General features: G+C 63.2%; 97 protein-coding genes and 4 pseudogenes (1 of these 101 running past the window's edge). 45 read left to right on the forward strand and 56 right to left on the reverse strand.

The features are described from left to right. Nucleotides 1-54: 54 nt before the first annotated feature. The 6 genes from katG to DOM57_RS14500 form a co-directional block, all read right to left on the reverse strand. On the reverse strand, nucleotides 55-2214 hold the full coding sequence (gene katG, locus DOM57_RS14475; protein WP_110649910.1) for a catalase/peroxidase HPI: 2160 nt from the start codon (nucleotides 2212-2214) through the stop codon (nucleotides 55-57). Nucleotides 2215-2397: 183 nt separating this feature from the next. Beyond that, on the reverse strand, nucleotides 2398-3927 hold the full coding sequence (locus DOM57_RS14480) for a tripartite tricarboxylate transporter permease (RefSeq protein WP_110649911.1): 1530 nt from the start codon (nucleotides 3925-3927) through the stop codon (nucleotides 2398-2400). A 3-nt stretch (nucleotides 3928-3930) separates the two neighbouring features. Further along, nucleotides 3931-4410, reverse strand: a complete 480-nt coding sequence (locus DOM57_RS14485; RefSeq protein WP_110649912.1) for a tripartite tricarboxylate transporter TctB family protein — start codon at nucleotides 4408-4410, stop codon at nucleotides 3931-3933. Nucleotides 4411-4475: 65 nt separating this feature from the next. After that, nucleotides 4476-5459 (reverse strand): Bug family tripartite tricarboxylate transporter substrate binding protein, encoded by a 984-nt coding sequence (locus DOM57_RS14490; protein WP_110649913.1) that lies wholly within the window; start codon nucleotides 5457-5459, stop codon nucleotides 4476-4478. 81 nt (nucleotides 5460-5540) lie between these two features. Then, the gene (locus DOM57_RS14495; protein ID WP_110649914.1) at nucleotides 5541-5858 is read right to left on the reverse strand and encodes an NIPSNAP family protein; all 318 of its coding nucleotides are present in this window, start codon (nucleotides 5856-5858) and stop codon (nucleotides 5541-5543) included. A 97-nt stretch (nucleotides 5859-5955) separates the two neighbouring features. Beyond that, complete coding sequence (locus DOM57_RS14500; protein WP_110649915.1) at nucleotides 5956-7644, reverse strand: thiamine pyrophosphate-binding protein; 1689 nt, start codon at nucleotides 7642-7644, stop codon at nucleotides 5956-5958. A 197-nt stretch (nucleotides 7645-7841) separates the two neighbouring features. On the opposite strand from DOM57_RS14500, the gene glnE reads away from it, so the two are divergent. After that, nucleotides 7842-10817, forward strand: a complete 2976-nt coding sequence (glnE, locus tag DOM57_RS14505; RefSeq protein WP_110649916.1) for a bifunctional [glutamate--ammonia ligase]-adenylyl-L-tyrosine phosphorylase/[glutamate--ammonia-ligase] adenylyltransferase — start codon at nucleotides 7842-7844, stop codon at nucleotides 10815-10817. Between the two features lie 68 nt (nucleotides 10818-10885). Beyond that, nucleotides 10886-11533, forward strand: coding sequence for a YrbL family protein (locus tag DOM57_RS14510; protein WP_110649917.1), 648 nt, complete (start codon nucleotides 10886-10888; stop codon nucleotides 11531-11533). Between the two features lie 222 nt (nucleotides 11534-11755). Here DOM57_RS14510 and trhO read toward each other — a convergent pair whose 3' ends face one another. From trhO to DOM57_RS14535, 5 genes are all read right to left on the reverse strand, one after another. Beyond that, the gene (trhO, locus tag DOM57_RS14515; RefSeq protein WP_110649918.1) at nucleotides 11756-12697 is read right to left on the reverse strand and encodes an oxygen-dependent tRNA uridine(34) hydroxylase TrhO; all 942 of its coding nucleotides are present in this window, start codon (nucleotides 12695-12697) and stop codon (nucleotides 11756-11758) included. 126 nt (nucleotides 12698-12823) lie between these two features. Next, a complete protein-coding gene (locus DOM57_RS14520) occupies nucleotides 12824-13465 on the reverse strand; it encodes an FMN-binding negative transcriptional regulator (protein WP_110649919.1) in 642 nt (213 codons plus the stop codon). Nucleotides 13466-13468: 3 nt separating this feature from the next. After that, on the reverse strand, nucleotides 13469-14221 hold the full coding sequence (locus DOM57_RS14525) for a GNAT family N-acetyltransferase (protein WP_110649920.1): 753 nt from the start codon (nucleotides 14219-14221) through the stop codon (nucleotides 13469-13471). An 8-nt stretch (nucleotides 14222-14229) separates the two neighbouring features. Continuing rightward, nucleotides 14230-14616, reverse strand: a complete 387-nt coding sequence (locus DOM57_RS14530; protein ID WP_239496245.1) for a rhodanese-like domain-containing protein — start codon at nucleotides 14614-14616, stop codon at nucleotides 14230-14232. A gap of 81 nt (nucleotides 14617-14697) precedes the next feature. After that, on the reverse strand, nucleotides 14698-15144 hold the full coding sequence (locus DOM57_RS14535; RefSeq protein WP_110649922.1) for a GNAT family N-acetyltransferase: 447 nt from the start codon (nucleotides 15142-15144) through the stop codon (nucleotides 14698-14700). A 190-nt stretch (nucleotides 15145-15334) separates the two neighbouring features. Between DOM57_RS14535 and pdxR the strand changes: the two genes are divergently transcribed. Then, nucleotides 15335-16795 (forward strand): MocR-like pyridoxine biosynthesis transcription factor PdxR, encoded by a 1461-nt coding sequence (gene pdxR / locus DOM57_RS14540; RefSeq protein ID WP_110649923.1) that lies wholly within the window; start codon nucleotides 15335-15337, stop codon nucleotides 16793-16795. A 43-nt stretch (nucleotides 16796-16838) separates the two neighbouring features. Here pdxR and DOM57_RS14545 read toward each other — a convergent pair whose 3' ends face one another. From DOM57_RS14545 to DOM57_RS14560, 4 genes are all read right to left on the reverse strand, one after another. Then, nucleotides 16839-18074 carry a cytochrome c gene (locus tag DOM57_RS14545; protein ID WP_110649924.1) on the reverse strand — a complete coding sequence of 412 codons (1236 nt, stop codon included), beginning with the start codon at nucleotides 18072-18074 and terminating at the stop codon, nucleotides 16839-16841. Beyond that, on the reverse strand, nucleotides 18071-19804 hold the full coding sequence (locus DOM57_RS14550; protein WP_239496246.1) for a GMC family oxidoreductase: 1734 nt from the start codon (nucleotides 19802-19804) through the stop codon (nucleotides 18071-18073). The genes DOM57_RS14545 and DOM57_RS14550 overlap by 4 nt, the downstream gene beginning before the upstream one ends. 41 nt (nucleotides 19805-19845) lie before the next feature. Continuing rightward, nucleotides 19846-20355: a gluconate 2-dehydrogenase subunit 3 family protein gene (locus DOM57_RS14555; RefSeq protein WP_338056483.1), complete on the reverse strand. Its 510-nt coding sequence runs from the start codon at nucleotides 20353-20355 to the stop codon at nucleotides 19846-19848. Nucleotides 20356-20873: 518 nt separating this feature from the next. Next, nucleotides 20874-21386: a YchJ family protein gene (locus DOM57_RS14560; protein WP_110649925.1), complete on the reverse strand. Its 513-nt coding sequence runs from the start codon at nucleotides 21384-21386 to the stop codon at nucleotides 20874-20876. 127 nt (nucleotides 21387-21513) lie between these two features. Between DOM57_RS14560 and DOM57_RS14565 the strand changes: the two genes are divergently transcribed. From DOM57_RS14565 to DOM57_RS14575, 3 genes are all read left to right on the forward strand, one after another. Continuing rightward, on the forward strand, nucleotides 21514-22230 hold the full coding sequence (locus DOM57_RS14565) for a DUF3581 family protein (RefSeq protein WP_110649926.1): 717 nt from the start codon (nucleotides 21514-21516) through the stop codon (nucleotides 22228-22230). Between the two features lie 151 nt (nucleotides 22231-22381). Further along, nucleotides 22382-23188 (forward strand): ion transporter, encoded by an 807-nt coding sequence (locus DOM57_RS14570; RefSeq protein ID WP_110649927.1) that lies wholly within the window; start codon nucleotides 22382-22384, stop codon nucleotides 23186-23188. Between the two features lie 281 nt (nucleotides 23189-23469). Then, nucleotides 23470-23961, forward strand: a complete 492-nt coding sequence (locus DOM57_RS14575) for a GNAT family N-acetyltransferase (protein ID WP_110649928.1) — start codon at nucleotides 23470-23472, stop codon at nucleotides 23959-23961. Between the two features lie 19 nt (nucleotides 23962-23980). Here the strand turns inward: DOM57_RS14575 and DOM57_RS14580 are convergent, their stop codons facing one another. From DOM57_RS14580 to DOM57_RS14600, 5 genes and pseudogenes are all read right to left on the reverse strand, one after another. Beyond that, entirely contained in the window at nucleotides 23981-24091 is a 111-nt protein-coding gene (locus tag DOM57_RS14580) for a cyanase (protein ID WP_110649929.1), read from the reverse strand. Between the two features lie 145 nt (nucleotides 24092-24236). Continuing rightward, nucleotides 24237-24329, reverse strand: a pseudogene (locus DOM57_RS14585) (formate/nitrite transporter family protein); the annotation flags it as partial. 77 nt (nucleotides 24330-24406) lie between these two features. Next, on the reverse strand, nucleotides 24407-24952 hold the full coding sequence (locus DOM57_RS22745) for a nitrite reductase (NAD(P)H) small subunit (RefSeq protein ID WP_420820233.1): 546 nt from the start codon (nucleotides 24950-24952) through the stop codon (nucleotides 24407-24409). Next, nucleotides 24949-27507, reverse strand: coding sequence for a nitrite reductase large subunit NirB (gene nirB / locus DOM57_RS14595; protein ID WP_110649930.1), 2559 nt, complete (start codon nucleotides 27505-27507; stop codon nucleotides 24949-24951). The genes DOM57_RS22745 and nirB overlap by 4 nt, the downstream gene beginning before the upstream one ends. Continuing rightward, nucleotides 27507-28775: an NAD(P)/FAD-dependent oxidoreductase gene (locus DOM57_RS14600; protein ID WP_110649931.1), complete on the reverse strand. Its 1269-nt coding sequence runs from the start codon at nucleotides 28773-28775 to the stop codon at nucleotides 27507-27509. The genes nirB and DOM57_RS14600 overlap by 1 nt, the downstream gene beginning before the upstream one ends. A 794-nt stretch (nucleotides 28776-29569) precedes the next feature. On the opposite strand from DOM57_RS14600, the gene DOM57_RS14605 reads away from it, so the two are divergent. The 3 genes from DOM57_RS14605 to DOM57_RS14615 all read left to right on the forward strand — a co-directional run bounded on the left by DOM57_RS14605 (nucleotide 29570) and on the right by DOM57_RS14615 (nucleotide 33660). Then, on the forward strand, nucleotides 29570-32353 hold the full coding sequence (locus DOM57_RS14605) for a nitrate reductase (RefSeq protein WP_110649932.1): 2784 nt from the start codon (nucleotides 29570-29572) through the stop codon (nucleotides 32351-32353). A gap of 112 nt (nucleotides 32354-32465) precedes the next feature. Further along, nucleotides 32466-33257, forward strand: a complete 792-nt coding sequence (gene cobA / locus DOM57_RS14610; protein WP_239496248.1) for a uroporphyrinogen-III C-methyltransferase — start codon at nucleotides 32466-32468, stop codon at nucleotides 33255-33257. Between the two features lie 64 nt (nucleotides 33258-33321). After that, nucleotides 33322-33660: a zinc ribbon domain-containing protein YjdM gene (locus DOM57_RS14615; RefSeq protein ID WP_110649934.1), complete on the forward strand. Its 339-nt coding sequence runs from the start codon at nucleotides 33322-33324 to the stop codon at nucleotides 33658-33660. Between the two features lie 130 nt (nucleotides 33661-33790). Here the strand turns inward: DOM57_RS14615 and DOM57_RS14620 are convergent, their stop codons facing one another. The 4 genes from DOM57_RS14620 to DOM57_RS14635 form a co-directional block, all read right to left on the reverse strand. Next, nucleotides 33791-35143 carry an MFS transporter gene (locus tag DOM57_RS14620; RefSeq protein ID WP_110649935.1) on the reverse strand — a complete coding sequence of 451 codons (1353 nt, stop codon included), beginning with the start codon at nucleotides 35141-35143 and terminating at the stop codon, nucleotides 33791-33793. Between the two features lie 453 nt (nucleotides 35144-35596). Further along, complete coding sequence (locus DOM57_RS14625) at nucleotides 35597-36889, reverse strand: nitrate regulatory protein (protein WP_110649936.1); 1293 nt, start codon at nucleotides 36887-36889, stop codon at nucleotides 35597-35599. Nucleotides 36890-37248: 359 nt separating this feature from the next. Next, nucleotides 37249-37605 (reverse strand): hypothetical protein, encoded by a 357-nt coding sequence (locus tag DOM57_RS14630; protein ID WP_110649937.1) that lies wholly within the window; start codon nucleotides 37603-37605, stop codon nucleotides 37249-37251. Further along, nucleotides 37602-38087 carry a hypothetical protein gene (locus tag DOM57_RS14635; protein WP_110649938.1) on the reverse strand — a complete coding sequence of 162 codons (486 nt, stop codon included), beginning with the start codon at nucleotides 38085-38087 and terminating at the stop codon, nucleotides 37602-37604. The genes DOM57_RS14630 and DOM57_RS14635 overlap by 4 nt, the downstream gene beginning before the upstream one ends. A gap of 153 nt (nucleotides 38088-38240) precedes the next feature. Between DOM57_RS14635 and DOM57_RS14640 the strand changes: the two genes are divergently transcribed. The 3 genes from DOM57_RS14640 to DOM57_RS14650 all read left to right on the forward strand — a co-directional run bounded on the left by DOM57_RS14640 (nucleotide 38241) and on the right by DOM57_RS14650 (nucleotide 40883). Further along, entirely contained in the window at nucleotides 38241-38582 is a 342-nt protein-coding gene (locus tag DOM57_RS14640; protein WP_239496249.1) for a PepSY domain-containing protein, read from the forward strand. 205 nt (nucleotides 38583-38787) lie between these two features. Then, nucleotides 38788-39459: a response regulator gene (locus DOM57_RS14645; RefSeq protein ID WP_110649939.1), complete on the forward strand. Its 672-nt coding sequence runs from the start codon at nucleotides 38788-38790 to the stop codon at nucleotides 39457-39459. 41 nt (nucleotides 39460-39500) lie between these two features. Further along, nucleotides 39501-40883: a sensor histidine kinase gene (locus DOM57_RS14650; RefSeq protein WP_338056484.1), complete on the forward strand. Its 1383-nt coding sequence runs from the start codon at nucleotides 39501-39503 to the stop codon at nucleotides 40881-40883. A 12-nt stretch (nucleotides 40884-40895) separates the two neighbouring features. Here DOM57_RS14650 and DOM57_RS14655 read toward each other — a convergent pair whose 3' ends face one another. Further along, on the reverse strand, nucleotides 40896-41885 hold the full coding sequence (locus DOM57_RS14655; protein WP_162619555.1) for a LacI family DNA-binding transcriptional regulator: 990 nt from the start codon (nucleotides 41883-41885) through the stop codon (nucleotides 40896-40898). 465 nt (nucleotides 41886-42350) lie between these two features. Here DOM57_RS14655 and DOM57_RS14660 point away from each other — a divergent pair, with 465 nt between their 5' ends. The 7 genes from DOM57_RS14660 (at nucleotide 42351) to tal (ending at nucleotide 50926) form a co-directional block, all read left to right on the forward strand. Then, on the forward strand, nucleotides 42351-43670 hold the full coding sequence (locus tag DOM57_RS14660; RefSeq protein WP_110649942.1) for an ABC transporter substrate-binding protein: 1320 nt from the start codon (nucleotides 42351-42353) through the stop codon (nucleotides 43668-43670). Nucleotides 43671-43789: 119 nt separating this feature from the next. Next, on the forward strand, nucleotides 43790-44725 hold the full coding sequence (locus DOM57_RS14665; RefSeq protein ID WP_420820234.1) for a carbohydrate ABC transporter permease: 936 nt from the start codon (nucleotides 43790-43792) through the stop codon (nucleotides 44723-44725). Next, nucleotides 44722-45546 carry a carbohydrate ABC transporter permease gene (locus tag DOM57_RS14670; RefSeq protein WP_110649943.1) on the forward strand — a complete coding sequence of 275 codons (825 nt, stop codon included), beginning with the start codon at nucleotides 44722-44724 and terminating at the stop codon, nucleotides 45544-45546. Before DOM57_RS14665 ends, DOM57_RS14670 begins: the two co-directional genes overlap by 4 nt. Nucleotides 45547-45591: 45 nt before the next feature. Further along, nucleotides 45592-46713 carry an ABC transporter ATP-binding protein gene (locus tag DOM57_RS14675; RefSeq protein ID WP_110649944.1) on the forward strand — a complete coding sequence of 374 codons (1122 nt, stop codon included), beginning with the start codon at nucleotides 45592-45594 and terminating at the stop codon, nucleotides 46711-46713. A 61-nt stretch (nucleotides 46714-46774) separates the two neighbouring features. Then, nucleotides 46775-48250 carry a mannitol dehydrogenase family protein gene (locus DOM57_RS14680; protein WP_110649945.1) on the forward strand — a complete coding sequence of 492 codons (1476 nt, stop codon included), beginning with the start codon at nucleotides 46775-46777 and terminating at the stop codon, nucleotides 48248-48250. Nucleotides 48251-48348: 98 nt separating this feature from the next. Then, on the forward strand, nucleotides 48349-49836 hold the full coding sequence (xylB, locus tag DOM57_RS14685) for a xylulokinase (protein ID WP_110649946.1): 1488 nt from the start codon (nucleotides 48349-48351) through the stop codon (nucleotides 49834-49836). Nucleotides 49837-49969: 133 nt separating this feature from the next. Beyond that, nucleotides 49970-50926, forward strand: a complete 957-nt coding sequence (gene tal / locus DOM57_RS14690; protein ID WP_110649947.1) for a transaldolase — start codon at nucleotides 49970-49972, stop codon at nucleotides 50924-50926. Nucleotides 50927-51285: 359 nt separating this feature from the next. Here tal and DOM57_RS14695 read toward each other — a convergent pair whose 3' ends face one another. Further along, entirely contained in the window at nucleotides 51286-52290 is a 1005-nt protein-coding gene (locus DOM57_RS14695) for an LLM class flavin-dependent oxidoreductase (RefSeq protein ID WP_110649948.1), read from the reverse strand. 258 nt (nucleotides 52291-52548) lie between these two features. Between DOM57_RS14695 and DOM57_RS14700 the strand changes: the two genes are divergently transcribed. Beyond that, complete coding sequence (locus tag DOM57_RS14700; protein ID WP_110649949.1) at nucleotides 52549-54183, forward strand: BCCT family transporter; 1635 nt, start codon at nucleotides 52549-52551, stop codon at nucleotides 54181-54183. Between the two features lie 171 nt (nucleotides 54184-54354). Further along, the gene (locus tag DOM57_RS22065; protein ID WP_204352981.1) at nucleotides 54355-54528 is read left to right on the forward strand and encodes a hypothetical protein; all 174 of its coding nucleotides are present in this window, start codon (nucleotides 54355-54357) and stop codon (nucleotides 54526-54528) included. Nucleotides 54529-54534: 6 nt separating this feature from the next. Here the strand turns inward: DOM57_RS22065 and DOM57_RS14705 are convergent, their stop codons facing one another. Further along, complete coding sequence (locus DOM57_RS14705) at nucleotides 54535-55209, reverse strand: GntR family transcriptional regulator (protein WP_110649950.1); 675 nt, start codon at nucleotides 55207-55209, stop codon at nucleotides 54535-54537. A gap of 162 nt (nucleotides 55210-55371) precedes the next feature. Here DOM57_RS14705 and DOM57_RS14710 point away from each other — a divergent pair, with 162 nt between their 5' ends. The 4 genes from DOM57_RS14710 to madM all read left to right on the forward strand — a co-directional run bounded on the left by DOM57_RS14710 (nucleotide 55372) and on the right by madM (nucleotide 59626). Continuing rightward, the gene (locus DOM57_RS14710) at nucleotides 55372-56733 is read left to right on the forward strand and encodes a malonyl-CoA decarboxylase (protein ID WP_239496250.1); all 1362 of its coding nucleotides are present in this window, start codon (nucleotides 55372-55374) and stop codon (nucleotides 56731-56733) included. Between the two features lie 46 nt (nucleotides 56734-56779). Further along, nucleotides 56780-58321: a malonate--CoA ligase gene (locus DOM57_RS14715; protein WP_110649951.1), complete on the forward strand. Its 1542-nt coding sequence runs from the start codon at nucleotides 56780-56782 to the stop codon at nucleotides 58319-58321. A gap of 120 nt (nucleotides 58322-58441) precedes the next feature. Continuing rightward, the gene (madL, locus tag DOM57_RS14720; protein ID WP_110649952.1) at nucleotides 58442-58852 is read left to right on the forward strand and encodes a malonate transporter subunit MadL; all 411 of its coding nucleotides are present in this window, start codon (nucleotides 58442-58444) and stop codon (nucleotides 58850-58852) included. 12 nt (nucleotides 58853-58864) lie between these two features. Beyond that, nucleotides 58865-59626, forward strand: a complete 762-nt coding sequence (gene madM, locus DOM57_RS14725) for a malonate transporter subunit MadM (RefSeq protein ID WP_110649953.1) — start codon at nucleotides 58865-58867, stop codon at nucleotides 59624-59626. Here madM and DOM57_RS14730 read toward each other — a convergent pair. Next, nucleotides 59623-61005, reverse strand: coding sequence for a GGDEF domain-containing protein (locus DOM57_RS14730; RefSeq protein WP_162619556.1), 1383 nt, complete (start codon nucleotides 61003-61005; stop codon nucleotides 59623-59625). The two genes, madM and DOM57_RS14730, sit on opposite strands and share 4 nt — an antisense overlap. A 207-nt stretch (nucleotides 61006-61212) precedes the next feature. Continuing rightward, complete coding sequence (locus DOM57_RS14735; protein WP_110649955.1) at nucleotides 61213-62715, reverse strand: CoA-acylating methylmalonate-semialdehyde dehydrogenase; 1503 nt, start codon at nucleotides 62713-62715, stop codon at nucleotides 61213-61215. 174 nt (nucleotides 62716-62889) lie between these two features. Between DOM57_RS14735 and DOM57_RS14740 the strand changes: the two genes are divergently transcribed. Beyond that, entirely contained in the window at nucleotides 62890-63591 is a 702-nt protein-coding gene (locus tag DOM57_RS14740; RefSeq protein WP_110649956.1) for an extensin-like domain-containing protein, read from the forward strand. Nucleotides 63592-63621: 30 nt separating this feature from the next. Here DOM57_RS14740 and DOM57_RS22750 read toward each other — a convergent pair. Next, nucleotides 63622-63714: pseudogene (locus tag DOM57_RS22750) on the reverse strand (hypothetical protein); the annotation flags it as partial. Between the two features lie 209 nt (nucleotides 63715-63923). Here DOM57_RS22750 and DOM57_RS14750 point away from each other — a divergent pair. The 3 genes from DOM57_RS14750 (at nucleotide 63924) to DOM57_RS14760 (ending at nucleotide 67887) form a co-directional block, all read left to right on the forward strand. After that, on the forward strand, nucleotides 63924-64547 hold the full coding sequence (locus DOM57_RS14750) for a YbhB/YbcL family Raf kinase inhibitor-like protein (protein ID WP_110649957.1): 624 nt from the start codon (nucleotides 63924-63926) through the stop codon (nucleotides 64545-64547). 158 nt (nucleotides 64548-64705) lie between these two features. Then, complete coding sequence (locus tag DOM57_RS14755) at nucleotides 64706-67183, forward strand: glucose/quinate/shikimate family membrane-bound PQQ-dependent dehydrogenase (protein ID WP_110649958.1); 2478 nt, start codon at nucleotides 64706-64708, stop codon at nucleotides 67181-67183. Between the two features lie 167 nt (nucleotides 67184-67350). Further along, nucleotides 67351-67887 carry a carboxypeptidase-like regulatory domain-containing protein gene (locus tag DOM57_RS14760; RefSeq protein ID WP_110649959.1) on the forward strand — a complete coding sequence of 179 codons (537 nt, stop codon included), beginning with the start codon at nucleotides 67351-67353 and terminating at the stop codon, nucleotides 67885-67887. Between the two features lie 4 nt (nucleotides 67888-67891). Here DOM57_RS14760 and DOM57_RS14765 read toward each other — a convergent pair whose 3' ends face one another. Further along, nucleotides 67892-68326, reverse strand: a complete 435-nt coding sequence (locus tag DOM57_RS14765; protein ID WP_239496251.1) for an NUDIX hydrolase — start codon at nucleotides 68324-68326, stop codon at nucleotides 67892-67894. Between the two features lie 265 nt (nucleotides 68327-68591). Between DOM57_RS14765 and DOM57_RS14770 the strand changes: the two genes are divergently transcribed. Together DOM57_RS14770 and DOM57_RS14775 are read left to right on the forward strand one after the other, a co-directional pair. Beyond that, entirely contained in the window at nucleotides 68592-69311 is a 720-nt protein-coding gene (locus tag DOM57_RS14770; protein ID WP_110649960.1) for a winged helix-turn-helix domain-containing protein, read from the forward strand. A 67-nt stretch (nucleotides 69312-69378) separates the two neighbouring features. Continuing rightward, entirely contained in the window at nucleotides 69379-71013 is a 1635-nt protein-coding gene (locus DOM57_RS14775) for an ATP-binding protein (RefSeq protein WP_110649961.1), read from the forward strand. Nucleotides 71014-71085: 72 nt separating this feature from the next. Here DOM57_RS14775 and DOM57_RS14780 read toward each other — a convergent pair whose 3' ends face one another. Then, nucleotides 71086-72012 carry a LysR family transcriptional regulator gene (locus tag DOM57_RS14780; RefSeq protein ID WP_110649962.1) on the reverse strand — a complete coding sequence of 309 codons (927 nt, stop codon included), beginning with the start codon at nucleotides 72010-72012 and terminating at the stop codon, nucleotides 71086-71088. A 126-nt stretch (nucleotides 72013-72138) separates the two neighbouring features. On the opposite strand from DOM57_RS14780, the gene metE reads away from it, so the two are divergent. From metE to DOM57_RS14795, 3 genes are all read left to right on the forward strand, one after another. After that, nucleotides 72139-74487 carry a 5-methyltetrahydropteroyltriglutamate--homocysteine S-methyltransferase gene (gene metE / locus DOM57_RS14785; RefSeq protein ID WP_110649963.1) on the forward strand — a complete coding sequence of 783 codons (2349 nt, stop codon included), beginning with the start codon at nucleotides 72139-72141 and terminating at the stop codon, nucleotides 74485-74487. A gap of 338 nt (nucleotides 74488-74825) precedes the next feature. Beyond that, complete coding sequence (locus DOM57_RS14790; protein ID WP_239496252.1) at nucleotides 74826-75617, forward strand: MliC family protein; 792 nt, start codon at nucleotides 74826-74828, stop codon at nucleotides 75615-75617. A 130-nt stretch (nucleotides 75618-75747) separates the two neighbouring features. Further along, nucleotides 75748-76356, forward strand: a complete 609-nt coding sequence (locus DOM57_RS14795) for an FMN-dependent NADH-azoreductase (protein ID WP_110649964.1) — start codon at nucleotides 75748-75750, stop codon at nucleotides 76354-76356. On the opposite strand, the gene DOM57_RS22360 is transcribed toward DOM57_RS14795, so the two are convergent. Continuing rightward, nucleotides 76357-76515, reverse strand: a complete 159-nt coding sequence (locus DOM57_RS22360; RefSeq protein WP_239496253.1) for a hypothetical protein — start codon at nucleotides 76513-76515, stop codon at nucleotides 76357-76359. Here DOM57_RS22360 and DOM57_RS22755 point away from each other — a divergent pair. The 4 genes and pseudogenes from DOM57_RS22755 to DOM57_RS14810 form a co-directional block, all read left to right on the forward strand. Next, nucleotides 76507-76557: pseudogene (locus DOM57_RS22755) on the forward strand (hypothetical protein); the annotation flags it as partial. The gene DOM57_RS22360 and the pseudogene DOM57_RS22755 overlap by 9 nt on opposite strands. A 57-nt stretch (nucleotides 76558-76614) precedes the next feature. Beyond that, nucleotides 76615-76779, forward strand: a complete 165-nt coding sequence (locus DOM57_RS22760) for a hypothetical protein (protein ID WP_420820235.1) — start codon at nucleotides 76615-76617, stop codon at nucleotides 76777-76779. A gap of 149 nt (nucleotides 76780-76928) precedes the next feature. Beyond that, nucleotides 76929-77369 carry a lactoylglutathione lyase gene (gene gloA / locus DOM57_RS14805; RefSeq protein WP_110649966.1) on the forward strand — a complete coding sequence of 147 codons (441 nt, stop codon included), beginning with the start codon at nucleotides 76929-76931 and terminating at the stop codon, nucleotides 77367-77369. A gap of 278 nt (nucleotides 77370-77647) precedes the next feature. Next, nucleotides 77648-78352 carry a uracil-DNA glycosylase family protein gene (locus tag DOM57_RS14810; protein WP_239496254.1) on the forward strand — a complete coding sequence of 235 codons (705 nt, stop codon included), beginning with the start codon at nucleotides 77648-77650 and terminating at the stop codon, nucleotides 78350-78352. 29 nt (nucleotides 78353-78381) lie between these two features. Here the strand turns inward: DOM57_RS14810 and DOM57_RS14815 are convergent, their stop codons facing one another. Continuing rightward, nucleotides 78382-78783: a DoxX family protein gene (locus DOM57_RS14815; protein ID WP_110649967.1), complete on the reverse strand. Its 402-nt coding sequence runs from the start codon at nucleotides 78781-78783 to the stop codon at nucleotides 78382-78384. Between the two features lie 357 nt (nucleotides 78784-79140). Between DOM57_RS14815 and DOM57_RS14820 the strand changes: the two genes are divergently transcribed. Continuing rightward, a complete protein-coding gene (locus DOM57_RS14820; protein ID WP_162619557.1) occupies nucleotides 79141-80241 on the forward strand; it encodes a GGDEF domain-containing protein in 1101 nt (366 codons plus the stop codon). Here DOM57_RS14820 and DOM57_RS14825 read toward each other — a convergent pair. The 7 genes from DOM57_RS14825 to DOM57_RS14855 all read right to left on the reverse strand — a co-directional run bounded on the left by DOM57_RS14825 (nucleotide 80201) and on the right by DOM57_RS14855 (nucleotide 89153). Continuing rightward, a complete protein-coding gene (locus DOM57_RS14825; RefSeq protein WP_110649969.1) occupies nucleotides 80201-80902 on the reverse strand; it encodes a phosphatase PAP2 family protein in 702 nt (233 codons plus the stop codon). The genes DOM57_RS14820 and DOM57_RS14825 overlap by 41 nt on opposite strands. A gap of 246 nt (nucleotides 80903-81148) precedes the next feature. Continuing rightward, nucleotides 81149-84076, reverse strand: a complete 2928-nt coding sequence (locus DOM57_RS14830; RefSeq protein WP_110649970.1) for a valine--tRNA ligase — start codon at nucleotides 84074-84076, stop codon at nucleotides 81149-81151. Nucleotides 84077-84219: 143 nt separating this feature from the next. Next, nucleotides 84220-84645, reverse strand: coding sequence for a DNA polymerase III subunit chi (locus DOM57_RS14835; RefSeq protein WP_110649971.1), 426 nt, complete (start codon nucleotides 84643-84645; stop codon nucleotides 84220-84222). Nucleotides 84646-84654: 9 nt separating this feature from the next. Then, nucleotides 84655-85290 carry a LysE family translocator gene (locus DOM57_RS14840; RefSeq protein WP_110649972.1) on the reverse strand — a complete coding sequence of 212 codons (636 nt, stop codon included), beginning with the start codon at nucleotides 85288-85290 and terminating at the stop codon, nucleotides 84655-84657. An 85-nt stretch (nucleotides 85291-85375) separates the two neighbouring features. Then, complete coding sequence (locus tag DOM57_RS14845; protein ID WP_110649973.1) at nucleotides 85376-86116, reverse strand: SDR family oxidoreductase; 741 nt, start codon at nucleotides 86114-86116, stop codon at nucleotides 85376-85378. Nucleotides 86117-86266: 150 nt separating this feature from the next. Beyond that, a complete protein-coding gene (locus DOM57_RS14850) occupies nucleotides 86267-87367 on the reverse strand; it encodes a branched-chain amino acid aminotransferase (RefSeq protein WP_110649974.1) in 1101 nt (366 codons plus the stop codon). Between the two features lie 268 nt (nucleotides 87368-87635). Next, nucleotides 87636-89153 (reverse strand): leucyl aminopeptidase, encoded by a 1518-nt coding sequence (locus DOM57_RS14855; protein ID WP_071229975.1) that lies wholly within the window; start codon nucleotides 89151-89153, stop codon nucleotides 87636-87638. A 201-nt stretch (nucleotides 89154-89354) separates the two neighbouring features. On the opposite strand from DOM57_RS14855, the gene lptF reads away from it, so the two are divergent. From lptF to DOM57_RS14870, 3 genes are all read left to right on the forward strand, one after another. Further along, nucleotides 89355-90437: an LPS export ABC transporter permease LptF gene (gene lptF, locus DOM57_RS14860; RefSeq protein ID WP_110649975.1), complete on the forward strand. Its 1083-nt coding sequence runs from the start codon at nucleotides 89355-89357 to the stop codon at nucleotides 90435-90437. Continuing rightward, entirely contained in the window at nucleotides 90434-91492 is a 1059-nt protein-coding gene (gene lptG / locus DOM57_RS14865) for an LPS export ABC transporter permease LptG (RefSeq protein ID WP_110649976.1), read from the forward strand. The genes lptF and lptG overlap by 4 nt, the downstream gene beginning before the upstream one ends. A 478-nt stretch (nucleotides 91493-91970) precedes the next feature. Beyond that, nucleotides 91971-92759 (forward strand): protein kinase family protein, encoded by a 789-nt coding sequence (locus DOM57_RS14870; RefSeq protein WP_204352982.1) that lies wholly within the window; start codon nucleotides 91971-91973, stop codon nucleotides 92757-92759. A gap of 10 nt (nucleotides 92760-92769) precedes the next feature. Here DOM57_RS14870 and DOM57_RS14875 read toward each other — a convergent pair whose 3' ends face one another. Continuing rightward, complete coding sequence (locus DOM57_RS14875; RefSeq protein ID WP_110649978.1) at nucleotides 92770-93486, reverse strand: 2OG-Fe(II) oxygenase; 717 nt, start codon at nucleotides 93484-93486, stop codon at nucleotides 92770-92772. A gap of 98 nt (nucleotides 93487-93584) precedes the next feature. Next, nucleotides 93585-94001 carry an IS200/IS605 family transposase gene (gene tnpA / locus DOM57_RS14880; RefSeq protein WP_110649979.1) on the reverse strand — a complete coding sequence of 139 codons (417 nt, stop codon included), beginning with the start codon at nucleotides 93999-94001 and terminating at the stop codon, nucleotides 93585-93587. A 21-nt stretch (nucleotides 94002-94022) separates the two neighbouring features. On the opposite strand from tnpA, the gene DOM57_RS22365 reads away from it, so the two are divergent. Then, nucleotides 94023-95114 (forward strand): RNA-guided endonuclease InsQ/TnpB family protein, encoded by a 1092-nt coding sequence (locus DOM57_RS22365; RefSeq protein WP_110649980.1) that lies wholly within the window; start codon nucleotides 94023-94025, stop codon nucleotides 95112-95114. A 54-nt stretch (nucleotides 95115-95168) separates the two neighbouring features. Here the strand turns inward: DOM57_RS22365 and DOM57_RS14890 are convergent, their stop codons facing one another. Both DOM57_RS14890 and DOM57_RS14895 read right to left on the reverse strand, forming a co-directional pair. Next, nucleotides 95169-96191, reverse strand: coding sequence for a glycosyltransferase family 2 protein (locus tag DOM57_RS14890; protein ID WP_110649981.1), 1023 nt, complete (start codon nucleotides 96189-96191; stop codon nucleotides 95169-95171). Nucleotides 96192-96270: 79 nt separating this feature from the next. Then, nucleotides 96271-98751, reverse strand: coding sequence for an ELM1/GtrOC1 family putative glycosyltransferase (locus DOM57_RS14895; RefSeq protein WP_110649982.1), 2481 nt, complete (start codon nucleotides 98749-98751; stop codon nucleotides 96271-96273). A gap of 109 nt (nucleotides 98752-98860) precedes the next feature. Here DOM57_RS14895 and DOM57_RS14900 point away from each other — a divergent pair, with 109 nt between their 5' ends. Together DOM57_RS14900 and DOM57_RS21845 are read left to right on the forward strand one after the other, a co-directional pair. Beyond that, nucleotides 98861-100165 (forward strand): glycosyltransferase, encoded by a 1305-nt coding sequence (locus DOM57_RS14900; protein WP_110649983.1) that lies wholly within the window; start codon nucleotides 98861-98863, stop codon nucleotides 100163-100165. Beyond that, complete coding sequence (locus DOM57_RS21845) at nucleotides 100162-100542, forward strand: hypothetical protein (RefSeq protein ID WP_162619558.1); 381 nt, start codon at nucleotides 100162-100164, stop codon at nucleotides 100540-100542. Before DOM57_RS14900 ends, DOM57_RS21845 begins: the two co-directional genes overlap by 4 nt. Here DOM57_RS21845 and DOM57_RS14905 read toward each other — a convergent pair. The 11 genes and pseudogenes from DOM57_RS14905 to DOM57_RS14950 all read right to left on the reverse strand — a co-directional run. After that, entirely contained in the window at nucleotides 100464-101771 is a 1308-nt protein-coding gene (locus DOM57_RS14905; RefSeq protein WP_110649984.1) for a glycosyltransferase, read from the reverse strand. The two genes, DOM57_RS21845 and DOM57_RS14905, sit on opposite strands and share 79 nt — an antisense overlap. Before the next feature lie 144 nt (nucleotides 101772-101915). After that, nucleotides 101916-102563 (reverse strand): annotated as a pseudogene (locus DOM57_RS14910) (transposase); the annotation flags it as partial. 30 nt (nucleotides 102564-102593) lie between these two features. Beyond that, nucleotides 102594-103079, reverse strand: a complete 486-nt coding sequence (locus DOM57_RS14915; protein ID WP_204352983.1) for a lipid A-modifier LpxR family protein — start codon at nucleotides 103077-103079, stop codon at nucleotides 102594-102596. Next, nucleotides 103012-103170, reverse strand: coding sequence for a lipid A-modifier LpxR family protein (locus DOM57_RS22765; RefSeq protein ID WP_373419400.1), 159 nt, complete (start codon nucleotides 103168-103170; stop codon nucleotides 103012-103014). The genes DOM57_RS14915 and DOM57_RS22765 overlap by 68 nt, the downstream gene beginning before the upstream one ends. A gap of 455 nt (nucleotides 103171-103625) precedes the next feature. Beyond that, complete coding sequence (locus DOM57_RS14920; RefSeq protein WP_087718483.1) at nucleotides 103626-104450, reverse strand: SDR family NAD(P)-dependent oxidoreductase; 825 nt, start codon at nucleotides 104448-104450, stop codon at nucleotides 103626-103628. Next, on the reverse strand, nucleotides 104447-105433 hold the full coding sequence (locus tag DOM57_RS14925; RefSeq protein WP_087718484.1) for an aldo/keto reductase: 987 nt from the start codon (nucleotides 105431-105433) through the stop codon (nucleotides 104447-104449). The genes DOM57_RS14920 and DOM57_RS14925 overlap by 4 nt, the downstream gene beginning before the upstream one ends. Nucleotides 105434-105628: 195 nt before the next feature. Then, nucleotides 105629-109174, reverse strand: coding sequence for an SNF2-related protein (locus tag DOM57_RS14930; RefSeq protein ID WP_110649985.1), 3546 nt, complete (start codon nucleotides 109172-109174; stop codon nucleotides 105629-105631). A 10-nt stretch (nucleotides 109175-109184) separates the two neighbouring features. Further along, entirely contained in the window at nucleotides 109185-112049 is a 2865-nt protein-coding gene (locus DOM57_RS14935) for an ankyrin repeat domain-containing protein (RefSeq protein WP_110649986.1), read from the reverse strand. Between the two features lie 27 nt (nucleotides 112050-112076). Beyond that, entirely contained in the window at nucleotides 112077-113789 is a 1713-nt protein-coding gene (locus DOM57_RS14940) for an ABC transporter ATP-binding protein (RefSeq protein ID WP_110649987.1), read from the reverse strand. Between the two features lie 37 nt (nucleotides 113790-113826). After that, nucleotides 113827-115026: a serine palmitoyltransferase gene (gene spt / locus DOM57_RS14945; RefSeq protein ID WP_204352984.1), complete on the reverse strand. Its 1200-nt coding sequence runs from the start codon at nucleotides 115024-115026 to the stop codon at nucleotides 113827-113829. Next, a protein-coding gene (locus DOM57_RS14950; protein WP_110649988.1) for an acyl carrier protein crosses the window boundary here: on the reverse strand, nucleotides 115026-115049 show its 3' end. The gene runs 225 nt beyond the window's last position; 24 of the gene's 249 nt are visible here — the last part of the coding sequence; the start codon falls outside the window, past its right edge; its stop codon occupies nucleotides 115026-115028. Before DOM57_RS14950 ends, spt begins: the two co-directional genes overlap by 1 nt.

A 115049-nucleotide genomic window follows, 5' to 3' on the forward strand; every position in this document is an offset into this window, starting at 1 on the left:
TGGGGCGGAGGCGTTCTCGGTAGTGGATTGGGAGACAGTCAGGCGGTGGCTGGCTCAGGCAAGGTCGAAGCGGTCCAGGTTCATTACCTTGGTCCAGGCGGCGACGAAATCCTCGACGAACTTCTCCTTGGCATCGCTGCTGGCGTAGACCTCAGCCAGCGCGCGCAGCACCGAGTGGGAACCGAACACCAGGTCGTTGCGGGTGGCGGTATATTTCAGTTCGCCGCTCTTGCGATCCTTGCCCTCGAACAACTCGGCTTCTTCGTTTACCGGTGTCCACACGGTACCCATATCCAGCAGGTTGACGAAGAAGTCGTTGCTGAGCACGCCGGCTTTATCGGTGAACACGCCGTGGCTGGAACCGTCATGGTTGGCGCCCAATACGCGCAGACCGCCAATCAGCACGGTAAGCTCCGGCGCTGTCAGGGTGAGCTGCTGCGCCTTGTCGACCAGCAGCGTCTCGGTGGGCACGCCGGGCCTGCCGCTCCGGTAATTGCGGAAACCATCGGCGACCGGTTCCATCACCGCGAAGGAATCGACTTCGGTCTGTTCCTGGGCGGCATCGACGCGGCCCGGTGCGAACGGGACTTCGATATCCACGCCCCCCGCCTTGGCGGCCTGCTCGACGCCAACGTTACCGGCCAGCACGATCACGTCGGCTAGCGAAGCCTTGCCGGACGTCATCTGGATTTCCCGAAGCTTGGGCAGGACCGAAACCGCGATTCGGTTGACTTCCCAATCCTTCTGCGGTGCCAGGGCCAGACGCGCACCATTGGCGCCACCGCGCTTGTCACCACCACGGAAGGTGGAGGCCGAGGCCCATGCGGTGGAGACGAGTTCGGAGACCGACAGGCCGGAATCGGCGATCTGCGCTTTCAACTCGGCGACGTCCGCCGCGCTTGGCGCATGGACCGGGGCCGGCAGCGGGTCTTGCCAGATCAGGTCTTCCTGCGGCACTTCCGGGCCGAAGTAGCGAGCCTTCGGACCCATGTCGCGGTGAGTCAGCTTGAACCAGGCGCGGGCGAAAGCGTCGGCGAAGGCCTGCGGATCGTTGAGGAAGCGACGCGAGATCTTCTCGAACTCGGGATCGAAGCGCAGCGTGAGGTCGGTGACCAGCATGGTCGGCTTGCGCTTCTTCGACGGATCGAACGGGTCGGGTATGATCTCCGGTGCGTCCTTGGCCTCGTACTGGATGGCGCCGGCCGGGCTGCGGGTCTGCACCCATTCGTACTTGAACAGGTTCTCGAAGAAGTAGTTGCTCCATTGGGTCGGCGTCTGACTCCACACCACTTCCAGGCCGGAGGTGGTGGCATCGGCGCCCGAGCCGGTGCCATGACTGTTGGCCCAGCCCAGACCTTGCGATTCCAGCGTGGAGGCTTCAGGGTCCGGACCGATCGCTTCGGCGGGTCCGGCGCCATGGGTCTTACCGAGCGTGTGTCCGCCGGCGATCAAGGCGACGATCTCTTCGTCGTCCATCGCCATGTTGCCGAAGGTGGCGCGGATGGCCGGCGCCGCCGACAGTGGATCGCCGCTGGCGTTGGGACCTTCCGGATTGACGTAGATCAACCCCATTTCGGTGGCGGCCAGCGGATTGTTGGCCAGGGTTTCCGGATCACGGTGCGCCAGCCAGGTCTTCTCGGCGCCCCAGTTGACGTCCATGTCCGGTTCCCACACGTCCTCGCGGCCGGCGGCGAAGCCGAAGGTGCGGAAGCCGGAGGATTCCAGCGCCACGTTGCCGGCCAGGACGATGAGGTCGGCCCAGGAGATCTGCTGGCCATACTTCTGCTTGATCGGCCACAACAGGCGCCGGGCCTTGTCCAGGCTGACGTTGTCCGGCCACGAGTTGAGCGGCGCGAAGCGCTGCTGGCCACGGCCGGCGCCGCCGCGGCCATCGACGAGACGATAGGTGCCGGCGCTGTGCCAGGCCATGCGGATGAACAGACCGATATAGGAACCCCAGTCGGCCGGCCACCACTCCTGCGAGTTGGTCAGCACCGCCTTGAGGTCGGCCTTCAGTGCGGAGTAGTCGAGCTTCTGGAATTCTTCGCGATAGTTGAACTGCTCACCCAGCGGGTTGGAGCGCTCGGAATGCTGGTTCAGCAGGTCCACGCGCAACTGGTTCGGCCACCAGTCCTGATTGGTGGTGCCGCTGCCGGCGACGGTCGTGCTGGCTTTGCCGGAGAACGGACACTTCGCTTCGGTTTCGTTTGACATCTCTATCCTCACCCTCTTGTGAATCCAGTGGCCGAGCCGGCACGGCCGAGTGCCACCGGAGGCTGGAAGGGCAGGCTACGGAGAGATTTACGATTTGTTAAATTGAATGAAGATAGGATTCTGATAATTTTTTACTATTTAATGCCAGGCCCGCCGGCTGTCGGTGGGCCTGGCGGCCGTGGCTCAACTTGCGGGAGGCGTACCCAGGCTGTTGTCCTTGGGTTTGCGAATGACCATGAAGTAGAAGAACACCACGGTCAGGGCGAGGAAGAACAGACTGTCGGGGCTGGTGAAGAAGATCGACGGATTACCGTCATTGATGGAGAGCGCGCGACGGCAATACTCCTCCAGGCTCGGGCCGAGCACGAAACCCAGCAGCAGACAGACGGTGGGATACTTCTGCTTGCGCAGGAAGTAGGCCAGCACGCCGAATACCAGCGCCAGCGCCATCTGGAAGACCGAGTAGGTGGCGACATAACTGCCGACCAGGGCGATGACCGCGATGCTGGAATAGAGCACGTCACGGCGGATCGAGACGATCTTGAGGAAATAAGGGCCCAACAGATAGAGCGTCAGCGGGATCAGGATCAGGGCGCTGACGAACAGCGAGGCGAACATCGGCGCGACCAGTTCGAGCTGGGTATTCATGAACTGCGGTCCCGGTTGCAGGCCGTTGATGATCATCACACCGAGGACGATGGCGGTGGTCGGATCGCCGGGAATGCCGAAGGTGAGCATGGGCACGAAGGCGCCACCGCACATCGAGTTGTTGGCGCACTCCGCCGCCGCGATGCCTTCCGGGTTGCCCTTGCCGAAGCGCTCCGGATGTTTCGAGGAACGCATCGCCTCGGCATAGGAGACGAAAGCCGCCATCGAGCCGCCGGCGCCGGGCAGTATGCCGACCGCGTAACCGATCACGGCGCTCTTGAGGTAGCGGTAGAGACCGATTTCGCGAACCTCGGAGAGCGGGGGGATGAAATCGCGCCGGCGAACCTTGGCTGCTTTCATCTGGCTGGGATCGACGGTGCGTCGATCGCGGGAGTCGGCCTGGACCAGCAACTCGCTGATGGCGAAGGTACCGATGATCAGCGGCATCATGTCGATGCCTTGTACCAGCGCGCTGGTGCCGAAGGTGAAACGTGCCAGTGGCTGCATCACATCGATGCCGATGGTGGCGATCATCACTCCGAATAGCGTGGCGATCGTGCCTTTGGTGACCGAACCGCGCTGGGAGATGATGATGACGATCAGCGCAAAGGCGATCAGCGCGAATTTACCCGGCGTGCGGATCAGCAAGGCGGCATCGGCGGCGAGTGGCGCCACCACCATCAGCAGCAGTGCACCGATCGAACCGCCGATCATCGACCCCAGGGCGGCATGCCCCAGCGCCTTGGCACCCTCGCCGCGCTGTTGCATCGGGTAGCCTTCTATCGCTGTCATCATCGAGGCTGGTGCACCCGGAATGTTGATGGTGGTGGCGGTGATGCTGCCGCTGCACATCCCGGCCATGAAAATGCTGGCACAGGCAACCAGGGCGGAACTGACGTCGAGACTGTAGGTGAGCGGCAGCAGCAGGGCGATCGCCAGCACCGAGGTCAGGCCCGGCACCGCGCCGAAGAAGGTGCCGATCAGAAAGCCGCCGACCATGTAGAGCAGGGTCTCGGGCTGGGCCAGAACGGCGAATCCATGCAGCATGGCATGCAAGATGTCCATGGATCATTGGCTCCACAAGGTAGGTAGGCGAACCTGGAAGACCAGTTCGAACAGGCCGAAACCGAGCGCGGTGATGACCACCGCCGCGAGCAGCTTGAACGGCCAGCCGCGACGCCCGCCGAAGATCACGCTCAGCAGCAGCACGTAGAAGAACGTGGCGACGAAATAGCCGGCGACATCGAAGGCCGCCAGATAGGCGGCCGTGATCAAGGTCACCGCCAGCGCCTTGGCCGAGATGCCGCCGCGTGGCCGGTCTTCCGACTCGGCCTGCGTCGCCATGCCACGAATGGCCTGAACCATGGCGCAGGCCAGCGCGATCAGGGTGACGATGGCGATGGCGATGGGAAAGAAGGCGGGCGTCATGTTGCCCCCTTTCATTGGCGGGCCGATGCGTATGGCCTCGATCAGGTAGACGACGGTGACGATCGTCAGCACGGCGGGTACGACGAAGCGCCCGTCGGCAATGAGACGTTTGGGAGACATGCAAGACACCTGGTTGATGGTGCATCGCGGGGCAGCGAAAGATGCATTTCCCCGCGATGAAGACGTTATTTTTCCAGCACGCCCTGCTCGGCGAGCTGATCCATCGTGCTGAACAGCGACTCCTGGGTCTGTTCGACCCAGTCGGTGACATCATCGCTTCCCAGCCAACTGGGCGTGACGCCGATCTTGGGCAACCACTGCTGGAACTCGTCGCTTTCGAAAGCCTCGTGATAGGCGTTTTCCAAGGTGTCGACGGCAACATCCGGGGTGCGCGCCGGTGCCGCCAGGATGATGAAGCTGCCCATCTGCAGATCGATGCCGGCATCGGTCTGGCTGATCGGCGGCACGTCCGGAAAGCCTTGGTTCTGCTTGTCCGAGAACTCCACCAGTCCGCGTGCCTGCCCTGACTCGATCAGTGGCGCGAAGTCGCCGAGGCTGGTGATGACGAAGTCGACCTCGCCATTGAGCAGAGCCTCCTTCTGCGGCGCGGCGCCGCCGGGGTAGGACACGATCTTGAACTCGACACCGGCCTTGTCCTGCAGCTGCAGCAGGGTCAAATGGGTCCGCGATCCCATGTTCTGGATGCCGACACGTATGCTGCCCGGCTTTTCCTTGGCGGCGGCGACCAATTCGTCGAAGGAGTGATAAGGCGCATCGGCGGTGGTGATGATGGCATCCGGTTCGCTGGTGATACGGGCGATCAACTTCATCTGATCGACCCCGAAACCGGGAATGGTGCCCTGCCAGGGGACGGTGATCACGCTGTCGTAGGTCAGCGCGGCAATGGTCTGACCATCCGGGCGAGCCTTGGTCAGCTGCAGCAGTCCAGTGGCGCTCATGCCGCCCTCGACGTTCTCGACATACATCGAAACCGGCAGTGACTGCTCGGCAATGTTGGAGATCTTGCGCACGATGGCATCGGTGCCGCCCCCCGCGGCCCAAGGCACGATGACGCGAATGTCGCGGTTGGGGAAATCTGCCTGGGCGCCGGTTGCGGCGATCATCAGGGCCGTGCAGCTGATCCCCAGGGTGAGCTTGCGGATGAACATTGGCGTGTTCCTTTCGGTCGTGTTGTCGTCGTTGGATGTTGCCGTCTCGAGTCGAATATCCCGCTTGGTGGCGGGAAGGCCTCAAAGCGGGGAGAAGGGCACCGAACGCAGCAGTTTGTTCTCCTGGTACTGCACATTGCCCGCCTCGGCGCTCTTGCGGCGGTACGCGATCCAGTCCGGATCGCTCTCCATCGCCGTGCGTCGGCGTTCGCGGTCGGCGGCGCTCTCGTAACCCCATAGATGCACGACCTGATTCTGCGGTCCGGTCTCGACGGTGAAATAGCCGATCGGTTCACCGAGATGTTTGCGCTGGACGGGCAGCCCCTCCCGTTCGTAGAGTTCGAGAAAGGCTTTGAGCCTGCCCGGTACCATGGTGTAAGTGCGGTGGTCGATGATCATTGGCGTGTTCCTGATTTTTCGGACAAACGTTGCGATGCGATAGGTGTAGCGGGTTTATTCGTACGATGTAATACAACCTTGGTGGCAGCGACTCGATTCACCTGCTTCCCGCTCGACCATCGGCGCCCCGCAACCTTGTCAGGGTGGTTCGCGAGGTGATCCGTTCGACGTCGGTCCGCAATTCGATCAGCGAGGGGCCGTCATGGTCCAATGCCCGCTGCAAAGCCGGGATGAACTCCGCGGTGCGGGTGACGACTTCGGCCCGTGCCCCCATCGCCGTGGCCATCTGCGTGAAGTTCGGATTGCACAGGTCGGTGCCGATGACACGCTCGGGATAGTCACGTTCCTGATGCATGCGAATGGTGCCGTAGCTGGCGTTGTTGAACAGCAGTACGATCAGCTTGCCGCCGTGTTGAACCGCCGTGGCGATCTCCTGACCGCTCATCATGAAACCGCCGTCGCCGACGCAGGCCAGCACCTGATGGTCGCGGCGGGTCAGCGATGCGGCCACGGCAGCGGGAACGGCATAGCCCATCGCGCCACAGGTGGAGCCGATCTGGCGTCCGGGGCGGGCATACTGGAGAAAGCGCTGCGCCCAGCCGGTATGGTTGCCGGCGTCCAGGGTGACAGTGGTTTCGTCGGGCAGCAGCGTATTGGCTTCGACGAGCGCGCGGGAGACATCCAGGTCGCCGTCATAGGCGGGCGGTTGCCGATCGGCGAGATGCTCGTCGCGCAGCCTGCGCTGCCAGTCGGCCCAGCGTTCCCGCGCTGACAGACGTCGCTCGGCGACGGCATGGGCAAAGGCGCCTGGAGTGACCGTCAGGCCGATTTCGGGAGCGTATACGCGACCGATCTCGTCGGGGTCGAGGTGAAGATGCAACAACCGCTGGCGTGGCGTGGGCGCCTCCAGCGTGGTGTAGCCACGGGTCGTCATCTCGCCCAGGCGGGCGTTGACCACCAGCAGCAGGTCGGCTTCGCGGATACCCGCGAGCAGCGTCGGCGAGACCGTGGTGCCGAAGTCGCCGACATAGGCCGGGGAGCGATTGTCGATCAGATCCTGGCGACGAAACGCGCAGGCGACCGGCAGATGGTTGGCCTCGGCGAAGCGTGTGAGGGCGGCGCAATCGGCGTCGCGCCATCCGCCTCCGCCGACCAGCACCAGCGGTCGCCGGGCGCTCTCCAGGGCGGCGACGAGCGTCTCGAGATCGGCGGGGGAGAGCCCCGGGGTGGTCGCCGTATAGGCGGGTGCATCGGCAACCTCGACCGTGTCGGTGAGCATGTCCTCCGGCAGCGCCAGGACCACTGGGCCGGGGCGGCCGCTGGTTGCGGTGCGGAAGGCACGGGAGAGATATTCGGGGATCCGCCGGGCATCATCGATCTGGGCGACCCATTTGGCCATGCCGCCGAACATGGCACGGTAGTCGATCTCCTGGAACGCCTCGCGATCCAGGGCGGGGCGATCCACCTGACCGATGAACAGGATCATCGGCGTCGAATCCTGCATTGCGATATGCACGCCGATGGCGGCATGACAGGCACCGGGGCCGCGGGTCACGAAAGCGATTCCGGGTTTGCCGCTGAGTTTGCCGTAGGCCTCGGCCATGTTGGCGGCGCCGGCCTCGTGGCGGGCGTTGTAGAGCCGGAACCGGTCGCGCACCGCATACAGGGCATCGAGCACGGCGAGATAGCTTTCGCCCGGCACGCAGTAAGCGTGATCGGCGCCGTGGACGAGCAATTGATCCACCAGCACCTCGCCGCCGGTGCGTGGCATTGTGGTCCTTTCCATGCAGCCTCCCGAGAATGATTGACCTGGCGGACGCCAGGCCTCCTACTCCATAACCCCTTTTCCGGCCGCTGATAAGTGCGCTTAGACCAATGTTGTATGACAAAGTGGCGTGCCGCAGCAGCGACCTTGGTCGCTTGGGTGCCGGGCGAGGCACCCGCTATGCTGGGCGGGCTTTGAAAATCCCCGGAGTCGTTGTCATGCCCTTGTCCGATGATTGGTTTCCCGAACTCGATGTGCCGCCGGAGTTGGCCACCGCCTGGGTGGACTTGCGCGAGGCGCTGACGAGCGCCGGCGATGCCTCTCGGTTCGAAGCGACGTGGGACGCGCTGGATACGGCGCGACGGCGTCAGCTGGCCAGGACCTGCCTGCTCTCCGATTTCGCCTGCGAGACGCTGGCGCGGCGCCCAGCGCTGCTGGAAGAACTGATGGACAGCGGCGAACTCGAGACGCCTCCCGCCCGCGAATGGCTGAATGCTCGACTGAGCCGGTCGCTGGCCGCGGCGGAGCGCGAGGAGGCGATGCAGGCGGCACTGCGCCGATTCCGCCAGGCACGTATGCTGGGCATCGTCTGGCGCGACCTCAACGGCGCCGAGATGTGGCGGACGGCCGGCGCTGTCTCCACCCTGGCCGAGGTTTGCCTCGAGCAGGCACTGGACTGGCTGGAGCATCATCTGGCGCCGCGCTGGGGCACGCCGCAGGCGCGCGGCGACGGCTCGCCGCAGCGCTTGGTCGTGCTGGGGATGGGCAAGCTGGGGGCCGGCGAGCTCAATCTCTCTTCCGATATCGATCTGATCTTCGCCTTTCCGGAGAAGGGCACGACCCGGGGCGGGGAGCGCGAATACGACCACCAGCAGTATTTCACCAAACTGGGCCAGAAGCTGATCGCGGCGCTGGATGCGATCACCGCCGACGGTTTCGTGTTTCGGGTCGACATGCGGTTGCGGCCGCTGGGCGACGGCGGGCCGCTGGTCGGCAGCTTCAACATGTTGACCGGTTACTACCAGGACCAGGGGCGTGAGTGGGAGCGTTATGCCATGCTCAAGGCGCGTCCGGTGGCGGGCGACCTGGCCGCCGGACAGGAATTGCTGGCTTCGCTCAAGCCTTTCATCTACCGCAAGTATCTCGACTTCGGGGCGATCGCGTCGCTGCGCGAGATGAAGGCGATGATTCACCGCGAGGTCAAGCGCCTGGGACGCGAAGACAACATCAAGCTCGGGCGTGGCGGCATCCGCGAGGTGGAGTTCGTGGTCCAGGCGTTTCAGTTGATTCGCGGCGGTCGCGATACCGAACTGCAGGTCACCTCGCTGCGCCAGGCGATGGCGCGGCTGGCGGAGCTTGGACTGCTGCCGCAAACGGTGGTCGACGAGTTGCGTGAGGATTACGTCTTTCTGCGCAATCTGGAGCATGCGTTGCAGGCACAGCAGGATCGTCAGACGCAGCAGTTGCCCGATGACGCCGAGAACCGAGCGAGGTTGGCGATGGCGATGCAGATGCCGGACTGGGCTGCCTTGAAAGAAGCGCTCCTGGCCTGCCGCGAGCGGGTGCGGCGCCACTTCGACGCCGTGATCGCCGACTCGCGGGACGAAGCCTCCGACAGCGATGACGAGCCGCCGGCGGATAGCCTGGAATCCTGGCGCCAGCTGTGGCGGGGCGAGTGGGATGACGAGCGCGCGCAGCAGGCGATGGCGCGTGCCGGTTTCGAAACGGGTGCCTGGCGTCGGCTCAAGGCGTTTCGCGATTCCCGAGGCGTGCAATCGATGCAGCGCATCGGCTACGAGCGCCTCGAGGCCGTCATGCCGATGCTGCTGGAAGCTGCCGCCGCAAGCGAGTCGCCGGGCGTGGCGCTGGAACGCGTGCTGCCGTTGATCGAGGCGGTGCTGCGGCGCACCGCCTACCTGGCGTTGCTGCGCGAGAATCCGGGCGTGCTGCCTTCGCTCGTCCGACTCTGCGCCGCCAGCCCCTGGATCGCCGAACAGCTGGCGCGCCACCCGATTCTGCTCGACGAACTGCTGACCCCGGCCACGCTCTATTCCCCGGCCGACAAGCAGCGCCTGAGCGATGAGTTGCGCCAGACCCTGGCGCGCATTCCCGAGGATGACGAGGAGGGGCTGCTCGAAGCGCTACGGATATTCAAGCAGAGCCAGGTTCTGCGCGTGGCGGCTTCCGATATCGCCGGTGCGCGCGTGCTGATGAAGGTCAGCGACTATCTTACCGCCATCGCCGAGGTGGTGCTCGAGGCCGTGCTGCAGATGTCCTGGCGATCGCTGGCGGCGCGCTATGGCCAGCCGAAACCCCGCGAGGGCGCGGCGCAGGCGGCCTTCTTGATCGTCGGCTACGGCAAGCTGGGCGGCATCGAGCTTGGTTATGGCTCCGACCTCGACCTGGTGTTCCTCTACGATGCCGCGCCCCAGGGGGTGACCGACGGGGCGAAATCGATCGACAACGTGGTGTTCTTCACCCGGCTCGGACAGCGCATCATCCACCTGCTGACCGCCACCACACCCAGCGGCACGCTGTATGAGGTCGACATGCGCCTGCGTCCCTCGGGCAATGCCGGCTTGCTGGTCTCTTCGCTCGATGCCTTCGCCGAGTACCAGCGCCGCGAGGCCTGGACCTGGGAGCATCAGGCGCTGGTGCGGGCCCGGCCGGTGGCGGGGAGCTCCGCGCTGGCGGAGCGTTTCGAAGGCGTGCGCCGGGAGGTGCTGAGCCGTCAGCGTGAGTGCGCTGGCCTGCGTGACGAGGTGGTCAAGATGCGCGCGAAAATGCGCGAGCACCTCGGCAGCGGCGGGGAAGCCAGAGAGGCGGGGCAGTTTCACCTGAAGCAGGACGCCGGCGGGCTGGTCGATATCGAGTTCATGAACCAGTTCGCCGTGCTGGCGCTATCGCATCGGACTCCGGCGCTGCTCGAGGTGACCGACAATATGCGCCTGCTGGACGCCTTGGCCGAGAGCGGTGGCTTGCCGGAACAGGAGGCGCGGGATCTGCAGGCGGCCTATCTCGCGTATCGCAATGCCAGCCACCGGGCTTCACTGGCAAAAGGGGGAAGCTTGGTCAGCACCGCCGATTTCGCCGAGCACCGGGACCGGGTGCGGGAACTCTGGCAGCAGTGGATGGGGACAGAAATGGATGGGGAAGACGTCGACACCAGGATCGGACATCGAAACGAGAAATGAAAACATCGTTTGATTAAGCTAATATTAACGGGTCATGACAACCGCGTTGCGGTTTGGAGCGGCCCGCCATGTTTTCACGATCGACGTCTTTGCCATCGACGTTTTCATTATCAACCGCCAGCGAAATTGCCCATGGCAATGACCGCGCCGTCTATCGCCATCCCGAGCATGCCGGGCGCTGCATCAAGGTGCCCCGCTTTCCCGAGAAGGGTAGTCATCAGAACGAGCGCGAGAAGGCCTACTTCGAGGTGCTCAGACGCCGTGGCCTCTCGGATTGGCGCTACGTGCCGGAATATTTCGGTACCTTGGCGACGGATCATGGCGAAGGCCTGGTCTTCGCGCTGATCACCGATGCTGATGGTTGCGTCTCGCCTACCATGCGTGACTATCGCCAGAGCGGCGACAGCGCTTGGTTCGAAACGCCGGCATTTCGCGCCGAGCTGCAGCGGCTCTATCGCTACCTGCATGACAACTGGATCGTACCTTCCGATATCAACGACCGTAACGTCGTCTGCCAGCGCCGTGCCGATGGCAGCGTGCGACTGTGGTTGATCGATGGTATCTCCAACCCCGACTTCATGCCCCTGGCCAATGTCTGGCCCTGGTTCGCGCGTCAGAAGATCGAACGGCGCATGAAGCGTTTCTTCGCCAAGTTGACGCGCCACGGTCTGTTGCCCGAGTTCCAGCGGGATGGGCTGCTGCGCAGCGTGCATTGAGAAGGTGTCTACAAAAAAAGGCTGCACTCGGCAATACGGCGTTGAAACCGCCCTCACAATGCTCATTTACCACTTGTAAACTGCGCTTGTTCGATCGATTTCGCCTTGTCTTGCCTTCATTCGCCTGTTTTGTAGACACCCTCTGAGACCGAAGGTAAAAACGACGATACCCTTTCGGTTGGACCGAAAGGGTATCGCTGCGATCGAGAAGAGCGTTCTTTCTTAAGCCGTTTCGCGGGGATTGCGTCCGATCGGATGCGGCTCGTTACGGACACGGGCCAGCTCGATCTGCTTCTGCCGCTCGCGGGCGCTGGCGCGGGTCTTTTCCGGCAGGGAGTCCCAGCAGTGCGGGCAGCTCACCCCCGGCGAATACTTGTCCGAAGTCTGGTCCTCGGCCGAGATCGGCATGCGACAGGCATGGCACTGCTCGTACTCGCCCTCGCTCAGGTCGTGGCGCACCGTGACCCGGTTGTCGAAGACGAAGCAGTCGCCGCGCCAGCGGGTCTCGGATTCCGGCACCTTCTCCAGATAGTTGAGAATGCCGCCCTTGAGATGAAAGACCTCCTCGAAGCCTTCGTTCAGCATGAAGCTCGAGGCCTTTTCGCAACGAATACCGCCGGTGCAGAACATCGCCACTTTCTTGTGGCGGCTCGGGTCGTAATGGCGTTTGACGTACTCGGGAAATTCACGGAACGACTTGGTCTTGGGATCGACCGCGCCCTCGAAACTGCCGATCGCCACTTCGTAGTCGTTGCGGGTGTCGATGACCAGCACCTCGGGGTCGTCGATCAACTCGTTCCACTGCTCCGGCTCGACGTAGGTACCCACGCGCCGGTTGGGGTCGACGCCTTCCACGCCCAGCGTGACGATCTCGCGCTTGAGCTTGACCTTGGTGCGGTAGAACGGATGCTCGTCGCAGTAGGATTCCTTATGATCCAGGGCGGCGAAACGGGCGTCGCGCTTGAGCCAGGCGAGCAGCGCGCCGATGCTTTCGCGCGTGCCGGAAATGGTGCCGTTGATGCCCTCGTTGGCCAGCAGCAGAGTGCCCTTGACGTCGAGCCGCTTCATTTCGTCGAGCAGCGGCTCGCGCAGTGATTCGTGATCGTCGAGCGTGACGAATTGATACAACGCCGCAACGACGATCGGATGATCGGGTGATGACATGCTATGACTCCTGGTAGTTGCCCGCGTAAAGGGCAGACCTGGGTGTATGACGACGCGCATTCTACCCGGCCACGCCGCGACGTCCAGTGGCGCGGCGTCGCAGGGACGAGCGATACGGCAAACCTTTCAGTTCACGTCGGTGCCACTCAGGCAGACGGCATCCTGCGCAGTGTAACCGTACTCTTCCTGCAATCCCCGCAAGATCGCTGCGCGTTCCCCGAGCGGCTTGTGCTGGCTGGCCTTGCGCTTGCCTTCCAGACGCTCGATGGTCAGTTCGATCCCGACGATGGCTCGACACATGGTTTCGATGTAGGCGGGCGGAGCGTCGTCGATCGACCAGGGATCGTCGCGATCGCCTTCGAAGCGCTCGGTCAGTGCGCCCACCACCGCCCTGAGCCAGTCGGCGTCGTCGATCAGGCGTAGCCGGCCGTGGGTATGCACCACCTGATAGTTCCAGGTCGGCACGACCTTGCCGTGTTCGCGCTTGGCCGGGTACCAGCTCGGCGTGACGTAGGCCTGCGGCCCGTGGAAGATCGCCAGGGCGTCGATGGTTGCCGGTCCTCCGGTGAGCGGGTTGGCCCGTGCGATATGCCCGCGCAACGTGCCCAGCGTACGCTCGCTCGTATCTGGCTCGAACAATAGCGGCAGATGATCGGCGCTGAGGGCACCGTCAGGGGAATGGGTAATCAGCGTCGCAAAGGGAAAGCCGTCGATGATTTCCTGCAACACGGCACGCTCTTCGATGCGGAACTGGCACGGTTGGTACATGGCTCAAGGTTCCCGGATGGTGCTGAGAGACGCTGTCATGCTTGACAGGGATTGCCGCTGCCGACCCTCGGCATCGAAGTTCCGCGGCGACAACCAGCGGCGATGGCACTCATGGATCGCCGGCCATTCGCCATCGATGATCGAATACCAGGCGCTATCGCGGTTGCGCCCGTCGACCACGCGATGTTGACGAAAGATGCCTTCGAAGCGAAAGCCCAGGCGTTCGGCGGCGCGTCGGGATGGCGCGTTCAGTGCATCGCATTTCCATTCGAGGCGCCGATAACCCAGGGCGAAGGCGTGCTCCATCATCAGCATCAGCGCCTCGCTGGAGACCGGTGTGCGCGCCATTCGCGGCGAGAAGCTCAGATGACCGATCTCGATGCGTCCGTCCGCCGGTACGATATTGAGGTAGCTGGCGAATCCGACAGCCTCGTGGTCTCGCCGATCGACGATAGCGAAACTCAAGCGCGAACGATCTTCCTCGCATTTCTCCAGCCAACGCCGGCAACCGGCATCGTCGTCGAATTGACGGCCGCCGAGATAGGTCCAGCGCGCCTTGGCTTCGTGATCGTTGGCGATAGCGGGATCCGGCAACTGCCAGGCCCGCCACAGAGCCGGCCCATGCAGGGCGGCGTCCAGCGGTTCCAGGCGGCAGCAGTGGCCTTTCAGGGTTGCGGCCCGAAGTGCCGGCGGCGGCTGCCAGCCGTCGATATCCGGGCCGACGGGCTGGCCGTATTCGTTTCGTGTCTGACTCATGATGCTTCTCAACAGCCGCAGGATTCGAGTTCATGGCCGTGCAAACTTCCGGCATCGGAACCGATGGCGATTGGATGACCATCACGGCGCCAGAAATCGAGCCCGCCGAGCAGTTCCTTGACGCGGAGTCCTGCGCTGGCGAGCTTGAATGCGCCCCAGGTCGAACCGTTACAGCCGATTCCATCGCAGTAACTGATGTAGAGACGGGAGCGATCCAGCGAAGCGAGTCGATCCACCGTCATTTCGACGTGGGGAAGATTGATCGCACCTGGAATATGTCCGGCCAGGTAGTGCGCTTGGCTTCGCGTGTCGACTACCACGATTTCGGTGACGCCATTGGCAAGATCCACCGCTAGATCCCAGGCATCGGTATGTAGACGTAGTTTTTCGAGCATGGCAGCAGCGCTCTCTTCAGGGGACGCTGGCGGAACTGCAAGAACGAGTGATTCAGTGGGCATTTTGATCCTCCGGATAGCTTAAATGGTCAATAAATAAGTATGAAAAGCCTCGTCGCGCTGCCAGCCGAGGGCTTCGTAGCGGGACTGGGCGGTGCGGTTCTCGACCTGGGTGCGCAGCAGCAGCTTAGGAACGCCATGGGAGCGGGCCAGTTCATGGGCGGCACGCAGCAGGGCGCTGCCGGTACCGTGGCGGCGTGCTTCAGGCGTCACGAACAGGTCGTTGAGAATCCAGCGCGGAGCCAGATCCGTTGTTGCCGGCACGGGAAATATCTGCACGAAACCGATGGCCTGGTCGTCAGCGTCATGTGCCAGCAGGACATGGGCATCGCCTTTCTCGAAGCGCTCGCGCATGAAGCGCCGCACCCCTTCGGGATGACTGACCTGGGCATAGAACTGGCGATAGCCATCGACCAGCGGCACCAGGGCTTCGAGATCATGGATATTGGCTTGGCGAATCGTGGTCATGGCGGCTCCTTTACCGATGGGTGACTAAGAAGAGGCGAAAAGTGAAGAGACGAAAGGTGGCCAAGAAAAGGTGACTGGGCGAGAGTTTGACGCCATAGTGGTTCCTTCATAAGAGCCAGTCTCGGCAATAGTGAGGGAACCAGTGCCGTCATCTCATGACCACCGACTGTGGGTCATCGAAGCGTTGACCATGCAACTCGCTTTGCCTTCGGCGTTGACCTTGACCCAGCGACTCTATCGATCGCTGCGAGACTGGATTCAGGAAGGCAGGCTCGGTGCCGGTATGGCGCTACCTTCCTCTCGCCGGTTGGCACGCGAGCTCGGGCTGGGCCGCAATACCGTGCTGGGCGCCATCGACCGACTCATCGCCGAAGGATTTCTGGTGTCGCGGCCCGGTGCCGGCGTATTCGTTGCCGAGTGGCGACCGGAAGCCCTGGCGAGGGCGACATCGGCATCCGGCGCCGCGACACCATCGCTCTCCGCTCGGGGCCTGCGCATTCTCGATTTCAGCGCTACGTTGAGCGCGCGCCACATGGCCTTCGCGCCGGGCGTGCCGGCACTGGATCGGTTACCTCGCGAGCGCTGGCAACGCCTGTTACGCCGCCACCAACAACGTGCGCCCACTGAGTGGTTCGACTACCCAAAGCAAGGTGGTGTACCGGCCTTGCGCGAGGCGCTGTGCGACTATCTGCGTCTGTCCCGTTCCGTGCGTTGCCGGCCGGAGCAGATCCTGATCACCCAGGGGGCGCAGCAGGGGTTCGAGCTGATCGCGCGGCTACTCGCCGATGCGGGCGACTGCGTATGGCTGGAGGAGCCGGGCTATGGCGGGGCGCAATCCTGCTTCGCTTCGGCGGGGCTGACGCTGCAGCCGGTGGCGGTGGACGAAGAGGGCATGGACATCGATACGCTGCCGGCGTCGACTCCGGCGCCCCGGCTGATCTACGTGACGCCGTCGCACCAATATCCCCGTGGCGTGACGATGACCTTGCCACGGCGCATGGCGCTGCTGGAACGTGCCCGGCGCGAGGGCGCCTGGATCGTCGAGGACGACTACGATAGCGAGTTCCGTTATGCCAGCGCGCCGATCGCCTCGCTGCAGGGGCTCATTCCGAGCGCACCGGTGATCTACGTCGGCACCTTCAGCAAGGTGCTCTATCCCGGGCTGCGCCTGGGCTATCTGGTGCTGCCGGAAGCGCTGGTCGAGCCGTTCCGGCGGGCCAATGCGCGGCTACATCGCGAGGGCCAGTACGCGGTTCAGGCCGCGTTGGCGGATTTCATCGGCGAAGGTCACTTCGTGCGCCACGTCGCCCGCATGCGCGAGTGCTACCGGGAGCGCCAGGCCAGGCTGCGCCAGGCGCTGGCACCGGCAATTGCCGCAGGGCTTGTGCTGTCTTCCGGCCATGCCGGCATGCACCTGGTCGCCCATCTCGAGAGTCATGCGCTCGAAAGCGAACTGGTCGCACACGCCCGCGCGACGAGCATCCTGCTGTCTCCGCTGTCGCGCTACTATCTCGAGGGCCCCGGCGAACCGGGGCTGGTGCTTGGCTATGCCTGCGCCACGGAAGCGGAAATCGATTTGGCGGGGCGGTGGCTGGGCGAGAACTGGCTGGCACGGGAGCGGCCATCCCGGACACGAAAAGGCCGCGCCTGATCGGCGCGGCCAAGTCGAGCGGTTCAAGATTACGCTATCGGCGTCATTCGCCCTGTAGGGCTTTCCTCATCTCGGCGACGTCTCCGGCGGAGACGGTGGGCGCGGCATTGCCCCAGCTGTTACGCACAAAGGTGACCACGTTGGCGATCTGGTCATCGCTCAGGTCCCAGCCGAAGGCGGGCATCGCTGGCGCGGTCGGTTTGGCATCGGTGTCCACCGCCCGGCTGCCGGCTAGCACCACGCGGATCAGCGACGAGGCGTTGTCGTTGTTGATCAGCGGATTCTCCGCGAGTTGCGGGAACATGCCGTTTTCGCCGCTGCCATCGGTCTTGTGGCAACCGGCGCAGCGATCGAAGTAGATCTTGCTGCCGGCCTGGACCTGGGCGTTGGATTGCGCCAAGGGCTCGGGTGCATCTGCGCTGGACGCAGTCTCGTCGATACCCGCGCCGGTCAAGAGATAACGCGCCACGGCGTGGAGATCGTCGTCAGTCCAGTATTGCGATGAGTGACGAACTTCGTCCGCCATCGGGCCAGAGGCAAAGTCGAAGCGGTTGCCACCGGTCTTCAGATATTCGACCAGTTCGTCCTCGCTCCAGCCGCCGATCCCTTTGTGTGGATCCGGCGTGATGTTCGGCGCGAGCCAGTCGTCGACGATGGCGCCGGTGAATTTGCCGTCGCCATCGCCGCCCATGAAGTTGCGCGGCGTGTGGCAGGTGCCGCAGTGGTCGAGGCCTTCGACCAGATAGGCGCCACGATTGATATCGTCGGGCCGGTCCGGGTCGGGCTGGAAGTCGCGATCATCGAAGTTGAGCCAGTTCCAACCCATCATTGCCAGGCGGATATTGAACGGGAACGGTAGCTGGTTGGCTTCGACGTCGTGGTTGACCGGCGAGACGGTCCGCAGGTAGGCCCAGAGGTCGCGGAGGTCTTCGTCGCGCATCAGCGTATAGGCGGGATAGGGCATGGCGGGGTAGAGATGGTAGCCGCCCTTGCCGATACCTTCGGTCATCGTGCCCTTGAAATCCTCGAACGTCCAATTGCCGAGGCCGGTTTCGGCATCCGGCGTGATGTTGGGGGCCACCAGCGTGCCGAAAGGGGTTTCCAGCGAGACGCCACCGGCGAGAGGCTGTTCTTCATTGGCCGTATGGCAGGCGGCACAGTCGCCGAGCACGCTCAGGTAGCGGCCGTGTTCGATGTCCTGATATTCGGTGCTGGCGGCCTGCGCCGTCAGGGCGGTACCGGCCAGGCTCAGGAGAGTGAATCCGATGAGCGTTTTCATGTGCTGATCATCTCCCCCGGATTGCGAAGGTAGTGTTTAGTGATCGCATCGGCAGCCTTGAAAGCCAGGGCGCCGACGGTGCCGGTGGGGTTGTAACCGGGGTTTTGCGGGAAGGCGGAAGCACCGACCACGAACAGGTTGGGGACGTCCCACACCTGCAAATACTTGTTGACCGAGCTGGTGCTGGGGTCGACGCCCATGATGAAACCGCCGACGACGTGCGACGACTGGTAGGGGCGACCATCCCAGGGGCCGGTACGCGGGCTGGGGATCATCTGGCGCGGGTTCATCCGCTTGGCGATCTCCACGACCTTGCCGGTCACGTACTGGGCCATCTTGAGATCGTTGTCGGTGAAGTCGAACGTAATCCGCAATAGTGGGCGACCCAGCCGATCGCGATAAGTCGGATCCAGCGACAGATAGTTGTTGGGCGAGGAGTAATTGCTCGCCTCGCAGCCGATCGACATGGTGCTGGCATAGTTGTCGACGGTGGCGCGTTTCCACTGCGATCCCCAGCGCGGAGTGCCGGGCGGTGTCGGACGCGCCTGGATCGGCGCAGCGCCGATCGGAGTGACGCGAGTACTGCCGCCGCCGAAGAAGCCCAGCCCCGAGTGATCGAAGTTGTCGTTATTGAATTCGTCGATGCCCATGCCGACAGCACCGGCGCCGATGAAGGGATTGAAGTTCTTGTCGTCGAAGAACAGTTGCACGCTGTTGGCGGTCTGATAGGCGTAGTTGCGCCCGGTGGTGCCGCGACGCGTGGCGGGGTCGTAGGCTTCGCCGATCCCCGACATCAGCATCAGACGTACATTCTCGAAGGTGAACGCCGCGACCACGACGATCTCCGCGGGCTGTTCCCACTGACGACCGGCGGAATCGACATACACGATGCCGGTGGCCCGGCGGCCATCGGAGTCGGTGGTGACCCGCAGGACTTCGCAATGGGTGCGAGCTTCGAAGTTGTCCTTGCGAATCAGCGCCGGCAGCACGGTGGTGATCGCGCTGGCCTTGGAGTAGTTGGCGCAGCCGTAGTTGGTACAGAAGCCGCAGAAGGTACAGGGCCCCATGGTGACGCCGAGCGGGTTGGTATAGGTCTGGGACACCAGGGACGATGGCACCGGAAATGGCTTGTAACCCATCTCGCGGGCGGTATCGGCGAAGAGCGTCGGCGAGTAGGGCTGTTTCAGCGGTGGGGTGGGGTAGTCGTTGGCACGCACGCCCTCGAATGGATTACCGCCTGCTTGCCGCCCGCTGATCAGGTTGGCGGCGCGGCCGGAGGTGCCGGCGATCTTTTCGAAGGCGTCGTAGTGGGGCTCCATTTCATTCCAGTCGGTGCCCCAGTCCTGCAGCGACAGTTCGTCGGGAATCGAGTCGGCGCCATAGCGTTCCTCGAGATGGCTGCGCAGGTGGAACTCCTCGGGCTGAAAGCGGAAGGTGATCCCGGCCCAGTGATTGCCCGCACCGCCGGTACCATTGCCCGGATGAAAGGAGCCCCATTTACGCATCGGCAGCGCGGTCTGCGACGGGTTGTTGCGCATGGTGATGGTGTTCTGTGCGGTGCGCAGCATCAGTTCCTGGCGCTGCGAGTAGCGCAGTTCATCGGTCACCGAGGCGATGTTGAAGTCTTTCGCGGTATCACGCCAGGGGCCGCGCTCGACGCCGACGACGCTCAGGCCGGCATCGACGAGTCCATTGGCGATGATCGCACCGGCCCAGCCGAGCCCGACCACCACCGCATCGGTGGGGGGGGAGTTTGGTTGCCATGTCTTGATTATCCCTGCGTATTCCAGTCGGAGCGGCCGGCAATGCTTACCGGTTCCAGGCCTAGATCTTCGTTGTGACGCTCGATGTAATCGCGATAGTCGTAGCGGGCACCGGGGAAGCCGAGCATCCTCCATGATGCCATGTCGCGATTGCCGCCATAGATCGGGTCGGCGAAGAAGCCTTCCATGGTGTTCTGCAAAATGGCCTCGAAGAACAGCGGCGTATCGATGTCGTCGAGTTTGATTTCGTCGGCTTCAAGCTGGCTCAGGACCCGATCCCGTTGCTCCTCGCTCAAATCGGCGAAAGGGGCGCCGAGTTCGTTGCGGCAATGGTCGTTGAGTGCCGCAAGCCCAATGCGGTAGCGCTGTCGCGGTGTCAGCGGTGATTGGTCGCCTTGCTGCGGGATGCCGTCCTGAAACGGGCCATGCATATAGAGGCGTTCGAAATCCCCATAGGGGCCGGCCAGTTGGCGGTCGATGAAGACCGCGCAACCCGCCTCTTTCCCGCTCACACTCAAGTCATCGGCAGGAATCAGGCGCTCGACGATCGCCTCGACGGTGGCGGCTTCGTCATCGGTGAAGAATTGCCAACCGGCATCGGGATCGACCGGTTCTTCAGCGATGTTGGCAAAGGGTTGCCATTTGGGGGGTGCTGGTATGGGTCAGGGCTTGGGCGGTGCCGGAAGCGCCAATCAGCAGAGCGGCCGACGAGCCCAGTAACTCGCGTCGGGTCAGGCCGCCAGCCGCGGCAGTTTTAGGTTTTTTGCTCATCACGGTTTCCCTTGCGGTAAGACCGGCCATGGTCTCTTCTCTCGGAGAAGAAACGGGGCCCGAATTCATGATTAGAATAAGTTCGCATGAGATTAAATGGCGTGCTAACTATTATGTTTAACATATGCCATGCGACAATTAACCGCAAGACGAAAGTCGAATTCACATTTGCTTGGAAGGCTAAGCAAAGGCAGGTGCCAGTTTCTAACTCGGAAATCCTGGCGGCGGGATCAAGGGAAGGTTAAGCCTTTGAATTCGAGGGAATTCAGGCGTGACAGCACCGCTTGGCCTTCTTGCCGCTGCCGCAAGGGCAGGGCGCATTGCGCGATGCCGGCCGGGGTGGCGGGTCGATGACACCGTCGACATAGCGCCAGGCACCCTTATGGCGCCGAAAGCGGGAGCGTTCGTGGAGCAGCTGAGATGGCGCACCGGAGGCGGTGGTCAGCGGGCGGTAAGTGGCCTTGAATTCGACCGTGCCTCGCGTGCCGTCGTCGCTGGCATCGAGGATTTCGAGCCCGAGCCAGTCGCTATCACGCTGGTCCAGCATCTGCGCGGTCAATGCCGGGTCTCGATACTTGGGGTCCCAGGTCGTGAGCAGGTACGCGCCCAGGCCACCGAGTGCAAAGGCGCTGTAGCGCGATCGCATCAGCGCCGCGGGTGTCGGCGCCAGCGCCTGGCCTCGGTGATAAGGGCCGCAGCAGCTGCCATAGTCTGCTCCGCTGTCGCAGGGACAAGGGGCGAGAGCGTCGCGGGCGGGAACTGTGGTCTGAGCGTACATTTGGTAAACTGCGCTATCATTTGTCTCTAAATGTTAATGCTACGCTGACCTTACCGTTGGCTTATGGTAAAACAGCGACGCTGCCAGGCAACGGTGCCAAGTCATTCGACATGTAGGTCGATCATCCATGTTTCTCGACGAGTTTCATTCTACCGACGCAGATCGTTTCTGCATCACCGCAGAGCAGGCCAGTCGGTTCGCCCGTGAGGTCGCTGGCGATTACAATCCGATCCACGACCCTTGCGCGCGGCGTTTCTGCGTGCCGGGGGATCTGTTGTTTGCCTTGGTCCTGTCGCGCTACGGCTTGTCCCAGCACATGTCGTTTCATTTCTGTGGCATGGTGGGGGATTGCGTGCCGCTGCGGTTCGTGGAGGGCGACGCGGGCTCGGTCAGTGTGGTCGACGATGCCAACAAGCAGTACCTCGAGGTCAGGCGCGAAGGGTGGACCATCCGCGATCCGGCCACCATCGAGACCTTTACCCGCCGTTACGTTGCCTTTTCCGGGCGCAACTTTCCGCATTACCTGAAGCCGCTGCTGGAAGACAAGGGCGTGATGTTCAATCCGCAGCGCCCACTGGTCATCTACGACAGCATGGGATTCAATCTCGAGGATCATGACCCGTGCGATCTCGATCTGGACTTCGCCGGGGCCAAGCTGGACGTGAAGGGCAAGCGGGGCGAGGCACACCTGGAATTTCGCATGAGCTGTAACGGCCGACCAGTGGGAACCGGCTCCAAGAAACTGGTGATCAGTGGTCTCCAGGCCTACGACGCGGAGCAGATGGAGACCTTCGTGACCAACTTCGTGCAGCTCAAGGCGGCCAATCCCTGCTCGGCTTGTTAGTGCTTCCATCAAGGGGCGTTTCGCTGCCGGCGATCGGTACGAACTCTCCTGTGTCGAGAGATTCGTGCTTGGTGCCGTAACCTAACGATAATACGCAGGGTCCGTCTCGAAACGGCGGGTCGTTCGTGTCACCAGCGTCAGCGGACCGGTCATGAAGGAACACGTCTCGCCATTTCAATTCTTCGTTTTGGCCCTCTCGTTCTATGTCCTCGGAGCGATGGTCGCCGATACCTTTTTCACGCTTCCGCCCGAAATCAGTCAACTGCTCGGCTACATGGACTATGTGGTCTGCTCGGTCTTCTTCATCGACTTCTGTCTGCGTTTCTATCGTGCGCCGAACAGATGGCGCTATATGCTGCGTTGGGGATGGCTGGATCTGCTGGCATGCATTCCCGCCGGTTGGTTCCAGGCGGCGCGTCTCGCCCGCGTCGTGCAGGTTATCCGCGTGTTGCGTGCGTTGCGCTCGATGGAATTGATCTGGCAGTTGCTGTTTCGCAACCGCGCCGAAGGCGTACTCGCCTCGGCTGCCACGGCGACCATGCTGTTAGTGGTCTTCGGCGCCTTGACGGTATTGCTGGTGGAGACGCCGAACCCCGAAAGCCCGATCAATACCGCGGAGGAGGCGCTATGGTGGGCGATCGTGACAGTCACCACGGTGGGTTACGGAGATTACTACCCGGTCACGACCCTGGGGCGGGTCGTCGCTGTGTTGCTGATGGTCTGCGGGGTGGGCTTGTTCGGTAGTTTCGCGGCTTACGTCAGCTCACTGTTCGTCGAGGATCAAGGCGAATCGGAGGCGCGCCAGCACAAGGCCAACCGGCGCATGATGCGACATATGATCGAACAGGTCAGCGAATTGCAGATCGAAATCGAGTCGCTCAGGCGGGAACTCCAGGAGCATCGCCAGGAACTGGCGGAGCATCACGCGAGCGAGGCGGGCGATGAGCGAGAGCGATGACGACGATTGGAATATTGCATTGCCCGAAAAACATAAGGGTGCTAATATAATTTCTGTCGAATGAAGATTCTTCGGTAGCAGTCGTTCGAGTCGCGTCTCAGACGCATCTCCTAGGTAACACCCCGCCTCGCCCGCGCATCCCCCCCTCTTGCGCGGGCTTTTTTTGTGTCCGCTCAGCAGTCGGGCTAGTGCGGTGCGCAGCGCAAGCGTGGCCGTCAAATGCGATCGCGCGTGCTATCGTGACCGGATCGACCGATTTTCGCCGAAGGGGCGTAACGCCTATGTCCAACGTTTCTCTGCAAAGCCTCTCGCCTCAATCCACTCATGTCGAGACTGTAGCCCGCTGGACCTACGACGCCTGGGGTGCGCTCTATCCCGAGGAGAGTTGGGCGCAGTGGCGTGAGAACGTGCGTCTCCAGTGTCGCGACAGCGGTGTACCTTCGGTGTTCGTTGCGGTTGTCGTGGGAGCGGGAGGAAAAGATGTCTTGGTGGGTACAGCGAGTCTGACGGCGCAGGATATGAGCGTGCGACCCGAATTGACGCCGTGGCTGGCTTCCGTCTTCGTGCCGCTGGCGTGGCGGGGGCTGGGGATTGCCTCAGCGCTGATCGCGCGGGGGGAAGCAGAGGCGCGCAACGCGGGCTTCAATCACTGCTATCTCTACACTCCGGATCAACAGAGGCTCTATGCGCGGCTGGGCTGGTGCGAACAGGAGCGCCTTGAATATCGTGGCGAGTGGGTCACACTGATGCGGCTCGATCTGATGAACAGATGACCTCGCCGACTGGGCCGAATTACCAGCTTTCATAGGGCAGAAACTTGCCGCTCATGGTGACCACGACGCGGTCACCCTTGGGATCCCCCTTGCGCGCGACGTCCATCTCGAAGTCGATGGCGCTATTCATGCCGTATCAGACTGAGACGATCCACACAGCGCCCGATCGCGTTGTCCAGCGCATTTCAGCTAAGGTCTTTGCGTGCCTGCGTGCCTGCGTGCCTGCGTGCCTTGGCGGCTATCAAGGCATGGTACATTTCCAGCTTGTCCACCGTGCGAATCAGCGTGTCGCGGGTCGACATGAAAATCTTGGACTCGCCGGCATCCACCATCTTGGCGGCGAATTCCGCAGGGACGAGATAGGACATGACGCTTTCCTCATTGTGATTATGATCGAGACGATTGAGAGGTCTTGCCGTGTTGCCGTGTCGACACGCTGGCCCGGTTAGTCCGGGTGCGACTTCTCCTCATCGGGCAACAGCACGACGTCGTTCCCGTCCAGCGCGACGGACCAATGTCGCAGCCGCCGTTCCGGATCCTCGAGACATTGCCCGTCGCGTAGCCGGAAGTGCTGCTTGTAGATCGGCGAGGCGACCACCAGCTCGCCGCCCAGATCGCCGACGATGCCGCGGCCGATCACGTTAGCCCCGGAGAACGGGTCCCGGTTGTCCAGGGCGTAAAGCTCGGCAACGGCTTCGGGTTGCCTAGAAGGCTCATCGGCCCCGTCGGTCCTGTCGGCGGTTTCGGGCCGACAAGATAGCGGTCGGCGAGGTAGCCCGTCGGCGTCTTCGGCGTCTTCGGGCCGACAAGATAGCGGCCGACAAGGTAGATAGAAAAGCGCGATCTGATGGCCTGCATGCCAGGCAACGACGCCGGAGCCGGCGACCAGATCCGCTCGGCCGCACAGGCGAACGGGGAGCGCAGGCGCGATGGCCTGCTCCGCCGGGGTTTTCTGGGTGGCCGGATTTTGTTGTGTAATCAGTTCGCTCACGAGGTCACCTCCACCGCCAGCGCGGCGATCTCTTCGGGACGTGCCGGGCGCGGCTGATCGCGTTCGGACACGGCGATGATGTCGGGGTCGCTGCGCTTGTCGTTGACGAAAGTGCGGAAGCGCTTGAGCTTTTCCGGGTCCTTGAGCGCCCCGGCCCACTCGCACTCGTACTGATCGACCACGTGCTGCATCTGCGCTTCCAGTTCGGCGCCCAGACCCAGGCTGTCCTCGAGAATCACCTGCTTGAGGTAATCGAGGCCGCCTTCCAGGCTCTCGCGCCACACCGAGGTGCGCTGGAGCTTGTCGGCGGTACGGATGTAGAACATCAAAAAGCGGTCGATGGTCTTGAGCAGCGTGTCGTCATCGAGATCGGTGGCGAACAGTTCGGCATGGCGCGGGCGCATGCCGCCGTTGCCGCAGACGTAGAGATTCCAGCCGTGCTCGGTGGCGATCACGCCGACATCCTTGCTCTGCGCCTCGGCGCACTCGCGGGTGCAGCCGGAGACGGCGAACTTGAGCTTGTGCGGCGAACGCAGCCCCTTGTAGCGATTCTCGATGATCAGTGCCATGGCGACGCTGTCCTGCACGCCGTAGCGGCACCAGGTGCTGCCGACGCAGGATTTCACCGTGCGCGTCGACTTGCCGTAGGCGTGGCCGGTCTCGAAGCCGGCAGCGATCAGTTCGCTCCAGATATCCGGCAACTCGTGCAGCTGGGCGCCGAACAGGTCGATGCGCTGGCCGCCGGTGATCTTGGTATAGAGGTTGTATTTCTTGGCTACTGCGCCGATGGCGATCAGCTTGTCGGGGGTGATCTCGCCGCCCGGGATACGCGGTACCACCGAGTAGGTGCCGTTCTTCTGCATGTTGGCCATGAAGGTGTCGTTGGTGTCCTGCAGCGGCACCAGCGACGGATTCATGATCGGCTCGTTCCAGCACGAGGCGAGGATCGAAGCGACCGCCGGCTTGCAGATATCGCAACCCAGCCGGCCCTTGCCGTGACGGGCGTGCAACTCATCGAAGCTCTTGATGCCTTCGACCCGGATCAGGCCGTAGAGCTCCTGGCGGGTATAGGCGAAGTGCTCGCACAGGCTGCGATCGACTTCGACGCCGCGGCTTTCCAGCTCGTGTTCGAAGACCTGCTTGAGCAGTGCCGTGCAGCCGCCACAGCCGGTGCTCGCCTTGGTCTCGGCCTTGAGCGCGCCGAGATCGGTGCAGCCGGCATCGACCGCCTGGCAGATCGCGCCCTTGGTGACGTTGTGGCACGAGCAGATCATCGCCGTCTCGGGCAGGGCGTCGGCGCCCAGCGTCGGCGCGCCTTCGCTGCTGGGGAGAATCAGCGAGGCCGGGTCCCTGGGCAGTTCCAGGCCGTTGCTGTAGTACTGCAAAAGAGTGTCGTAGTAGCTGTTGTCGCCGACCAGCATGGCGCCGACCAGCTTCTTGCCGTCGCTGGAGACCACCAGCTTGCGGTACTCCTGCTTGATCTGGTCCAGATAGCGGTACATGCGCGCCCCGGGAGTGCGGTCGCCATGCGCATCGCCGATCGAGCCGACATCGACGCCGAGCAGCTTCAGCTTGGTGCTCATGTCGGCACCCTGAAAGGTGAGTTCGCCCTCGACCAGGGTATCGACGGCGGCCTTGGCCATCTGGTAGCCGGGGCCCACCAGGCCGAAGATGCTGCCCTGCCATAGCGCCACTTCGCCGATGGCCAGAATGTTCGGATCGCTGGTCCGGCAGTTGTCGTCCACCACGACGCCGCCGCGTTCGCCGATCTCCAGCCCACAACCCCGGGCCAGTCGATCCTGGGGACGGATGCCGGCGGAGAACACGATCAAGTCGGTTTCCAGCACTTTTTCATCCTGGAAGACCATGCGGTGCTGGTGGTCCTGACCGTCCTCGATGCGCTGGGTGGCCCGCCCCGTCAGTACCTGGACGCCCAGTTGCTCGATCTTTTCGCGCAGCAGATCGCCGCCTTCGGTGTCGACCTGCATCGGCATCAGGCGCGGCGCGAACTCCACCACGGCGGTGTCGAGATTCAGGCCGCGCAGGGCGTTGGCGGCCTCCAGCCCCAGCAGGCCGCCACCGACCACCACGCCGCTGGAGGCCGTTTCGGCCGCGGCGCGGATCGCATCGAGATCGTCCAGGGTGCGGTAAACGAAGCAGTTGGGGCGGTCGTTACCCGGAATCGGCGGCACGAAGGGATAGGAGCCGGTGGCCAGTACCAGTTGGTCGTAGGCGTATTCTCCACGGCCGGTGGAGACGGTACGCGCAGCGCGGTCGATGGCCGTCACTTCTTCGCGCAGGTGCAGATCGATGCCGTGGCGGTCACAGAAATCCGCTTCGTTCAGCGACAGCGACTCGGCATCGCGACCGCTGAAGTATTCGGACAGGTGGACGCGGTCGTAGGCGCGACGGCGTTCTTCCCCGAAGATCGTGACGGCATAGCTTTGGTGAGCGCCGCTCTCGACCAACTGCTCGAGAAAGTGGTGCCCGACCATGCCGTTGCCGATGACGATCAGGCGCGGCGTGTTGGGATTCGAGATGCTTGACGAGGACATCAGGCTGCCTCCTCCAGATGTTGTGTGGCTTCCGACGCGCCGAACAGCAGCGTGTCGCGGCAGTCGCCGAGCGGGACGCCCGCCTGGGCGAGCTGATAAAGACGCGGGCCGTCGGCGGTGTCGCCGTAGAGCACCGCACCGTTCAGGCGGTCGTCGCGCAGCAGCAAGCGGCGGTAATCGCCGGCATCGCGGTCGGCATAAGTCAGGGTTTCGAAGTCGGGAGCGTCGACCGGGCCGAAGGCGTAGAGCGAAATGCCCGCCACCTTGAGCCGGGTTGCGCAGTCGCTGTTGACGTAGGGCCGGGGAGCGTCACCGCAGATCACCTCGGCGAGGGTCTCGACCTGCCGCCAGATCGGCTCGACCAGACCCACAGTGCAACCGTCGAATTCGCAGCATTCGCCCAGCGCATGGATCGATGGCTCGGTGGTGGTCAGGCACGCATCGACGTGAATGCCGGCGCCGACATCGAGCCCCGCCATTCGGCCCAGTTCGGCATTGGGGGTGATGCCCGCCGCGACGACCACGCAGTCGGCCGGCAGGCGGCGACCATCGGCGAGCGTCACCGCGCGCACCTTGCCGTTTTCGTCTCCCTGGCAGTCGACCAGGCTGGCGCCGGTCTCGATGGTCAGGCCGCGTCCTTCCAGGCTTTCACGCAGCCAGGCCGCTGCGGTGGCATCCAACTGGCGGTTCATCAACCGCTCGCTGCGTTGCACAACGGTGACCTGCAAACCCCGCTTGCGCAGTCCCTCCGCCGCCTCCAGACCCAGCAGGCCGCCACCGACGACGATGGCACGGCTACCCGGGGGTTGCGCGCTCAGCCAGTCGGCGTCTTCCAGATTGCGGAAGCCGCCGACGTTGCCCAGCCGAATGCCCGGAATGTCGGGCAGTGTCGGGCGCGAGCCGGTGGCGATGACCAGCCGGTCGTAATCCACGCGGCTGCCCTTGCCGGTGCGCTGACACTCGGTGCGCAGCCAGCGGGCGTGGCGGTCGATGTCGACCACGCGCTCGCCCAGGCGCCACTCGATACCCGAAGCCTGCGTGTCGCTCAGCTTGAGATCGAGCGCATCGCGGGTGATCTCGCCGGCCAGCCAGGGGGAGAGCAGGATGCGGTTGTAGGCCGCTGCGGTTTCCTCGCCGATCACCGTGATGCGATCCGGCCGGTCAGGACGGCCATGCAACGCCTGCAGCAGTCGGTGGCCGGCCATGCCGTTACCGATAATGACCAGATGCTCCCCCGCGAGAGGCGGGGATTGGGTGGTCTTTGCCATGGTTATCTCCCGTCGTGTGCGGCGATGACTCGACTGATAAGCCGAGCACACCGACGCAACGAAAAAAGGCGCCTGATGACACGAAGGCCGGCTTCCGAGAGCTTGGGCTTCGTGGCATCAGGCGCCTTTGCCTGAAGGAAACACTGCATAAATGTCTGCGCAGGCGAACCGCTGCGTTGCGCGGTGCTAGCAATCCTCACCTATACCCCATAGGCTCCGGTTGCTGCGCTCCGTGCGCCTTGCGCTTCATCCTGCTCGCCGTTTTATTCAGCGGTTCCTGAATTCCGCTATGACGTTTCGGTCCGTCTGGCACGGTGCTGCGACATTGCGGCGACCGGCCGACGCTAGCGACCGTCATTGATCGCTGGCATGCGTGCCAAGCGAAAGGTGTGCCAGATCGACGATCTGGCAGACGATTCAGTCGCTTGGTAGCGATCGCGAAGGCGAAAAAGCGGCCTGCAACGGTCTGGCTTGCTCAAGCCCGGTGCAGATCGATGCGTTTTCGCACCAAAGAAAAGCAATACGCTTCGCGGACGCCGCCGTCGATGACGGGAGCGTTTCTCGAGAATCGGTCAGGTCGCTGTCCCGCAAGTAAAAAATGATCGTCGGTCCGGTAATTGCATCGGTACACGCATCAGAAGGGCCTTTCGCTTGCCAATGCCGGCAGCGGGCCCGAGCGAATCGACGAGTTACAACACGGCACCGCAGTTGCCCTGTACGGCTGCGGTAGCAGGCAAAGAGGCCTGACGTCACGTTAGTGATGTCGGGCCTCTTTGCGTTTCAGGGAGGCTTCCATGTCCGAACCGCGCACCACCACCTGCCCGCCTTTTCAGGGCACCACCGCCTGCCCGCCTTCCAAGGGCACCACCACCTGCCCGCCTTCCAAGGGCACCACTACCTGCCCGTATTGCGGCGTCGGTTGCGGTGTCGTCGCCACTATCGAGGATGGCGCGTTGACCGGCGTCGCCGGTGATGCCGAGCATCCCGCGAACCAGGGCAGGCTCTGCGTGAAGGGGAGTGCGTTGCATGAAACCCTTGGCGCCGAGGGGCGACTGTTGCAACCCCATGTGGACGGCCAGGCGGTGACCTGGGAATACGCGCTGGAGTGCGTTGCCGAGCGCCTGGCTGCCACCCGGCGCGAGCATGGCCGCGAGTCGGTGGCCGCGTATCTTTCCGGGCAGTTGCTGACCGAGGACTATTACGTCGCCAACAAGCTGTTCAAGGGGTTCCTCGGCACGCCCCACGTCGACACCAATTCGCGCCTGTGCATGGCCTCGGCGGTGGCTGCCTACAAGCGATCCTTCGGCGCCGATGCGGTGCCGTGCTGCTACGAGGATCTGGAGTGCGCGGAACTGGTGGTGCTGGTGGGGTCCAATCTGGCCTGGAATCATCCGGTGCTCTACCAGCGTTTGAAAGCAGCCAAGAGCCGCAATCCGCTGATGCGCGTGGTGGTGATCGATCCGCGCGTGACCGACAGCTGCGAGATCGCCGATCTCTATCTCGGCATTGCCCCCGGCAGCGATGCGCGGCTGTTCAATGGCCTGCTGGCCTGGATGCATGCCACTGGCCGGATCGACCGGCTCTACCTCGAGCGCCATACCCAGGGTTTCGAGGAAGCCTTGCAGGCGGCCCGGGAGGACGATGTCGGCATCGAGGCGGTCGCCCGTGACTGCGATGTCGACGCCGAGCGGCTCGAAACCTTCTACTACTGGTTCGCGACGCAACTGCACGTGGTGACGCTCTACTCCCAGGGGATCAATCAGTCGAGCAGTGGCACCGACAAGTGCCAGGCGATCATCAACTGTCATCTGGCGGGTGGCAAGCTGGGCATGCCGGGGGCGGGGCCGTTCTCGATCACCGGCCAGCCCAACGCCATGGGCGGGCGCGAAGTCGGCGGCCTCGCCAACCAGCTCGCCGCCCACATGGACTACCACACGCCCGGCGCCATCGACCGGGTCACCCGCTTCTGGACGACGCTGAGCCTGACGCCGGCGCTGCCGACGGGGCCGGGTTTGAAAGCGGTGGAGCTGTTCGATGCCATCGAGCGCGGCGAGATTCGCGCCGTCTGGATCATGGCGACCAATCCGGTGGTCAGCCTGCCCGAGGCCAATCGGATCAAGCGCATTCTAGCCCAGTGCCCGCTGGTGATCGTCTCCGACTGCATGGCCAACGCCGACATTCTGGCGGTGGCGGATATCGTGCTGCCGGCGACCAGCTGGTCGGAGAAGGATGGCACCGTGACCAATTCTGAGCGCTGCATTTCGCGCCAGCGCGGGCTGCTGCCGCCGCCCTTTGATGCGCGCCACGACTGGTGGATCATGAGCCAGGTCGCCGCTCGTCTGGGCTACGCCGAAGCCTTCGATTATCGCCACCCGGCGGAGATATTCGATGAGCACGCACGCCTGTCTGGCTTCGAAAACCGTGGCGAGAGCCGGCGTCCCTTCGATATCTCGGCGCTGGCGGGGCTCGGTCGCGCGGGATACGACGCCCTCGCGCCGATCCAGTGGCCGGTCACTGCCGAGGCGCCTAAAGGCACGGCACGGCTGTTCGAGTCGGGTCGCTTCGCCACGCCGGATGGCCTGGCGCGGCTGCTGCCGGTGCGGCCGCGCCAGCCGGAGCAGGCGGTGTCGCCGGCGCGGCCACTGCGTCTCAATACCGGCCGCGTGCGCGATCAATGGCACACCATGACTCGCACCGGGCGCGCCGCGCGACTGATGAACCATCGCAGCGAGCCGTTCGTCGATATTCACCCGCTGGACGCCGAGACTTTCAGCGTGGCCGACCAGCAACTGGTGGAACTGAGCGGTATCGATGGCTGCTATCGGGGGCGCGCGCGTCTGGCCAAGGGTCAGCGACGGGGCGAACTGTTCGTGCCGATGCACTGGAACGAGGCGTTCAGTGGCCAGGCCAAGGCCAACGGCCTGATCGCGCCGGTGACCGATCCCATCTCGGGCCAGCCGGAATCGAAGCAGGGCGCGGTCGGCCTGCGTCCGCTGCCGCTGGCGTGGGAGGCGACCTTGATCGTCGCGGCCGATCTCGCCGCCGAGATCGATCCGACCCTTGATTGCGAATACTGGGCGCGTATTCCGCTCGATCACGCGCTGCGCTGGCAATTGGGCGGTAGTCCGCAAGCCGGCGATCGCGACTGGCTGGCGTGGGCCGCCACTTACCTGCCGGTGCCGGCATCGCAATGGAGCCGTGACGATGCTCGCGGGCGGCTGCGTGTCAGCGGGATCGAACAGGGCCGGTTGCGCTGGTGGCTGATGGTCGGGCCGCCGCAGTCGCTGCCGGCGCTGCATTGGCTGGATGCCTGTTTTGCGCGTGCTCCCGATGCAGTGCTCGACCCGGAAACGCGGCGCCGTATTCTGGCCGGCTGCGGCAGCGGCGCGCGCAACGATGGCCCGATCGTCTGCAGTTGCCATCAGGTCGGGCAGAACTCGATCATTGCCGCCATCCGCGCCGGCGATACCAGTGTCGAGGCGCTGGGGGCCCGCCTGGCCTGCGGCACGCAGTGCGGTTCCTGCCAACCCGAATTGAAAGCCCTGCTGGAAGAGGAGAACGCCCATGCCAGCCTGTAATCCTTCGCGTGACCCCACGCTCAAGACCGCTGGTTGGGTAGCGCGGTTCTGTTCAACGTTCAGGCAGGCCGCTCAAGGCCGACTGACGCCTGGCTCTCATTCGGGGGGTGTGGTGGCAAACAATGGCGCGGGTCGTGGCCGGGTGGCGCTGGTCGGCGCGGGTCCGGGAGCCGCGGATCTGCTGACCATGCGAGCGCTGAGACGGCTCGAAGCGGCCGATGCCGTGGTCTACGACCGGCTCGTCGGCCCGGATATCCTGGCGCTGCTGCCTCGAGGCTGCGAACGTTACTACGTCGGCAAGGCAAGAGGGAATCACAGCGTGTCCCAGGCGGAGATCGGTGGCCTGCTGGTGCGTCTCGCTGGCGAGGACAAGCGGGTGGTGCGCTTGAAGGGCGGCGACCCCGGTATCTTCGGGCGCATGGGCGAGGAGTTGGCGGCGCTCCATGATGCCGGCGTGGAGACGGAAATCATCCCCGGCATTACCGCGGCATCCGGCGCCGTGGCGGCGATGGGGATGCCGTTGACCGATCGCGCCCATGCCCAGCAGGTACGTTTCATCACCGCCCAGCGATGTTGCAAAAGTACGGGCCGCGCCGATGGCGAGCCGGAGTGGGCGGCGCTGGCACGGCGTGACGAAACGCTGGTCTTCTACATGGGGCTCAATCGCGTCGGCGATATCTGCTCGGGCCTGCGCCGGGGCGGACTGCCCGACGACTGGCCGATCATGCTGATCGCCAATGCCTCGCTGCCGCAGCAGCAAACGCTGGCCGGCACACTGGCGGAGATGCCGGCAAAACTCGCCGCGCATCCGTTGCCTTCCCCGTGCCTGATCGTGGTGGGGAGTGTGGTGGAGATGGCCCGTTCCACTGCTGGCTCGTGCTCCAGTCTCGAACGTCCCGTTTAACCGAGCGGGACGGATCCAATCAGGATAGAATGCGCCGCTTCTTTCTTCCCCACCGGAGCGACTCATGAACCAATTGCCCCCTTGTCCGCAGTGCGGATCGGAGTACACCTACGAGGATATGGGCCTCTACGTCTGCCCCGAGTGCGCCCACGAATGGTCGGATAGCGAGCGCGCAGCCGACGAAGCCGCGAAGGTGGTGACCGATGCCCACGGCACGCCGCTGGCCGATGGCGATAGCGTCACCGTGATCAAGGACCTCAAGGTCAAGGGCTCCTCCCAGGTGGTCAAGGTCGGCGCCAAGGTCAAGAGCATCCGTCTGGTGGACGGCGATCACGATATCGACTGCAAGATCGACGGTATCGGGGCGATGAAGTTGAAGTCGGAGTTCGTCCGGAAGGCCTGAGAGCTTGTTCACAATCCGCTGTGCGTCGGCCCGAAAGGTGCCTGCCAGGGATGGCGGGCACAAAAAACCGCTGCCCGGGAAGGCAAACCGGGACAGCGGCAAAGATCGCATGGACGCGATGAAACGGAACTCAGTTCTGGGCTAGTGCGCCGCCGCCATTGCGCTCGTTGTCGGCTCGCTGATAGGCCTCGTTCTCTTCGGCCTCGGTCTCCGGCGTGAATCTGACCGCGAGTGCGAACAGGGATGCGGCGATGACCGCCATGCCGAGGTAGAACAGCCCCTGCTGATAGCTGAGCGACTCGGCGCGGAACAAAAAGCCCGCCGCTACCGCGCCGGCATTGCCCCCGGCGCCGACGATCCCCGCGACGGCCCCCAGGGCCTTCTTGTTGATGAACGGCACCACGCCGAAAGTGGCGCCTTCGGCCATCTGCACGAACAGGCTGAACACCAGCATGATCCCGATGGCGATCGCCAGCGTCTGCATCTGGGCGAAGCCCATCAGTGCGATCCCCTCGCAGAACAGCGCGATGAACAGCCAGCGTACCCGTCCCTTGAGCCCGCCGTTACGGGCGAACAGATCGGAGAAGATACCGCCGAGCGTGCGCGCGAACAGATTCATCAGGCCGAACAGACCGGCAATCAGGCCGGCGGTGGCGAGATCCAGCGAGAAGGTATCGAAGAAGTAGATCGCGGCGATGTTGTTGATCGTCAGTTCGACGCCAAAGCAGGCGGCATAGACCACGAACAGCGCCCATACGCGAATGTCCTTGGCGGCTGCCGTGAAGCTCTGCATGGCGCCGTGTTCGCGCGTTGCCGGCGGCAGCTCGCCGCGGGCCCGCAGATCGCTGAAATTGCCATCGGGGGCGTCCTGGGTGAAGCGGTAGTAGGCCAGGCCGGTCAGGAACAGCACGATACCGGGAACCACCATGGCCAGGCGCCAGCCCAACGTTTCGCTGACGCCGAGCATCAGCATGCCGGAGAACACCAGCGGCATCAGGATCTGCGTGGTGCCGCCGCCGAGGTTGCCCCAGCCGGCGGTGGTGGCGTTCGCGGTGCCGACCACGTTGGGCGCGAACATGACGGTGGAGTGGTACTGGGTGATGACGAAGGACGCTCCGATGGCGCCGATCGCCAGACGCGCCAGCAGGAAGGTCTCGAAACTGTCGGCCAGGCCGATCGCCATGACCGGCAGCGAGCCGAGACAGAGCAGCCAGGTGTAAGCCTTGCGCGGGCCGATGCGGTCGCACAGCAGACCGATCACCAGACGCACCAGGATGGTGATCGCCACCGAGGCGATAATGGTGTTGCCGATCTGGGTCTTGGTCAGGCCAAGATCGTCGCGGACGACGGCCATCAGCGGGGCGATGCCGAACCAGCCGAAGAAACAGACGTGGAAGGCGAACCAGGATAGATGGAAGGCTCGCATCTGCGGCGTCGATAGAGTGAACAGACGTATCTTGTTGGCCTTGTGGCGGATGTCCATGAGATATCTCGCTCCGAGGTGATGACGACACTCGGCGATGGCCGTGACACAAGAAATCGCCGGGAGCGATTTTTGACGTGTCAGCGACGACCCGAAGAGTGTCCGCCAGGGACGGTGAGCACAAAAAAACGGCGCCCATCTCTCGTCATGCGCTGCATGAAGAGTCGATGGACGCCGTTGTCCGTTATGGCAGCCGGCCGACGGTGGCCTGACTGCTGAATGATTCGAGATCGCCATGTGACGATCTCTGGTCGAGCCGCCATTGGCTCGATCTGTCAAAACCCAAGCAGAAGCGATGCCAGGATCGAAGGAGTCTTAATGATTCAACAAGATAGGGCGTTTGCTGGGTAGGGGTGGAAGCGTGAAAGTTCGATTGCGCTATCCGAAGGTGCAGTGGCGGAAAGCCATGCACCAGCGAGTCGCGAGAGCGGTGGCCGTCGTGGCGCCCGAGCGTCAGGGCCGGCCCTGGGACAGCATTTCCACCAGGTCGATGACGTTGCGCGCGACTTCGACCAACGGCTTGCTCTGATCCATGGCGGTCTTGCGCAGCAGGCGATAGGCCTCGTCCTCGGAGAGTTTCCGATGCGTCATCAATAGCCCCTTGGCGCGTTCGACCTGCTTGCGATCGCGCAAGGTCTTGCGGGTGCTCTCCAGCTCATCGCTGATCTGCTGGAGTCGCGCGTTCTGGATTTGCACGAGATTGATCAACGAGCGACTGAAACGGGAGTCCATGGCGTTGGCCGTCAGCTCGCCGAGTCCGGAGGCGTGGTCGGCGTCCCTGGCCTCCAGCAACAGGCTCACCGGCGCCGCCCATAGCTCGTCGTCCAGGGAGTCGAGCAGGCCGGCGGTGTCGTCGATTTCACGTTTGGCCCGGGCGATCTTGTCCTGGCAGAGACGCTGCAACTCCTCGACCAGGCTGTCCTCCAGCCCCTTCATGGTATCGATGCGCTGCGTGGCGATGGCGTACCACTGCTCACCGGGATCAGGGAGATCGTCGGGTAGCGCCGCGCCCTGACAGGCCATGTCACGCAAGCGGGCGATAGCGGCGTGGATGGGATGGCCGAGCTCGGCTTGCCAGCGCGTCAGGGTATCCTTGCTGGCGAACTCGGCGAAGGTATCGAAGCAGTGACGCTGGGCATCGATCAGTTGCTGCATAGTGTCACGATGCGTCGCGTCGAAGGCGCCCAACGTAAAACCCAGTGCGCCGCAGGCACGTTCCTGGCCGGCCAGCTCCTTGCCCTGAATGAAATGAAACAGGCATACCAGCACGCGGGTGATATCGGTGTCGCTGGCGGTATCCGCGGCTTCGAAGATCACCGACAGCAGGTTGCTGATCAGCCGGTTGAACAGGCGCATGGCATCGTCGGCGGACAGCCGTTGACGCCGGATCTCCTCACGGATCCGCGGCAGTGCGTCGAAACCGTGCCAGACGCCGGCCAACCGGATCAGCAGACGTGCATCGGCATAGCGCGGCGATGCCTCCTCCACGCCCGGCGCGGCCCAACTCTCCAGACGCTGCCGCAGCTGCGCCTCGGCGTGCTGGCACTCCGCGATGCGTTGTCGGCGCTGCGTGGCGAAGCGCTTGCCGCCGGATCCGAGATAGATGCTCGAGGAGCCGCGTTCGCGCTGCAGGGCGTGAACGAAGCGACTGATGTCACCGACCACCGCAGCGGTTTCCGCCAGACGCGTGAGTTGTTCGATCTCCGAGAATCTGGCTGCCTGCAGCAGCCGTTCGGCAGCGTTCATGAGTCATCGGTCCTGTCCAGTCCGCCATCATCGGGAAACACTGCATAAATGTCTGCGCAGGCGAATCGCTGCGTTGCGCGCTGCTGGAGCGCCAGCCCGGTCAAAATCCTCACCTATACCNNCTTCGAGTCTGCGCTGCGTGCGCCTTGCGCTTCATCCTGTTCGCCGATTTATTCAGCGTTTCCATCGGCACCGCGATGCGACGACGATTATCGTTGTAACGTCGGTACGACCAACGTCTAGCAAGACTCTACCGCGTGCGTCGGGTGGGCGCACGCGCGTCGGTTGAGTCGTCGGATCGATGGCTTATGGATGAGGGGAAGTCGGATGGCGGGAATTGGGTAAGGACAACGCGATGGTCAGCGCTCGGAACGTACTTCATATTCGCCGTCGAGCACGCGCTGGGAGCGCTCCCGCGAAGCGGAATTCCGGGTGCCGTCGGCGGCACCGCCGGCGTACTGCGCCTGAGAGGCGCGCACCTGTTCGGCATGCTTCTTCATGCGATGGCGCAGGAATGGCAGCATGGCCCAGCCAATGATCAGGAAGAACAGTCCCAGCAGCGTGCCGAGAACCAGCATGACGCCGAACAGCAGCCAGGTGAGCAGCAGGCGCAGGCCGCCGGCGCCTTGATGAGGACGGTTCTGCCGGACGCGTTCGCGCCACTGCTGGGCGGCGCGCCATGCGGCATTGTCTGTATGGTGACGGTTGACGGTCATCCGGTTTCTCCTTTGACGTTGAGATCATCGATGCTGAGGTCGTCGCGATGCAGGTCGAGATCGATCTCATCATGCTGGGCGTTATAGCCCTCGATCTCAATGTGTCCATCACTATCGACCTCGAGTTCTTCGAATCGTTGCATACCCTTTTCGCGGGCTTGCCTCAGCGCTTGCCGTAGCTGCTCACCGGTCAGGCTCCAGGCCGGCGTACTCGACTTGCGCTGGCTTTCGCGCATCGGTGTGCCGTCCATCTGCATCGAGACATCGAGTTTCCAGCCGTCGTCACGCCAGCCTTCGAACTCCAGAATGTCGTCATCGTGATCGGCCTCGAGCTTCTCGAAGCGGCTGAAGCCGTAACCCTCGGCCTTGCCGAGCAGGGTATCCAGGTCGCTGTAGGAGAAGGTACCATCGTTGGCCATGGCGCTGACGCTCAGGCCGCTGCCGATGGCGACGGCGGGGAGCATCCAGAGACGGTATTTCATGTATTCCTCCTCGGCCAAAGTGCAAAAACGATCATGCGATGTGGAGATGAGTGGCATCGCTCAACGTCGTTATACTCGCAACGACCTTGCCAGGAGCTGACAGAGGTATTCATTTCCGGTTCATGGCGCTTGCGGCAGACTGGCTGCATGGACATGCGCGACTCATTCCCTTTGCTGCTGATCGTGCCGCTGCTATTGAGCGGTGCGGTGGCCCCTGCAACGGCCAACGGCGATGACTGGCGAGACCTTCACCAAGAGGTCGAGGAAGGCCACCTGGTCGGCCTGACCGGGATCATGGACTGGCTCGAGGCGCGTTACCGAGGACAGATACTCGAAGTCGAGCTCGAGCAGGGCGATGGCGACGGCAAGATCCAATACGAAGTGGAAATGATCGGACCGCAGGGGCAGGTCGTCGAATTCGAGTTCGACGCCGCCACCGGCGAGCTTCTGAGCATCGAGGGCGTTAATATAGATGCCATGAAAAAGGAGCCCTGAGAGGGTATTTACAAAAGGGCTGCACTCGGCAATACGGCGTTGAAATCGTCCTCAAATGCTCATTTACCTCGTGTAAACTCCGCTTTTTCGTTTGATTTCGCCTTGTTTTGCCTTCGTTCGCCTATTTTGTAAACACCCTCTGACAGGCCGCATCGACACGGTCCGGTCATCGAAGAAGTCGCTGGCATGCGGGGGAATCGTTGGAATGAAGGTATTACTGGTCGAAGACGATGCGGCGCTGGCCAAGGCGCTGGGGGATGCCCTGAGGGACGCCGGCCTGCTGGTGGAGGCGACCGCCACGGGACGGGAAGCCGACTACCTGGTGCGCACCGAGCGCTACGACACGGTCATTCTCGATCTCGGATTGCCCGACGGTGATGGCACGCGCTGGCTGTCGCAGTGGCGGGAGGACGGCATCGATCTGCCGGTGCTGGTACTGACCGCGCGGGAGCGCTGGTCGGACAAGGCGGCGGGTTTCTCCGCCGGCGCCGACGATTACGTGGTCAAGCCGTTCGAGACCGCCGAGGTGCTGTTTCGGCTGCGCGCCCTGGTGCGTCGTAGCCACGGCCGTGCCCATCCGGTCATTCGTATCGGCGAGCTGACGCTGGATACCCACTCCGGCAGCGTGACCCTGGCCGGGCGGCCGATCACGTTGACCGCCCAGGAATCGCGCCTGCTGTCGTACCTGATGCATGCCTCGCCGCGCATCGTCAGCCGGGCCGAGCTCGCCGAGCATGTCTACAACCGCGATCACGAACCCGACTCCAACGTCATCGATGTCCAGATCAGCCGGTTGAGGCGCAAGTTCGGTCGTGGCCGGATCGAGACGCTGCGTGGGCAGGGGTATCGTCTGGTCGATCTCGAGGCGCAAGCGTGACGCCAGGCGGGATGTCCCGGCCGACCCGCTGGACTCGACGCGTGCGGCTGGCTCCGCTGGGTGTGAGGCTGCTGCTGGCGTCGTTGCTGTTGGTGATCGTGCTGCTGCCGTTGGCCGGCTTCGGGCTGACCTACAATTTTCGCCAGTCCGCCACGGCTTCCTTCGATAGCCGGCTGGAATCCCAGCTCAACGCCTTGCTCGCCGGCATTCAGGTCGACAATCTCGGTCGGCGTCTGCAGCTCAATCGATCTCTGGGCGACGCCCGCTTCGATCGGGTCTACTCCGGCTGGTATTGGCAGATCACCGACGGGGACGATCTCATGCTGACGTCGCGCTCGCTGTGGGACCAGCGCCTGCCGGTGCCGGCGCATGACAATGGCGTCAATGTCTATGCCGTCGACGGGCCACGCAACGAAGGCCTGCGCATGATCGAGCGCGATATCCGGCTGCCGGGGCACGCCAACGAGATTCACGTCGCGCTGGCCGGCTCGACGCGCGAACTCGACCGGGAGGTCGGGCGCTTCGAGCGTCTGCTGATCATGTCCCTGGCTACCTTCGGCGTGTTACTGCTCGCTGGGCTGGCATTGCAGATGCGTTGGGGGCTGGCGCCGCTGCGGCGGATGTCAGCCAATCTGCGCGCGGTCGAGGAGGGCGAAGCCGAACGCCTGGACACCCAGCTGCCGGCGGAGCTCAAGGAGCTGGCGCTGGCCATGAACAGCGTGCTCGAACGCGATCGACGCCTGATCGAGCGTGGCCGGGCGGCGGCCGGCAATCTGGCCCATGCGCTGAAGACACCGGTGAGCGTGCTCAAGACGCTCTCCGAGCGTTTCCCCGCCGAACAGCGCCAACCGATCAACACCGAGCTGGCGCGTATCGACGACGCCGTGCGCCATCATCTGGCACGGGCCTCGGCGGCCGGCGGCGCGGCATTCTCGGGCCGGGTCTCGATCGCCAAGGCGATCGAGCCGGTCGTCCAGGGGCTTGCGCGGTTGGCGCAACGTCGTGGGTTGCGCTTCGAGTCCTACGTCGACCCGCTGGCTGCCGCGCGCATCGACCCGCAGGATCTGCAGGAACTCACCGGCAACCTGCTCGAGAATGCCCTGCGCTGGGCCGAGGGCGAGGTCTCTCTGACGGTGCGTCAGGTCGACCAGGGGGTACGCCTGCGGGTGGAGGACGACGGACCGGGGATGACGCAGGCCCAGAGCGAAGCCGCACTGGCGCGTGGCGTCAGGCTCGATGCCCGGGGCTCTGGTTCCGGTTCTGGGGGATCTGGGCTGGGACTGGCAATCGTCGAGGACCTGATGGCGCTCTACGGCGGTACCCTGCGTCTCGAGCGCGCCGATCTCGGCGGCCTGGCGGCGGACGTCTGGCTGCCGGTCTCGCCGGTTTCACCGCATGGCGATCCGGCACCGGGCGGGACATGAGTCGCCGCGCCGTCAGTTCTCGCGCAGCTTGCCCCGCACCACGGTACGAAAACCGCGCTGCTCGGGAGACTGGATCGCCGCCAGGGCCAGTTGCAGCGCCTGCTGGGCGATTTCCGGCAGGTCGTGGTGAATGCAGGGAATATGCAGCCCGAAGACGTCGCTGTGCTCGATGTCGTCGATGCTGAACAGCTGCACGTCGCGCTGCGGCACCTTGCCTTTTTCGTGGCAGAGTTTCAGCACCGCCATGGTGATCTGGTTGTTCGCCCCGACGATGCCCTGGGGCCAGGCATGCCGCTCGAGGTAGTCGTGTAGCGCGCGATAGGCCGGCTCGAAACTGAAGTCGCTGTAGACCACGTCGAGTTCCACGTCACGGCTGCCGATCGCTTCGCGCAGCCCCGACATGCGTCCGATCGATACCATCGAGTCGGCCGGCCCCGATACCGCCAGCAGCTTTTCGATGCCGCGCTCGAGCAGATAGCGTCCGGCCTGATAGCCGCAGTCGAGATTGTCGATGTACACGCCACCGTAATGGGCTGCCTTGAGCTCGCGGTCGACCAGTACCACGGGGATGCCGGCGGCCTTGAGCCAATCCAGGTAGGCCGGGTGATAGTCGATGTCCGACGAGATCACCGACAGAATGACCGCATCCACGGAAAACTCGATCAGCTTGCCGATCGCCTCCGCCTCCAGGGTTTCCGACTCATAGGAGTCGAACACCAGCACCGTATAGCCCCGCGCCCGCGCCGCGAGCGTGATCTCGCGCGTCATGCGGCCGAAGAAGGGATTGCTCATGTTGGGATTGACCACGCCCAGGGTACGCGTCGAGGCTGGCGCCCGGGCGGCGGCGTGCGATTGCGGCACGTAATTGAGTTCGCGTGCGATGCGCAGGATCTGCTCACGCGTATCGGCGTGTACTTTTTTCGGTGAGGTGAAGGTTCGCGACACCGTAATTTTACTAACACCGGCTTTCCTGGCGATGTCTTCCAGCGTGGTGCGAGCCATCCGCGCCATCTCCTTGCTGACCAACCGCGGGAATTTTGAACAGCTGACATCAAGCGTAATGGGTTCCGACGCCCCATGAATCGGCGTCGTTGCGCATCGTTGATGCAACATGTCATTTCGTATCATTTTCTATCATCGATATTCTCTCCGAAAGCCTGCTTTTTCCCTACTACTTAGGTCTATATTGCGTATTAAACCTTGGTCTATAGGGATTTAAATGGCTGTTTTGTAAGAAAATTACGTAGTAAACCGAACTTGATTCCTCGAGTGTTACGGTTATGATTTGTTCTGATGTCATGTGCGTCATTGCGCGCGTTTGCGTGGGAGCGCACGGTCGATCCAGCCAGCCTCCGTCGACGCCAGCCTGGCACTGTAAGGGCGGATCGTACCCGCGGGGTCGTCGAAACTCGGCGTGACAGCAGCCATAAGTGATAGCAATAACGAGCGCTACGAGAGGAATTCGAGATGAGACTTGCCTTGTTTGTTTCTGGCATCGGGATCGCGGGCCTGGGCGCCTGCTCCGCCGCCATGGCGCAGAGCACGGAGATCACTGTCGCCACCGTCAACAACCCGGACATGGTGACCATGCAAAGCATGATGTCGGCTTTCAATGAGGCGCACCCCGACATCAAGGTGAACTGGGTCACGCTGCCGGAAAACGAATTGCGTCAGAAAGTGACGACCGACATCGCCAGCGGTGCCGGCCAGTACGACGTGGTGACCGTAAGCAACTACGAAACGCCGATCTGGGCGCAGAACGATTGGCTCAAGCCGATGGACGACCTGCCCGAGGACTACGCTGTCGACGATCTGCTGACGCCGGTCAAGGACGGTCTGTCGGTCGATGGCACACTCTATGCGCTGCCGTTCTACGCCGAGTCCTCGGTAACCTATTACCGCAAGGATCTGTTCGAGAAGGCCGGTATCGAGATGCCGGAGAAGCCGACCTGGGATCAGATCAAGGAGTACGCCGCCAAGATCCATTCTCCATCCGACGGTGTCTACGGCGTGTGTCTGCGCGGTCTGCCCGGCTGGGGCCAGAACATGGCGCTGTTCGACACCATGGTCAACAGTTTCGGCGGGCGCTGGTTCGATATGGACTGGCAGCCGCAGTTGACTTCCGATGAGTGGAAGAACGCCGCCAACGCCTATGTCGAGCTGCTCAACAACTACGGCCCGCCGGGGGTGACTTCCAACGGCTTCACCGAATCCGAGACGCTGTTCGCCAACGGCCAGTGCGGCATGTGGGTCGATTCCACCGTGGCGGCCAGCTATGTCAGCGATCCGGAAACCTCGAAGGTCGCTGAGAATGTCGGCTTCGCGCAGGCGCCGTATCAGACCACCGAGAAGGGCTCCAACTGGCTGTTCACCTGGGCGCTGGCAGTACCGCAGTCCTCGCAGCATCAGGATGCGGCAGAGACCTTCGTCGAGTGGGCGACCTCCCAGGATTACATTCAGGCCGTGGCCGACGAGAAGGGTTGGCTCTCGGTGCCGCCGGGCACGCGTCAGTCGACCTATGCCAGCGATGACTACGTCAAGGCCGCGCCCTTCGCGCCGCTCGTCGAGCAGGCGATCAGCAGCGCCAGCCCTAACGATCCCAGCGCGCAGGAAGTGCCTTACACCGGCGTGCAGTTCGTCACCATCCCGCAGTTCCAGGCCATCGGTACCCGTGTCGGCCAGTTGATGGCGGCGATGCTCTCCGGTCAGCAGAGCGTCGAGGAAGCCCTGCAGCAAGGGCAGACCTTCACCGAGCGCATGATGAAGCAGACCGGTGCGCCGCAATGATCGGGTGAGGGCGCGCAACGACGCGCAAGTGCGACAGCGGCCGGCCGTCGGTCGTTGTCGTATCCGCGTGAATCGGTTCAGTGGCTACCTGGTGTAGCCGCCACCTTCGGGAAATACGCATGAAAGCCATGTCTCGATCCATTCAGTCGACCGTGCCCGCCGCCGAGGCGAGCGGTGCGCGCTCGTTCGCACGCACCACGCGGTTGCTGATGGCGCCAGCGGTGATCTTCCTGTTGATCTGGATGCTCGTGCCGCTGTTGATGACCATCTACTACTCGTTTCAGCAGTACAACCTGATGATGCCGATGTACAACGGCTTCGCGGGTGTCGGTAACTACGCCATTCTGCTGAGCGACCCGACTTTCTGGAAGGCGCTCGCGAACACATTGATCATCGTTCTCGCCAGCCTGGTCGTGACCGTCTGCCTGGGGTTGGCGCTGGCACTGCTGTTCAACCGCACTTTCGTCGGCCGCGGCGTGGCACGCACGCTCGCCGTGGCACCGTTCTTCGTGATGCCGGTGGTGACCGGGCTGATCTGGAAGAACATGCTGTTTCATCCCGTCTACGGCCTGTTCGCCTGGATCGCCCGTCAGTTCGGCCTGGAGCCGACCGATTGGCTGGCCCATTATCCGATGCTCTCGGTGATCATCATGATCACCTGGGAGTGGACGCCGTTCGCGCTGCTGGTATTGCTCACCGGGTTGCAGTCGCTGCCGGAAGATCAACTGGAAGCGGCCAAGCTCGATGGCGCCAATGCCTGGCAGGAATTCAAGCATATCGTGGTGCCGCACCTGGGGCAGGTGCTCTACGTGGTGGTGATGCTGGAGAGCATCTTCTTCCTCACCTCGTTCGCCGAGATCTACACCACCACCAGCGGCGGCCCGGGTACGGCGACGACCAATCTGCCGTACTACATCTTCCAGACGGTATTCCAGCAATACGACATCGGCATCGCCTCCTCGGCCGCCATCGGTGCCGTCGTGCTGGCGAACGTCTTCGCGATCATGCTGATCCGCTACATAGCCGGCAATCTCAACGCGGGGGCCGCACGATGAACTCGAGCCGTTTCGCCAATACCGCCTTCGGCGTACTCGCCTGGATCGTCGCGTTACTGATCTTCTTCCCGATCCTGTGGCTGCTGCTGACGGCGTTCAAGACCGAGCAGCAGGCATTCACCGTCACGCCGACGTTCTGGTTCACGCCGACCATCGAGAGTTTCAAGACCGCCCTGGCCCAGGGCAGCGGTTACTGGCACTACGCCTGGAACTCGGCGCTGACCGCGGTGGCCTCGACCGTGATCGGTCTGGCGCTGGCGGTGCCGGCGGCCTATGCGATGGCGTTCTATCCCAACAAGCGCACCGACTTCCTGCTGGTGTGGATGGTCTCGACCAAGTTCATCCCGGCGGTCGGCGTGCTGATCCCGATCTTCCTGGTCTACAAGACGGTCGGCCTGCTCGATCATGCGCTGGGGCTGACGCTGCTGTTCACCGCCATGAACCTGCCGATCATCGTGTGGATGGTCTACTCCTACTTCCGCGACATTCCCAAGGACATCGTCGAGGCCGCCGACATCGACGGCGCCAGCATCATGCAGACCTTGTTCAAGGTGGTGCTGCCGCTGGCGCTGCCGGGGCTGGCGTCGACCGGGCTGCTGGCATTGATCCTGGCCTGGAACGAATCGTTCTGGAGCATCACCATGACCGACCACCGCGCGGCGACACTGGCGGTCTACATCGCGTCGTTCAAGAGTGCCGAGGGGCTGTTCTGGGCCAAGATGTCCGCCGCTTCGGTGCTGGCGATCGCGCCGATCATCGTGCTCGGCTGGTTCACGCAACGTCAGATGGTCAGAGGCCTGACCTTCGGCGCCGTCAAATGACCGGCGATCGTGCTGGTACCGAATTTTATCGAGAGGGTTAACGACATGGCCATCGTCGAACTCAAGAACGTCGCCAAACAGTACGGTTCGAGCGGCAACAACGCCGTCGACAACTTCAACCTCGTGACCCGCGATGGCGAGTTCGTGGTGCTGGTGGGGCCTTCGGGCTGCGGCAAGTCCACCACCATGCGCATGATCGCCGGGCTCGAGCGCAACACCGAGGGCGAGATCCTGATCGGTGGCCGGGACGTCAGCCAGGTGCCGCCGAAGGAGCGCGACATCGCCATGGTGTTCCAGAGCTACGCGCTCTATCCGCACATGAGCGTGGCCGAGAACATGGCGTTCAGCCTGAAGCTGAAGAAGCGCCCCGCCGAGGAGATCAAGGCCAAGGTGGACGAAGCGGCCAAGACCCTGGGCATCGAGCATCTGCTCGAGCGCAAGCCGCGCGAACTCTCCGGTGGGCAGCGTCAGCGCGTGGCGCTGGGGCGGGCGATCGTGCGCAGTCCTCAGGTATTCCTGATGGACGAGCCGCTCTCCAATCTGGATGCCAAGCTGCGCGTCGACATGCGTGCCGAGATCGTCAAGCTGCACAAGCGGCTCAAGGTCACCACTTTCTATGTCACCCACGACCAGGTCGAGGCGATGACCATGGGCGAGCGTATCGTGGTGATGAAGGATGGCGAGATCCAGCAGATCGATACCCCGATCAACCTGTATGAGTATCCCGCTAACCGCTTCGTCGCCGGTTTCATCGGCAATCCGTCGATGAATTTTCTGCGCGGCACGCTGGCCGACGGTGTCGTCGGCGGCGAGGGCTATCGCCTGACGCTGGACGCCGCGCACCAGGCTGCCGTGGCTTCGCATCACGGCGATATCTGGGTCGGCATACGCCCCGAACATCTGCGGCTCGCTGACGGGGACGAACCGAACAACGGCCTCGAAGGCACGGTCGAAGTGGTCGAAACCCTGGGCGCGGTGACCATGGTGCAGCTCGCGGTAGGCGAGACGACGATCACTGCACAGTTGCCCGGGCATCGCCAGATAGCGATCGGCGATAGCCTGTCGCTCGCCTGCGATAGCGACAAGCTGCATCTGTTCGATGTCGATAGCGACCGGGCCATTGGTCGCGAGCCGGCAGCGGCATCTTCCACGGCCGCCGAAGCCTAGGCCCTGGCCCGGCTTTACGCTCACAATTTTCCTCGGGAAGTGACTGTTTAGGAGAAACCCCATGGCATCGCTGAATTCGGCGGTCCTCGACCAACTCGATGTCACCGTCGCCAAGCCGGCTTACGATCGTAGCCGGGTCACGCCGGGCATCGTCCACTTCGGCGTCGGCGGTTTTCATCGCGCCCACCAGGCGATGTATCTCGATGAGCTGATGAATCGCGGCGAGGCGCAGGACTGGGGCATCGTCGGTGTCGGCGTGATGCCGGGCGACCGCCGCATGCAGGAGGCGCTGGCCGCCCAGGACCATCTCTACACCCTGGTGGTCAAGCATCCCGATGGCGAATATCAGGCGCGGGTGATCGGTTCGATCATCGACTATCTCTACGCCCCGGACGATGTCGAGAAGGTGCTCGAGACGCTGGCCGACCCGCAGATTCGCATCGTTTCGCTGACGGTGACCGAAGGCGGCTACAACTTTCATCACGTCACCGGCGAGTTCGATCTCGGCAACGCCGATGTTCAGCACGATCTGGCCTCGCCGCAGGCGCCGAAGACCACCTTCGGGCTGGTGGTCGAGGCACTGGCGCGACGCCGCGAGCGCGGCATCGAACCGTTCACGGTGATGTCCTGCGACAACATCCAGGGCAACGGCGAAGTCGCCCACAAGATGTTCGTCGCCTACGCCAGGGCGCGGGATGCGGAATTGGGCAATTGGATCGACGCCAACGTCAAGTTCCCCAACTCGATGGTCGACCGCATCACGCCGGTGACCACCGAGGCCGATATCGACGAGATTCGCAGCCGCTTCGCGCTCGACGACCGCTGGCCGGTGGTGTGCGAGCCGTTTACCCAATGGGTACTGGAGGATCGCTTCAATGCCGGGCGGCCCGCCTACGAGAAAGTCGGCGTGCAGGTGGTCGAAGATGTCATGCCCTACGAGCTGATGAAGCTGCGTCTGCTCAACGCCAGCCACCAGGCGCTGACCTATTTCGGTTATCTGGCCGGCTACCGCTACGCCCATGAAGTCTGCCAGGACCCGCTGTTCATCGATTTCCTGCTCGACTACATGAACATCGAGGCCACGCCGACGCTGCGCCCGGTACCGGGTGTCGATCTCGACGACTACAAGCACACGCTGATCGCGCGCTTTGCCAACCCGGAGATCAAGGACACCCTGGCGCGGCTGTGCGCCGAGAGTTCGGATCGCATTCCCAAATGGCTGCTGCCGGTGATTCGCGAGCAACTCGAGAAGGGCGGCGAGATCCAGCGCAGTGCCGCGGTGGTTGCCAGCTGGGCGCGCTACGCTGAAGGCATCGACGAGCAGGGCGAACCGATCGCCGTCGTCGACCGCCTCAAGGACGAATTGATGGCAATCGCCAAGCGCAATCGGGACCAGCCGACGGCCTTCATCGAGAATCGCCAGCTGTTCGGCGACCTGGTCGACGACGAACGTTTCCGCCGCGCTTATCTCGATGCGCTCGAGCGGCTGCACCGCGATGGCGCCCGCGCCTGTGTCGAGCATCTGGTGGGCCGTTGACATTGGCCCGGGCCAGGCAAGGTCGATATGCTGCGCGATGTCTGACGTCAGGCGCCGCGTGATGCCCGACCCGTAGTCAATTGAAAGGATGGAGCGCGATGTATATCGGCGTGGATTGTGGCACGCAGAGCACCAAGGTGGTGGTGGTCGATGGCGGCGACGGGCGGATCATCGGCGAAGCCTCGCGCCCCCACCGGCTGGAGCAGGGCGACAACGGCCGCCGCGAGCAGCGTGTCGAAGAGTGGACCGAAGCCTTTCGCGGCGCGCTGCGGGAAGCGCTGGAAGACGCCGCCGTTGCCGCCGATGCGGTCAAGGCGATCGGCATCTCGGGGCAACAGCACGGCATGGTGGCGCTCGATGCCGACGGCGTTCCCGTGCATCCGGCCAAGCTCTGGAACGATACCGAAACGGCGGAATGGAACGCGCGCCTGATCGACCGGCTGGGTGGAGAGTCGGGCTGTATCGACAAGCTCGGACTGGTGCTGCAGACCGGCTATACCGCCTCCAAGATCGCCTGGTTGCGCGAAACGCACCCCGACGCTTATCGCCGCATTGCCACGTTGTTGCTGCCGCATGATTACCTCAACTTCTGGCTCACCGGCGAACGGGTGGCGGAGTGCGGCGATGCTTCCGGCACCGGCTATTTCGATACCCGCACCCGCGAATGGCGACGGGACGTGTTCGCCGAGATCGCCCCGGAACTCGATGCCGACAGCGTATTGCCGCGACTGATCGATTCCCGCGAGCCGGTCGGCAAGGTGCGCGCGGAACTGGCGCGCGAGCTGGGCCTGGGCGATGACGTCCTGGTCGCCAGCGGCGGCGGCGACAACATGATGGGCGCGATCGGCACCGGCAACATCGAGGCCGGCATGGTGACCATCAGTCTTGGCACCTCCGGCACCATTGCCGTACATTCGCCGGATCCGGTGATTCCCGACAACGCCATGGTGGCGAATTTCTGCGCCAGTCATGCCGGCTGGCTGCCGCTGATCTGCACCATGAACGTGACCTCGGCGACGACCACGTTGCGCGAGCTGGTGGGGCTCGACATCGACGGTTTCAACCGTGCGGTGGCGGGCGCCGAACCGGGCGCCGGCGGCATCACGCTGCTGCCGTTCTTCAGCGGCGAGCGGGTACCGGCATTGCCTCAGGCGCACGCCAGCCTGAGCGGGATGACCAGCCTCAATACCACCCCGGCCAACTTGTGCCGGGCGGCGGTGGAGAGCGCGACCTTCGGCCTGCGCTACGGGCTGGAACTGCTGGGGTCCTTGGCCGGTCGGGCGACCCAGGTGCGTCTGGTCGGCGGCGGCGCCAAGAGCCCGATCTGGCGCCAGATCGTCGCCGACGTGCTGAATGTCGAGGTGGTCTGTCCGGAGGTGACCGAGGCGGCGGCCTTCGGCGGCGCGATCCAGGCTCGCTGGTGCGACCGCCGCGAAAGCGACATGCCGCTCGACAGACTGTGCCGGGCCTGGGTGCGTGTCGATGAATCGACATTGACCCGCCCGCAACCGGAAATCGTGGCCCGTTACCACGGCATTTACCGGCGCTATCGCGAGGCGTTGAAAACCGAGTACGGCATCGACTGATGTCGTTGGTTTACACAACCGATGGCCTCGAGTTGTCATCCGATCTCCACGGCGACGACGGCCCATCGGTGTTATGCTTTAAGGATCGAGATTGCGATGGGTGCAATCACACGCCAAGACGATGGAGCGACTCATGACTCAGCTACTCGACTCTCTCAAACAGCTTTCCATGGTGGTGGCCGACACCGGGGACCTCGATGCCATCCGTCGCTATCAGCCGCACGATGCGACCACCAACCCGTCCCTGATTCTCAAGGCATTCGATCTCGAAGGTTACCAGGAGCTGATCGACGAGACCCTCGCCGCGGTCAAGTCGGAAGTTTCCGACCCCGAGGCGCGCGTCGAGGAGGCGGTCGACCGCCTGTCGGTGGCGATGGGCACCGAGATCACCAAGATCGTACCCGGCCGCGTCTCCACCGAGGTGGCGGCCAAGCTCTCCTTCGATGGCAAAGCGAGCATCAAGAAAGCCCATCACCTGATCGATCTCTACGAGAAGCAAGGCGTCTCCAGGGACCGCGTGCTGATCAAGCTCGCCTCGACCTGGGAGGGCATCCGTGCCGCTGAAAGACTCGAGAAGGAAGGCATCAACTGCAACCTGACGCTGCTCTTTTCCGACGCCCAGGCGAGGGCTTGTTTCGAAGCCGGCGTCTATCTGATTTCGCCGTTCGTCGGCCGTGTCACCGACTGGTACAAGAAGGCCACCGGCACCGAATCCTACGCACCCGACGAGGATCCGGGCGTCAAGTTCGTGCGCGGCGTTTGCGACTACGCCAGCCGCTACGGTTACGAAACCGTGGTGATGGGCGCGAGCTTCCGCAACACCGACCAGATCCTGGCGCTGGCCGGCTGCAATCGTCTGACCATTTCGCCGGCGCTGCTCGAGGAACTGGCCTCCACCAGCGGTGAAGTGACCCGCAAGGTGACCGACACCGGTGGCGGCAGCGAGCGGATGGGTCCTATTGGCGAAGCGCAGTTCCGTTGGGAGCACAACGAAGACGCCATGGCGACCGAGAAACTGGCCGAAGGCATTCGCACCTTCGCCGCCGACCAGAAGAAACTGGAAGGGCTGCTCGCCAAGCGTCTTGGGTAATTTCCGGCGCGGCTCTCCAAAAGCAGACACCCGGCCATGTGCCGGGTGTCCGCTTTTAGGACATAAATTTCCATTCCCAACTATATGCCAAGACGCCCATGACGCCTTCCAGGACGGCGCTGGACGCTTGATTGGCGAACCGGGGCTTGCGACATGGATGTCGCAAGAGGCGCGTTGGGCAGGATGCCCTTTCGCGCCGACCCGAGTTCGATGATCGAGCGTTCAAGGTTTCGCCGTCCTGTGGCGTCGAAAAAGGGGAGCTTGAGGGGCTTGCCCCTCAAAACAACGAGCGAGAGAGCGGTTGATGCTCAATCAGTCGTAAGCTGGGAAAGTTCGAATAAGCCGCCTTGTTAATGGCGCTATTCGCGCTTAGCCCCCTTCCACACATCCGCCAGAATCTCGTAGGACTTCACCCGATCCGCATGATCGTAGCAGTCGGTGTTGACCATGATCTCGTCGGCCTGGGTGTTTTCGAGCAGGGCTTCCAGTTGCTGGCGAACGCGCTCCGGGCCACCGACCACGGCGGCGCCGAGATTCTGCGCGACCATCGCTTCTTCCTGCGGTGACCAGTCCATCACCTCTACCGGCGGGCGGGTACGGGTGCTCTTGCCGCGGATCAGATTGAGGAATTTCTGCTGCTGCGTGGTGGCTAGGAAACGCGCGCGTTCGTCACTCTCGGCAGCGATCAGTGGAATGCCGATCATCGCATGTGGCTCGTCGAGTACGCCGGGCTGGAAGCCCTCGCGGTAGAGATGCAGCGCCTCGAGCATGTAGCCGGGCGCGAACTGGCCGGCGAAGGCGAACGGCAGGCCGAGGCGGGCGGCCAGCTGAGCGCTGTAACCGCTGGAGCCGAGCAGCCAGATCGGCACGTGGGTGCCTTCGCCGGGAATCGCGCGAACGCGCTGCCCCGGTACGCTGTCCCCGAGGTAGCGGCGCAGTTCGTCGAGACGGTCGGGAAAGTCGTTGACGCCGGCCATCGGATCGCGGCGCATCGCCTGCATGGTGATGCCGTCGGAACCCGGCGCTCGGCCGAGTCCGAGATCGATACGGCCGGGGTAGAGCGTGGCGAGCGTGCCGAACTGCTCGGCGATCACCAGCGGCGGGTGGTTGGGCAGCATGATGCCGCCGCTGCCGATCCGCATGGTCGAGGTGGCGCCGGCGATATGGCCGATCAGCACGCTGGTGGCGGCACTGGCGATACCGTCGATGTTGTGGTGTTCGGCCAGCCAGTAGCGGTTGTAGCCCAGCCGCTCGGTCTGCTGGGCCAGGTCGACACTGCGGCGAAAGGTTTCCGCGGGTGTGCCGTCTAGCGTGATCGGTGCCAGATCCAGCACCGAAAGCGGGATATCGGCGAGTCGTGACATGAGTATCCTCGATAAAAGATGATGGCGCCGGTCCGGGAGGTGGCGTTTTCTTAGCGCCCTTATGATTCCATCATGAGGGCTCCCGCTTCGAATGCAACCGTTGAGGTTTTCCGCCTCGAGATTGTTCGGCACTTCCAGGAGCGGCACAGTATCGGAGAAGGCAGCGCGAAAGTCGCGGACGGCATCGGCTCGTCTACACTGGTATCAGAAGACAGGGAAGTCGCGCTCAGCGGATAGAGACACATAAAAGAGGAAATCATGGCCAAGCTTGGCAAAGAGGGCGTATTCATCGTCTCGGCCGTATTGATTGCGGCGATCGTGGCCATCGGGGCCATTTTCCCAACGGGGTTCGGTAATCTTGCCAACACTGCACTGGACGCGACGACGCACTATTTCGGATGGTTTTATCTCTTGTCCGTCTTCGGATTCGTGATTTTCCTGCTGGTATTGGCGTTCAGCAAGTATGGAAAAATTCGCCTTGGGCCGCAGGATAGCAAGCCAACTTATGGGTTCTTCTCTTGGGTGAGCATGTTGCTGGCGGCGGGCTTCGGCGTCGGCCTCGTTTTCTACGGCATGGCCGAGCCGATGACCCACTATCTCACGCCGCCTTTCGGTGACGTGGAGCCCGAATCGGCCGCCTCGGCACGCTATGCCATTCAATACGCTTTCTTCAACTGGGGCATTCATCAGTGGGCCGCATTCTCGGTCGTCGGTCTGATCATCGCCTATTACCAGTTCCGCAAGGGACAGGCCGGAATGGTGTCCAACGTGCTGTCGACGGTGACGGCAAAGCGTCCCAAGATGCATCGGCTCGGGCCGGTGCTGGATATCTTCGCCGTGGTCGCCACCGTGATGGGCGTTGCGACTTCCATCGGCCTGGCGGTACTGCAGATCAATGGCGGTTTGCACTCGGTCTTCGGGGTCGAGGAAAACATGACCTGGCAGTTCATCATCATGGGGGCGATGTTCGTCTGCTACATGTTGTCCGCGACGTCGGGGCTGGACAAGGGGATCAAGAATCTATCCAACCTCAATCTGATCATCTGCTTCGCGCTGATGTTCTACGTTCTGTTCACCGGGCCGACGGTCAAGATCCTGGAAACCATCACGCTCGGACTCGGCGACTATCTGCAGAACTTCATCGGCATGAGTCTGCGCATGTCGCCTTACAACGGTAGTGATTGGGCCACCGGGTGGACCATTTTCTACTGGGCCTGGGTGATTGCCTGGTCGCCGTTCGTGGGTACCTTCGTGGCGCGTATTTCGCGTGGACGTACGATCAAGCAGTATGTCTTTGGTGTATTGATCGTGCCGCCGCTGCTCGCTTGTCTATGGATAGGCGTCTTCGGAGGCGCGGCGATTCAGATGGAACTCACGAGCGATGCCGGGCTGGCGCAGGCGACCGCGGACAATATCACTTCGGCGCTGTTTCGGATGTTCGATCTGATGCCATTCTCCAACGTGCTGTCGGTGGTGGCGCTGTGCCTGATTTTCATTTTCCTCGTGACCTCGGCGGATTCGGCGACCTACATCGTCTCGCAGATGACCGACAATGGTTCCCTCAACCCGCCGCTGGTGAAGCGCATCATCTGGGGCGTACTGATCGCCGCGATCTGCCTGACGCTGCTGTCGGCCGGCGGCGAAAATGGCCTGAAGGGACTGCAGTCGGCATCGGTACTCTCGGCGCTGCCCTTTACCTTCATTCTGTACGGCATGATATCGGTGATGATCAAGGAGCTGCGTGCCGACCGCAAGGCGATGCTGCAAGCGCTCTATCGCCGCCACAGCGAGACGCCGGTGGGCGCGGATGCCTTCGAAGCCGAGGCGCTGTTCGACGAGGATCGCTATCGCCGCGCGCCGGATGTGATCAATCGCCGAATCAACACTCGCTGATAGCGTATTGCGGCATTTGGCGGCCCCACGTCGGAACGGCGTCGGGGCCGTTTGCGTTGGCGGCCTTGGCGCGCTTCCCGATGAGTGGAGGAAAACGAGGAAAATGCTCAATTTAAGAAAACTACCGCCGTTAACACGAGCATAACGAAGTCAAACTTGCGGAGTTCACTCATGCCCCCGGCGACGAAAACGGCACGGCACCGGCCTCACGGGGCGACCTGGCGGTCGAGGCCGGCGGCCGGCTCGAAATTCGATCGCTGGCTCAATGCGTTGGTCAGTCTCTGCGTGACGATCGCGTTGATCGTCGGCGGTCTGGCGCTGCTCGTGACGCTGATCTTCGGTTGAGCTGCGCTATCCTTCGGCGCGTGCGGCCTGCAGCCGCTGCATCGACGCCACCAGGTCGTTGAATCTCTCTCCCTGAACCTGCACATGGGTTCGGATCGCGGCCTGGGCGGCGTCGGCATCGCCGCGTTCGAGCGCCGCCACGATCGCCTCGTGCTCGCCGAAGCTGCCTGCCAGGCGATGGCGTGCGTGTAGTTGAAGCCGGCGGTAGGGCTTGAGGATGGCATGCAGGCGCGAGGCTTCCTGGGCCAGAAAGGCGTTGTGGCTGGCCTGATAAATCAGATGATGAAAGGTGCCGTTTTCGTAGTAATAGCCGTCGGCGTCGCCGGCGGCCATGCTCTCGCGGCAGGCGTCGTGCGCGCACCTGAGCGCGTCGAGTTCTTCCTCCGTCATGCGTCGTGCGGCCAGTCGCGCGCACATGCCCTCCAGTTCCGCCATTACCTCGAAGCGTTCGACCAGCTCGGTGACGCTGAGTTGGGCGACGAAGGTTCCCCGCTTGGGCAGCACCCGCACCATGCCGGAGGCGGCAAGTTGCTGCAGCGCCTCGCGAATCGGCGTACGTGAGCAGGCGTAATCCCGCGCCAGTGCCTCGGGATCGAGCTTGTCGCCGGGGGCGTAACGGCCATCGACGATGGCATCTTCCAGAAGGTCGCGCAGCCGCTGCGCCTGCGGAATGCGGGCCATATTAGACTTTCTCCTGTGTTGACACCCAGCGTGGCGGGTCTTAACTGTTGTATATAACAGAGTCATGACATGTATGTTAACCATAAGTAGCCGCATGTCATGGCCTGTTCAACGGTTCCTCCGACCCGAGGGACGCTCGTACATCGACCCGAGAGGGCCGGCATGAACGTCAACATGAACTTCCTGCAGGAACTGCTATCGAGCATCGGGCGGCGTACCCGCGGCCAGGCCAGTCGTGGCGGCAAGGCCGTCACCCCAAGCAGCCTGGCGCGCTTGACCTCGGTATGCGAAACCCTGATGCACCCGGGCGGCGAAGCGTCCCAGATCCTGATCGCTCAGGAGGCGCTCGAACGCTACGCCTCGCTCGACGAAGCGGGCCGTCTGGCCTTTTTCCAGCTGCTGGCCGAGCGCTATGCGGCCGATCCGGCACAGATCCACGCTGCATACGCGCAGTATCGCGACAGCGAGGACAACGCCAGCCTGGAACGGCTGTTCTCGGCCTGCGAACCGCGTCGCCAGCATCTGTTGCGGCGTCTGAATCTCTGCCCCGGCGGCACCTATGAGTTGGTCAAGATGCGCGCCGATCTGTTGCGCGCGCTCAAGGAGGTCCCGGAACTGGCGCCGCTGGATGCCGACTTCGCCCATCTGTTCGCCTCCTGGTTCAACCGCGGTTTCCTGGTGCTCGAAAGCATCGACTGGAACACGCCGGCGGCGATACTCGAGAAGATCATTCACTACGAAGCGGTTCATGCCATTGGCGACTGGTCGGATCTGCGCCGCCGGCTGGATCCCGCGGACCGCCACTGTTACGCCTTCTTCCACCCGGCCACCGGCGACGAGCCGCTGATCTTCGTCGAAGTGGCGCTGTGTCGCGGTATTCCCGACAGCATCCAGACCATCCTGGCTGGCGAGGAAAGCGTGCGGCCGGACGAGGCCGACACGGCCGCCTTCTACAGCATCAGCAACTGCCAGGCCGGTCTCAAGGGCATCTCCTTCGGCAACTTCCTGATCAAGCAGGTGGTACAAGAGTTGAAGCGCGAGCTGCCCAACCTGGACAACTTCGTCACGCTCTCGCCGGTGCCCGGTTTCGCCAGTTGGCTGGCCGGCGAGCGCGAGAACGGGCGCTGCCAGCTGACGGATGACGCGGCTGCGAGCCTCGATGGCGACCGCTGGGCCGAGGACCCCAAGCTGCGCGACAAGCTGTCGTCTGAGTTGCGCGCGCTGGCCGCCCACTATCTGATCGACGGCAAACGCGACAATGGCCTACCGCTGGATCCGGTCGCGCGCTTCCACCTCGGTAACGGCGCGAGTCTGCACCGGCTCAATTGGCCGGGCGATACGTCGGAGAAAGGGCGTCAGCAGTCCCACGGGCTGATGGTCAACTATCTCTACGAGCTCGACCGTATCGAACAGAACCACGAGGCATTCAGCCGTGAGGGAACCGTCGTCTGTACCAGTGACATTCGGCGCGAGGCCAAGCAGGGACGCGCTCGCCTGCGCAATGCTTCCAAGGCCGACGCATGACAATTCGCGCCAATCGCCAGGCGAACGCTAAAGCAGGAGAGGTTCGATGAATCACAATCTATATCTTCAGTTTTCCGGCAATTTCGAGCGCCGGCCGGAAAAGGTGCTGATCGACACACCGAGCGGGGAGCAGTACCGCTACCGCGATGTGCTCGCGATTTCCCGGCGCATGGCTCACGTATTGCGACAGAGCCGGGTCCAGCCGGGCGACCGTGTCGTCGTGCAGGTCGACAAGAGCCCGCAGGCGATCATGCTCTACCTCGCCTGTCTCCAGGTCGGCGCGGTGTACCTGCCGCTCAATACCGCTTATACCGAAGCCGAAGTCGAATACTTCCTGACCGATGCCGAACCGCGACTTTACGTCTGCCGACCGACTGACGAGGACGTCGCCAGTCGCCTGGCAAGGCGCTGCGGCGTCGCCGGCGTGGAAACGCTCGGCGCCGATGGCGACGGCTCCCTGATGACGCGCGTGGCCGAGGCCGAAGAGGATGCCCGCATCGCCGAACTCGCTGCCGACGACCTGGCATCGATTCTCTACACCTCGGGTACCACCGGGCGCTCCAAGGGCGCGATGCTGACCCACGCCAACCTGGCCGCCAACAGCCAGGCACTGATGCAGACCTGGCGCTTCACTGCCGACGATCATCTGCTGCACGCATTGCCGATCTTCCACACCCACGGTCTGTTCGTTGCCTGCAACATCATTCTGACCGTCGGCGCTTCGATGACCTTCCTGCCCAAGCTCGATCCCGAGCAACTGATCGATCTGATGCCAAAGGCCACGGTGCTGATGGGCGTGCCGACCTTCTATACCCGGCTGCTGGCGAGTCCGCGCCTGGACAAGCGCGTCACTGCCAACATGCGGCTGTTCGTATCCGGCTCGGCGCCGCTGCTGGCCGAAACCCACCGTGAATTCCGCGAGCGCACCGGCCACGCCATTCTCGAGCGTTATGGCATGACCGAGACCAACATGAACACCTCCAACCCCTATGAGGACGACCAGCGGCGACCGGGCACGGTCGGCTTCGCCTTGCCGGGGAGCGAGGTGCGCATCACCGACCGGGAGAGCGGCAAGGTACTGCCGGCGGGGGAGACCGGGCTGGTCGAAGTGCGCGGACCCAACGTGTTCAAAGGCTATTGGCGCATGCCGGAGAAGACCGCCGCGGAATTTAGCGAAGACGGTTACTTCATTACCGGCGATTTGGGCCTGATCGACGGCGATGGCTACCTGCACATCGTCGGGCGTGACAAGGATCTGGTGATCTCCGGTGGCTACAACGTCTATCCCAAGGAGGTCGAGCAGTGGATCGACGACCTGCCGCAGGTGGCGGAGTCGGCGGTGATCGGCGTCAACCATCCCGATCTCGGTGAAGGGGTGACCGCCGCCGTGGTGCTGAAACCGGGCGAGCAGCTCGACGAAGCCCAGGTGCTGGCAGCGCTCAAGGACAAGGTGGCCCGCTACAAGCAGCCCAAGCGGGTGTTCTTCGTCGACAGCTTGCCGCGCAACGTGATGGGCAAGGTACAGAAGAATGTGCTGCGCAGCCGCTACGCCGATATCTACCAGAGCGCCGAGAGCGTCGAGAAGTAATCACCGGCTCCTGATCTGATCGACCCCGCCACGTGGGCCACGTGGCACGGCCGTCGCCCTGGCAGCGGCGGCATGACACACGCCAAGCTCCGACAATAACGCCCTGAGAGGTGCATAACGATGGTGATCTACGGTGTAGCACTGCTGGCCGGCTGCATGCTGGTCGGTCTGATAATCGGCGACGTACTCGGGCAGCTGTTGGGTATCGACGCCAACCTGGGCGGCGTGGGCATCGCCATGCTGCTGCTGATCTTCGTCACCGGCTTCCTCAAGGATCACGGCAAGCTGCCGGAATCCACCGAAAGCGGCATCAATTTCTGGAACGCCATGTACATTCCGATCGTCGTCGCCATGGCGGCGAGCCAGAACGTGGCCGCCGCCTTCAGTGGCGGCATGGTATCGATTCTGGCCGGCGTACTGGCGGTCGTGCTGGGGTTGGCCCTGGTGCCGGTGCTGACCGGCAAGAAGGTCGGCGACGATGCCAAGCCGTTGGACGCCAGTTCGACTTCGCACGCGCCTGGCGGCCACTGAGGGTGAGCACACATGAACGACTCCATCGTTTCTCTGGTCGATAAATATCACCTCATTGCCGCCTTCGCGGTGGTTGGGCTGACCATGTACGTGGCCTACTGGTTGAGCCAGCATCTGACCGCCGGGCGTCTGCACGGCTCGGCAATCGCCATTGTCATCGGCTTGATTCTGGCCTATGTCGGCGGTGTTTCGACCGGCGGTACCAAAGGGCTGGCCGACGTCACTCTGTTTTCCGGGCTCGGCCTGATGGGCGGCGGCATGCTGCGCGACCTGGCGATCATCGCCACCGCCTATGGCGTACGCTTCCAGGAAATCAAGAAGGCGGGGCTGCGCGGGGTGATCGCGCTGTTCGCCGGGGTGTTGGTCTCCTTCATCGCCGGTGCTGCGGTCGCGGCGGGGTTCGGTTATACCGATCCGGTGGATATCACCACCATCGCTGCCGGAGCGGTGACCTACATCGTCGGTCCGGTGACCGGGGCGACCCTCGGCGCCAGTTCGGAAGTGATCGCGCTGTCGATCGCCGCCGGTCTGGTGAAATCGATCCTGACCATGATCGCCACGCCGATGACGGCGCGCCTGATCGGGCTCGACAACCCGCGCTCGGCGATGATCTTCGGCGGCATGATCGGCACCACCAGCGGCGTGGCCGCCGGACTGGCGGCGACCGATGCACGGCTGGTGCCCTACGGCGCGATGACGGCCACCTTCTATACCGGGTTGGGCATTCTGCTGGCGCCGACGGTGTTGTTCCTGGCGGTGCGAGCGATCTTCTAGAACGCCGAGAAGGAACGCTTGGCAGCGTATCCCTCGGGCGGCATGGGAACGTCGGCGATCGCGACGCAACCACGACCGGCATGCTTGGCGCGGTAAAGCGCGCGGTCGATCTCCTCCAGCAAGGCCTCGGGCGTCTGGTCGTGGTGTTCGCTGACGCCGGCGGAGAAGCTGACATTCAGGGATGCCCGGCTCAACGACCGCTGTTTGAGCCGGGCCAGGATGCGGTTGACGGTCGCCTGGGCGGAGAAGCGATCGATGCCCGGCAGTATCAGCAGAAACTCTTCGCCGCCCCAGCGTATCAAGGTATCGCTGCTGCGCAGGGCTCGCTTGATGAACTGACTGCACTCGGCCAGCACGGCATCACCCACGGCATGGCCGTGCTGGTCGTTGATCGCCTTGAAATGGTCCAGGTCGAGCATGGCGACGGCCACCTGCTCACCGTAACGGCACCCTCGCTGTACCGCCTGGTTGAGCAGTTCCAGTCCGAAACGGCGATTGTGCAGCCCGGTCAATTCGTCACGCGTTGCCAGATATTCGAGACGTCGGTTCTTCTCTTCCAGTTTGCGCTCGAATTCCATCCGCTCGGTGATATCGACCAGGAAGGCGATTCTCAGCGGTCGACCGTCGTCGTCGCGGCTGATCGCATCCTCGACCATCACGCTACGCCGTGAGCCGTCGCATCGCAGCACTTCCACCGCACGCCGGCGCGAGGCGGCATGCGGGAAACTGTCGATGTGACGCGTTTCAGCGGCGCTTCGGGATTCCGGCGGCAGCAACTTGCGAAAGTGGGCGTTGAGCAGTTGGCTCTCGGGATAGCCGAAGAATTCGCAGAATGCGGGGTTGACGAGGCGCAGATAGCCATCGACATCGATGACGCAGACCCCCAGCGGCAGGCTGCCGAGCAATTGTCGCAAATGCGGTTGCGCTTGCGGCAACAGTGTCGAAGAAGAATCGATTTCGATGACTTCGCTGATCGCGATCAGCACGTACTCGGCGTTTTCCTCTCCCGACGATGGCTCGAGGCGGCTTGCCTTGAGCTGTACCGCCCGGGTCGGTCGCTGGTGTTGACGAATATGAAAGAAGCGCCAGCCGCGCGATTCGGGATCATCGAGCCCGACCAGGCTCGGGTGGCTCTCGCCGGCGGCGGGATGTAACTGCGCATCCAGCCATTGCCAGGGGTCCGCCATCGGAAAGCGTTCGCCGAGCTCGAACTGACGTCGCGCGGTGTCATTGGCGTCGACCAGCAATGGTCCGCCGGAATCGACGCAATAGAGAAGCGCGGCGATACCCAGGCTATCCAGACCCATCAGCGTCGAAGGGCCGGTCGCCTCACCTTGGGAAGGCGCCTTGTGCGAGGGGAGTAAGGAACTTTCCGGCATTGTGGTCCTCCTTGACGACAAGCACGGCATCTTGGGGCTAGCGAAGAACACGTCCAGTGTTTTCGATAAGCTAAAGAAGGTTAGTGAAGAATACTATTGTCGAATAGCGTCGATTTGGTAGGAAAGTGTGAAAGTTGCCCCGGAGGGCGTCGCCATGCGCCGACGCCGGGCGATTTCGCCCGGCGTCGGTAACGTCAATGAAGCCGCTTAGTGGGTCGGCATGGTGAATTGATTGGTTTCGCTGCGGATGCCGCTGGGCCAGCGCTGGGTCACGGTCTTCATGCGGGTGTAGAAACGCACACCGTCCTGGCCGTGAACGTGCAGCGGTCCGAATAGCGAGCGCTTCCAGCCGCCGAAGCTGTAGAACGCCATCGGTACCGGAATCGGCACGTTGACGCCGACCATGCCGACCTGGATCTGTTCGCAGAACTGACGTGCGGCATCGCCGTCACGGGTGAAGATCGCCGTACCGTTACCGAACTCGTGGTCGTTGATCATGGCCACCGCGTCGTCGAAGCTGGCGGCGCGGGCGATCGACAGCACCGGGCCGAAGATCTCCTCGCTGTGGATGCGCATGCCTGGCTTGACGTGGTCGAACAGCGTGCCGCCGATGAAGAAGCCGCCATCCGCGCCGGGCACCTGGGTCTGGCGGCCGTCCACCACCAGCTCGGCGCCTTCCTCGACGCCGATATCGATGTAGCCGCGTACCTTCTCCAGGTGCTCGCGGGTCACCAGCGGGCCCATGTCGTTATCCGGTCCATCATTGAGACCCGGGCCGACGCGCAGGCCGTCGAGCTTGGCCACCAGCTTCTCGCGCAGCCGCCGAGCGGTTTCCTCGCCCACCGGCACTGCCACCGAGATCGCCATGCAGCGTTCGCCGGCGCTGCCGTAGGCCGCGCCCATCAGTGCATCGACGGCCTGGTCGAGATCGGCGTCGGGCATGATCACCATGTGATTCTTGGCCCCGCCCAGGGCCTGGACCCGCTTGCCGTGGCTTGACGCGGTGGCGTAGATGTATTCGGCGATCGGCGTGGAGCCGACGAAGCTCACTGCCTGGACGCGCTCGTCGCTGAGCAGCACATCGACCGCTTCCTTGTCGCCGTTGACCACGTTGAACACGCCGTCCGGCAATCCGGCCTCGGTGAGCAGCTCGGCCAGGCGCAGCGGCGTCGATGGATCCTTCTCGGACGGTTTCATGACGAAGGTATTGCCGCAGGCCAGGGCGATCGGAAACATCCACATCGGTACCATGGCGGGAAAGTTGAACGGCGAGATGCCGGCGCACACCCCGAGCGGTTGCATCAGCGAGAAGCTGTCGATGCCGGTGCCCACATCCAGCGAGTGCTGGCCCTTTTGCAGATGCGGAATGCCGCAGGCGAACTCGACCACTTCCAGGCCTCGGGTCAGCTCGCCCTTGGCATCGGAGAACACCTTGCCGTGTTCCTGCGAGATCAGCGTCGCCAGTTCGTCGGCATGCGCCTCGACCAGCGCCTTGAACTTGAACATGATGCGGGCGCGCTTGAGCGGCGTGGTTTTCGACCAGGCCGGGAAGGCGGCGTGGGCGGAGGCAATGGCGGTACGGGTGTCGTCGGCGGATGCCAGGGCCACCTGGGCGGCCTGCTCGCCGGTGGCGGGATTGTAGACCGGAGCGAAGCGTTCGCTGTGACCGGTCACGCTCTGGCCGTCGAGAAAATGGTGGATCTGGTTCATATCGCTGTCCTGCGGGCTCGGGATTGAGAAGGGGGGACATTGGCCGGTGAGGCGAGTTATCGTAAGAAATTCATCGCCTGGCTGATACCTTCGGTCGATTGCGATTTGCCATAGCTGCTATTCATCAAAGCCGGAAGAGGCTTGCCGGATAAACGTGACGATTACCCAGAAACCATGAGACGACCGCGCGCGTCTACCATCCTTTGGTTGGTGTTGATCGCCGTCGGCGTCGCCTTCGACAAAGGCCTGTGGCAAGTGCCGCGGGAGTGGAATCCGTTCGCGCCGCTGGTGGTGAACGATCCGGTCACGCCGGTCACCCAGCTCAAGCTCAAGTGGCTGGCCAATGATCGCGAAGGCTGCCTCGCAGCGCTCGATAGCGCGCCTTCGATTCGCTATACCCCGCTCGCGGACTACACCCCGGCCGCTGGCTGCCCGCTGGAAAACGTGGTGCGTCTTGCGCGCACCGGTGTCACTTTCAATGCCAGTTTCGTCGCCACCTGCCCCTTGGCGCTGGCGTGGACGATGTTCGAACGCCACGAGCTTCAGCCGCTGGCGACGCGGCTATTCGATCAGCGAGTCGCCTCCGTTCAGCATTACGGCTCGTTCGCCTGCCGCAACATCTATCACCGGGAGAATGCCCGACGCAGCGAGCACGCCAGCGCTTCGGCCTTGGATGTCGCCGCTTTTCGCCTGGAGGACGGTACGCGGATCAGCGTGCTCGACGACTGGGACGCGGACGGAGAAAGGGCGCAATTTCTACATGAGGCGGAGGAGGGGGCGTGTCGCTACTTCGGTACGACGCTGGGGCCGGACTACAACGCCGCGCATGCCAACCATTTCCATCTCGGCATGCGCGGCGTGGCTTTCTGCCGCTGAAATTTCCACATCCAGACTCGTCGATGTTTCGAAGCCCGTGTCACGGGCGGCGACCTGAACGAAGGCGCGCTGGACCGGCTTGGCGCCGAGGCGCCAGTTATCGGGTCGCTGCGGCCACAGCATCCAGCAGGCATCATGGGGAGAACTCCGCCGGCATGCGAAAACCCAACCGGGCAGGAGGAACGTCCTGAGAAACGAGATCGGTCATGACAAACGCCTGCGGGAACCCTAAGGTTATCGGTGAATTCCGATGGCGACTGTAGCACTACCCGCTACGCTTTCGCAGCGACCAGCGCTCGCCCATCGCATTGATCCACGACAAGGAGAGAGCCATGCGTTTCACCGTCAACGGTATCGAGGAAGGTCAGCCGATTCCCGCCAAGTTCGCCTTTGCGGTGCCCGACCCCGAACAGCACATGCGCTTCAGCGACAACCGCAACCCGGAACTGCGCTGGCTCGATGCGCCGCAGGGCACCCGGAGCTTCGTGGTGCTGGTAATGGACCCGGATGTGCCGGGGGTGGCCGATGACGTCAACCAGGAGGGCAAGACGCTCGCTGCCGATCTGCCGCGCGTCGACTTCTATCATTGGGTGCTGATCGACATTCCGGCGGACGTCCGCCTGGTCGAGGAGGGCGAAGCGGCCGACGGCGTGGTGCCCAGGGGCAAGACGCCGGGCAAGACGGCCAAGGGGATCGAAGGGATCAACGGCTACACCGGGTTCATGGCCGGCGACCCGGACATGGCTGGCACCTATGGTGGCTACGACGGCCCCTGCCCGCCCTGGAACGACGAGGTCGTCCATCGCTATACCTTCAGCCTCTTTGCGCTGGATGTTCCCTCGCTGGGCCTGGAAGGCGAATTCACCGGCGAGCAGGTGCGTGAAGCCATGGCCGGCCATATACTCGCCGAATCCCATGTCACCGGCACCTACACGCTCAATCCCGATCTGCGCTGAGCGCCGGTACACGATCTGCCATGTGCCGGCCAAACATCATCGGAGCTGTGCGGAGACAACAGCCGGAGGCTGGCCCATAGGGCGAGCGACGCGAGCCAAACGCATTCGGGATGCCGTTGTCAGGAAACCGGCGACCATCGAGGGAGCGAGGGGGAGTTATGAATAGGAGTGTGACCCCATCCCGACGGGTCGCCGCCTGGATTCTGGGTGTCGTCATGCTGCTGATCGGCCTGACCCTGGCCCTGGGCGGTGGTTGGCTGATCGTGCTGGGCGGCAGCTGGTACTACCTGATCGCCGGTGTCGGCGTGATGCTGAGTGGTTGGCTACTGATCAGGCATCATCCCGCGGCCTTGCTGCTGTACGCCGTCGTCCTGCTGGGCACGCTGCTGTGGGCGCTGTGGGAGGTCGGGCTGGACTGGTGGCAGTTGGTGCCGCGAGTGGCGCTCCCCTGTGTGCTGGGCGTCCTGCTGCTGTTGCCGTGGTGGCGCAAACCGGTGGCGTCGCGGCTCGGCAGCGGTGCGCTGGTGGCCGCCGTGGGGCTGGCGATCGTGGTGGCGGTCATGACCCAGTTCCGGGATCCGCAGGCCCTCGAGGGTCAGCTCGATAGCGAGCGCCGCGCCCAGGTGATCGACGGCGCGCAAGTGGCCGGTGACGATTGGCCCGCCTACGGCGGCACTAACGCCGGGACGCATTACTCGTCGCTCGATCAGATCACGCCGGATAACGTCGGCCAGCTCGAGGAAGTCTGGCGCATCCGGACCGGTGACACTCCGACCCCCACATCGCCGCCGGAGATCACCAACGAGAACACGCCGCTCAAGGTCGGCGACAACCTCTATCTCTGTACCTCTCACAGCCGTGCGATCGCTGTGTCGCCGGAGACCGGCGAGGTCAAGTGGCGCTTCGACCCCGAACTCGACGAGATGGGCGCCGACGACTTTTCCGGCTGGGCCCATATGACCTGTCGTGGCTTGGCCTATTACGACGTTTCGGATTACGCCGACGATGGTGGCGGCAGCGGTTCGCTGACCGATGCCATCACGCCGGACGCCGCCGGCGATGACGCTGATGAGGCGGCCAACGGTGTTCGGGTCACGCCGATAGCGCCGCCGATCAGCCAGACCGACGTGTTGTGTCCGCGCCGGCTGTTCCTGCCCACCGCCGATGCGAGGCTGATCGCCTTGAACGCCGAGACCGGCGAACGCTGCCCCGGCTTCGGCATGAATGGCGAAGTCGACCTGACCCGCAACATCGGCGATTTCGCGCCAGGTGGTTACTACTCCACCTCGCCGCCGGTGGTGACCGAGAATCTGGTCATCATCGGTGGGCATGTCACCGACAATAGCTCCACCGACGAACCTTCCGGGGTGGTTCGCGCCTACGACGTGCGCAGCGGTGAGCTGGTGTGGAACTGGGATAGCGGTAATCCGGACGAGACCGAGCCGCTTGGGGCCAACGAGACCTATACCCGCAATTCACCCAACGTCTGGGCGCCGCTGAGCGTCGACGAGAATCTCGGCCTGGTCTACCTGCCGACGGGCAATGCCACGCCCGATCAGTACGGTGCCAATCGCAGCGAGAACGACGAGACCTTCGGCGCCGGGTTGGTGGCGCTGGATATCGCCAGCGGTGAGGTGCGCTGGCACTATCAATTCGTCCATCACGACCTGTGGGACATGGACACGCCGGCCCAGCCGGTCCTGCTCGACATGCAGACGCAAAACGGCATGGTTCCGGCGGTGATCCAGCCGACCAAGCAGGGGAGTCTCTACGTACTCAATCGCACGACCGGCGAGCCCATCCTGCCGATCGAGGAGGTGCCGGCGCCGAGTGGCGCCGCCGAAGGCGACTGGACGGCCGAAACCCAGCCGCGCTCGGCCCTGAATCTGCTGCCGTCACCGCTGACCGGGCGCGATATGTGGGGCGCGTCTCCGATCGACCAGCTGTTCTGTCGGATTCAGTTCCACTCGCTCAATTATCAGGGACAGTACACGCCGCCATCGATCGAGGGCAGTATCGTCTATCCCGGCAACGTCGGCGTCTTCAACTGGAGCGGCATCGCCGTCGACCCCGCGCGCCAGGCGATCTTCACCAGCCCCAACTATCTGGCCTTCGTCTCGCGCCTCGTCCCGAGGGGAGAAGTCGAAGGGCAGCAGGGCTCGGCCAGCGAGCAAGGGTTGCAACCCAATGTCGGGGCATCCTATGCGGTCGAGCTCGCTCCGCTGCTGTCGATGCTGGGACTGCCGTGCCAGGCGCCCTCCTGGGGCAACGTCGCCGGCATCGATCTGAACAGCCAGAAGATGGTGTGGCAGCACCGTAACGGCACCACCCGCGACAGCATGCCGTTCGACCTGCCGATCCCGCTGCGAGTCGGCGTCCCGGCGCTGGGCGGCCCCATCACCACCGCTGGCGGCGTCAGCTTTCTCAGCGGCACGTTGGATCAATACCTGCGTGCCTACGACCTGACCACCGGGGAGGAGCTGTGGAAGGCGCGCCTTCCCGCCGGCGGTCAGGCCACGCCGATGACCTATGCCGGCAGCGACGGTCGTCAATACATCGTCGTCACTGCCGGTGGACACGGCACCTTCGGCACCCGGATGGGCGACTACGTGATCGCCTATGCACTGCCGCAATAGCGCATCGCGTTCAATGACGCCACCTGTTACCGGGCACGTGGCGTTTTTGTGCGTATTCGCTGCGAGATTGCGGCGTAGGCTGGCACGCTGGTTGCCATGGCGTCAGGCGCGAAACCGTATGATCGATTTCATCAAGGGATAGTGACGGGGATTCAGGGAGAGAAGCGATGGTTATCGGACGGCTGCGCCTCGGCGCGTTGATGTTGCTGACCATGCTGGTGCTGGCGGGCTGCGAAAGCCTGTCGACGGGAGCGTTCCGGATGCCGGATATTTTCGGTACCTCCAGCGACGAAAACGTGGTCAAGCGCAAGATACCGTTCCCGGCCGAGGAGTATGCCAGGCTCGAAAAGCATGGCACCGCGGCGATCCAGGGGCGCCTGACCTACACCACGCCGCAAGGCGAGACCCTCGTCGGCGCCGACGAGACCATCTCCGTCGCCCCGGCGACCCGCTACGCCGCCGAAGCCGCCGATGTCGCGCTTTCCGGGCGCAGGATCGAGCCCGCCGATCCGCGCGCGCGGGAATATACCCACTACGCCAAGACCGACAGCGACGGTTATTTCGTTGTCCGGGGCATTCCCGCCGGCGTGTTCTATGTCGCCGGCAGTGTGTTGTTGCCGGGTGGGGAATCGCGCAGTCCGATCATCATTCGCCAGATCGAAATCGGCGATGGCCAGACGCGGGAAGTGGATTTGAGCCGATGAGCGATCAGATACTGGCCAAACGTTCCCGAACTTTCGGCAGCACCTTGCTGCGTAGCAGCGGAGCCAGCGGTAATGTCACGGCTTCGTCGCAGTCGACCCAGCGGATCTCTTCGATTTCGGCATGTGCGCGGGCCTGGCCCTGGATCGTGGTCCAGAACAGATGGGCATGGACCCGGTGATCGGCTTCGTTGGCGGCCACCGCCGTGGCCTCTCCGATCAGCTCGGCGTCCGTCGCCTGGACGCCCAACTCCTCGCGGACTTCCCGTCGCAGGGCCTGCTCCGGTGTCTCGCCGACGTCGATCTTGCCGCCGGCTAGCATGAACCAGCGGCTGCCGCGTTTGCGCACCAGGAGCAGCCGCCGACGTTCATCGACGATAACGGCGGCGGCGATGTCGAGAACGAACGGGTCATGCGCGGTCCGGGTGTCGGCGGTCATCATTATGCCCTTGTCCCTGATTTCGGCTCATCATTTCGGCGTACAGTGACTTTCCATTTCACGATACTGGATTACAAGCGGAACAATTCGGGTATGATGCGGTTCTATCCGCTACATTTAGCAGTTGAACGTAGCATCCGGTATCGTTTCTTAGGGTTTCGTTGCGGCGTGGGTCGGGATGGCCCACCGTATGACGTTCAGCGATGCCGACAAGCGTCACATAATAAACGAAGCGGTGGTATGCAGGGTTTCGAGGCCAACCAAAGGGATGGAAGACAGCTTGGACAGCACTGCACATCAAGATCGCGTATTGATCATCGAAGATGACGAGCGACTGGCGCATCTGACACGCGAGTATCTGGAAGCCAATGGTTTTCAGGTCGGACTCGAACACGATGGCGCTCACGGGGTGGAAAGAATCGTCGAGGAACAGCCGGACATGGTGATCCTCGACCTGATGCTGCCCGGCGAGGATGGTTTGTCGATCTGTCGCCGCGCACGTCCGCATTATGCCGGTCCCATCCTGATGCTGACTGCGCGTACCGACGACATGGACCAGGTTCTGGGGCTGGAGATGGGCGCCGACGACTACGTGCCCAAGCCGGTCCAGCCGCGGGTTCTGCTCGCCCGCATGCGGGCGCTGATGCGCCGCGCCGACAGCCTGGTCTCCTCCAGCGGGGCGACGCGGCTCACCTTCGACAATCTGGTGATCGACAGCGCCACGCGCGAAGCCTGGCTCGACGAAGAGCGTATCGACCTCACCAGCGCGGAGTTCGATCTGCTCTGGCTGCTGGCCGACAACGCCGGCCGCGTCCTGACGCGCGAGGAGATCTTCTCGCAGTTGCGCGGCATCAAGTACGACGGCCAGGACCGCTCCATCGACGTGCGCGTCTCGCGCATTCGCCCCAAGATCGGTGATGACCCCAATCATCCCCATCGCATCAAGACCGTGCGCAGCAAGGGGTATCTGTTCGTGAGGGACAGTTGAGAGAGGGCGGCGATCGCGGTCGCCGTCTTTCCCTTCGACTCACCCCACACTTCCCGCGAGAGTAGTGATGCGGCGATCCTTTACCGACAGCACCTTCCTGCGCTTCTACCTGGCGCTACTGGCCGCGCTGGTCATCACCTTCGGTCTGGCACTGTTCGGCTTTCTCCTGGTCGACAAGGTGCGCCAGGAGCACTATCGCGAGAGTCTGGTCAGCGGGCCCCTGGCGCTGCTGGCCGACCTGGTCTCGCGACAGCCGATGGAACAACGCGACGAGTGGCTGGCCTCCATGGCCTCGACGCTGGGAATGCCGCTGGGACTGTTCCCGCTCGACGAGTTGTCGCTGGACTACTTCGCCCGCGCGCGGCTGCAGGAAAACCGTCCTGTCATCGAGTCGACCGAGGATGGCTGGCGCTCGCTCTACCAGCTGCCGCACTCCGATTGGGTGCTGGCGGCACGCATCAATAGTCTCAACGAAATGCAGTTGCGCGGCATCACCGAAGTGCTGCGTAGCTGGCTGAGCGGTGAGTCGGACGAGGTCCAGGCCAAGCGTCTGCGTCGCGTCGAGCGACAGTTCCAGGTACCGGTCGGGCTCTATACCACGCCACCCACCGACGTCGATCCCATCCAGGCGACGCGTCTCGACGCCGGCGAGGTGGTGGTGCGGCTGGAAACCGGCCTGAGCGCGCTGTACATCCATGCCCGTGTCGGCCCCGACCGCTGGTTGCGTATCGGCCCGTTGCCCAGCTTCGAAGCGATGCCGCTGTCGCTGGCACTGGCACTGCTGATCATGGTGTTGATCACCCTGGCCGGGGCGATCTATCTGATCGTGTGGAGCGTCGAAGACCGGGTCGGACGGCTGGAGCGGGCGGCGACGCGAATTGCCGCCGGCCATCTCAGCTCGCGGGTTCGTGTCGACGGCAACGACTTCCTTGGCCGGTTGGGAATGGCGCTCAACGGCATGGCGGCCCAGGTGCAGTCGCTGCTGCGTAGTCAGCAGGAGATGATTCGCGCGGTTTCCCACGAATTGCGCACGCCGGTGGCGCGAATCCGTTTCGCGGTGCAGATGCTGGAGGATCTGAGTCGCGACGACAGTGCACGCCGTCAGCTAGAGGGAATCGACGAGGACATTGCCGAGCTCGACCGCCTGATCGACGAGATCCTGACCTACGCCAAGCTCGACAGCGAGAATGCCCAGGGCGTCAGCCTGAAGACCGAGAGTCTCGAGTGCCGCGCGCTGGCCTGGCGGGTAGTGGAGACCCTGAGTCCGCTGCACGCTCACCTGACTCTCAGCGTGACCGAGGGCGAAGAACTCGAGGTCGAGGCGGAGCCGCGTTACTTGCAGCGGGCGCTGCAGAACCTCGTCGCCAATGCCTGTCGCCATGCCGAGAGCCAGGTCAGCGTCAGTGTGCTGCGCGAACCGCGGGCAGTACGCTTCGATGTCGAGGACGATGGTCCGGGGGTGCCGGAGAAGGACCGCATCACCATCTTCAAGCCGTTCGCCCGACTCGACGACAGCCGCACGCGCCGCTCCGGGGGGTATGGTCTGGGGCTGTCGATCGTGCAGAAGATCATGGCCTGGCACGGCGGCAACGTGGTCGTCGATCGCAGCGAGCGTCTCGGCGGTGCTCGCTTCAGCCTGCTGCTGCCGTTGTATGGACGCGAGGCCATTCATCCGCTGACCTTCAATGAACAGAACGCCTGACCGTCGAGACGCAGGCTCAATACGAATACCGCCTGCGTCCGGCGACTTTTCGCGCAGCCTCCAACCTTCCCGTCAATCCGCTGCGCCGGCCGGCTTGATGCCGCTCAACACCGCGAAAGAGGTATCCCGCGCGGTGCGGATGAAATCCTCCATCCACGGCAGTTCCCGGCTCTCCTCCCGGATGGCGGCGTAGAGCGTGCTCCATACGCCATCCTTGCCCAGCGGCAGCGCCTTGACGTAGTCACGCTCCAGATACTCCGTCAGCGCCCAGTTGGGCAGGGCGCAAACGCCGCGTCCGCTGGCCACCAGCTGCATCATCATCACCGTCAACTCGGCGCTGCGAATCTCCTTGGGCTGGACGCCGGCCGGGTCGAGGAACTGGGTGAACACGTCCAGCCGCGAGTGATCGATCGGATAGACGATCAGCGTCTCCGCGGCGAGGTCGGCGGGCTCGACCCAGGCCTTGCCCACCAGGGGATGCTGCTTGGCCACCGCCAACAGGCCCTCGTAGCGGAACAGCGGGGCATAGTGGACGCCGGGCAGCGGCTGTGGATTGTCGGTGATCACCAGGTCGAGGGCTTCCCGGGTCAGCCCGGGCAGCAGGTCGAAGTTCTGGCCGCTGGGGATATCGACCTCGACCTCCGGCCAGTGATCGCGGAAGTGATCGATGGTCGGCATCAGCCACTGGAAGCAGCTATGGCACTCGATCGCCATGTGCAGGCGGCCTTGCTCGTGGCCCGCGAGCCGTGCCAGATCCCGTTCGGCGAGCCGTAGCTGCGGCAGGACCTGTTCGGCAAGCGCCAGCAGGCGTTCGCCCGCGCGGGTGAACGCGACCGGCCGGGTCTTGCGGGCGAACAGCGGCATGCCCAGACGCGACTCGAGATCCTTGATCTGATGCGACAGCGCCGACTGGGTCAGATGCACGCGCTCCGCGGCCTCGACCAGCGAGCCGGTGTCACGCAGAGCGATCAGCGTGCGGAGGTGGCGAAGTTCGAGCATGCTATGAATATTTTTCACGTCGATGATTAGGTAAACGCGTTTGATTCAGGATGCGCTGCCAAGCGAGACTGCGTGCCAAACGAATTCATCCCTGATTCTACCCGTTAACGCTTAGAGACCCTACTCATGACGACGACGCAGGTACACACCCTCGGTTATCCACGCATTGGCGCCCGGCGCGAGTTGAAGAAAGCCGTCGAGGCCTACTGGAAAGGCGAGTTGAGCCGGGCCGAACTCGAGCAGGAAGGCGCGCGACTGCGCAAGGCGCACTGGCAGGATCAGCGTGATGCGGGACTCGATGTCGTCACCGTGGGCGATTTCGCCTTCTACGATCAGGTGCTCAACGCTTCCGTGCTGGTTGGCGCAGTACCGCCGCGCTTTGGCAAGGTCAACGGCAGGGTTGATGGTAACGTTGATCTCGACACCTACTTCCGCATGGCGCGCGGCCGTGCGCCCAGCGGTGAGCCGGCGGCTGCCTGCGAGATGACCAAGTACTTCGATACCAACTACCACTATCTGGTGCCGGAGTTGTATGAAGGGCAGACGTTCCGCATCGCCAGCCAGCGCCTGTTCGAGGAAGTCGCCGAGGCGAAGTCGCAGGGGCACCCGGTCAAGGTCGCGCTGACCGGTCCGATAACCTGGCTGTGGCTGGCCAAGTCCAAGAGCGAAGGGCTCGACCGGTTATCACTGCTCGATGGACTGGTCGCCACCTACGGCGAGATTCTGGCCAGGCTCGCGGCGCTCGGCGTCGAGTGGGTCCAGCTCGATGAGCCGGCGCTGGTGCAGGATCTGCCGGGCGAGTGGCAGCGTGCGTTCGAGGTCGCCTACAACAAGTTGCAGTCCGCCGGCGTCAAGCTGCTGGTCGCGACCTACTTCGGTGGCCTCGGTGACAACCTGGGCTTGGCCGTGGGTCTGCCGGTGGAAGGGTTGCACGTCGATCTGGTACGCGCGCCGCAACAACTGACCGCGCTGCTCGACCGCCTGCCATCCTACAAGGTGCTCTCTCTTGGTGTCATCGATGGTCGCAACATCTGGCGCGCCGATCTGCGCCAGCTCGCCTCCACGCTCGAGGAGGCCAAGGCGCGTCTCGGCGAGCGCCTGTGGCTGGCGCCGAGCTGCTCGCTGCTGCACGTGCCGGTCGACCTCGACAACGAAACCCGGCTCGACCCGGAACTCAAGCGCTGGCTCGCCTTCGCCCGCCAGAAGCTCGACGAGGTGGTGACATTGGCGCATCGGATCGACGGCCGCGAAACCGATATCGATCGCCAGCGTGTCGCGGACGCCGATCGGGCACTGGCGGCACGCCGCGAATCCCGGCGTATCCACAAGCCGCAGGTTGCCGAGCGCCTGGCCAGGGTCGAGGCTGCCGATACGCGTCGCGCCAGCGCCTATACGATTCGGGCCGCGGCACAGCGTGAGCGATTCAAACTGCCGTTGTTTCCGACGACCACGATCGGCTCCTTCCCGCAGACGCAGGAAATTCGCGCTGCCCGCCGCGACTTCAAGCGGGGCGAGCTTGGCTTGGCGGATTACGAAGCCCGCATGCGCGAAGAGATCGCGCTGGTGGTCGAGCGCCAGGAGCAGCTGGGCCTCGATGTGCTGGTCCATGGTGAAGCCGAACGCAACGACATGGTCGAATATTTCGGCGAGCAGCTCGGCGGTTTCGCCTTTACCCAGAACGGCTGGGTACAGAGCTACGGCTCGCGTTGCGTCAAGCCGCCGCTGATCTTCGGCGACGTCGAGCGTCCCGAGGCGATGACCGTACGCTGGAGCGAGTACGCCCAGTCGCTGACCGACAAGCCGATGAAGGGCATGCTGACCGGCCCGGTGACCATCCTGCAGTGGTCGTTCGTGCGCGACGACCAGCCGCGTGCCACCACCTGCCGCCAGATCGCGCTGGCGCTGCGCGACGAGGTGGCCGACCTGGAGCGGGCCGGCATCGGTATCATCCAGATCGACGAACCGGCGCTGCGCGAGGGACTGCCGCTGCGCCAGGCCGAATGGCAGGCCTATCTCGACTGGGCGGTGGAGTGCTTCCAGTTGAGTGCGGCCGTGGTACGCGACGAGACGCAGATCCACACCCACATGTGCTATGCCGAGTTCAACGACATCATCGGTGCGATTGCAGCGATGGACGCCGATGTCATCACCATCGAGACCTCGCGCTCCGACATGGAACTGCTGGATGCTTTCCAGGACTTCGGTGATTCCAGCAAAATCGGGCCCAACGAGATCGGGCCGGGAGTCTACGACATCCACTCGCCGAACGTCCCCGAGAAGGCGTGGATGGTGAATCTGATGATCAAGGCGGCCGAGAAGATCCCCGCCGAGCGGCTGTGGGTCAATCCGGATTGCGGTCTCAAGACGCGCGGCTGGGCCGAAGTGGAGCCGGCACTGGCGAATATGGTCGAGGCAGCGCGTGAACTGCGTAAGAACCTGTCTACGATCTGCTGCGCGTCGGCCAAACGTCGTTGAGCCGGAGCGCAGCGGAGACAACAGCCGAAGGCTGGCCCGTAGGGTGAGCGAAGCGAGTCAAACACTTTCGGAATGCTCATTTAACCCCATGTAAACTCGTACGCGAGCCCGGTCCTTTCCTCAAGTGTTTTTGCCCCGAATTATCCAAAAATCGAGGCTCTAGCTCGCGAGACCGTAAACGGGTTCTAAGCGCTACGCCTGAAGCCGCTTCCCGGCGCTCCGTGCCGAGGGGGCGGTCCCGCCATCATGTCCGACATGTTAGGCTGGACTGGCGCCGCGAGAGGCTCTCGCGGCGCTTTTTTCGTTTGTTGCACCGCACTCGCTCGGGAACCTGATCCATGTCACACGCGACTTCTGCCGCCGCTCGCCTTTATGCCATCGACCGTCACCGCAAATTCGCCCGTTGGGGAACGGTCGCGATGCTGGCGGCACTGCTCGGCGGTTGTGCCAGTGGCGGAACGGGGCAGGGCGTCGACGCGGCGTCCGCGGTATCGCTGTCGCCGGAGGCACCGAAGTCGCCGTTGCTGCCGAGTCCCTTCTTCGCCGATGGCGGCGAGCGTTTTACCGCCTGGCGCTGTACGCCGTCTCAGGACCTGGTGACGACGACGCCGGACGAAGGCCGCCTGCGCTTGTGGACGGCACTGGGGGGAACCGAGCTTCCCCGCGCCGTTGTCGGCAGCGGTGCCCGTTATGAACTCGGCGATCTCTCTTTCTGGCGGCAGGGACGCGACGCCCGGGTCGAGAGCGACAACGGACGACTGGTCTGCACGCGTGCCAGCGAGCGCAAGACGACGACCCGGGAAGATCACCCGCAAAGCATCTTCTATGCCAGCGGCAACGAGCCGGGCTGGAACGTCTCGCTGGATCGGCGGACCACCACCTTGACGCTGGTTTCCGATTACGGCCAGGCGCGGGACACCTTCGATTACCGGGTCGCCTCGGTCACTAACGGCAGTGACGCTCGGATGGTTCTGGTCAGTGACAGCGGGCGCTTGCCATTGGAGATGGATCTGCGTGCCGGCGCCTGTTTCGACTCCATGAGCGGCCAACCCTGGCCGGTCAAGGTGACGCTGCGTTATGGCGACCAGCAGTGGCAAGGCTGTGGCCAGGGGGTGGAGGCGAGTCAATGATGTCTGAACACGATAATTGAATCGAACGATACATCCCATTTTTCGCGTTTTTCATTTCAATAAACACAATGAATAATGCCTCCACCGATTACCGGTTCGTTCACCGGCACATTCACTGGAGGCAAGTCTCATGGCAAAGCGTATTCTTCTGGTTACCAGCTCCATCTTCGGCGAGGGCGGCCAGTCCCGTGCCCTGGCGGCATCCTTCAAGGCAACGCTCAGCGGTCACGATGTCGAGTTGAGCGAACGCGACGTCGTCGAGCAGCCGCTGCCATACCTGACCGGCGCCGAGACGATGAGCTGGATGACCGATCCCGCCGAACGCAGTGCCGAGCAGCAAGCATTGGCGCGTCACTCCGACGAGCTGCTGGCCGAAATCGAAGCCAACGAGGTCATCGTGCTGGCGGTGCCGCTTTATAACCTGGGAATTCCCAGCCAGCTCAAGTCCTGGTTCGACCGTATCCTGCGTGCCGGCAAGACCTTCAAGTACACCGAAAATGGCCCGGTCGGCCTGCTCGAAGGCAAGTCCGCGCTGATCCTGGCGGCACGTGGCGGCATGTATGCCGGGACCGATTTCGATTCCCAGACACCGCACCTCAAGCATATGCTGGGATTGATCGGTGTTAAGGATGTCGAGGTCATTTACGCCGAGGGCCTCAACACGGGCGACGAACGCAAGCAGCAGTCGCTCGATGAAGCCAGGCAGGCGATTGGTCACTACGCTGCGAAGCTTATCTGACTAGCGGGTTCTCGATACCGGCGGGGGAAACGTCGAGAGCGACCATTCGAGGGGAACGACATATATCGACTGCTGCAAAACGACGATCTCGGCAAACTTATTCTGCGCCTGTGCGTCGGTATCCTGATCCTCCTGCATGGCATCAACAAGCTGATTCATCCGGAGAGTTTCGACTGGCTTGGTCAGCCCCTCGCCGAGTTAGGGCTGCCGTCCTTCATCGCTTATGGGGTCTTGCTCGAGGAGGTCGTCGGTCCGTTGATGGCGGGCAACATGATCGTCGCGGTGATCCTGGTCCACCTGGGCCAGTTCTGGTCATTGAACGATCAGGGCGGCTGGATGCTGGAACTGCAGGGCATGTACTTCTTCGGTGCCGTGGCGATTCTGTTTCTGGGCAGCGGCCGCATGGCGCTCAGGCCGGACTGATCCCGGCAGCGTTCGATGGGTGCTCCAGGCCGCNNGCGGCCTGGAGCACCGGTCGAGAGTACGGACCGATGTCCGACACCGCACGCATTCACCGGCATCGCCGGGTGATCTACCATAGGGGCACCACTCCACTGAATTAGGATGATTCCATGCAATATCTACATACGATGGTGCGTGTCACCGATGTCGATGCCTCGCTGCATTTCTACTGCGACCTGCTCGGCCTGACCGAGGTGCGGCGCATCGAGAACGAGAAAGGCCGCTTCACCTTGATCTTTCTCGCTGCGCCCGATGACGAGGCGAGTTCGCGGGAGAACAAGGCGCCTGAGCTGGAACTGACCTACAACTGGGATCCGGAGGAGTACAGCGGCGGTCGCAACTTCGGCCATCTGGCGTATCGGGTCGATGACATTTACGCCCTGTGCGAGAAGTTGCAGGCCGGCGGCGTGACCATCAATCGTCCGCCACGGGACGGTCATATGGCCTTTGTGCGCTCGCCGGATGGCATCTCCATCGAACTGCTGCAAAAAGGCGAGGCGCTCGAACCTCAAGAGCCGTGGGCGTCGATGGAGAATACCGGCAGCTGGTAAGAACCTGGCCACAATCTGCTGCGCGTCGGCCAAACGTTGTTGAGCCGGAGCGCAGCGGAGACAACAGCCGAAGGCTGGCCCATAGGGCGAGCGAAGCGAGTCAAACGACTTCGGAATACTCATTTACTTCTATGTAAACTCCGTATCCTCAGTCGTTTTCGCCTAGTTTGATCCTAGCTCGCTAGATCGTGAACGGGTTCTAAGCGGCTGGCCGTGTAAGACAGGGGCCGCACCGTTCGGGGCGGCCCCTCAGGCAGAGAGATGTATTGGGAGGAGACGTGTCGCAGGATCCACAGCACAAGTACGGCCATCCCGTCCCCAAGCCTCTCGAAGCCGCGATGCGTCGAGAGGCCGCCGAGCTGGATCGCCTGGATCGCGAGGTCTATGCGCAGTTCGATCGCGATCCGCTGGCACCAATCATCGGCCTGGGTCCCTCGGATGCCAGACTGGCCATCTTCGGTCGCGATCCCGGACGCAAGGAGGTCGAGATCGGTCTACCGTTCGTCGGTGCCGGCGGGCAGAAGGCGCGCGAGGCGCTCTATCGCCATTGGCATGGCGAGCCGTTGCCGGATTTCGAGGCGTCGTTGGCGGTGGGCAAGGCACTCTTCTGGATCAATACCGTGCCCTACAAGCCGCAGGGCAACAAGGCTTGGTCGATGGCGGTCAAGAAGCGCTTCCAGCCGTTGATAGCCGAGCTGCTGACGGATCGCTGGGAAGGGCACCGCGTCATCACCCTGGGGCGCGATGCCTTTTTCTGGTTCGGTATCGGTCAGTCGCGAGCGGTACGCGAGGCACTCGATGCGTTCTGGGCTGACGATTCCCGTTTCGAGGCCGTCCACGACACCGAACTGAGCCTGCCCGATGGCAGAACCAAGCGCTTTTCGCTGGCACCGTTGCCGCACCCGTCGCCGCTCAACCAGCGCTGGTTCAAGCGCTTTCCGGAATTGATGGATCGGCGGCTGGCGACGCTCGGGATCGATTGACGCCGTAGCAAAGCGTCTTCGAGTCGACGTCAATCGGGCTTGGCCGCCATCCGGCCACTGCCCAGGAACAGGATCGCCAGCGCGCCGAACAGGAACATGCCCTGCAACTCCAGCGTCCAGCCACCCTGGGCATTGAGCGTCCATAACTGCGGTAGATGCACCAGGATGATCGCCACGATCATGTTGATCGCCATCAGCAACCCGCCGATACGCGACTGCCAGCCGACGATGGCCATGACGGGCCCAACGAGTTCGCCGACCAGCACTCCATAGGCAACGAACGAGGGCAGGCCCATTCCCGACAACTGATGGGCGATACCGTTGAGGCTCGATGGGTCCATCAGCTTGCTGACGCCATGCAACAGAATCAGTATCCCGACGCAGAGTCGTAGCAGCAGCTTGCCCAAGTCTTCGTTGTGCAGAAATCGCATGAAGTGTCATTCCTTGTATTCGTGATACCAGCAGCGCCCTCGGCGCGCCAAGCCTATCAGAACTTGGCCTCGGGGGGATGCCGTCACTCTTCGCTTACAAGGGGAGGCGCGAATTTGGAATGTTATTTTATGTAAAAACCAGCGATACTTGGCCCGTTGCCGCTCATGAGTGCTTCCGCCGATCCCGCAGTGCGTCGTGCCGGCATTTAATGCGGCGAATGCCTCCACAACGGCGTGTGAGGCTACAACGAGACAATGGGTCAGTACGCAATGTGGAGCCTGTTTCTTTCTATTTGGCGAACTCTCACGCGGCCGCCCGAGGCCTTGGCGGTCGAGCGCCGTCGTAGTTTCGAGATCATGGCGGAGATCTATCTACTGGCGCTGGGTTTGCAGATATTGATAGCGCCGGTGCTCTATTTTTCCGGACACGTCACATTGGGGCACCTGAACTTGCTGTGTCTCGTTGGCTACGGCGTTGCGCTGGTGCTGCACCGTCGGCTCTTCATCGCCGCGGCGCTGATGACCAAGCTCGGCGCGTTCATGCTTTTTGCCACCTACGGCGCCATGCTGACGGATAACGGTAACAATCTGATCTACTATCTGCTGTTTGCCGAAGTCGAGTTGATGCTGGCGGACCTGCGCCGGCGTACCAAAGTCGCGGCCACGGTCGGTATGTTCGGCGTCGCTCTTGCCATTGTTCATCTGCCGGTGCTGCCGCCATTGACGACAACGCCGTCGACGCTTGATCTGCTACTTTCCGATCTGGGGCTGGGCCTGGTCTTCGCGATGATCTGCGCAGTGATTCTGCGGATGCTCGCGATCACCGATCGTCATGAACACCGCTATCGACGCGACGCCACGCATGACTCGCTCACCCTGGTGCTCAACCGCCGCGCGATCTTCGAGCGCGCCTCGTTTCATTGGAAGGCGGGCCGCGCCTTCTCGATCGTGCTGGTGGACGCCGATCGCTTCAAGGAGATCAACGACAATTTCGGCCACACCGCTGGCGATGCGGTGCTGCATCATCTGGCGGGACTGCTGCGCGCTTCGCTGCGCAATGACGACAGCATCGGCCGGGTCGGAGGAGAGGAGTTCCTGATCCTGTTGCCGGGCGCAGGCCACAACGATGCGCTGAAGGCCGCCATGCGCATTCGCGACCGCTTGGCGCGTATGCCTTGCCAGTTCGATGGCAAGGCGCTATCGGTCACGCTGTCGATGGGCATTGCCCGCTCATGCGAGGGGCTCCATCTGCGGGATGTCATCGAACTCGCCGATCGGCGATTGTATGCGGCCAAATCGGCCGGGCGTGATCAGGTCGTGGCCGAGGGACATGCGGAAAGTGCGACTTCCCGCAACGCCCACCGCTTGGCGCAGGGCATTGAAAATGCGCTGCAGCCCGATGACGCCACGGCCACCGTCAGCGAGGATGAAGGAGACGGGAGAGCCAGCACTGGATGAACCCTGAGACCCCGCTGGCCAGCGGGGTACACAATACCCAGGGAAGGACGATCAGCGCGATGCTGAGCGCGCCCATGTAAACGTCGCTGAACCAGTGCGCGCCGACCATGATGCGCGGTGCGCTCAGCAGGACCACGAAGGCGATGCTCCAGGCAGCCAGGCGGCGGTCGGCGAAGCGCAGCATGAAACCGGCAAAGATCATCAGCATCAATCCATGATCGCCGGGAAAACTGTTGGCGGCGGCGTCCTTGGTGGGAATCGACACGATATCCGTCAGCCTTGCCGCGTGTTCGAAGAAGCGGGTCGGGCTCGGATGCCCATAGCTGATCGCCTTGTTGGTGATGACCGCGACGACCCCGGCGGTCAGCAGCATGGTCACGCCAATGGCGCACCAGCGGCGTACACGATCGGGGCGCGGGTCCCGACGCATCGCCATCGCGAACAGCACTCCCATCACAGCGAACGAGGCGGCGTCGAAAAAGCGTGTGTTGAGCAGCGCCAGCACGTCGTCCCAGAAACCGTTCTCCGGCGTGATCAACTGATTGAAAGCCCAGAAGATGCGATCGTCGAGATCGGTCCACAAAACGCCGTGTGGCCAGGCCCAGCTCAGCAGGAGTAAGACCCCGGTCAGATTGAAGGCGACAATGCGCTTGATGTTCATGGTGGAGTTCCCGCTCGGTAACGACTTTGCGCCAGTCGTCGTCAGTCTCGTTCACTCCATTTTGGTTTAAGCAAAACATAAGGAACAGTGTTTTTTTAACTGTGCCTGGCTCGCCATCAGCAGGACGTTCATCCAGGCCGCTGCAATCGGACTTCAACGTAAAAGCCCCCGCCAAAGGCGAGGGCCAGCGTTGGCGCTGCGCCAAATGGTGTCAGGCAAGGCGCGGGGTACAAAGCATGGTGGCTCCTAGTCGAGCGCGGCGATCTTGTTGCGCTGCTCGACCAGCAGCTGACGCGTGGACAGGAACTCCTTGAGCTTGCCGCGCTCCTTCTCGACCACGGCTTCCGGGGCCTTGGCGACGAAGCTCTCGTTGGCGAGTTTCTTCTCGATGCCGGTGATCAGCTTGTCCTGCTTGTCTATCTCCTTGGCCAGGCGCGTCAGTTCGGCTTCCTTGTCGATCAGATCGGCCATCGGCACCAGCACTTCCATCTCGCCGACCAGTTGCGTCGCCGACAGCGGCGCCTGCTCGGGATCGTCCAGCCAGCTGGCGCTTGCCAGCTTGGCCAGCTTGGAAAGGAACAGGCGATTGGCTTCCAGGCGTTCGCGGTCGGCCGCTTCGCCCTTGGTCAGCAGTACGTCGAGCGGTTTGCCGGGGGCGATATTCATCTCGGCGCGGATATTGCGCACCGCCACGATCACGCCCTTGAGCCACTCGATATCGCGGATCGCCTGCTCGTCGATGCGCGACTCGTCCGCTTCCGGCCAGGGCTGGGTCATCAGGCTTTCGCCGCCGGTCGCGGATGCACCGGCAGTAGAGCCGGTTGTGGAGAGAATCCCGGCCAGCGGTGCCACGCGCTGCCAGATTTCTTCGGTGATGAACGGCATCATCGGGTGGGCGAGGCGCAGAATGGCCTCGAGTACACGGACCAGCGTACGGCGTGTGCCGCGCTTTCTTTTTTCCAGCTCGGCCGCTCCCGACATCCTGTCTCCCGCGGCACTAGTACCTCCCTGTACGTCATCCTCCCACAGCACCGGCTTCGAGAGTTCCAGATACCAGTCGCAATACTCGTTCCAGACGAAATCGTAGAGTGCCTGGGAGGCGTGATCGAAACGGTACTCCTCGAACGCCCTGGTGACCTGCGCTTCGGTCTGCTGCAGACGCGAAATGATCCAGCGGTCGGCCAGCGACAGTTCGATGTTTTCGGCGTTGAGGCCGACATCCTCGCCTTCGGCGTTCATCAACACGTAGCGCGAGGCGTTCCACAGCTTGTTGCAGAAATTGCGGTAGCCGTCGAGCCGGCCCATGTCGAACTTGACGTCACGGCCGGTGGTGGCCAGCGACAGGAAGGTGTAACGCAGGGCGTCGGTGCCGTGGGCCTCGATGCCGTCGGGGAACTCGGCTCTGGTCGCTTTCTCGATCGCACGCGCCTTCTGCGGCTGCATCATGTTACCCGTGCGTTTCTGCACCAGGCTTTCGAGATCGATGCCGTCGATCAGATCGATCGGATCGAGCACGTTGCCTTTCGACTTCGACATCTTCTGGCCCTGGCCGTCGCGCACCAGGCCGTGGACGTAGACGGTCCTGAACGGGACTTCGCCGGTGAACTTCAGGGTCAGCATGATCATCCGCGCGACCCAGAAGAAAATGATGTCGAAGCCGGTCACCAGCACGCTGGAGGGGTGGAAGGTTTCGAGTTCCGGCGTCATTGAAGGCCAGCCCAGCGTGCCGAAGGTCCACAGCCCGGAGCTGAACCAGGTATCCAGCACGTCGTCGTCCTGGGTCAGGGCGATCCCGGCGTCGATGCCGTACTTTTCGCGGGCTTCGGCTTCGGTGCGCGCGACATAGACGTTGCCGTCGGCGTCGTACCACGCCGGAATGCGGTGACCCCACCACAACTGGCGCGAGATACACCAGTCCTGCAGGTCGCGCATCCAGGCGAAGTACATGTTCTCGTAGTTCTTGGGCACGAACTCGATATCGCCGTTTTCCACTGCGGCGATGGCCGGTTTCGCGAGCTGCTCGACGGCGACGAACCACTGGTCGGTCAGCAGCGGCTCGATCACGTCGCCGGAGCGATCGCCATAGGGCAGGGTATTGGTGATTGTCTCGATCTTCTCGAGCAGGCCGGCGGCTTCCATGTCGGCGACGATGCGCTCGCGGGCGACGTAGCGGTCGAGCCCGGCGTAGGCGGCGGGCAGACGGGTATCGACGTCGGCCAGCGGACGGCCCTGCAGGTCGAATGCCTCGGCGCGTTCGAGCACGCTGGCATCCTTGGAGAACACGTTGATCAATGCATGATCGTGGCGCTTGCCGACTTCGTAGTCGTTGAAGTCGTGAGCCGGGGTGATCTTGACGCAGCCGGAGCCCTTCTCCATATCGGCGTGCTCGTCGGCAATCACCGGGATCCGCCGGCCAACCAGCGGCAGTTCGACGAACTTGCCGATCAGCGAGGCGTAGCGCGGGTCCTCCGGATTGACCGCCACCCCGGTATCGCCAAGCAGGGTTTCCGGGCGGGTGGTCGCGACCACCAGATAATCCTTGCCGTCGGCTGTCCTGGCGCCGTCGGCCAGCGGGTAGCGGAAGTGCCAGAACTGGCCCTGCTGTTCGCGATTCTCCACCTCGAGATCGCTGATCGCAGTGTGCAGGGTCGGGTCCCAGTTGACCAGGCGCTTGCCACGATAGATCAGGCCCTCGTCATGGAGCCGCACGAAGACTTCCTGCACCGCCCTGTAGAAGCCATCGTCCATGGTGAAGCGCTCGCGGCTCCAGTCGACGCTGGCGCCCATGCGGCGCAACTGGCGGGTGATATGGCCGCCGGACTCTTCCTTCCACTCCCAGATCTTGTCGGTGAACGCGTCACGACCCAGGTCGTGACGGGTCTGTCCGGTTTCTGCCGCCAGCTTGCGTTCCACCAGCATCTGGGTGGCGATCCCGGCGTGGTCGGTACCGACCTGCCACAGGGTGTTGTTGCCGCGCATGCGTTTCCAGCGGATCAGGGTGTCCATGATCGTGTCCTGGAAGGCGTGGCCCATGTGCAGGCTGCCGGTCACGTTGGGCGGCGGGATCATGATCGAGAACGGTTCGCCCTGGCCGCTCGGGGCGAAGCGGTTGTCGGCTTCCCAGCGTTGATACCAGCGGGTTTCGATCTGATCGGGTTGGTACGTCTTGTCCATGGCGGCTATCGGGCTCGGCGATCGGTAACGACGATGCGTGCAGCCAAGGCCGCAGCGCATCACGAAAATGGCGGGGATTATACCCTTTGGGGACATGCCACGTCATGGCAGGGGAGGGGCGCTCAGGTATCAAGGTCAAGATGCTAGAGTTTGTGGGCTTCGACCTTGTAACCCCTGTCCCGGTAAGTCTGCCAGCAGGCACGCTTGGTACGCAGCACGTCCTGATGCTGGTTGATGATCTCGGCGACCCGCTCCAGACGCGAGAACCACTCGGGGATCTCGTCGTGCAGGTTGAGCATTGCCTGGACGCCGGGCTCCGGCACGCTCTCCCAGCCGATGGTCACCGGCGGTACCGGCTCCATGGCGTCTCCCGCCACCATGTGCGGAACGTAGCTGTCCTCGCGGAAGGCCCACAACAACTCATCCAACTCGCGAGCCATCCGCTCGTCCTGTGCATGAATATGCAACCGATAACCCTTGCGGTAGATCGTTTCCGCCAGACGGCAGGCAAAGGTTAGCCGCGCTTCCAGCGTGGTGTCGGGCAGGATGTAGAAATCGACTTGGGTCATGGGGGCGCGTTATTGATTCCGTTGGTAAATAGCAGTAATACAGCCTGCGCCCACCAACACACTGCCGCCGATGCGATTGGCGACTCGCTGAACACGGGGCTGCCGAATTCTCTCGCGAGCCGATGAGGCGAGTAATCCATAGAACGCGGCATTCAGCGTGGCCAGGATGATGAACGTGGCCTCCATAATCGCTACCTGTGGCATCAACGCGTGATGGGGGGTCAGGAATTGGGGAACGAATGCCACGAAGAAAATGAGACTCTTGGGATTAAAGGTGGTGACGGTATAGGCGTGCCAGAACAAGGCCGATACGGTTTTATCGTCGTTGGAATCAGGGACTTTTTCGCCATCATCCAGAGCAACAGGCGCTCGCCACGCCTTGATTCCCAGATAGATCAGGTAAGCAGCCCCGATCCATTTCAGCACGCTGAATAGCATCGCCGAGGTGGCCAACAGGGCACCCAAGCCCGCCATGGAAGCCGTCATTGCGGTGAGATCGCCGAGGGCCACGCCGCCGACAGTTGCGCCGGCGGCCCTGCGGCCATGGCTCAGTGCGTGGGAGACCACCAGCAATATCGTTGGTCCGGGAATCGCCAACATGATGGCCGAGGCTAAGACGAAGGCGAGCCAAGTGTCGAGGGGCATGCTGGTGTCTCCTATCGAGGACCGATGTCCCTCAAGCCATCCATGATGCAACGTAGGCTGTCAAACCGAATTGGCCCCACCTTTCCTAAACGCCGCCGTCGATATCGATCAATGCCCCCGTGGTAAAGCCGGCCTCGGCCAGCCACAAAATGCCGTTGGCGATCTCGTCCGGCTCGCCGATACGGCCCATCGGGATCACGCTGCCTGCCACCTCGGGTTTGTCCGGATTGCCGCCGCTGGCATGGATGGTGGTGCGGATCACGCCGGGACGCACGGTATTGACGCGGATGCCTTCGCCGGCGACTTCCTTGGAGAGCCCCTCGGTCATGACGTCGATCGCGCCCTTGGAAGCGGCATAATCGATGTACTCGCCGGCGCCGCCCAGGTGCGAGGCCGCCGAGCCGACGTTGACGATCGCTCCGCCCTTGCCGCCGTGCTTGGTCGACATGCGCTTGATCGCTTCGCGGGCGCAGATGAAGGGACCGACGACGTTGATCTTCATCATGCGGTCGACGCGCGCGAAGCTCATCTCGTCGACGCGGCTGATCTGGTCGACCACGCCGGCGTTGTTGACCAGTACATCGACCGGCCCCAGTTCGCGGTCGACGGTCTCGAACATGGCGACGATGGCCGCTTCGTCGACGACATCCGCCTGGATGGCGATGGCGCGGCCACCGTCGGCTTCTATCTCGGCCACAACCGCTTCGGCGGAAGCCTTGTCGCTGCGGTAGTTCACGGCGACGGCGTAACCCTTGCGGGCCGCCATCTTGGCGGTGGCGGCGCCAATGCCACGGCCGGCGCCGGTAATGATCATGACTGGCTTCATCACGGGATCCTTTTGTGAATGGGCTGGGTGCATCAATGGATGCTGATGGGCTAAGTGCAAGACGACCGCCGTTGGGCGGTCGTATGACGATCGAGTATCTTTCTTCGCGAGTAAAGCCGACGTTCAGCTTAGGCCAGGTCAGTGCAGCGGTCAGGCCAGGCGCATCAGCCAGCCGCGAGTATCCTCGCTGCGGCCGTACTGGATATCGAGCAGACGCTTGCGCAGCTTGGCGCTGATCGCTTCGTCCGCGATTTCCGGCGTGACGATGCGGTCGTTTTCGGTGACCAATTGTCCAATCTGGGTGATGACGGCGGCGGTACCGCAGGCGAACACCTCGCTGATCTCGCCGCTGGCCACGCCCTCGCGCCACTCGTCGATGCTGATCGGTCGCTCCTCCGGGGTCAGGCCCTCGTCGCGCGCCAGTTCCAGGATCGAGTCGCGGGTGACGCCCTCGAGGATGGTGCCGGTCAGCGCCGGCGTGACCAGGCGGCCATCGCGGTAGACGAAGAATAGGTTCATGCCGCCGAGCTCTTCGATCCACTTGTTCTCCGCCGCGTCGAGGAACGCGACCTGATCGCAGCCGTGGCTTTCGGCCTCGGCCTGGGCCAGCAATGATGCCGCATAGTTGCCACCACACTTGGCGGCGCCGGTGCCGCCCGGTGCGGCGCGATTGTAATGCTGGGAGAGCCAGATCGAGACCGGCTTGCCGCCGCCCTTGAAGTAGGAGGCGGCCGGCGAGGCGATCAGATAGTAATCGACCTCGGCCGCCGGCTTGACGCCCAGCGACTTGCCGTTGCCGATCATGAACGGGCGTAGGTACAGGCTGCACTCTTCGGTATCGTTCTTCGGCGTCGGCACCCAGGCGGCGTCCTGCGCCACCAGAGTCTTGAGCGAGCCTAGGAAGGTTTCGTCATCGAGCTCCGGCAGCGCCAGGCGACGAGCGGAGGCGCGGAAGCGTGCCGCGTTCTTCTCGGGGCGGAAGGTCCAGACCGAACCGTCGGCATGGCGATACGCCTTGATGCCCTCGAAGATCTCCTGACCATAGTGCAGCACCGGAGAGGCCGGGTCGATCAGCAGCGGCCCGTAGGGACGGATCTCGCCGCGCTGCCAGCCGCCCGACTTGGTCCAGCGTACGTGTACCATGTGGTCGGTGAAGTAGCGGCCGAAGCCCGGGTTGGCAAGAATCTCGTTGCGCAGAGCAGCATCGAGTGGATTGGATGAAAGGTGGGCTTCGAAACCTGAAGTGGACACTGCGACTTCTCCTGACAGTCCATGATGCCTGACGACGCGAGCGGGGCGGCAGGCGGTCGATGACCTCGGTTGGGAACTGCCCGTTCGACGGGCAGCGGAACATTTAAATTAGCATGCAAAGCGTTGGCTGCGAAGAGGGCGGCGGCGGTTATCTCTGGCGCCCGATTCCGCGCCTGTCCCGGCGCCTGCGAGTTTCAGCGCCTGCCTGCGGCGAGCTGATATTTTCCCGCGTGGCGCCGCCGCTCTCCACGGCCAAACTCCACAATGATCAGGCCTCCGGTGTGACCACCAGCTCGCTCTCGCGGTCCAGCAGATAGCGCGTCAGCAATCCTACCGGGCGGCCGCTGGCGCCTTTCTGCTTGCCGCTGTCCCAGCCGGTGCCGGCGATATCGAGATGCGCCCACGGATACTTGTCGGCGAAGCGTGACAGGAAGCAGGCGGCGGTAATGCTGCCGGCCGGACGCCCGCCGATGTTGGCGAGATCGGCGAAGTTGGAGTCCAGCTGCTGCTGGTAGTCGTCCCACAGCGGCATGTGCCAGGCGCGATCCCAGGAGGACTCACCCGCTTCGAGCAGGTCCAGCGCGAGGTCGTCGTCATTGGAGAACAGGCCGCTGGCATGATCGCCCAGCGCGATGACGCAAGCGCCGGTGAGGGTGGCGATATCGACGACGCTGGCCGGTTCGAAGCGCTCGGCGTAGGTCAGCGCGTCGCACAGCACCAGGCGACCTTCGGCGTCGGTGTTGAGAATCTCGACGGTCAGCCCCTTGAGCGTGGTGACGATATCGCCCGGCTTGATGGCGCGACCATCCGGCATGTTCTCGGCGCTGGCGACGATCGCGATCACGTTGAGCTTCGGCTTCAGTGCGATCACGCTTTTCATGGTGCCGAAGACGCTGGCGGCACCGCACATGTCGAACTTCATCTCGTCCATGCCGGCACCCGGCTTGAGCGAAATGCCGCCGGTATCGAAGGTGATGCCCTTGCCGACCAGAACGTGTGGCGACTCCTCGGCGTCGTCGGCACCCTGGTACTTCATCACGATCAGCTTGGAGGGTTCCGCACTGCCGCGACCCACGGCCAGCAATGAATGGGCACCAAGGGCTTCCAACGCGGCTTCGTCGAGAATTTCGACTGCCAGCGAGCCGGCGGATTCCGCGGCCAGCGTCTCGGCCTGATTGGCGAGGTACGTCGGGGTACAGATATTGCCGGGCAGATTGCCCAGGGTACGGGCCAGATTGATACCGTCGCCCAGCGCGGCGCCGATGCTCGCGCCTGCCTTGGCATTGTCGGCCTGCCCCGGTTCGCTCACTAGCAGTTCGATCCTGCTAAGCTGCGGTGACGGTGCCGAGGTCGACTTGCACTGAGTAAAGCGATAGACCGCGCGAGTCGCGGATTCCAAGGTCATCTGTGCATTCCAGGCGGTGTCGCGATCTTCGACTTCGGCATCGGCAAACGCTACCGCAGCGCTGTCGACCGGCAGCTTGGCCAGCGCGGTGAAGGCGGCATCGAGTGCCTTGCGCAGTGCGCCTTCGTTGAAGGCGTCGCGTTTGCCCAGGCCGACCAGCAGCAGCCGTTCGGTGGCGAGACCCGGCGCAAACGGAATGAGCTGAACATTGGCGAGCTCCGGGGTGAAATCGCCGCGCTCGACGAGTTGCGCGATCAAGCGTTCGCTGGCGTCATCCAGCTTGGCGACGGCGGGCAGCAGGTCGCCATCCTCAAACAGCGGTACGACCAGACAGGCTGTTTCGACCTTGGCTGGATTGACGGTCAGTACGGAAAATTCCATGACATCTCCACACGACAGAGGCTTCATCCACACCACCGACATCTCACGAAGAGACAAGGGCGAGCGGTTTCTGGATAATGCTGGCACGTCGCCAGCCTCGAACGTTTCTCAGTGTACGCAAAGCGGTGCCGTATTGCATGGACCGGCAACCGGCGTCGATAGGAAGACAGGCCAGCAAGGAAGCCATTTCGGGAGACACTTTTGATTATTTTTCGTTATCTGACTCGCGAGATACTCACCACCATGGCCGCCGTTGCCGGCGTGCTGCTATTGGTGATCATGGGCAACCGCTTCATCAGCTACTTTACCGATGTGGCGCAAGGGGACTTTCCCGCCAGGCTGCTCGGCACCTTGATGCTGTATCAGTTGCCGAACTTCATGCAGTTACTGCTGCCGCTGGCATTCTTTCTGGCTATCCTGCTGGCATACGGGCAGCTCTATCTCAACAGCGAAATCACCGTGCTGGCGGCCTGTGGCGTCAGCCCGCGCAAGCTGTTGCATGTGGCATTATGGCCCGCCGCGGTCGTGGCCCTGCTGGTAGGTGTCTGCAGTCTATGGTTGACACCGGCCGGCCTGGTGCATAACGAGAGCATGCTGGATGATCAAAAGCAGAACGCCGATTTCAGTACACTGACGCCCGGACGTTTCCAGGAGCTTGGCGATCGTACGGCATACACCGAGTCGCTCGGCGACGACGCCAGCCGCATGCAGGACCTGTTCATCGCCGAACAGGAGGAGCAGGCCAACGGCCCGCCGAGACAGGTCATCACGCGTGCTCGTAGCGGTTATCAGGCGACCGACCCGGAGACGGGCAGCCGTTATCTGGTTCTCAAGAACGGTTACCGTTACAGCGTCGTGCCGGGTAGTGCGGCGAGTGACCGCCTGCAGTTCGAGACCTATGCCATTCGCCTCGCCGGCGCCGCTACGACGCCGCAATACGACGACGTCGAACTATTATCCACGCCCTCCCTGCTTGCCAGTGACGATCCGGAGGCCCGCGGGGCGCTTCAGTGGCGCGCCAGCCTGCCCTTGATGGTACTGATCCTGACCCTGATCGCGCTTCCGCTGTCACGCGCCAATCCACGCCACGGACGTTTTGCCAAGCTGCTGCCGTCGATCTTCCTGTATATCTGCTACATGAGCCTGCTGCTGGCGGCACAGAGCGCCATCGCCAGGGGGCAGTTGTCGGCGACGCTGGGGGTATGGCCGATCCATGTCGCTTTTCTCGCGTTCGGTTTATGGCTGAACCGAGGCCGACGTCCACGCAGGAGACGTGTCCTATGAACCTTATCGACCGCTACACTGCGCGAAACGTGCTTGCCGCGATGTTGGTCGTTCAGGTCCTTCTGATGGGGCTGGATCTGGTGATCAACTACATTTCCGGGCTCGATGACGTGGAAAACCATTACGGTGCTTTCGAGGTGCTGTTGTACACCCTCATGCGGCTGCCGTGGCGCTTTTATCAATACGCACCGGTGGGTGTCCTGCTCGGCGGGTTGATCGGGCTGGGTGCGATGGCATCGAATAACGAGCTGACCGCGATGCGCGCGGCGGGATGGTCGCTGGCACGCATCATCTGGGCGGTGATGAAGCCGCTCGGAGTGGTGATCCTGCTGACCATGGCGGTCGGCGAATACGTTGCACCGAGTACCGAGCAGTATGCCAAGTCATGGCGGGCGGAACAGCGCCAGGGGGATAATGGCCTGGCTGAACAGGACGGCGGCTGGCAGCGTGAAGGCAACGATTTCTACCGATTCGCCTCGATGCGCTCCGATAATACCGTGATCGGCGTCCTACGCTACCATTTTGACGGCCAACGCCTGGAGAGTGCCCTGCATGCCGAGCGCGCCGTGCCGATGAAAGGCGGATGGCAGTTGCAGAACGTACAGGAGACCCATTTCGAGCCAGACCGTACCGTAACCGACACCTATGCCAGCGAGCCCTGGCGGACATCGCTCGATCCGAAACTACTCAAGCAGATCATCACCGACCAGGACAGTCAGTCGATCGCCGATCTGTGGCGCTATGGCCGCTATCTCAATGCTCAGGGCACCGACGCCACCGATACTTGGCTGTATTTCTGGCAGAAGCTGCTGCAGCCGCTGGTGCTGGCAGGGCTGATGCTGGTCGCCGTCTCGTTCGTGTTCGGACCGCTCAGAAGCGCTGCCGCCGGCACGCGGGTGTTCTATGGCACCCTCGTCGGTTTGTCGTTCAAATACCTGCAGGACCTGCTCGGCCCGGCCTCGACGATCTTCGGCTTCTCGCCGATCTGGGTGGTACTGACGCCCACGCTGGCCTGTTTCCTGCTTGGCTGTTTCCTGCTCAGGCGGGCAGGTTAACTCGCTTTTTCTTCATGTCCTTCCGTGATCCCTCAGCGGGGAATCGTCATAAGCTGATGATTTCCCGCTGAACGGTTATCTCTTGTGCCATGCAACCCCCTGTGCGGCTGCCCTCAGGGCGGCGTGCTTGTGCCCGTCGGTAGCTGTATATTAAGGAAACATTAAGGCGTTACTGATCCGGCGAAGAGTCGATGGAATGATAACGGGTGCAAGGCGAGAGGGGGCTCGGTGGCCCCGGCCGCAGTTTTTGACTGCACGCAGCGACGGACCGGTGGCATTTTCCGATTCGGGATGGCGCTGGTGGCTTATCGAAGGGCATGCAGCGCTACCGGCCCGGACGATCGATCATTATTTCCGTACCGGAGATTCGTCCGGCATTACGCTATTACGTGAGAAAGCGGCGAAATCGCGTCGCTTCTATCGTATCGCGCCGACGACCCTGCCGGATTCACCGCACTATTTTGCCAAGCAGATGACATTGCCGCCGCGCAAGCGCCTGGGCGCACTGCTGGGCCGCAGCAACCCTTTGGTAGGGTATAGCCATGGCACGGCGGAACTGTCACACAACCTGGCCTTGAACGAGCAGACGGCGCACGGTGTCAGGGCCTTTGCCTTTGGCGAATATTTCCGTGGTGGCCTGCCTGTTCAGCAGGTACTGCTACAGGAATATCTGGTGGATTGGCAGCCGTTCGATGCTGTCTGGAAATTGCATGAAGATAATGCAACGCTGCGTAGGACGTTGCTGTTACAGTTTTTCGACATGCTTGTATCGCTGCGCGATACCGGTATCAGTCATCTCGATCTCCACCCCGGCAATGTCATGGTTTCACCTGATCTACAGGCTCCCCTGCGGGCGATCGATTGCGGGCAGATGAGCATGGAAGCCGACCCTGCCATCTCGGCGGCGCTGCACCTGGGCGTGTTTCTGCATGAGCTCAACGGCAAGCGTGCCTCGCCGGCACCTGAGCTCGAGGATGGCGCTTGCAGGCTGCTGTACGGGCTTGTGGGCGCCGAAGCCGGTTTTGCCACCGCCGAACGGCTGTTACCGCTGCTGGTGCGCCACTCGACCAAAAAGCCGTTCTCAAGACGCCGGTTGCTGCGGCACAAGCCGGATAAGCTCAAGCTCGACGCCGTCGAGAAGCAACTGCATAAACTGTCACAGCGCCGCCGTCTGCCAGCGCCTGCCGCTCATGCGCCCGGCATCGCCAGTAGACAGGAACAGCGACTGATTGCCTCCCTCGATGACATGGTGACCGCGATGCGCTGATTGAGCGTAGTCAGGCGGCGGGTTTGAACAGGCCCTTGAGCGTCTTGGATAGCTGCTTGATCGGGCGGCGTTCGTTGATGACCACGATGAACACCTTGCGGTAATATCCCGGCGGACAGCTGATCTCACGCACGCCGTGCCAGGAGTTGCCGCGGCGGGTGAACAGCAGGCTGTAGTTGCCCATCGCATGCGACTCGGTCGCGCTGTCGAAATCCTCGAATGCCGGCGCGCTTTTGCTATCGAAGCGACCGCCGTCATCGAGCACCACGGTCTGCCCGCCCCATTCCGGCTGCCAGTCGTCTTCGGTATTGAAGTAGAAGATATGTGAGCCCAGCTTTTCGCGGGCATCGCAGTGCGGCGAGACCGAGCAGCTGGCCGGCGTATAGTGCCAGTGAAAGCGCAGGTTGAAGGCGCGCGTGCCGAGCATGCGCGCCATGAACTGTCGATAGTCCGGGCCGGTCAGCTCTTGCATGAACGCTTGCCAGTGCGGCGAGAGTTCAAGCCCCGGCGAATACTCCAACGCCAGACGGTCATGGGGCTGCTGACCGTGACGACGCTGCTTGCCGAAGACTTTCTCGAATCGCTCGGCGGCGGGCAGGGTTTCACGCAGCGCCGCGTAACCTTCATCGGTCAGCAGGCCCGCCGGATTGGCCCACGGGTAGGGATGCTGCTGCTGGAACGCCTTGGCATCCATGCGCGCCAGCGCCTCGAAATCCAGATAGCGCATGATGTGCTCCTTCCCTTATCAATTAACGCGAAAAACCTCGTACTTCTAGTGCGAGGATGGATGGGGCCGCCCAGGTAGCGTGGGACGCGAAGCGTCCCCTATTCCGGCCTTGTCTGCTGCTCAATGTATTGCTTGACGACACTCAGCGGCGCTCCGCCGACGCTTCCCGCAAAATAGCTGGGACTCCACAACGCATTTTTCCTGTAGGCGGGCTGTACCAATTCGGGGTGCAACAGCTTCATCCGCCTGCTCGAAACACCCTTCAGGCTGTTCACCAGCTTTGAGATCGCCACCTTGGGTGGGAAATTGACCAGCAAGTGAACATGATCGGTTTCGCCATTGAATTGCTTTAGTTCGGCCTCGAAGTCCTGGCATACCCGCTTGAACAGGCTTTCAAGGGAATGGAGATGCGCATCATTGAATACCTTGCCACGATATTTAGTCACAAAGACCAAGTGGGCGTGCATCTCAAAAACGCAGTGCCTGCCAGTTCTGATTGAGTTGATTTTGTCCATAGACCCAGTATACTCAAAGCCATGAAGCAGACCAAGACATTAAAAGTTCGCGTGAAAGACAAGCACGCCGCCCAGCTTAACCGCATGGCGCGCAGCGTGAACTTCGTCTGGAACTACCTCAACGAACTGAGTTTACGCGCCATCCGTGAGCGCGGTCTGTTTCTGTCGGCCTACGATCTACATCCGTATACCAAGGACGCAGGCAAGGAACTTGGCCTGCATAGTCAGACGCTGCAGTGTATCGCCGCCGAATACGTCACCCGTCGCAAGCAGTTCAAGAAGTCTCGACTTAATTGGCGCAAGTCGCGTGGCGTGCATCGCTCCCTCGGCTGGATACCGGTCAATACCGGCGCGGCCAAGTGGAAGAACGGTCAGGTATTCCACAACGGCAGCTACTTCAAGGTGTGGGATAGCTACGGTTTGTCCAACTACAAGTTCCGCTCGGCATCCTTCAATGAAGACGCTCGCGGGCGTTGGTATTTCAACGTGGTGGTTGATGCCGAGGTTAAGCCATCAACTGGACAAGGCTCGGTAGGCATCGACCTTGGGTTGAAAGACGTGGCGACCTGTAGCGATGGCGCAAAGCTGGAAAATGGGCGTTTCTATCGCGGCATGGAAGACAAGCTGGCAATAGCTCAACGCAGCCGTAACAAGAAACGCACCCGCGCCATTCACGCCAAGATTGCCAATCGCCGCAAGAATGCCTTGCACAAGTTCTCTCGCCGTCTGGTCAACCAGTACGGTGAAATCATCGTGGGCGATGTCAGCTCACAGAAACTCGCCAAGACCAAAATGGCCAAGTCCGTGCTCGATGCCGGGTGGGGCCAGTTGGAGACGATGCTGGAATATAAATGCGCTCACGCAGGCATCGTGTTCAAGGTAGTTGGCGAGCGGAACACCACCCGCACCTGTTCGGCTTGCGGCTCGCTCAGCGGGCCACAAGGCGTCAACGGGTTGCGAATAAGAGACTGGGAGTGCGTGGAATGTGGTGTGCTCCACGACCGGGACGTAAATGCGGCTCGGAATATCCTCAGTCTCGCGGCGGGGCATCGCCGTCCAGAAGTGGGAATCCCCGGGCTAAAGCCCGGGGAGGATGTCAAGCCTCGTCAATGAGCAGGTTGCATATCCTGCCGTAACAGCGATGGTGTTGTCGCGCTCACGTTGGCATCAAGATGCCGCTGGACGCGGCGTTCGCAAGCGGCGCCACAGCGCTGCAGGTACGCGTCTGGCCAGCGGCGAACGCATCAGGTGCAGATATGCCCCTGTTCCGAGCTGGCGGCGTGCATGCCAGCACAGCTCTACCCAGCGCTCGGTCATGACCCGTGACAGCGCCTCAGGCACATAACGTTGACTGCGCCGATTGGCGGCGTCGAGCTGGGCCAGCCACTGTTCGGCCCAGGCCAGATAGTCCTTGTTCAGCGCGGCGCCGAGCTTCTTCGGACGCGCCAGCGCGTAGTGGCGATCGAGGTCTTCTTCGCCTGGCGTGATACCCATCTCGATCAGCGCACGTCGGCAGATTTCACGCTTGCGCTCGCGCCCCAACGCATCGGTCTGCTTGGTGAAACGGCCGCCATGCTCGCGGCCACAGACCAGCACGTCGGCGAGATTGGCCATGCGCTGCGTCCGTGACAGGCGCTGATGCAGCTCGTAGTCCTGGCAGCGCGGAAAAGTCTCGCAATAGCCATGCTCGCGCAGAATGGCGGTACGCGCCATGATCGTGCGGTTGGTCAGCGCGCAGTAGAACGCCAGGCTGGCGGCGACGTCATCGGCCGCTAACGGCTGGCGGCGGACACGATTGATTCGCTGGCCGTCGGCATCCATGAAATCGCAGGCACTGCCGATCTGAGCCAGGTCGGAATGACGATCCAGCGTTTCGACCTGACGGGCGAGCCGGTTCGGCCAGGAGATGTCATCGCTGTCGAGCAGGGCGATATATTCGCCGCGCGCCAGCTCGAGGCCGCGATTGCGGGTGGCCGGGATGCCCAGGTTACGCGGGTTGCTTTCCACACGCAGGCGCGGGTCCTGATAGCCCGCCAGCACATCGAGAGTCGCGTCGGTCGAGCCATCGTCGACGATCAACAGTTCGAAGTCCTCGAATGTTTGCGCCAGGATGCTGTCGACGGCAGTCGTTATATAGTGCTGACGGTTATGCACCGGAATGAAGACCGTCACGCGCGGCGTTGTGGCCATGCTTATCGTGTCCCTGGCGCAGCAGCGAATACCATAATGTTCATGAGGGCTCCGTCAGTTCCGGTTCTATCCATCATTGTCATCTGTCACTCGCGTGGCCCTTGGCACTGACTCGCTCGCGCCAGTAATGCTCGCCGGCGCGTTCGCGAATTCTCTCTACCGTAGCACTCACCTCGTCGGAGACTGCGATGCGCTGACGGCGTGGGGCGGTGCTTTTCGACGCATCGCTCGATCCATTGCGGACATCCTCAACCAGATTGCGCATGGCGAGCACATTGTGCAGGCGCTCGGCGTTGCGCGGTGCGGATATCAGACCCAGGCAGAAGGCGCGATCGTACAGCCGACCTTTCCAGTCCTGCTGGCGATGGGTGCCGCGGGTGCCGGTCTCGCGCGTGCGCCCATGCATGAACGCTTCAAGCCGGTGGCCCAGACGGCTTCGTGACTTCGCTGGTGTAGCGAGCGGAAAGACATGCACCGGCCGGCCGGTACGAATGGCTTCGGCCTGCATCGATACACTGTCGCCGGAAACGATGAATTCATCGCAGAGCGCCAGGTAGGCGCGGTAAGGATTATCGGCGCCGTTGTCACTGTGCCAGGCATAACAATAGCTGGGGACTTCGATGCCGGCAAAGAAGGCCTCTGCCACGTCAGGCGCTGTACGCGGGCCGGTGGCGATCAGCAGCGAACCCCCGCGGGCTCTGGCCAGACGACAGGCGGCCTCGGCCATTGAACGGGCGACCTCGGCATCGAACTGCTGCGTCGTTGTGGCGCCGCCGATCAGCACGCCGATATGCGGCCGGGGCAGATCATCGAAGCGACCTTTCCACTGCGCTGCAGTCTCCTCGAGCGCGGCATTATCATTGGCGTTGAGCGGCAGCATGTTGTGGACGATATTGTCTCGTGCCGGCAGGCCATACTGAGGCGTAGTGATGATCAGATCGAACCAGTCCAGCGGTGCGCGCGGCCGGCCGAGACAAATCAGCTGCGTGCGGCCTCCCGACTGTTGCTTGACCCAGCGCGCAGCGCTGACGCTGCGCCGGCCGGCGCTCAGGATCATATCCGGCCAGGGTGGCTCGAGGCGGTCGGAATTGGCCAGGTCTACGCTGGCCAGCGAGGGACTGCTGAACAGCGCAGGTCTCGGCGCAGACGGTTTGAAGCTCAGCCGTTTCTCCTCGCTCGGCCAGCCCAGGCGCTGCGCGAGTAGCCGCAGCTGGGCATTATCGCCGTGATGCTGGCCCAGCAATAACCACACCCGCGGTACCCGACCATGGCCATCGCGCGCGCCGGTCAGCCCGGATTGCACGCATTCCCGCTCGCTGGTGCCTTCGCGCTGAATATCGAGATGCCAGACGAGATCGGGATGGGCGCGGCTGATCCGGCGCAGCTGTTCGCGCCACCAGTGGGTGCGATAGAACGGCAGATCATCGACACGTCGCGTATCGGGAAGACGCACGCCCACATAGAGCATGTAGCGAGCACGCTGCGCCAATTCCGCCATGAACCAGGGGATGTCCTCGGCGGGAAGATGTTCGAGCACGCCCGTCACTGCGGCGCCGTCAAAGACGCTGTCCTCCGGGGCATCGCGCTCGGGGGGCCAGACCTGAGTGGCCTCGATGTTCAGCGGCGCTGGCATTGCGGCCTGCCGGGCGGGCCGACACCATAGTAGAGAAGTGACGCGACACTCGCTCGCCAGCGTCGCGGCTTGGAGACTGCTGGTTATTGGTGTGTCGGTATCAGGGCGTGTCTCGAGCGCGCGCAGCGCCTGGTCGAACCACGGGCTTGGCGTCTGGCGTGAAAAGGGCCCATAGTTGTGAGCGTCCGCTTCCCGCTCCAGGCTGTGCCACAGATCGCCCAGCGCATTGGGGTGATAGGAGTAGACGCGCGGCGTCGGCTGCCAGGGCTGCTGATGCAGCGCCGTATAGTGCAGCACGTGGGTCCGACCATGCTCATACTCTTCGTCGCGCGCATTCCAGTGACCGTCGAGTTCGCCCCACAGGCCGGGCTGCTCCGCCGGCGTGTGGGTCAACGCCTTCTTGTCGGCATGCCGGGCCTGCTCGAGATTCCACCATTGCGCCATGCGCGCGCAATCCATCACCATGACCGAAGTGTCCCGGGGCGAGATGGCGAGGTAGCCATGGTCGGCCATGGGCAGATCGAACAGTTGGGCGGGATCGGTGAAGTAGATCTGATCGACATCGTTGTAGATGGCGCGGCCCTCGCGCCCGGCGAAATCGGGAATCGCGAAGCGGTAGTTGGTGAAGCCGGTGCGCCATTGGCTGCGATCGAAACCGGCAATATCCTTCATCAGATAGATGCGATATTCGCGTGCAGGATCGCGTACGCGTTCGACCGAATAGAAGAACACACGCTGGGCGCGTATCTGAGCCTTCTCGGTGCCCAGAAAGATGCGTACGGGCGGGCGCGGCGGCGACGGTTCGGATGTCAATGCCGGCAATACTACACAGTGGGGCTGATGCGGCGTATCGGCGCGCTCGACCCGGATCGGCCGGGCGGCGATGGATAAGATATCCTCGTTGAGGGATGAAGCGTTGCTGGTCACCGGAAAACCCCCTTCACTGGGCGCACCTGAAACGATTTATTGGCATGCTACAACACGATAGGTTAAAAAACAGCGATTGCGCTGATTCGAACATGAGCCCGAATTCCGAATGCCAGAACACCCGCTACCAAGGATTGCCCTGCTATTGCCCTCGCTTGCCGCTGGCGGTGTCGGCCGTTCACTACTTCATCTGGCCGAAGCTTTTCACGCTGCCGGCCATCCGGTGGACCTGGTGCTGTGTCGCGCCGAAGGCCCCTATTTGTCGGCGGTGCCGGCGGGCGTCAATATCGTGACCCTGCGGCAGCAGAACGGCCTGGCCGCACAACTGCAACTCGCCAAACTGGACCCCGGTGGCCTCATGGCGCTGGCTCGGCCCGCGCTGCTGACGCGGCGCCCGGCCCCCGTCCAACCCTATCTGGCCGATCTGGCCCGTTATCTGGCCGATATGCGCCCGGCAGCGCTGCTCGCTGCCAAGACGCCCACCAATCTGTTGGCGCTATGGGCGCGGCGCTTGAGTGGCGCACCCACCCGCATCGTGATCAGCGAGCGCACCCAGCTTTCCCAATCTATCACGCTCAGCCGCAAGTGGCGCTGGCGTCATATCGCGCCGCTGGTTGCACGCACCTATCCATGGGCCGATGCGATTGCCGCGGTTTCCGATGGCGTCGCCGATGATCTGGCCGTTACCACCGGGTTGCCTCGCGCCATCATCGATACCGTCTACAATCCGGTGGTCACGCCGGAACTGGCCGTTCGCGCCGCCGAATCTGCGCCACATCCGTGGCTGGATGACGGTGGAACGCCGGTGATCGTTGCAGCGGGAAGATTCGTGCCGCAGAAGAATTTCCCGCTTCTGTTGCGCGCCTTCGCCCGGCTGCGTGAGCGGCGGCCGGCACGGCTGCTGATCATCGGTGAGGGCCGGGAACGGCCGCGGCTGCAAGCGCAGGTCGAGGCGCTGGGCATCGGCGACGATGTCGCGCTCCCCGGCTTCACCGAAAATCCCTACGCGGCATTTTCCCGGGCCGCCCTGTTCGTGCTCTCTTCCGATTACGAAGGGCTGGGAAATGCACTGATCGAAGCGCTTGCCTGCGGCTGCCCGGTCGTGAGTACCGATTGCCCCAGCGGCCCGGCGGAGATTCTGGATGGTGGTCGCTATGGCGAACTGGTGCCAGTGAACGATACCGAGGCGTTGGCCGCAGCCATGATACGCACGCTCGATGCCCCGCTGCCGACGGATATGCTGCGCCGCCGTGGCGCCGCTTTTAGCCTGCAGCGCAGTGCCGGACGCTACCTCGATCTATTGTTGCCGGGGCGTTCAGGTTCAGCGTATGCCGCAGGTGGTCCGCACACCGGAATAGCCTCAGCCTCTATGAACAACTCGAATTCGGTTCACCACGGACGTGACAACCTATGAAACTTAGCGACAACACCTCTGGCTTTTTGCGAGGGAAATGTTTTTCCAACGATCTGGTTGCGACGTTCGACCTGGAACCGGCAGATCACGAGTATCGATCGCGTTTCGATGTGCTCACCGAACGGGTGGCCGACAAGCAAGTCATTCACGTGGGATGTGTTGATCACGGCTCGGCCGGCATCCGTAAGAAAATGCAGCGCGGCAGATGGCTGCACCAGGCGCTCGACCAAGCGGCCACACGCTGTTTCGGCGTGGATATAGATGCAGAAGGTATCCACTACATGCGCGAGACGCTGGGCTACAGTGACGTGGCTGCGGCGAACATCTTGGCCTTTGGCGGGAGCTCTTTCGGGCCAGTGTGCAGGAGTTGCAGATAATGTTGTGCCGAACGGTCAACGCTGAACGCGCTGGCCCGTGAGCGCATGTACTCCGCCGGTTGCGGTGTATCCAGCTGTCTGATCATGGCATCTGCCAGTGCTTCTACATCGCCTACCGGAACCAGTGGACCATATTGGCCGCCAGCAAGGATTTCGTTGGGGCCATGGGGGCAGTCGGTACTGACCACCGGGCATCCACAGGCCATGGCTTCGATCAGTACATTGGACAGACCTTCATGGATCGAGGAAAGCACGAAGAGATTGGCTCGACTCATCCAGACGTAGGGATCTTGTATCCATCCCGGTAAAAGTACAGATTCGCTAACCCCCAAGCTTCGTGCTTCACGTTCGATTTCTGCCCGCTGCTCACCTTCACCGATAATGATTAATCGTGCACTACGCCGCTCACCGACACGGGCAAAGGCCCGCAACAAGGTCATAAAATCCTTCTGCGCCACCAGTCTGCCGGCACCGAGAATCACCGGGATCATCCGTTCGTCATCCAGCCATGGATGGGGTGATGGCATCCGGTGGACATTGGCAAATAACGATTCATCATAGATCGGATTGTAGATGGTCTGAACGAGGTCGGAGGGGAGTCGCGCATGGTGCACGAGCTCCTCGCTGATAGCCTGGCTGACCCCGACCACGGCATGGGCACGTTGGTAAGAGTGATGAATAACAGCCTTTAGAAGGCGATGTCGACGCCATGAGCGGCCAAGTTTGAGTCGTTCGGAGAAGGCGTTGTGTTCGCTTAGTACTATGCGAATGGAGCGGCCTACCCAGCGCTGCGCCCATATAGCCAAGATATTGGAATAAGTATTGATCACCAGCAATGAGTGAATCGGGGTGCGCTCAAGATATTCACCAAGCGCTGGTAAATAAGGCATCAGTCGTTTAAATCTTGGCGTCGGCAGGAGAAGCGGTGGAAGAGTAGTGAAAAGCGTCCGCCATTCATTACGCATTATCTGCCAGTAGGCCCTTGATCTCGTAGAGGGTATAAGCTCTACCAGCTTTACGTTCTCAGGAATATGGGAACGATAGGGGCCACTGGTATCGGTGACGATCAGCTCTACGGTATGGCCGCGCTCACTGAAGGCCCTGGCCAATGTCAGCGCTACCCGCTCTCCGCCTCCTGCATCGAGTGAACGCATGAATATCGCGATGCGCTCCTGCCCCGTATTCTGGCTGGACATATGATGCGAGGAGGGTGGAGTAGGGATTGTCATGGCGTCATTCCATGCTCAACGTGAATCGATGGATGATCGGGCAACAGAATCTCAAGAAATTCATTGGCGCTGCGTTCTAAGCTGAACATATTAGCACGCTGCATCAACAATTGGGATGGCAGAGGAGCTGCAAGCGTATCCAGCATGGGCACTGTCCAGGCGCAACAGGATCGGCGAAGCGGTGAGCGTTCGGGCACGAGGCAACACGCGCTTGAGCGTTTCCAGAAAGCCGTTATTGGCGTGCTGGCTACCGGGGCGTAACTCACAACCCATACACCAGCCTTCCTGGCCCAGGTACGCGGCAATGGGCGCATAGCCGTTGTAGCCCTTGTCGGTGTAGCTGACACCTTCCTGGCTCGTCTGGCTGTTGTCCATGGGGAAGCCATCGATATCCAGAGCCACATGGCCCATGCCCCGCGGGGAAACCGGAGCTTGCACGGACTTCGAAAACTCGGAACTGGCATCGTCCAGCAAGGGTGTCAGCGCCTTGGCATCTTCATCAAAGCGTTGCCGCAACCGGGCCGATGACGGCGACTGCTTGATGCCCATGGCGGACTTGAAGAACGGATCGATCCGCACTGGCGCCGCCGCCTCGAAGTCGCTTTTGCCCAGCGTGATCAGGCCCAGGTAGGTCCGGATCCGCTCGATGTTCGGAATGCCGTGGCGTTTGGCCACGGTGCGCGCGGTTTGGGTCAATGACGTGTGTCGATTCAGGCAATGGCCTACCAGGGCCAGTCCGCCATGGGGTGTGTAGACTTCGGTCTTGGATTGCTGGAGAGTGAAGGTGCGCATGGGCCAATGCACTGACTGGGTGAATGGATGTCAGGTGCTGTTATACCGTCCGAAGCCTTGTCGTTGCAGGCTTGAGCGGCAATTCGAGCCGTGCGAAGTCACGGATTCAGGAAGTTGGTTATCCCGGCCCTTTGGATCGTCCGTGGCAATCCACTTGTGGAATTCTCTCTGTAGCTTCCCTGCTCCGGAAGCCGGCCCTACAATGCCAACATCGACGTGTAGGCTTTCTGCCAGTCGCCATCTGTCATGCTGGTGATTGTTCAAAAGCGAGACTCCGCCAATGAGCAGGCCGGCATAGGGGCGATCATCTTTGATGAGCGCTTCGACCTCGATATCTTCCGCTGTATAAACCTGTTGCCCTAATCGGTAAGCCACAACCTCCAGGCTGCTTGCCGGCCATCCCGGAAGCGCCTCTGCGAAATGTCGGGCCCAGTGCCCGTCAACAGGTTCAAAAAAAAGCCCAGACTGCCTCGATGCCGTTGGTGTAGTGGCGATCGCCACCAGCAGAGAATGCATCGTTTTCCACTTTCAGAGAGAGCAGGCCCTCAGCGGAAACCGTTGTGGCGAGAGCGCCGAGCAATAGACCCCAGCACCATTGAGTCGTCATATATTCGAGCCTCACTATAGAATGTCTGGCCAAGGACCGGTTGGGCCTGCCAAGTTAGGTGCCCCTGGCCTCAAGGAAGAGGGCTCCTTCCGGCACTTCCACCTGGGGCAAACGGGGGCGACCTAGGGGCTGTTGACGTTTCAGCGCGAACCGCGTTGCTGCGCCAAATGGCGCCAGGCCAGGCGCGGGATGCAGAAAAGGGTGGTTCCCTTTTCCAATCCCGCAACGCCGCATGGCGCCATTTGCCGCGCAACCCGAAGGGCCGGGCCAGTTTTTGCACAGTGCTGCGTTATTCGTCGCTCATTTGGAATGACCACAAAAACGCCTGGAGCGTTTTTGCGCGTCAGCCCCGAAGGGGTGAAGTACAGGGATGTACTGAACAAATCACACTCCTCACGCCTTGCCCCGCACAAAAACTGGCTCCGGCGCGGCCGTGCATGAAACGTCAACAGCCCCTAACGATCAGTGTGCCCCCAGCCGGCATCTCCGAACGCCGCCGCCGGATCGTCGTCACGCCAGCACTTGGCCAGTAAGCGCTGACCGTTGATATGGTCGGCTGCCGGGGAAGCCAGCCACAGCAGCGGCGCGACCACGACTTGCGGGTCGAGCAGCTGTGCACGGAAGTGTTCATCCAGGTCCTGCGGAATCATGCCGGTCAGCGTCGCGCCGCCCGGCAGCAGCGCATTAACGGTGACGCCGGTGCCCTCGAGATCATGTGCCCAGATCACGGTCTCCGATTCCAGCGCCGCCTTCGATGGTCCATACGGCGAAAAGCCCCGTCGCCGCATGGTTTCGTGGTTCATCGACATATTGACGATGCGGCCCCAACCGGCGGCACGCATATGCGGTACCGCTGCGCGCGCCATTAGGAAGGGCCCGTTGACGTTGGTCTCTATAACCATGCGCCAAGTCTCGGGAGTCACCTCCCAGAAGTGAGTGGGCTCGGTGAGAAAACGCTCGCTGACGTACTTCATGCCGCGGCCGGCATTGTTGACCAGGATGTCCAGCCTCTGCCAGCGCTCCAGCGCGCTGGCCACCACCCGCTCACAATCGGCCTCTTGGGTAACATCGGCGACCAGCGGCAGGACGCGCTCCTCGCCGCATTCGGCGCATGCCTCGACCGCCACCTGCTCGATCTCCGCCGATTCACGTGCCGCAGTGGCAACCACTCGTACCCCGGCTCGAGCTAGGCCGAGCGTCATTGCCCGACCCAGGCCGCGTCCGCCGCCGGTAACGATTGCCACGCGGCCATCGAGCGCAGCATCAGTCACGCCACTCATTTGTTCAACGCCTGCATCTGAGAGGCATCGTAGCGCTCGCCGGCAGCCGCACCCGGCGGCAGTATGCGGTCGATGCGTGCAAGATCCTCGGGGCTGAGCTGCACGTCCAGCGCCTTGATGTTTTCCTCGAGGCGCTCGCGCCGCTTGGTGCCGGGGATAGGCACGATGTCGTCTCCCTGCGCCAGCACCCAGGCCAGCGCCAGCTGCGCCGGGCTGCAAGCCTTCTCGGCCGCCATACGCTCGACCTCGGCAACCAGGTCCAGGTTCTTCCGGAAGTTCTCACCCTGGAAGCGCGGCGAGTGACGGCGAAAGTCATCCTCCGGCAGGTCCTCGAACCGCTTGATCTGCCCGGTCAAAAAGCCCCGTCCCAACGGGCTGTAGGCGACATAGCCGATGCCCAGCTCGCGCACCGTCGGCAGGACCCGGTCCTCCACGTCGCGGCTCCACAGCGAATACTCGGTCTGCAGCGCGCTGATCGGATGCACGGCATGCGCACGGCTCAGGGTCTCCGGGGCCGCTTCCGACATGCCCAGGTAGCGTACCTTGCCGGCCTTGACCAGTTCGGCCATGGCACCGATCGTTTCCTCGATCGGCACGTTGGGATCCACGCGGTGCTGGTAGTAGAGATCGATATGATCCACCCCCAAGCGCTTGAGCGAGGCATCGCAGGCCTGCCGCACGTAGTCGGCATCACCGCGGATACCGAGAAACTCGCCATTCTCGCCGCGTACGTTGGCGAACTTCGTGGCCAGCACGACCTGATCGCGGCGATCCCGTATCGCCCTGCCCACCAACTGCTCGTTGGTGAACGGGCCGTACATGTCGGCCGTGTCCAGCAGGCTGATGCCGAGGTCGAGCGCGCGGTGGATAGTGGCGATCGACTCGGCCTCATCCCTGTGCCCGTAGAACTCGGACATGCCCATGCAGCCCAGGCCCAGCGCGGAAACTTCGAGCCCCTCAGATCCCAGCTTTCGCGTCTTCATGAATGACTCCTCTCTCCGGTGCCTTCAAAAAGGCTACTTCTGTTTTCAAGCAGCTCTGTCATGCCTGAATCAGTGACTCCGCTCTCAATATACCCGCCAGAGCACCAGTTCGGCCAGACAATACGGGCAGATCAGAGCTGACGATGGCCTTGCCAACGGTCATGTTTTTTCTGTCGGACTCGGTTTCCGCCCGCCTCACAGGCTCACCAGCTCGCGCAACTCGGCGTCGGAGAACTCGGTGATCCACCGCTCGCCGTCGGCCACGGTGAGCTCGGCGAGTTCCTTCTTGGCCTGGATCATGGCGTCGATGCGTTCCTCGAAGGTGTTCTCGGTGATCAGGCGGTGTACCGTGACGTTGCGGCGCTGGCCGATGCGGTAGGCGCGGTCGGTGGCCTGCTGCTCTACCGCCGGGTTCCACCACAGATCGTAGTGAATGACCTGGCTGGCGGCGGTCAGGTTGAGCCCGGTGCCGCCGGCCTTGAGCGAGATCACCAGGGCGCGCTGGCCGCGGCCGTGCTGGAAGGCGGCGACCATGTCGTCGCGCTGCTTGCGGGTGCGCCCGCCGCGCAGAAAAGGCACCTCGATACCGAAGGCATTGCGCAGTGCCGCGACGAGCAGCTCGCCCATGTCGGTGTATTGAGTGAAGATCAGGGCCTTCTCGTCCGCCGCCTCGACCTCGCGCATGATGTCGACGAACGCCGCCAGCTTGCCGGAGGCCTCGATGTCGACCTGCCTCCGGCCCAGGTACTGGTCCGGGCTGTTGCAGATCTGCTTGAGAGCATTGAGCAGCTTGAAGATAAGCCCGCGGCGCGCGACGCTCTCCTCGCTGTTGGCCAACTCGTCCATGATCGTGTCGACGGTGTTCTGGTAGAGCGCAGCCTGGCGGGCGGTGAGCGCACAGTAACGGTTGGCCTCGATCTTATCGGGCAGGTCGGCGATGATCGACTTGTCGCTTTTCAAACGGCGCAGGATGAACGGCGCGGTGATGGCGCGGAATGTTTTCAGCGCGGCCTGGTCGCGCTCGCGCTCGATGGGTGTGGCGAGCGCCTCGGCGAAGCGTTTCTGGCTGCGCAAATAGCCGGGATTGATGAAGTCGAACACGCTCCAGTACTCGCGCAGCCGGTTCTCCACCGGCGTGCCGGACAGCGCGATCCTGATATCGGCTTTCAGGCGCTTGACCGTCTTGGTCTGGGCGGCTGCGGGATTCTTGATGGCCTGTGCCTCGTCGATTACCAGCGCGCCCCAGCGCGGCTTGGTCAGGGTTTTCGCGTCGCTGCGCACCAGGCCGTAGCTGGTCAGTACCACGTCGTGGGCGTCGGGATCGAGCTTGCGCTGCGTTCCGTGAAACACCTGTACCGTCAGCGCCGGCGCGAAGCGCTCGATCTCGCGGCGCCAGTTGGTCAACAGCGTCGTCGGCGCCACGATCAGTGCACAGGATCCGTTCAGCCGGCCCTGGGCCTTGAGATGGGCGAGCAGCGTGATCACCTGCAGCGTCTTGCCCAGGCCCATGTCGTCGGCCAGCAGCGAACCGAACCCCAGCCGGGCGTTGCCGGCCAGCCAGGCGAAGCCGCGCTGCTGGTACGGCCGCAGCTGGGCCTTGAGCGTCTCCGGTATCGCTGGCGGCGCCTCGGGCCGGATCAGCTGGTCGAACAGCGCCCGTGCGTCGTCCCGCAGGGCCACTTCGCCGCCGTCGAGCTCGCCGGCCAGCCCCGCCTGCAGCAATTCGGCGCGTGAGAGCTCGGCCGGCGGCGTGGCCAGCTTGTCGAGCAGTTGGCGTACCTCGCGTTCGTCGACCAGGACGTACTGATCCAGCACCCGCACCAACCCCGAGGCGTTGTCGACCAGACGCCGGAACGCATCGACCGGGATACGCTGATCGCCGATCGCCACCTGCCAATCGAAGTCCAGCAGCCGCTCGAGATTGAGATAGGACACCGGTGCCGCGTCGCCCGAGCGCGACAACGACAGGCTCGCCTGCGGCCGCGCCAGGTTGTGCAGCGCCTTGGGCAGGATCACGCCGATGCCGAGCATGCGCAGCGCCGGCAACACCTCGCGCAGGATGGGGGTGAAGGCATCCAGGGCGTAGACAAGCTCATGATTGGCCCTGCCCGCATCAGCGTGGCCATACAGGCGCTCTACATCCGGAAAATAATCGGCGAGCACCGCCAGATCGGCGAGCACCGCCGCCTTGGCCTGGCCGCCCTCGGCCCGGACGAGCCAGTCGGCGACGGGCTCGAAACCGTCGTCGCACTCGACGCTCAGCGCGACACTCAAGGCGTCGCCGCCACGCTCGCCGACCATCAGATGCAGCCGGTGCGCACGCTCGCCGAGGGTGAGCCGGCGCAGCCAATGGGCGATGAGCTGCGGTGTCTGCTGTGTTTCGAAGCGCTTGAAGTGCAGCGGCCGGCCGGCGAAGAACAGCCGCTTGACGGCATCATCGCCGTGCGCCTCTGCGGTGTTCTCGAAGCCCCTGCGCATGAACAGTCCCAGCAGCAGATGCAGCGCGGCCATGAGCTGCGTCGGCGCGTCGCCATGGGCATACTCGCGCCGCCCGCTTGTGATGCGAAGCTGCACGAGATCCGACGGACATAGCTCACACAGCCGCGCGAACAGGGCGTCGACGCTGGCGTCCAGCCGCGCCGGGCGCCACTGAATCAGCGTCTCGCCAGCATTGTTCTCGCCCGCCCAGGGCACGTAAGCACCCTGCTCGAGGAGCTTGAGCGCGAAGCGCAGCAGCACGCGCCACAGCAGCACGCTATGCGCCAGCCGCGGCTCGCGTTCGGCGGGCAGCGCATGCAGGCCGGCCAGGTAAGCCGCGAACGGATCGGCGTCATCTTGCTTGTGGCCCGCCGTGAACAGTCGCTTGCCATCGCCGCGCAGTTCGACGAGGGTCCCGCTGTCATCGATGACCGCGGTCAAGTCCACGATCTGCTCGGCCTCGAACCAGGGCGTATCGGCGCCTTTGTCGAAGGCGCGGGCGGCGCGGCGCGCGCGCTGATACTGGGTCGCCAGAATCGCGCGGAAATCCTTGGCATGGAACAGTGGCTGGGCGGACAGGATGGTGAAGATACGCGATTCGAGTGCCGGCACGCGGGAGAGGTCGATGCCGGTGAAGGCGTCGCTGTCCGGTGGCTCGGAACCGGCGATGGTGGATGCCTCGGACCAGCCCGCCGAAACCGCCGGCAGGGTCGCCAGCGCCGCCGGCCGGACTCCAGCGCGCGCCGCCAGCGCCCTGGGCAGATCCAGGCCGTGGAGCGCGAACACCAGGAAGGGGTCCTTGTCGATCTCGTTGGCGATCAGATAGATCACCGCCGCAATATGCTTGCAGGGCAGCGCGACATCGGGACAGGAGCAGCGCGCGGTCATGTCCTGCCAACTGCCCGGAAACAGCCGTATCCCGCGCTCTTCGAGCAGCGTCAGCACCGGCGCGGGGAGCTGGCGATTGAGCAGGCGCGAAAGCAATACCGGGCTGCTTTCCACCACCTCCAGTACGAACTGTCGCTGTGACTCGGAATACGACGTCAGCGCTACCTCGACCCGGTACGGCGAAGGCCGGCTACCCTTTACGTGCGCGGTGACCGCCGTATCGTCGATCGCAATCGAACGCACCGAGCCATTGCCCGCGTAGCGCCGGCCCCGAGGCAAGCGGTTGCTGAAATCGATGTCGTCGAGAGCGGCCAGCCACTGCTGGCCCCACCAGGTGCGTCCGAAATGCATCATCTTCCGTCCGGGAACAAGCATGTCCCGTTCTCTACCCTTCTTCCGCCAGCCTGGCGAGCGTCGCCCGGAAATCACCGAGCCGGCGCTCGCCGTGGGCGTCGAGAGTGTCCGCCAAGGATTGGGATTTCTGTTCGGGAGCGCTGCGTCCCAGGGTCGACATGTCCTGCGCGGTGCGCACGATGCCCAGATCCTCGGGTGGCAGGCAGGCGTAGAGCGGCCGCCATTGCTCGCCGTCGCGCAGCTTGAGGCGCGGGTTGAGGATGTAATGGCCGCGCTGCAGCCGCACGAACAGCTTGCGGTTGTAGGGATCGCGCCCGTCGGCCTCGTTCTTGGACAGGATGCTGCTGATATAGGGGCGCTGCTTGCGCCGCGCCGGCAGCACGCGCTCGGGCAGCCCGGCCAGCCAATCGGCGAGCTGCTTGGCGGTGTAGGCATTGCCCCTCGCCTGCGCCGGGCCGAGATAGCGGTAGAAGAGGGCCGTCATCACGTGCAGCAGGAAGGTCTCCATCAGGCGCTGGTCGAGCTTGACCAGGCGCTGGTCGACCTGCAGCGAGACGCTTGCCGGTGCCAGCAGCGGATAAAGCGAGGCCAGCTGCTGGCGGGCGAAGGTTTCGTCGATGAATGCCTGTTCGAGGGCGAAGTGGAGTGCCGTAAAGCCGTTATTGGCGCGCAGCGTCGGATCCGCGCCACGCTCGAGCAGCGCCGCCACCAGTTCGGCGTTGCCGAGCCGGGCGGCGATCATCAGCGGCGTCAGGTTGAAGCGCGTGCGGTGATCGACGCCGTAGCGCTCGATCTCCTTGAACACCGCGCGTGGCTGGCTGAACGCGTAGGCCATGAAGCGGTTGCGGTTGAGCTGGCTCACGGCCTTCGCCTCGCCGCTCAGCGCCGGTTTGAAGCCGGCCGCCTCGAGGGCGTTGAGCGTCGGCCGGTGGTGGTGGATCAGGGCGTATTCCAGCGCTTCCAGGCGCGCCTTCTTGCCACCGTCGTCGGCCAGCGCCGCCGTGCGCAGTTCGGCGAAGGCGGCGCGGTCGAGCACCTGCCAGGGCACCGGCTGCTGCTTGAGTACCTGGCTGCGGATCGCCTCCGCCTGCTCGGCCTTGCCCTGCAGCTCGAGCCGGCGCGCCTCCTGCTGCCACTCCTCGACCGAGGATTCCTCGCTCTGTTCGAGGCTGAGCGTGTCGTCGAGGTGTTCGAGCTTGAGCAGTCCGAGCAGCGGGTGCGCGGGGTCGGATTCGACCAGGTAGACGTTGCGCACCGCGCGGGTCAGCGCCACATAGAGGGCGTTGATGTAGAATTTGTAAACTTCGAGCGACTTGTCGCGCTTGTCCCGCGGCCGCGCATAGTCGAGGCTGTCGCGCTCCAGCGCGGCGGGATCGACGCCGGCGGCGATGTCACGGAAGGCCTTCGCCTCGCCGCCGACGACGTCGTAGAGAATGACGTTATCGTACTCGAGCCCTTTCGCCTCCTGGATCGCGAACACCAGCGGCGTGCTGAACCAGCGCCGGGCTTCGGCCTTTTGCTCCGGGTGCATGACGATCACTGCGAATCGCGTCGAGCGGGCGGTACGTGCGTCGAGATCGCGCTTGACGGCGTCGCTGGCGGCGAGCAGCTGCAACTGGCCGGGTTGGCGGCTGACGCTATGCACCAGGTAGTGGCTTTCGCGATCCACCGAGCCGAAGCGCGCCTGCTTGAGCTTGAGGATGCGGTTGGCGGCCTCGGTCACCACCGCGGCGTTGCGGTAGTTGGTGTGCAGCACACGCACGATCTCGCCGTGGCCGGTCAACGCCTGCTCCTGGAAGAACAGCGACTTGACGCTGGCCCAGGAGAAGAAGTTGGGGTGGACGATCTGGTTGGCGTCACCGCTGAGCAGGAAGGCGCCGGGCTCGCGCAGCGCCTTGAGGATCAGGTAGAGCTGTACGGTGGTAATGTCCTGAACCTCGTCGACCACCACGAAATCGTAGCGTGGCGCGACCCGGGCGAGGTGGTGGTGGGCGACGATATTGGGGTCGTAGAGCCCGGCCTCGTCGAGAAATGCCAGGTACTTCTCGAACAGGTCGTAGACCCTGGGCCGCTCTTCCTCGGCGAAGATCGACTGCTTGACGCCGAGTTCGAGATAGGCCTCGCGCGAGCGCCAGCCGCCCTCGCTGAGCGGGCCGGTGATTACGCCGCGGAACTCCTCGAAGAGCGTGTGGGCGTCGCTCAGGTGGCTGCCGCGGCGGTGACGCTCGAACCAGCCCTGGAAGTCGCGCAGCGTCACTTCGCGCCCCGCCGGCACGTGGATGCTCTCGAGCAGCTCCTGGAAGGAGAGGAAGGTGGCTTCCTGATCGGGATTGTCGTAGTCGTGGGCGTAGTAGAGGTCGCGGGCGTTGTGGACCAGATAGGACGACAGGCTGACATAGAGCACGTCGCCGATGGCCTCCTTCATCTTCTCGAGCAGCAGCGCGGTCTTGCCGCTGCCCGCCGAGCCGACGATGACCAGCGGCGGCGGTAGCTCGAAGATCGCCTGCTGGTCGTCGTCGAAGGAGAGGATCTTGTCGAGCAGATGAAAGCGCTCGCGCTCGGGGTGCAGATAGGGCGCCTCCGGCACCTCGCCGGCTGCCGGCGTCTCGAGCGCCGGGATTCTGGCCTCGTCGATCGACGCGTTGCCGGCCAGAAAGCGCGAGCGATCGTAGGCATGGTTGGCGATGTGCTCGAGGATCAGGCAACAGGTTTCGCCGCCATGACGGTAGAGACTGAACAGCAGCCGGTCACGCTTGTTCAGCCGGGCGCGGTAGAGGTTGTCACCCACCTTGCGCACGTCCGCCTGGGTGAAGTCGTCGCGCTCGAGGGCCTGACGGACCTTGTCGAAACCGGCAATGCGGTGCGTCTCGAGAGCGTTGTAAAGCAGTATGCGCATGAAGAGGTACCTTGTTGTCGACGGCGGTCAGGCAGGGAGGCGAGACAGTTCGCTTTTCTCGAGCGGCAACAGTTGCCCCCGTTCGAGCCGATAGACATGATCGGCGGCCTGTACCAGCGCGGGCTGGTGAGAGACGGCGATAATGGTGAGTTCGCTCTTGAGGCTCTGCAGGGTCTTGCTGATCGCTGCCTCCGCTTCCATATCGAGGGCGCTGGTCGCTTCGTCGAGGATCAACAGCTTGGGTCGATGGGCCAGGGCGCGGGCAATGACAATGCGCTGGCGCTGGCCTCCCGATAACCGCGAGCCGCGCTCGCCCACCGAACTCTGCATCCCTTCGGGCATCTGGCCGACGAACGACCAGGCGTCGGCCTGGCGCAGCGCGCGTTCGGCGTCCGCCTCGGTCAGGGTAGGATCGCCGAGCGTGACGTTGGCCAGCACGCTATCGTGCAGCAGCAGCGTCTCCTGCGGCACATAGCCGATCAGACGCCGCCAGGCGAGCCGGTCGATCCGCGCGATCGGCACGCCGTCGATACGGACCTGACCGGCGCTGGGCTCCAGCAGCATGCACAGGATATCGAGCAGGGTGGTCTTGCCGGCGCCGGAGGGGCCGATCAGCGTGATGAACGAGCGCGCCGCAATGGTCAGGTCGGTCTCGTTGAGAATCGCGTGGTCGCCATAGTGAAAGCGTACCTTCTCGAAGGTAATGCCACGTTCGAGGGTCGGGTTCAAGTCGCCGCTGACGGGCTCGGCGTTGTCGCGCGCCGCCTGCACCGCATCCTTCAGCGCCCAGTAGGCGCTCTCCTGGGTCTGCATCTGCTGATAGCGCCGCTGCAGCTGGTTGAGCTGCATCACTATCCTAGCCAGCAGGAACACCATGACCATCACCGACGGCAGCGACAGCCCCCACACGACCAGGGCCAGATAGAGGCCAACGGCAATGAACAGCGTCAGGATCGGCTCCTGAAAGGCCTTCATCCCCTCGCGGGCCAGCACCTGACGCTCCATGGCGCGGTTGAGACGATGGGTCTGGCGCTGCAAAAGCGCGTCGGCGACATCGTAGCGTGCCATCGCCTTGAGCGGCTTGACCGAGCCCAGCGTATCGGTCAGGCGTGACAGCAGTTCACGCATCAGTCGGGTCTGCTTCTTGCCGGCACGCTTGGAAGCGCGCACCAGCCGATACAGCATGAGCGACATCAGCACGCCGAGTCCCAGCGAGACCAGCGTCGCCTGCCAGCCGATCATCAGCGCGACAATCGCATAGACCACCACCTGAATGAACAGGGCAATGACGTTGGCACAGTGTTCATAGCCAGTGGCGGCGCGGGTAGCCTCGGTAGCCACCGAGTTGGCCATGCCGCCGGTGGGCTGGCGCAGATAGTGCTCCCAGCGGCTGGCCAGCAGCGAGTGGATCAGTTCGAGGCGCAGGTCGGTGGCGACCCGCGCGACCGTGTAGCCGACCTGGCGGTTGGCCAGCAGCACCAGCGCGCTCTTGAGCGTCATGCCGATGACGATGATCGTCAGGATGACGCCGATGGTGGTCGGCAAGCCGATGGCGTCCATGATGGCGAGCACCTTCTGTGAGAAGGCGTTAGGATGATCGTCCTGGCCGAGCGCCACCGATAGCAGCGGCAACACCGTGGTCAGGCCGATCCCTTCAGCGATGCCTGCGAACAACAGGCAGATCAACATGATGATCGTGCGTTGCGGGTAAAGGCGAAAGAATGCGAAAAGCAGACGCATGTGCGAGTCCGTGGGCGGTCATGACGACCGCCGGTGTTCACTCGTGCCCGTGATGGTCGAGCATGGGTTTCAGGGCGGCGAAGGCGGCGATGATCCGGTCGATCTGGGCCGTGTCGTGGGCCGCGCTGACGCTGATGCGCATCAACGCCCGACCGCCCGGCGTGGCCGGCGGCAGGACCAGATTGACATAGACGCCACGCTCGAGCAGCCCGTGCCAGAAGGCGACCCCTTGCTGAGGTGATCCCAGCAGCGTGGCGACCACCGGGCCGGGCTCCGGCCCCAGTTCGAAACCGAGCCGTGCCAGTCCGTGATACAGACGCTCGGCATTGGCCCACAGCTGGCGGCGCAGCGCCGGGCGGCTGGCGACGATATCGAGCGCGACACGCACCGATGCGATCGTCGCCGGGGACGGCGAGGCAGTGAAGATGTACGGCCGACTGGCGTAGCGGATCATGTCGAGCTGCGGATGATGGCTGACGGCGAAGCCGCCGATGGCGCCCAGGCTCTTGCTGAAGGTGCCGACCACGAAGTCGACGTCGGCCTCGACGCCTTCGGCCTCGGCCAGGCCGCGCCCATGGGCGCCCAGCACCCCCAGCGAGTGGGCCTCATCGACCAGCAGGTAACCCCCATGGCGGCGCTTGACGGCGACGATCTCGCGCAGCGGTGCCTGGTCCCCCAGCATGCTGTAGATGCCTTCCACCACGATCAAGGCATTGGCGGTGCGTTCGCCCAGACGGCGCAGGCGTTTCTCGAGATCTCCGGCGTCATTGTGACGAAAGCGGATGATGTCGGCACCAGTGAGGCGGCAGGCATCGTAGATGCTGGCGTGACAGTCGGCGTCGAGCACGATGACGTCGTCGGCACCGGCCAGGGTACCGATCAGGCCGAGATTGGCCATGTAGCCGGTGGAGAATACGACCGCCGAGGGACGCGCGAAGAAGCGCGCCAGCTCTTCCTCGAGGCGGGTGTGGCTGACGTAGCTGCCGTTGGCCATGCGCGACCCGGTGGTGCCGGTGCCTTCTTGATCGAGAGCGTCGTGTGCCGCCGCGATGCAGTCGGGATCGAAAGTCAGTCCCAGGTAGTTATTGGTGCCGGCGAGGATCACCGACCTGCCGTCTACGCGCCCTTCGGTAGGCGACAGGACTTCATCGATGCGCGTGCCGATCGGGCTGGGTTCTGCCTGGATCAAGGCGTGGCGCGCATCGCTCAGAGACTGGAATTTATCGAACAGGGACATCATTGGCTCTCGAGCAGCTTATT

The sequence above is a fragment of the Salinicola peritrichatus genome, from assembly GCF_003206715.1.
Taxonomy (GTDB): domain Bacteria; phylum Pseudomonadota; class Gammaproteobacteria; order Pseudomonadales; family Halomonadaceae; genus Salinicola; species Salinicola peritrichatus.

Coding starts and splice junctions, on each gene's coding strand:
- katG (WP_110649910.1), bottom strand. CDS start 2,214: ATGTCAAACGAAACCGAAGCGAAGTGTCCGTTCTCCGGCAAAGCCAGC.
- DOM57_RS14480 (WP_110649911.1), bottom strand. CDS start 3,927: ATGGACATCTTGCATGCCATGCTGCATGGATTCGCCGTTCTGGCCCAG.
- DOM57_RS14485 (WP_110649912.1), bottom strand. CDS start 4,410: ATGTCTCCCAAACGTCTCATTGCCGACGGGCGCTTCGTCGTACCCGCC.
- DOM57_RS14490 (WP_110649913.1), bottom strand. CDS start 5,459: ATGTTCATCCGCAAGCTCACCCTGGGGATCAGCTGCACGGCCCTGATG.
- DOM57_RS14495 (WP_110649914.1), bottom strand. CDS start 5,858: ATGATCATCGACCACCGCACTTACACCATGGTACCGGGCAGGCTCAAA.
- DOM57_RS14500 (WP_110649915.1), bottom strand. CDS start 7,644: ATGGAAAGGACCACAATGCCACGCACCGGCGGCGAGGTGCTGGTGGAT.
- glnE (WP_110649916.1), top strand. CDS start 7,842: ATGCCCTTGTCCGATGATTGGTTTCCCGAACTCGATGTGCCGCCGGAG.
- DOM57_RS14510 (WP_110649917.1), top strand. CDS start 10,886: ATGTTTTCACGATCGACGTCTTTGCCATCGACGTTTTCATTATCAACC.
- trhO (WP_110649918.1), bottom strand. CDS start 12,697: ATGTCATCACCCGATCATCCGATCGTCGTTGCGGCGTTGTATCAATTC.
- DOM57_RS14520 (WP_110649919.1), bottom strand. CDS start 13,465: ATGTACCAACCGTGCCAGTTCCGCATCGAAGAGCGTGCCGTGTTGCAG.
- DOM57_RS14525 (WP_110649920.1), bottom strand. CDS start 14,221: ATGAGTCAGACACGAAACGAATACGGCCAGCCCGTCGGCCCGGATATC.
- DOM57_RS14530 (WP_239496245.1), bottom strand. CDS start 14,616: ATGCTCGAAAAACTACGTCTACATACCGATGCCTGGGATCTAGCGGTG.
- DOM57_RS14535 (WP_110649922.1), bottom strand. CDS start 15,144: ATGACCACGATTCGCCAAGCCAATATCCATGATCTCGAAGCCCTGGTG.
- pdxR (WP_110649923.1), top strand. CDS start 15,335: ATGCAACTCGCTTTGCCTTCGGCGTTGACCTTGACCCAGCGACTCTAT.
- DOM57_RS14545 (WP_110649924.1), bottom strand. CDS start 18,074: ATGAAAACGCTCATCGGATTCACTCTCCTGAGCCTGGCCGGTACCGCC.
- DOM57_RS14560 (WP_110649925.1), bottom strand. CDS start 21,386: ATGTACGCTCAGACCACAGTTCCCGCCCGCGACGCTCTCGCCCCTTGT.
- DOM57_RS14565 (WP_110649926.1), top strand. CDS start 21,514: ATGTTTCTCGACGAGTTTCATTCTACCGACGCAGATCGTTTCTGCATC.
- DOM57_RS14570 (WP_110649927.1), top strand. CDS start 22,382: ATGAAGGAACACGTCTCGCCATTTCAATTCTTCGTTTTGGCCCTCTCG.
- DOM57_RS14575 (WP_110649928.1), top strand. CDS start 23,470: ATGTCCAACGTTTCTCTGCAAAGCCTCTCGCCTCAATCCACTCATGTC.
- DOM57_RS14580 (WP_110649929.1), bottom strand. CDS start 24,091: ATGAATAGCGCCATCGACTTCGAGATGGACGTCGCGCGCAAGGGGGAT.
- nirB (WP_110649930.1), bottom strand. CDS start 27,507: ATGTCCTCGTCAAGCATCTCGAATCCCAACACGCCGCGCCTGATCGTC.
- DOM57_RS14600 (WP_110649931.1), bottom strand. CDS start 28,775: ATGGCAAAGACCACCCAATCCCCGCCTCTCGCGGGGGAGCATCTGGTC.
- DOM57_RS14605 (WP_110649932.1), top strand. CDS start 29,570: ATGTCCGAACCGCGCACCACCACCTGCCCGCCTTTTCAGGGCACCACC.
- DOM57_RS14615 (WP_110649934.1), top strand. CDS start 33,322: ATGAACCAATTGCCCCCTTGTCCGCAGTGCGGATCGGAGTACACCTAC.
- DOM57_RS14620 (WP_110649935.1), bottom strand. CDS start 35,143: ATGGACATCCGCCACAAGGCCAACAAGATACGTCTGTTCACTCTATCG.
- DOM57_RS14625 (WP_110649936.1), bottom strand. CDS start 36,889: ATGAACGCTGCCGAACGGCTGCTGCAGGCAGCCAGATTCTCGGAGATC.
- DOM57_RS14630 (WP_110649937.1), bottom strand. CDS start 37,605: ATGACCGTCAACCGTCACCATACAGACAATGCCGCATGGCGCGCCGCC.
- DOM57_RS14635 (WP_110649938.1), bottom strand. CDS start 38,087: ATGAAATACCGTCTCTGGATGCTCCCCGCCGTCGCCATCGGCAGCGGC.
- DOM57_RS14640 (WP_239496249.1), top strand. CDS start 38,241: ATGCGCGACTCATTCCCTTTGCTGCTGATCGTGCCGCTGCTATTGAGC.
- DOM57_RS14645 (WP_110649939.1), top strand. CDS start 38,788: ATGAAGGTATTACTGGTCGAAGACGATGCGGCGCTGGCCAAGGCGCTG.
- DOM57_RS14655 (WP_162619555.1), bottom strand. CDS start 41,885: ATGGCTCGCACCACGCTGGAAGACATCGCCAGGAAAGCCGGTGTTAGT.
- DOM57_RS14660 (WP_110649942.1), top strand. CDS start 42,351: ATGAGACTTGCCTTGTTTGTTTCTGGCATCGGGATCGCGGGCCTGGGC.
- DOM57_RS14665 (WP_420820234.1), top strand. CDS start 43,790: ATGAAAGCCATGTCTCGATCCATTCAGTCGACCGTGCCCGCCGCCGAG.
- DOM57_RS14670 (WP_110649943.1), top strand. CDS start 44,722: ATGAACTCGAGCCGTTTCGCCAATACCGCCTTCGGCGTACTCGCCTGG.
- DOM57_RS14675 (WP_110649944.1), top strand. CDS start 45,592: ATGGCCATCGTCGAACTCAAGAACGTCGCCAAACAGTACGGTTCGAGC.
- DOM57_RS14680 (WP_110649945.1), top strand. CDS start 46,775: ATGGCATCGCTGAATTCGGCGGTCCTCGACCAACTCGATGTCACCGTC.
- xylB (WP_110649946.1), top strand. CDS start 48,349: ATGTATATCGGCGTGGATTGTGGCACGCAGAGCACCAAGGTGGTGGTG.
- tal (WP_110649947.1), top strand. CDS start 49,970: ATGACTCAGCTACTCGACTCTCTCAAACAGCTTTCCATGGTGGTGGCC.
- DOM57_RS14695 (WP_110649948.1), bottom strand. CDS start 52,290: ATGTCACGACTCGCCGATATCCCGCTTTCGGTGCTGGATCTGGCACCG.
- DOM57_RS14700 (WP_110649949.1), top strand. CDS start 52,549: ATGGCCAAGCTTGGCAAAGAGGGCGTATTCATCGTCTCGGCCGTATTG.
- DOM57_RS22065 (WP_204352981.1), top strand. CDS start 54,355: ATGCCCCCGGCGACGAAAACGGCACGGCACCGGCCTCACGGGGCGACC.
- DOM57_RS14705 (WP_110649950.1), bottom strand. CDS start 55,209: ATGGCCCGCATTCCGCAGGCGCAGCGGCTGCGCGACCTTCTGGAAGAT.
- DOM57_RS14710 (WP_239496250.1), top strand. CDS start 55,372: ATGAACGTCAACATGAACTTCCTGCAGGAACTGCTATCGAGCATCGGG.
- DOM57_RS14715 (WP_110649951.1), top strand. CDS start 56,780: ATGAATCACAATCTATATCTTCAGTTTTCCGGCAATTTCGAGCGCCGG.
- madL (WP_110649952.1), top strand. CDS start 58,442: ATGGTGATCTACGGTGTAGCACTGCTGGCCGGCTGCATGCTGGTCGGT.
- madM (WP_110649953.1), top strand. CDS start 58,865: ATGAACGACTCCATCGTTTCTCTGGTCGATAAATATCACCTCATTGCC.
- DOM57_RS14730 (WP_162619556.1), bottom strand. CDS start 61,005: ATGCCGGAAAGTTCCTTACTCCCCTCGCACAAGGCGCCTTCCCAAGGT.
- DOM57_RS14735 (WP_110649955.1), bottom strand. CDS start 62,715: ATGAACCAGATCCACCATTTTCTCGACGGCCAGAGCGTGACCGGTCAC.
- DOM57_RS14740 (WP_110649956.1), top strand. CDS start 62,890: ATGAGACGACCGCGCGCGTCTACCATCCTTTGGTTGGTGTTGATCGCC.
- DOM57_RS14750 (WP_110649957.1), top strand. CDS start 63,924: ATGCGTTTCACCGTCAACGGTATCGAGGAAGGTCAGCCGATTCCCGCC.
- DOM57_RS14755 (WP_110649958.1), top strand. CDS start 64,706: ATGAATAGGAGTGTGACCCCATCCCGACGGGTCGCCGCCTGGATTCTG.
- DOM57_RS14760 (WP_110649959.1), top strand. CDS start 67,351: ATGGTTATCGGACGGCTGCGCCTCGGCGCGTTGATGTTGCTGACCATG.
- DOM57_RS14765 (WP_239496251.1), bottom strand. CDS start 68,326: ATGATGACCGCCGACACCCGGACCGCGCATGACCCGTTCGTTCTCGAC.
- DOM57_RS14770 (WP_110649960.1), top strand. CDS start 68,592: ATGGAAGACAGCTTGGACAGCACTGCACATCAAGATCGCGTATTGATC.
- DOM57_RS14775 (WP_110649961.1), top strand. CDS start 69,379: ATGCGGCGATCCTTTACCGACAGCACCTTCCTGCGCTTCTACCTGGCG.
- DOM57_RS14780 (WP_110649962.1), bottom strand. CDS start 72,012: ATGCTCGAACTTCGCCACCTCCGCACGCTGATCGCTCTGCGTGACACC.
- metE (WP_110649963.1), top strand. CDS start 72,139: ATGACGACGACGCAGGTACACACCCTCGGTTATCCACGCATTGGCGCC.
- DOM57_RS14790 (WP_239496252.1), top strand. CDS start 74,826: ATGTCACACGCGACTTCTGCCGCCGCTCGCCTTTATGCCATCGACCGT.
- DOM57_RS14795 (WP_110649964.1), top strand. CDS start 75,748: ATGGCAAAGCGTATTCTTCTGGTTACCAGCTCCATCTTCGGCGAGGGC.
- DOM57_RS22360 (WP_239496253.1), bottom strand. CDS start 76,515: ATGAATCAGCTTGTTGATGCCATGCAGGAGGATCAGGATACCGACGCA.
- DOM57_RS22760 (WP_420820235.1), top strand. CDS start 76,615: ATGGCGGGCAACATGATCGTCGCGGTGATCCTGGTCCACCTGGGCCAG.
- gloA (WP_110649966.1), top strand. CDS start 76,929: ATGCAATATCTACATACGATGGTGCGTGTCACCGATGTCGATGCCTCG.
- DOM57_RS14815 (WP_110649967.1), bottom strand. CDS start 78,783: ATGCGATTTCTGCACAACGAAGACTTGGGCAAGCTGCTGCTACGACTC.
- DOM57_RS14820 (WP_162619557.1), top strand. CDS start 79,141: ATGGCGGAGATCTATCTACTGGCGCTGGGTTTGCAGATATTGATAGCG.
- DOM57_RS14825 (WP_110649969.1), bottom strand. CDS start 80,902: ATGAACATCAAGCGCATTGTCGCCTTCAATCTGACCGGGGTCTTACTC.
- DOM57_RS14830 (WP_110649970.1), bottom strand. CDS start 84,076: ATGGACAAGACGTACCAACCCGATCAGATCGAAACCCGCTGGTATCAA.
- DOM57_RS14835 (WP_110649971.1), bottom strand. CDS start 84,645: ATGACCCAAGTCGATTTCTACATCCTGCCCGACACCACGCTGGAAGCG.
- DOM57_RS14840 (WP_110649972.1), bottom strand. CDS start 85,290: ATGCCCCTCGACACTTGGCTCGCCTTCGTCTTAGCCTCGGCCATCATG.
- DOM57_RS14845 (WP_110649973.1), bottom strand. CDS start 86,116: ATGAAGCCAGTCATGATCATTACCGGCGCCGGCCGTGGCATTGGCGCC.
- DOM57_RS14855 (WP_071229975.1), bottom strand. CDS start 89,153: ATGGAATTTTCCGTACTGACCGTCAATCCAGCCAAGGTCGAAACAGCC.
- lptG (WP_110649976.1), top strand. CDS start 90,434: ATGAACCTTATCGACCGCTACACTGCGCGAAACGTGCTTGCCGCGATG.
- DOM57_RS14875 (WP_110649978.1), bottom strand. CDS start 93,486: ATGCGCTATCTGGATTTCGAGGCGCTGGCGCGCATGGATGCCAAGGCG.
- tnpA (WP_110649979.1), bottom strand. CDS start 94,001: ATGGACAAAATCAACTCAATCAGAACTGGCAGGCACTGCGTTTTTGAG.
- DOM57_RS22365 (WP_110649980.1), top strand. CDS start 94,023: ATGAAGCAGACCAAGACATTAAAAGTTCGCGTGAAAGACAAGCACGCC.
- DOM57_RS14890 (WP_110649981.1), bottom strand. CDS start 96,191: ATGGCCACAACGCCGCGCGTGACGGTCTTCATTCCGGTGCATAACCGT.
- DOM57_RS14900 (WP_110649983.1), top strand. CDS start 98,861: ATGCCAGAACACCCGCTACCAAGGATTGCCCTGCTATTGCCCTCGCTT.
- DOM57_RS21845 (WP_162619558.1), top strand. CDS start 100,162: ATGAAACTTAGCGACAACACCTCTGGCTTTTTGCGAGGGAAATGTTTT.
- DOM57_RS14905 (WP_110649984.1), bottom strand. CDS start 101,771: ATGACAATCCCTACTCCACCCTCCTCGCATCATATGTCCAGCCAGAAT.
- DOM57_RS14915 (WP_204352983.1), bottom strand. CDS start 103,079: ATGCATTCTCTGCTGGTGGCGATCGCCACTACACCAACGGCATCGAGG.
- DOM57_RS22765 (WP_373419400.1), bottom strand. CDS start 103,170: ATGACGACTCAATGGTGCTGGGGTCTATTGCTCGGCGCTCTCGCCACA.
- DOM57_RS14920 (WP_087718483.1), bottom strand. CDS start 104,450: ATGAGTGGCGTGACTGATGCTGCGCTCGATGGCCGCGTGGCAATCGTT.
- DOM57_RS14925 (WP_087718484.1), bottom strand. CDS start 105,433: ATGAAGACGCGAAAGCTGGGATCTGAGGGGCTCGAAGTTTCCGCGCTG.
- DOM57_RS14930 (WP_110649985.1), bottom strand. CDS start 109,174: ATGCTTGTTCCCGGACGGAAGATGATGCATTTCGGACGCACCTGGTGG.
- DOM57_RS14935 (WP_110649986.1), bottom strand. CDS start 112,049: ATGCGCATACTGCTTTACAACGCTCTCGAGACGCACCGCATTGCCGGT.
- DOM57_RS14940 (WP_110649987.1), bottom strand. CDS start 113,789: ATGCGTCTGCTTTTCGCATTCTTTCGCCTTTACCCGCAACGCACGATC.
- spt (WP_204352984.1), bottom strand. CDS start 115,026: ATGTCCCTGTTCGATAAATTCCAGTCTCTGAGCGATGCGCGCCACGCC.